The sequence below is a fragment of the Rossellomorea orangium genome (assembly GCF_019334305.1).
GTDB lineage: Bacteria > Bacillota > Bacilli > Bacillales > Bacillaceae_B > Rossellomorea.
The window spans coordinates 57672-173014 of sequence record NZ_JAHWGH010000001.1; the positions used below are offsets into that span (position 1 = coordinate 57672).

Sequence of the window (115343 nt, forward strand, 5' to 3'; positions counted from 1 at the left end):
GGGACAAGGGTTCATGGCCCCTATCAGGATGAAGGAGGCCGGGTAAGTAAGGGTAGAATGAGCTCTTGAGATGGTGATATCTCCTCTTTCGAGAGGTTGTCGCAACATATCCAGCGTCTTCTTTGTAAATTCGGCGATTTCATCTAAAAAGAGGACCCCTCGGTGCGCCAAAGACGCCGTGAGGCTGAATGGATAAAAATACGCGAAAATATATCCCACCTATAACAATAAAAAAATGCCCACCACGTATAGTGATGAGCAAGGTAAACGAGTTTCTTCTATATAATTACCTTTTTACTCTTTGCTTTTCTTTCCTTCATAGTGAGTTTTAAAATACTTTAAAACACGATTTTTAAACTCATCTTTTTCTACACTAATTTCAGATTTAAACAGCATATAAAATTTCTCTAATAATTCATCTTTTACCTTATCGCTAAAATCATTATATCTATAAGCAAAATCAGCAATCATCTTTCTAGGAGGATAACCCTTACTAAACTCAAATTTTATATTGTGGTCATTATACTCTTCATAAGCATACTCATAAGATCCAATAAACTTTAACTTTCTAGACAATTTAATTAACAGGTTATCCCTGTGTCTTTTTTCATTTTCGATATGTAGTTTTTTTTGGACTCTATTCATTTCTTCATCAGATAGGCCCAATACAGAAGCCCCTATCATATTTGCTCTCATTTCACTTAATAAAATGACAGCATTTTTCATTAGTTTAGATATTGACCTATCCTTAATAACGGCAATGTTATTATCTCCATATTTTGCGTGGACTAACTCATGTGCCAACATGAATTTTACAATGTTTTTGTCTTCATCCCACATTTTCAATAATACCTTACTAAGTCTGACACCTTTCCCATTAGCAAAAGCTGAACCGTTAAGTAAGTTTTCACCACTAGCTTTTAACTTGTAATCCTGTCCATTAACACCTAAATTTTTACAAATTTTATTTTTTTCTTCATTTACTTCATTTAATATTCTGTTGATCCCCACAACAAATCACCTCATAAAAAATATCACTCTATTATATACATGCAAATAAAGGAGTGCCTATAGACACCCCTTTTTTAGTTTTATTTTATTCTATGAAATTGTTAATAGCTACATTTACTTTTGTACGAATCAGACTTATGCAGCTTGCTGATACTGGTTTTTTTCTAGGATTAAGACAATCTCCTCTTAAAAACCCCTCACTGTCTCTCTTAATCACTTCATAGAAATCCCTTTGTTGCTCTGCATCATAGCCTTCAATAGTAATGAAGTATCCATTCTCACCATCTGGTGAAATTTCCTTTATTGATATAAGATGTCTTGACATAAACAACTTCCTTTCTAGTATGTTAATTTCATCTAAACCTTTTGATTTTACATTTGTCAACAAAAAATTTAAACTTATAAATTTTCTTACAACCGCCATGTATTACCAGGGCAAATATTGCTAGATATAGTATTCATTACACTTCACGTACACATTAAGCGGGATATACTTATAGAACAAACATCTATTGTTTTTTTAGAAAGTCTTTATTTACACTTCCTAACTCTTCCTTCAGGGATTTCCTCATAGCCTTTAGCATTTCTCTCATTCTTTTGTTGTAGTGTTTAAATTGAGTATCTTCTGATTTTGATTGAAAGGAAGAAATTAAAACAGGGATTAACCCATCTTGAAACTTGATAGATTCTTCAACCAACTTATAACATTCTTTTTCTGTTCTCTTGTTGAGAAAGTCCTCCCCTTCAACGGTTACAATATGTTCGAAAATCTTAGTGAATACAAAAAGTGTAAAGAAGCGAACAAGTATCGGATAATTTACCTTCTCAACTGTAAAACGAAAATGTTCGTCTAAATAATAATTTACCACTCCAAAGTTGCTATGAGCGAAAGGAGATAGGAATCCATAAAACGTGTAATAATACTGTTTGTCTTTCCCCGTTTTAAATCCACTTGGATTTATTAGCTCTCCAACTTTTTCACCTTCCCGATTATATATTTCTCCATCTTCTCGGATATTGTAATTGGCAAAGAACAAATTTAAAGGAAAGGTTATCAACTGGTCTATGAATTCTTCATTTTCGTTAAGGTACCTGCTGCTCAGATAACTTTCAAACATAGTTCTTATTAATATTAGTCCATCTTCATTATGTCCCATTTTCAATAACTCTTTAATACTAATTAAGGTTTTAGTGCTCTTTGTAAAATTAAAGTACTCATGATCATATGTAAACTTTGAGTTTGTTTCTCCTGTCATCAACATCTCATTGTATCCGTAAAGGTGTGCTGCATAATCCACGAAATCACGTGATCTAAAAATAAATTTGTTTATTAACTTATCAAGCTTTTTCTTATATAAGTCCTTACTCATCAAAGCTCACCCCTTAGCTACTGCCGGATGATTTTAACACCTAACTTTTTACGATCCCGGCATTGTTTCTTAAATTCTTTAGTCGCTTCTTTATTCCCCATAATAGTTAGAGTCGTAGCAAACTCATCTTTATTGATAGAACGATATAAAGCATTGATCTTTCGCTTAATATAATTTGCAAAGTAAAAGGTAAGAATGGCTCTATCACACTCAAATTCTTTATTCTTTATAAACCAGTCAACTAGCCTATCAACGTGAATTTCATCCGGCAAGAAACGCATCATCTAAATATTGAGCTGAACCAATGACTGTATCGACTGTGAGCGGGGGTCTGACCCCAATATCAAGAATTAAATTTACATGGTCTTGAATTAATTTTGAATAACCTTCCATTTTAGATACTTCGGGGATTTCTTTATTTTTTGCCCCTATTATTTTTATTAGCTGTTCTAAGGATATAAATACATCTCTTCCAGCTCCATGAACTCTTAACGTTCTTCTTAGTTCATTGTAAACTTTTCTGTTTATTCTATATGTATATTGAGTCATATTTTATTACTCTCCTCCATCTCAGTGGTCTAGTTGATTCGCCTTAAATTTTTTAAACCAAAATAAAAATGCCCATCAAGCTTAAATGATGGGCTGTAAAAACAAACCAAATTTTTCATTATAATAAATAATAAATTTTAAATTACTATTTTCATGTACCCTTCTCAATTACGAACCTACTAGAATACCCCACCATCGCCAATTCCATTATGATCTAAATCTACAAGTTGATCATGCTGATCTGGTATTTGATCATGATCCATGTCAAAGAAAGAATCTTGTGCATCTGGTATATGATTGTGGTCCATATCCAAGAAAGGGTCCTGAGCATCAGGGATTCGATTATGGTCATAATCAGCAAACGAATCCATATGATCAGGGATATTGTTTTTATCGTAATCAAAGAAATGGTCCTGGTTATCTGGGATCTGATTATGATCTAAGTCTAGAAACGGATCTGTCTGTTGAAATCCATTTGGTCTAAGTGGATCTTTAAACATTTACATCTTCCTTTACTTTGAATTTTCAAGTGTAGGGAGTTCATTTGATATTTTTAAAATTTGTTCAAAAGCATTGATGGAAAGTTGAGATTCCTCTATCGTTGTAAAAAGACCATTAAGTATCTCTTGCTTTGCTACTTCAGTTGTTGAATCAACCGGCAATTTTTTATAAGTGAAGATCTCAGCAATACGTTGAAGTAGCTTCTCTTTCAACAGCGGTTCTTCAAGTATTGGCTCGTATGCAAAAGCAAGTTTTTTATAGCAATCAACAATGGCATCGTTCACCTTAGAAACGTAATAAGGCATCATAGTTTGAATATAGTGATCAAATAAGTCTAAAGCCTTTCTAAAGTAAAAATCTGTCCTGTTTTGTTCATTTTCTTCTTTTATCTCTTCTTGAAGCTTCATCATATTAGCAGAATTATTAGTGTTCAGTGCCATAAAGGTTGGTGCCAAAAGTAGGGGTGCCGCAGCTCCTCCCGTTAAAACTGTGATACCAACACCCATCAAAGCTTGCAAACCAGCTGATTTATACCCACTCTTTCTTCTTTCATTTACCATCTCTTTTGTAGACCTCTTTGAAATTAACACTCCACATTGCATAAGATTATTTTCAATTTCTAAGAGAGATCCTTTCATCTGGTTGGTTATTCCGATTAAGTGCTTTTGAAGATCTTTAAAATATTTTTCTCCTAGATGCTTACCGTATGCCATGAACAACTCCTGTTCAACTTTATTCAGCACACCTGGCATATATACGGATATAGAATCCATCCGCTTTCTCTGAGCCTGGATGCCATAATATAAATAGCTGACTAAACGAGACGTTCGGTCCTTCTCGCTCATATTCACCTCATAAAATTCTTCAATCCCGTCGTCCAGTACCATTAGCTGACCAAAGTACTCATATAATAATAAGTCACTTACTTCGCGAACCATTGTTCCGTAAAGAGACTTAGGATTCGTATCTACTAATACAGGAACTTTGATAAAAGTAAACGCCTTATAAACAATCTCTTTAAATGAATTAACCGGAAGATACAGTCCCCATGAGTTCTCCACTTCATTAGAAGATAATAGACCAAAAGAGTTGCCTATCCTTTCAAGTTTCAGCTTAAGATTCATCATGTCCCTATTTCTTAAAGTATGGATAGGTTCCTCCCTATTATCTCTGTATAAAACTAAACCCTCATCATTTTGCTCATAGTAAAAAGGTTCCTTAAAGATATCAAAAAGAATTTTCTCATTCTCAAATTCTTTAACATTTATAAAGGAAATGACATGTAGTTTTGATGAATCCAATTCCAAACAGGCAAGGTTTTCATGATTCGTGACCAATAATAGATTACCGTCATTTATGAACGTAACGGTATCGACCATAATTGTTGTAATGGATAATTTTGTGATGTGATTGATAAGATGAATGGAATTTTCTGAAATAGCCGTATCCACTTGTTCTTTCATTTCAATCCCTTCCAACAATCCCTTTATGTACCCAGTATTTTCAAAGTAATAAAATTCATTATCTTCGTGTACCTTTAGCGTAAACTGCTCCTTTACATTCTGCTTGGGCTGAATATAAAAATAATTTTCTCCTATTTTCAAAACAGTTTCCTTAGAGTCCTTATTAAAGTATTCTTCAACATCCTTTTTTTCTTTTGTTAAAAGGACCTTCAAATGATTGCGAAGGACAATCCTGAATGAGGTATCGTCATCTAAAATATATACATCATAAGCAATATTTCTTGAGTCATTCAATTGACATTTTATAAAAGCTGCTGTGATACGTTCCTCATCATAAGCAATATTATAAATAGTCTCTCGATCGTTCATAATCGACAAGAATTCGAGCCTTTGCCGTTCATCCGGGACAAATAAATAGATACTATCTTGATAAACACCCATAAATTCAAGGTTGATATTAACCCGAATAATATGATTCTCTTCTTCAGAAATGTGCGCGATCTCCGCAATATCCAAAGTCATAAACTCCAAAGGCCTGTCGCTATTAATAATTTTAAAACATATTTCATGGTCCTTTATAAGAAACTCGGCAGAATATATGTTGCTTTCGTTTAAATCAGCAAAAAGAAAACAATGCTGATTTTGATTGGGATCTAATTCAAAATGACTTGTACCAAATTGTTCAACTACTTCAAAATAGGTTTGTAAGTCCAAAGAAAAATCAAATTTGAAGTTCATTGTTTTCCCAACTAGATGTACCTTCTCATCTTCCAATTTCACACATATTTTTTTTGTTCTAGGAAAATAGTAAACTTTTTCCTCACTAAAGAATCCACCTGTGTCATGCGCAATAATTCTACCCTGATTGGTCATGACAAGCGAATATACCCCAAAAGAAGATCCATTTTCAATCATAACCTCTGGAGCTTTCCCTTCAAATATCACGTATTCTCCATAATACAAATATTCTTCTATTCCCATCTGGCTATCACCCTTATGTGAAATTATTCATCGACAATATAATACCATATTATTCCACACTACGGTTCTTTTGATGTAGAAAAAATTCAATGTATACCAGGGATATTTTCAACCAAATCCCTTAATCTCATTTTATAAGTACATGGATAGAATAATTTTGATCAACGAGAACTGCGTAGCAAGCTATGTTATCAATCAGTTGCCGGTAACACATTTTTCCATCAATAATCTAAATTCTATTGTTCCAATCAATATAAGACAACTATCTCATGTTACACATTAAGTAACTCTATTTCTCTCAATTACCGTCTCAACTGTCCACAACAAATGGCTCTTAAGAGAGGTACTACTCATGCGGACTTTTCTTTGGTGTAGGTTGGCCATTTTAAATATTTAAGTTTGCCGAAATCATTTTTCTCTAGTTAGAGAGTACATTGAAAAAAGATAAATGCAAACCTTCCCTCGATTAACTAATTGAGATAGGTCAATCACCATTCTTTAATTAGAATTAAGCCATTTAATTATCGGCCCTGCAACCACCACGTAAATAAAACTTGGGCACGAAACGAATACGAAAATGCTCCAACTTATATCCAGATCAGGAATAAAACAAACGATTGACATACTATAGAAAAAAACTAAGATTATTAACTTACTGGCTGGGCTTCAGATAGCGGAATAGATCCGTCTCTATACTTGAACTTTTAAACATCATTTTTCTTTGAGTTTCCCAACTCTTCGAACCCTTGGCAAATCGTCTATATTAAACTTGGATTTGATTACACATGCTGGGAGATATCTAAGATTTATCTGTACGGCAAATTAGACACGACACCATTTAACGATTGAAACAGATATAATAATATTAAATTCCCAAATATGGTTGAATTGTAAAATTATTACTAGTAAAATGGTAAACTGGTACAATATTAGGAGGGGAATTATGAAAAAAAATATTTTTATTGTCACTTTTTTGTGTTTAGTGTTCTTTGTCATCAGTCCGACCATTAGTTTTGCAGCATCTGAATCTTCAGTAAAGATTAATTATAGTTTTAATACTTTTGATGAACCTAGTTTTAACTCTACAAAACTAAATAGTTACAACGCTACAACCGTAAATGTCTTAGAAAAACAGGGTGACTGGCTATTAATTGAGACCATAAACGGGAACGAATGGTTCTATAACGGGACTCTTTCCATAGATCACAATTTTGTTACATATGAACAACCAGAATTTACTTCTACCGAGGTGAATACCTTTTCGGGTGGGAAAACAGTTAATATCGTGAATAAAAATGGACCGAATTGGTATCAAATTTATACAAGTGACGGTAATAAGTGGGTGTACTATGATTCAAGCTTAGGAGATATCCAAATAGATCATTCATTTTATATATTTGATAGACCAACCTTTTCTTCATCAAAAGTAAGTGATAGTTCTGGGAAAATTGCCTATTACGGCGCAACCTCAGCTAAAGCTGTAGCTAAAAGTGGAGATTGGTATCAAATCATTACAGATAAAGGAAATAAGTGGGTGTACACAGGAGAACTTAATATTGATCATAGTTTCACTATTTATGAGAATGCATCATTTAGCTCACCGGAAATCGCCTCTTACACAAAGGCAAACGTGCATATAGTTGATAAAAAAGAGGATTACTGGTATTTAATACACACAGACAAAGGTAATAAATGGGTGTACCATGATCCAACACTTGGATCTATAACGATACCCCATGATTTTTATATTTTTAATAGCCCCTCATTCACTTCTGGTAAAGTGACGGATGCCGGTGGGAAAATTGCTTATTACGGTAAAGGTACTGGCGTTCGAGTTGTAGCAAAATACAGCAATTGGTATCAAATTCATACCGACAAGGGGAACAAATGGTATTATAACGGGACAATCAATATAGATCATAATTTCACCACCTATGAAGCAGCATCTTTTTCATCAAATTCAATCTCAACCTATTCTCCTACAAACAATGTTAAAGTTGTTGACATAAAAGGCGACTGGTATCAAATTTATACCAATAGCACCATAAATAACGGAAATAACTGGGTTTATTTAGGGTCTGAAGGTTTCTCACTCATATGGCCACTACAATACCCTAGAGTATCGTATGACTTTATGGATCCAAGCTATCCTGATCATAAGGGTGTAGATATGGTTGAAGAATATGGAAGTAACGTTTATGCAGCAGAATCCGGAACTGTTATTAAAGTATATAATTCATGCCCTAATTATAGAGTAGAAAAATGTGGAGGTGGGTTTGGAAATCATATTATCATTGATCATGGCAACAACCTTTATACAATTTATGCCCACTTAGATTCCAACACAAAAGGACTATATGGGATGAGTGTTCAAAAGGGACAAGTAATTGGTTATCAAGGAAACAGTGGGGATACAACTGCAACTCACCTACACTTTCAAGTGAAACAAGGGGAAAGTTATAGCACAGCCATTACAGTTGATCCTGATCTTTACCTTCCTGGTCAAAATATTTATAGAGGCTATATGCCAATAACAAGTAATTGGTGGAATTATTAATCTATCTTTAGAACAAAGGCAACCAGAATAGGTTGCCTTTGTTCTAAAAAAATATACGGAATTCATTTATACGCCGATTCTTTCACTAATAACCCACAAATTATCCGTCTAGAATCCTATACAGAAATTCGTTGGGTTATTTTAACAATATTTGCTTATATCGTAACAACTTTAGAGAAATATTCCATACCTTCTTCTAAGTAGTCGAAGTAGGAATCTCTTAAAGTATTATTTCTGCTAACTTGACTCATATGAACAAGAGGTATTACATGTACTTTTCTGTTTTCATTTTTTTCTTCTACTCCTATTTCTGTTCTGAATACATAACCATGAACTTGAGCTACCTTCTTACTCTCAACTTTAGACACTTGGATTTGTTTTAGATCGTACACAGAATTAAAGGCTTCCCAACTTCTAGTACTAAAAACAAAAAGAAGCTTTAAATTTTCCAGAGCAAGAATCTCCCTTTTCAAATATTTCCCCATACAATATTTAAAGTGTTTATGAGAAAAGTCTTTAGTTTCTCCTCGGCATTTTAATCCATCAGTGAAATACACATCTTTGAAAACTTGACCAGAATCAACATACATCTTTAAATCTTGAACATTTTGAATTTGACTACGTATAAGGTTATTTTTATATAAAAGGGAAAAGAATCTTAAGAAAAACTGTTGGTTACCATTACTCGTACTAACTATCCACTTTTTTAATTCGCCTGAGTGGTAAGCTGCTTTTTCAGCATTATTCATACCTCTTAAAGATTTATTTTCTGCCTCTTTAATATCCTCAGGTGGTGTCCCTGGATTTTGCAATACTACTGCTATCTGAGGAATTTGCTGTTGTTCATATATAATTCGATCACAACTTTTTTTATGATTACAATCCGTACAATCATAAACATCTTCTATTATTTCCCTCATAATTTCTCCTCTCCATTAAACTTATAACTCATCCATTCAAAGTATATTATTCAAGGAAAGCTCTCCATAACAAATGGGCCTGATTAAAAAGGAAGTTACTACTTAATCTAAAGAACATCATCAATAGGTTTATTACCTAAAACATGATCTAAAGCTGCAAGTTGAAACCGATATCTACCAAGATGATGATGACCATCATACCTCATATCTTCAGTTATCAATATATTTTTAATTAGTGCAAAGAAAGCCGCTACCGGAAGTTTATGATCCTCAAATCTACCTCTTACCATTCCAGCATATGCTTTTACATTTGGACCATATGACATATCGGTAAAATGACTATTTAGTAGTTCCTGTACACTAAAGTCAGTTCTTGTACTTAACATATTATTTATCTCTTTAAAAATAGTCATGTATTCTTTCCCTGCATGACTGCAAAGATATTTTAAATCCTGAATTATTTCTTTATTCGTAGGGGTCCAAACTCTCATATCATTATTCTCAACATAAATTAATGAAACTCTTGTCTGGGGTCTATCTTTAGGTTTAGTCGAGCTTGGATTATCCGTCCCAATTTGGCGAGTGACTAAAAAGCTAGGGTAGCTTTGATTTTCGATAACATTTTTAGATACAACTACCTCTTCAATAATTTCATGTAAATTATTATGAGTGAATTCCCTATTGCTATCTACTTCCTTTATGTATTGTCCTTGATAGTTTAAGCAAGGCACAACCTTACCATTATAAAAACCGGTTTGGATATTATCCGTAATTTTCCTATCTAACTTTATCGAATCTCCTATCAATATCATACAGATCACTCCTTTTTACCTCTAATCTACTTTTCATACTATGAATACTGATGCAAAAGTAGAACTAAAATCTATCAACAAAAAAATCATAAACCCAATAGGCAGCAAAAAATCCCCTCCTTATAGAAAATTTCACCATTACTTTCATGTGAATTTATTAAATTTATAAAAAATATATTCATATATGGGGGAAACTGTTAATCAAACCCAAATGCCCACACTTCCATGGAAAAAAATATTCCTCCAAAACTTTAACGCACTGACGCTGCACACTATAGATGGGTGGAGATCTCATTCCAGTGGTCAATTTATAGATGAAAATTTTATATGTTTGAATAAGTGTGGAATTAGCAATTCCGCTATATGGTATATTATTACATATAAGTATGTTGTTTTATTGGGAGGGATACAAATAAAAAAAATAATATCATTATCTGCATTATGCTGAAACGTGCTGAAACGGGGACGGTTCCCACTCTACTTTTTCATGCTCTAGAGTAGGGTGGGAACCGTCCCTGATTAACCTGAAATGACAAAAAAGGAAGCATGAGAACCGTCCCCTTGCTTCCCCTACCAGCAATCAAAACCCTCTTCTATTTGCAGTGAAAGGGGAACGGACAGCGTACCCAGTTTAATCCCGCCCCCTCTCTACCCCTTCACCCTATACAAAAAATAAACCGCCACTCCCAAAATCCTCGCAGCCTGCAACTGAGACACCCCTTCAATTTTCTTTACCTTCCTCAACACCCCATCCCTCTCCTTCTTCGGCAAACTTTTCAATTGAGGAATTTCCAATGAGCCAAGGCACTTCCTAATTTCCTCGCGAGCTTCGTCATCCGATAGCCTCCTACTCGAATCACCATAGTCCTCCAGGCAATCGTCTTGATTAGTCCGCTCATTAAATTCTTTAAACCTCTGTATGGCAAGTGATCGACCGGAAGAGAACATAGTTAAAATGAAAAGGGAATCAAGAAGAGATGAGGGATAAACAGGTTCATCGTAATACCCACGGCAGCTGCTCCACTGCCAGTGGTGGGGTTTAGACACAATGCCTGCTTTAATGGGGTTCTGGTGGATGTATCTGGTCACGGTGAGGAGGTAGTTCACGTTTTCAACATTCTCGCTTTTGAACCGGTCTTGGAATAGATGGCCGTTGGTCTTGTACTTCCAGTTATAATAATTCGCATATGTCACGCCGATCCTTTTCATGGCGACAGATATGCTTTCATGAGCTTCTTTAAGCAGAAGGTGGACATGATTCCCCATCAGGCACCAGGCATAAACCGTCAGCCCAGATTTTTGTTTCACCTTCTGCAGAGTTTCAAGAAATGTAAGGCGGTCGTCGTCATCGTGGAAGATTTCCTGCCGGTTCGCGCCTCTGACAATGACGTGATATACTCCGCTCTTGCTCTTTTCTCTGGCTTTCCGAGCCACTTTCTCCACCTCCATTTCTTTTCATAGGATTAGTCATACACCGCCCCTTGCTTCTCTCCTGTCATCAAAGCGGTGGAAAATGAAGGAAGCCTACGCAACAACAGAGCTTCGTTAATCGAAGCATCGGTAATGGACTCCTCTCCCTGTAAGTCAGAAATCGTCCTTGCCAGCCGGATGATCTTGATCTGCACCCGGTTGCTGAGGCCTTGGGTGATCGATAACTGCTGTAGTTCACTCTGTTGGCCGGGAGTTAGCGAACTATTCCTGATCAACTCTTCGAACGGAACACTTCCGTTGCAAATCTCCCTTCCGTAACGAACATATTGCCTTTCCCTGGCCGAGCTTACCCGCTTCATTATGTCTTCAGATGATTCGATCTTGGTGAAATCATGATCTTTCATATTCACTGCCTCCAGGGAAAGCAACAGATCCATCCGGTCCAGAATAGGGCCGGACACCCTTCCTTTATAGGCTTTTATCTGTTTATCCGAACAGGTACAGTATTGATTCTTGGAACCGTAATAGCCGCATGGACAAGGGTTCATGGCTGCAATGAAGATGAATTTGGCCGGGTAAGTCACGGTGGAGTGGGCCCTAGAGATGGTGACCGTTTCATTCTCGAGGGGCTGTCGTAACATATCGAGGGTTTTCTTTGAGAATTCTCCGAGTTCATCCAGAAACAGCACCCCTCGGTGAGCAAGGGACACTTCGCCTGGCTTGGGGTTTGACCCGCCTCCGATGATGGATACGGCTGATGCGGAATGATGAGGGTGACGGTAAGGGGGAAGGGTGATGGAGCTATAAGGGGCACCGGCTAATTGGTACAGGCTGATCTTCTCGAGCTGGGCTTCTTTCGACAACAGCGGCAGAATCGAAGGAAACGTTTCCGCCAACAGGCTCTTCCCACATCCCGGAGGACCATCCATTAACACGAAATGCTCCCCGCTAGCGGCAATCTCGAGTGCCCGCTTCGCAAATTCATGTCCGATGATCTGGTCAAAATTTCTTCCGATCACAGGTTGTTCTTCTGTATTCTCAGTGTGCTGCGTAAATGGAAGCAGCAGCTGCCCCGACAGGACATCCATTACATCACGGATCGTCTCGATGTAGACCAATTCCAAGCCGGGGATCTCGATGGACGGTATGGACGGATCAAACGGAAGATAAAGCGTCCGGAGATTCAGCTTCTTAGCCGCAAGAATCGCCGCAATCATCCCCTCCACGGGAAGCACCGTCCCATCCAGCGAAAGCGCCCCGATAAACCCTGCATCACCCGGTATCTCCTCCTTCAGGAACCCCCCGCTCTTTAATACACCGATTGCAATCGCCAAGTCAAACAACGGTCCGTTCTTCTTCTGCTCCGCAGGTGATAGATTGATGACCACTTTCATATCCACCAATGGAAATCCCAAACTCCGCAAAGCTGCCGATACCCGCTCCCTCGACTCCTTCACCGAAGCATCCGGAAGCCCTACCACCACAATCGACTCCATCCCCTCCATCACTTGGACCTGTACCTGCACACGGTAACCTTCCAAGCCTTTTAATCCAATGCTTGTTACACTGCAAGACATATAGACAGTCCTCCGTTTCAATATGTATTTATTTATAGGGATGCTCATGAGAAAGAAAACATTGGATGAAGAAAAGAAATCCGTACGTTGTTACAGGGGAAAGTATGGCTGTTCGTTTAGTATAAAGGTGGGTATTGTCAGGAGTTGAGTGCCGTACAGTTTAGAACATGGAAAGAAAATGAATAAGAACGGAGTAATTGAAAGAACAACAAAGGAGATGGTAGAACGAAAAGTAGTGGACACAGCTTAATTTACCATATAATTTTAAATATTACAATTATTTACTCACACCTACTCATAGACAGTTGATCCGCCTTTCACCCACAATAGGCGGATCAACTGTACGTAACCCTTTACTACTAAGAGATGCAATACTCAAGTGAAAAAAGGTCAATTTGGAATCGTCTCTTTTGACTCCTTTTGGCCTGGTGCCTGCCCCACCCCTCCTTTATAACAATTAATAGACATAAAAGAAAGAAGTTTTTGGTAATATGTAGTATATTAGAACAGTATAAATAAAGGTATGTTCCATGATTATATTGCATACCATTTCTGGGCGTTTTCTATTAGGCTTAAAAGTTTTTGAGAATTGTTTATCTTATAATTTGTGAGGTTAAGATATGAAAGAGAATCAGTCTATCATCTTTACTTTGTGGGAACGTATTTTCCACTATTTGAGGTATATTTCTTTGTTTGAGTGGTTGAGGTTAGCAGCAGGGAAATGGTCCTTTTTAAGCTTTGTTAAAACGTATACGTTTGTTGATCTTTGGGTATTGTTCCACTTCCTCTTTTCTTTTTCTGCCATTTTGATCTTTAAATACACTAGTTATCCCCCGCTTCATGTTGGGTTAGTGGTGTATGGGAGTCTGAGGATCCTAGAAATATTCGTCTATCAGATGAACGTTTTATTATTCGATGAATACCGTACAGAGGTTAAAGGCAGAACATATTTATTAAAGAGCGTCAGGAGAATGATTCTCTTATTACTTCATAATTTCATTGAAATCATTTTCTGGTTTGGGAGCACTTATATTTTCTTCACCCATAATTTTAGTGTGGATCTAAGGGAAGTCAGTACGATGGAAATCATTTATTTAAGCTTCATCCGTATGACCAATTTTGGATCAAGCAGTCTGAACTATACATCTGGGTTCGGCCTTCAACTAATGTGGTTTCAATCAATAATTGGTCTGTTTATGACGCTGATTGTGTTGGCTAGATTTCTCGGTACCCTGCCTAGCCCCAGGACTAAAGAGGAAAAATGATAATTATAGAAACAACAAGCTGGCTACAATGCAGAAACAGTAGTCACACTCCGCACTTGGTGGCTTTCCTGTCCGCATTATGTGGCTCAAAAGTATGCACTAATAGCTCATTCTGTCTGCAATAATCAAAAGTCAAATTGGAACCGTCCCCATTTGACCCCATTTGACACTCTTTAACACGCTAACGCTGTGCACTTTAGCTGAGCGGGGGTCTGACCCCAGAATTCTCTGAAAGTACATTTAAGTGGAGTGTGGAAAATACTGAAGAGAGATTTCGATTTCCCGATATGATACTTAACATTGACCACGAAGGGTACAATAGGTGGTATTTAGATTTCAAACCCAGTATCCCAGACCGTCGCCCTCCTGGTATTTACATATATCATCTTTACGGTCGAATTGCGATGTTTGATTTACTTGAAACAGATAAATTTACTATTGTAGTTAATGATGAGAAGGAATTCGATATGTTAATGAAAAGAGTACCTTTATCACTAAGAGCAAATTTGTATGTAATGCTAATAGATCTGGAATGGGGAAAAATTCTAAAGGAAGAGATTCTATGTAGATACAGGAAGGATTAATCAAGAGGATTATGCCAGTAATGCAGAGTCCTTTTTGTGTTTATGTTATTTTACCAAGTTAACGCACTAAAGCATAAAGTCGAAAAAACATACCCGCCGAGCTGCCAAATAAGACAGCCCAGCGGGTAAATTTCCTATTCCTTATAATTTTTCTCAAAGCGCCATGCATCTCGACACATGGCAATAATATCACGTTTCGCTGTCCAGCCTAGTTCCCGCTTTGCTTTTGAAGCATCGGCATAGCATGATGTTATTGTTTGTCTGAATAACCTTCTGGATTATTCTTATGCCAACTCCATGCATCAGTAATGATTTTCTCTAATGAATCAAACTGTGGTCTCCAACCTAGGACACGTTTTGCTTTCTCAGATGAAGCAATTAAGATTGCCGGATCTCCCGCTCTTCTCTCTTTTACTTCTGCTGGAATTGGGTGATTCGTCACTTTTCTTGCTACATCAATTACTTCTTTGACTGAGTAACCATTTCCGTTACCTAAATTGAAAATTTCACTTGGATTGCCTTTTCTTAAGTATTCTAATGATTGATAATGAGCAGAAGCCAAGTCCATTACATGAACATAATCCCTTATACATGTACCATCTTCTGTAGGATAATCATCACCGAACATATAAATCCTATCTCTCTGACCAAGTGGCACTTGTAAAATCAAAGGAATAAGATGTGTTTCAGGATCATGATCTTCCCCAATATTTCCACCTTCATGTGCTCCTGCAGCGTTAAAATATCTTAAAGATACGTATTTAATGCCATAAGCTTGATCAAACCATTTCATCATTTTTTCCATGGCTAGCTTTGTCTCGCCATAGGTATTGGTAGGAGTGGTTTCATTATCTTCAACAATAGGGATATTCTTAGGTTCTCCATAAGTTGCTGCCGTTGATGAAAATACAATCTTGCCTACATTATTTTCTTTCATAACATCTAAAAGACACATCATACCATACACATTGTTATGGTAATATTCATATGGCTTTTCCATACTTTCGCCGACTAAAGAGTTAGCCGCAAAGTGAATCACCGCTTCAATAATATGATTCTTAAAGACTCTATCTAAAGCATCTTTATCTCGAAGATCGATTTGATAGAAATGTTCTACATCAACTGATTTTCTATGACCACTCTGTAAATTATCGACAACAATTACATCTTCATTATTCTCCAAAAAATACTTAGTAGCATTAGAACCTATATATCCGGCTCCACCAGTAATTAATATTGACATTTTTGCCTCCTATGATTTATCCCATCTTAACTTTCATTTTAAGACGCATAATTAAAGCATAATCTATTTATCTTCTAATAAATTGCTTGACATATCCGTTTAATTCCTTAAGCTCTTTATTTCTTAGATTCATCACCAGAAACATGCTACTTACAACAAAAAAGCATAATATAATCTTTAATAAAATAAAACCTAACGAAATAGGCAGATCCTTAGTGATTAAAAGTACAATTCCAACTGCCAAAACAGAAGTTAAAATGTGCTTCGATTGCATTTTCCAGTAGTTCGTGATGGGTTTATTAAATTTAACTTTATATAATAGCTTGGGTTCATACCAAACTGTCGTAAATATTCTTGCTAATGCTGTTGAGATTATAATACCTTCGATTCCCCATCTCATGCCTAAAAAAACTGACAGTAATAAGTTTATAAGTGATGCATATAACATAAGGTATTTTATCTCATTAAATAAACCCATCGTCTCTCTATAAATCCAAACTGGATTTATAATGTTTTGTATATAAAAATTAAATGTTATTGCAAAAACTATAGTAAAACCTAACAAATATTCGTTACCAATCCATATAGTTATGAAGTCATTAAATACTAATAGAAAACAAGCCGAAATAAAAGCGCTTAACCAATGGAAAAATAATACTAAAACATTGAAAAAATGATAAGAATTTAACGTATTACTCGAAGCATTCAAATTACCAATACTTGAATAAATAGCTTGAATAAAAATAGTTATAAAAGTTGTAATGGCAGATATAATTAATCCATAATTTGAATAATAACCAACGAAAATAGTTCCTACTATTATTGAAATTAATATATTATCTGTATTGTTCATAATAACAACACCGATTTTATATAAAAAGGTTGATTTTATTTTTTCCTTTATTTCTATTTTTAATTTGCTTATCTCTTCATTTTTATCATTAGTTACAAATTTAAATTTATTGATAAATGGGTAATGTTTATCAGCAATTTTGCTTAAAATAATATTGTTTAAAATAGTACTAATTACAAGTAAGATTAAAAAAATATAATAACTTTTAATTGTAATTAATATTATTATTTGAGCAATGTCCCTAATCAAAAAAGTAAGTGTTTTAACAGATGTAATTATATAATTTTTTTGATCTGCATTTATTAATGCTATTTTGTATGCAAAAAGATAAGATACTACAGAGTTTAGTAAAAAAAGTAAATAATATATTACCAACTCTCTGTATAGAAAAAGTTCACTGTTTATTATTAAATTTAGGAAAGGAACAATCCCTAAACCAATAATGAGAATTGCAAAAGATATCTTTATATACAAACCTCTATAAAATTTTAATAAAGCCGAAATGGTGACTTCGTCATTTTTTGCAACTGGTTTATATAAACTAAAAATCATTACATTTGCAACGCCAAGTTCTGCTAGAGAAAGCACTAATATTATACTATTATATAATCCGTTAACTCCTAAATATTCAGCACCTAGAATAGCTATAAAAACTGTTCTACTTATAAAAGTAGAAAGTAGAATTAATATTTGGCTTCCCAGGCCTAAAATTACATTTCTTAGCGAGTTAGCAGTTCTTGATTGTTTATTCATAACTTCTTCTAACCCCTCAGGGATTTATAGATCCTCTTAACATAGTTGTAAACTCCCATTTTCTTTACGCTAATTATTATTAACTTTTTTATATTCATTTTTATATTTCTTACTGTCCTCTTAATAGAACTTTCCAGCTTTAATAAAGCTAAATTTAGTTTACTCTTTTTTTTCATTATATTTTCAATTAGTTTAACATCTACTTGATCCTTATACTCAAATCTATTTTTTTTAAACTCCAGTATGACATCTAACGTTGTAAATTTTAAATCACTGAAATAAAAATAGTTTTGTGGATTTAAAACAAGATTATCCAATGTCTGATTGTAATATTTTACGAAATCGTGATGATTATGAAAGTAATCGTCCTCTAATACTTTATACTCCTTTGATATAGTCAGAAAGTCAATATCTTCAACATCCCTCAAGCCGTATAATGCCATAGTACTACTCGAATCAATAGTAAACTCTTCTAACGGAAGGTTATATTCAATCAACTTAGCTTTAAGTTTATCTATAAAGTGATTAAACTGCACATAATGGTTAGGTTTCCCATTATTCAAAAATTGTACGGAGTTTTCATTTAATAAAAGATTTACCATTTGTACAACTTCTTCTTTAGTATCGGTAATATGAATCGAGTGATTGCCTATATTAAAAATATCCCTAATTTTCTTCTTTAGGTTTAAAACATCCTCAAAACTTATATTTTCTATAACATAAGCTGTTAGTATCTCATTTTTGTCATAACAAGCATCCCTTTTATTCTTAGCTCCTTCAAAATTATTCTTAATATTGCCAATCCAACCTTGTCCTGAATAGATTTGGAACATCAAATTATGAAGGCCATCATAACCTACTTTTATTTTCTTTTTATATATAACCTCACACGAATTATTTATAAGAGCATCTAGCTCTTTTCTTTTATCTTTGTCCTTTGCTTTAGGCCAAACACATGCAACAAATTGATTCCCCTTTAATTTACAATATTCATTTACTAAGTAGTCAATATATCTCTCATCAAGTAACCTTTCTTTGAAATATTTTACATCATATGTCGCACTCAAATTGTTAAAACGAATAATTGGAACTTTTAATTTATAATAGGCTGCGATCGCAACACGGTGAGCCCCATCTAAAATGGCGTTATTGTAACCTACAGGAATAACAGATTTATCTTTATTTATTCCATTATTTTTAATATTATCTATTAGATTATCAAAAGTTTTAATATATTTTTCTATAGTATTTTTTTCTGAATTACCAGGTTCTGAAAAGCTCCCTAAAGAAAATGCTTCTATATGTGCAGCATACAATTCCTTGATAAAGGACAAATCATATCCCTTATCTTTAAACTCTACATATTTTATTTTAGCGACAAGGTCAATTCTTTCTTTAACTAGTAAATCACAAGCATCAACAATTTCTATGCTATAACATTTATTTAAATCAATATTATTTATCCTGCAAAAATAGCTTGATAGTAACTTTTCTATATCCATAATATCCTCCATTTGCTTTTGATCAAAATGAGAATAATTAAAGCAAGAACTTTTATAATAAAATACTTTAATGTTTTTTCCCCTCATAATTTAACAATAATTTATACTTAAGAACATCTAGCATTATCATTAAACATTTGATGTTTGTAAAAGCAGATTTTATTAATAAGTAAATTCCACTTAAAAATTTCTTATTATAAATTTTCTCTAACCCATTTCCAAAAACGTGGTATGCCTTATTAAATTTATCCCTATATTGGACGCTATAATAATTATTTTCCTTTAAATATTTTTCAATACTAGTTATTATAGATTCATCATTTATCTCATTTTTCCTATAAGCAATTTTTAAATATTTACTTATTAACAGTTGTTTACATAAATCCTTCCTTGATATGCTATCCATCCTAATTCTGTAATAAATTAGGTATTCATTTAATATTCCTAGTTTATATCCATTTTGTATCATTCTTAGCCATAAATCATAATCCTCCGCTGACGGCACATCTCTATATCCATGTAAATTTTCAAGAACTTCTTTCTTAATTAATACACTGGGATGTGTTATAAAACAATTATACGGTAAAATTTTTTTTACATTTTCCGGATTCATTGCAAATAACGGTTTTTTACTAATAACTTTGCCATTTTCATCTATTTCGATTTTATTAGTAGCCACTAAATCATAATCTTTCTCCTCTATATAATTCAATTGCTTTTCCAAACGATCTGGAAAGGAAATATCATCAGCATCCATTCTAGCAACGTATCTCCCCTTAGCAATACTTATGCCTTTATTTAAACTAGGAGCTAAACCAATATTAATTTCATTAATTATGACCTTGACCCTACGATCAACTCTTTCATATTCCTTCAAAATATCTAAAATGGAAGAGTTATCAGGATTATCTAAAACTATTATAAACTCTAAATTCTTATACGTTTGGTTTAGAATTGAATCTATAGAAGCTCTTAAGTCAGATTCTTTTTCGTTATAAGTACTCATAATTACACTTATCACTTTATTCATATCATTTAACAATAGTTGACTATTTCAGACAAGTTCCTTTGACAACTATTGGATTCACTCCCCTTGGTTAAAACTGGTATTTTTCGTCTTTTTTGTAAAAATAATTATAAAAAATATTGTCACCGCAGCTGCTGGGAACAATAACCTATAAGTGAATGTGGAACGTAGTAAGACACTGATTACAAATATATATAAACCAAATAGCCTCATACTTCCGAATTTAATAAAGCTTTTTTCAATAAAACTTGTAAATCCGGAAAGGAAACATGCACCTATAACTACTCCAAAAAACCCTAAATCTTTAATAAATGGATATAGAATTGTTGTATTTGCATTAGTCATTAAAGTAGGAGATATATACCTAGGAATAGAAGTTATACTGGTTATAATATAATCTGATCCATTATATTCAATGCCGAATATTACTGAAAATACCATTAAAAATAGATTGACAATAAAACCAAACGTAGCGGTGCCCCATAAGAATTGTTCATCATTAACTTCATTCAAAATGACACTTAAATGATTAAATCCACTAGTAAAATATTGAACAATACTTTCTATAAAGCTAATATCTCCCCAAGACCTAGAAACTGTTAGTCCAAAAAGAGCAATGACTAAAGTTAAGACTAACTTCTTATTCATCTTTACTTTTTTAAATCCACCGTTTAATGATTTGTAAATAATGAATGCAGCAAAATAAAACAAAACTACATTGAAGGGAAGTTCTCTACCGCCAAACAATAATGTATACATACAAATATCAATAATTGCAATAATAGATAATTTATAATTATACTTTTTGGTAACTAAAGTAATTACAAAAAGTATTGCTGTTACAGTAAATATAGAGTTTACAAAAATTTGGAGTATCAGTAATTCAGAGGTAGTTCCCAATCCCATTTCAGAGTTAAAAGCGTATAATCTTAAAACTTTAAAGCCACCTCTATTTAAAATTATATCGAGGGATTCTAATAAAAATTTTAAAGAATATATCCATGCAATTAGATTAAAAACTACTATTAATTTTAAGTTTATACCACCAGAAATTAAGAATGGCTTCTTTGTAATTTTTAACCTATTCCATGAAAAGTAACTTATATTAAAAATTAAAATGAGTGTAATTGAATAGAATTGAACTAAATCTGAAGGTTTATAAATTCCAAATAATCCGATTGATGCAATACTTGCTGCAATACACCATATAGAACTAAAGAGTACGTTAGGCTTTAGAATCGAATTATAAAGGGTTTTTGTAACTATTAAGATATTAACTAAAATAACTAAGTAAAGAATGGAATACATATCCTAAAGCTCCTATTAATGGCTCAAACTCAACCAATTGAAATATAGTCTATTAGCTTTTAACTTAGAGACTAAGATATTGATTCATTATTATACAAATTAATATATTTATTAAAATTAATTTCTTTATTGTAATATTGATGAGATCTCTCAACACACATTTTGGAGAATTTCTTCTTTCCTGTATCTTTAATTTTTAAAATTGCATTCCAAAGACTACTCGTATCTCCTTTTGGAATAATAAAACCTGTATTGGTATCAACAATCTCACCACTTCCTCCTGTTTCAAAAGTTATAACAGGCGTTCCACAGGCCAATGATTCTATATTTGTAGTAGGGAAATTGTCTTCTAAGGTTGGGTTTACAAAAACATCAGCCGTTGAATAAATTTCTGCTAATTCTTTGGTACTATTTGTTCGTTTTATACCTATAATGTTATTAGGTAGATTGTTTATCTGACTCTCATCAAGACCTACTAAAACGATTTTTTCATCATTGCTAAGGGTATTTGACATCTCTAAAAAATATTTATAACCTTTTCTTGTCTCCCAATCGCTTGCAACACCTAATATAATGAACTTACCTTCCAAGTTATATTTAATTCTAAAATTACTTTTAGTTGGTTTAAAAATATCCAAATCTATCCCATTGTTTATTACTTTCACAGGATATTCTTTTAGGAATGATTTTTTAACTAATTCTGCAAGCCATTTTGATGGGGTAACAATAGTTAAATTTTTTACACCTGTAAACGCTATTCTCTTTCTTTTAAAATTACTCCTAGAACTATTGAACAGCATACTTGATGGATAGCTTCTCTTTTGAATACATCTATGATTTCCCTCTATTCTCCAACAGTCACAACCTGTAAATTCAAAATATGTGCAATGGCCTGTAAAAGGCCAACAGTCATGTAATGTCCATATTATTGGCTTTCCAATTTGCTTTAAATATTCGAATAAGATTTCAACGTTGATATAATAACCATGAATATTATGCAAATGAATTAAATCGGGATTTAATTCATTTACCTCAGCAATAAATTTCTTAGTTGCTCTTTTAGAGCCAAAACCGTGTTTGTCAAAAATTCTTGTTTTAGCAACATGAATATAATTATCATACTTATTTCCTATTCTTATAGCAGTATCACAATTAATCGCATTGCCTCTTCCATAGGCTATATAGCTTTCGTGACCTTGTTCATTTAAGATTGCATGTATATCAGTTGCTATTCTTCCTGTACTTCCTATTCCACATACTGAATTTATCTGTAATACTTTCACTGAGTTATCCCCCAGACAACTCTATTCACATAATCAGTATATGATAATATTATTCTAAGAACCTTATCGGATACATTAGGCATGCTATAATCGTTAACAAGATTTAACGTGTCATTTTCTTGTGTTTCTAATATTTTCAATCCTTGTAAGACCCTCTCTTTCCTTAAGCCAACCATCATAACTGCTGCTTCTTCCATTGCCTCTGGTCTTTCATGTGCTTGTCTAATATTAAGTGCTCTAAACCCAAGAATTGAAGATTCCTCACTAATTGTTCCGCTATCACTTAAAACTGCTTTCGCCTTAATTTGGAGTTTAACATAATCATTAAACCCTAAAGGCTTCATAATTTTCACTAAAGGATTGAACTCAACGCCTTTATTCTCAATCATTTTTCTAGTCCTTGGATGAGTACTCACAATTACAGGCATATTATATTTTTCCGCAATCGCATTTATACTATCAACCAAATCAAGGAAATTCACTTCTGCGTTAATATTTTCCTCTCTATGGGCTGATACTACAAAATAATTACCTTCTTTTAAGTCTAATCTTTCTAATACATCTGAATTCTCAATGTCAGCTTTTCTAGAGTTAAGAACTTCAAACATAGGGCTTCCAGTTTTAATAATTCGATCAGAAGGAAAACCTTCTCTAAGAAGATATTCTCTAGCTATATCACTGTAAGTTAGGTTAATATCAGCTGTATGATCAACTATTTTACGATTTGTCTCTTCTGGTACCCTTTGGTCAAAACATCTATTACCTGCTTCCATATGAAAAATTGGAATATGCCTTCTTTTAGCTGCAATTGCAGTTAAACAACTGTTTGTATCACCCAGGACCAAGAAGGCATCTGGTTTTACCTCTTCAAAAATCGGATCTATTTTAACCAAAATATTACCGATAGTTTCTACTGCTGTTCCTGTAGCGGCATTCAAAAAATAATCTGGCTTTCTTAAATTAAAATCTTTAAAGAACACTTCGTTCAATTCATAATCATAATTTTGCCCTGTATGGACAAGTGTATGTTCAATTGCATTTGATTCCTCTAGTTTATTTATTACAGCTGATAATCTTATAATCTCAGGTCTAGTTCCAACAACCGTCATGACTTTTAATTTCTTCATTATTTATACCTCCACGAAATAAGTGTCCGGCTTTTCTGGGTCAAAACATTCATTTGCCCACATTACTGTTACGAGATCACTCTCTCCTACGTTTACAATTGAGTGCGTATAGCCAATGGGAATATCCACAACTTGTAACTTTTTCCCACTAACTCTATATTCAATAATTTCTTTAGAATCTATCTTTCTAAAGCGAATTAAACCTTCTCCACTAACAACTAAAAATTTCTCGTTTTTAGTATGATGCCAATGGTTTCCTTTTGTAATTCCAGGTTTTGAAACATTTACAGATACCTGCCCTCTTTCAGGTGTTCTCATAAATTCTGTAAAAGAGCCTCTATGATCGCAATTCATTTTAAGATCATATGAGAATTGGCCTTCAGGTAAAAAGCTTAAATAAGTGCTATAAAGTTTCTTAGTTAATGCATCTTCCATATTAGGAATATCTAAATTTGTTCTACTTTCTTTGAAACTTTTTATAAGGCTAGCCAATTCTCCGAGTTTAATATTATGTGTCACTGGCACAACACAGAAATCATTTTGTGTTGTGGGGGTTCCCTCAATAGCCCTTATAAACTCATCTAATACATCATCTATATAACAAAGATTTAGTTCTACATCTGGATTGTTTATTTGAATATCTAAGCCTCTTGCTATATTATGACAAAATGTAGCTACTACAGTATTATAGTTAGGTTTGCTCCATTTACCAAATAGGTTTGATAGTCGATATATATAAACTTTCGTATCAGTTTCAAAATAATAATTGAATAATAAATCTTCCCCAGCCTTTTTACTTCTTCCATAAGGATTGTCCTTTTCTGCTTGAATAGAAGAAGTAAGAAGAACAGGAGCTTTATTATTATGTTTCTTTAAAAGTTCTAGCAATTGAGAGGTGAAATCAAAATTACCTTTCATAAATTCATTTTCATCTTGAGGCCTGTTTATCCCCGCTAAATGAAAGACAAAATCACATTCTTTTGTATATTTTTCAAGTAGTGAATATTCACTTTCTCTAGTAAACTCAAATATTTCGTTATATCCCCTATTTTTTAGCTCCGCGATAAGGTTTTTTCCTACAAAGCCTTTTGCACCAGTTACAAGAATTTTCATAATTAGCACCACCTTAGCTCATTACATGAACTTTTTTATTCCATTCTTTTAGCTCATTCTTCACATAATCTAATTCAAGTAGTTTTTCTTTGATCTGCTCAACTGTAAGAATTTCTGTATTGTCAGAATTATATTCCTCTACAGTAGTAAGTTTTTGATCACCTTCAGCAAAATATTTATCATAGTTAAGATCTCTTTGATCAGCAGGAACCCTATAAAAACCAGGTAAATCTTCTGCCTTTACATATTCTTCTTTTGTAAGAAGTGTTTCATAGCGTTTTTCGCCATGACGAGTTCCAATAATTTTTATTTCATTGTCTGCATTAAAGATCTCCTTTACTGCTTGAGCAAGGTCACCAATTGTACTAGCCGGAGATTTTTGAACCATAATATCTCCCGCCTCGGCATTTTCAAATGCAAAAACAACTAATTCGACTGCTTCTTCTAAACTCATTAAGAACCTTGTCATATTAGGATCTGTAACAGTTAAAGGATCTCCATTTTTAATCTGTTCAATAAATAATGGAATGACTGACCCACGGGATGCCATTACATTGCCATATCTCGTACCACATATAAGTGTTCTTTCCGGTGATACTGTTTTTGATTTTGCAACAAAAACCTTTTCCATCATTGCTTTTGAAATTCCCATTGCATTGATAGGGTATGCTGCTTTATCGGTTGATAGACAAATTACCTTTTTAACTTCATAATCAATAGCAGCTGTTAGTACATTGTCAGTCCCTATAATATTCGTTTTTACTGCTTCTAAAGGGAAGAATTCGCAAGATGGTACTTGCTTGAGTGCAGCAGCATGGAAAATATAATCAACCCCATGCATTGCGTTTTTCACACTTGCTATATCCCTTACATCTCCTATATAAAACTTTAATTTATCATCTTTATATAATTTACGCATATCATCTTGCTTTTTTTCATCACGAGAGAAAATTCTAATCTCTTTTATTTCACTATCTAAGAATCTTTCCATAACAGCATTACCGAATGAACCGGTTCCTCCAGTAATTAATAATGTTTTATCTTTAAACATGATCTCTACCTCACTCACTTTTTGAAATGACTCTCTAAAATCTGAACCGAACGATTTACATTAAAGTTATCTTCTAAATACTTACGACCATTGGTCCCCATCAAATTCAATCGTTTTGACATGGACATCTCCTTAGCCTTATTAATAAGGGCATTTACATCTCCTGACCAAACCCACTCACCACAGTCAGCCTCTTCAATTAGCTCTTTTAAATCAGTAACTTTATCTGTAGCTGCAAGTACTGGCTTGGCATACTCCAAATACGACAGGATGCGAGATGGATAATTTGGTATAGAGAATCGTGGATCTAATACAATCAGTCCAACATCACATTCCTTTGTTATCTGTTCATACTCAGTTCTTGGTAGGTTTTCAATCACAAGAGCATTGTTAATATCCTTTTCCTTTATTGTCTGCTCTAATTTATGTCTATCAGTTCCTCTACCAATAAAAAGAAAGAACATGTCTTGTTCATTCTTGCAACCATCAATAACCTTACATAAAAAATCAATATACTGTGGTCTACCCATATTTCCACCAAACAAAAAAACACACGACTCTTTAGGAATACCAAACTGCTCTCTCATCGGTAATTCACTAACCTTTATACTATTTGTCATTTTTTTAGTATTAGGGAATATTTCAACCTTTGAAGAATTAATCCACGAGTTATGTTTTATTACGTATTGCAAATTAGCATTAGACATACACCCGATGTAATCAGCGGTTTGTAACAATTTCTTTTCCTTTGATTTAAAAAATTGATGAAACAAACCATTTTGCTTTATAATTTCTAAATCTACAGCATTTTGAGGGAATATATCTTTAAGCATTAGATATGCCGGACAATTGAATTGTTTTTTCGCCCATGCTACCAAACCTGCATTGGTCACTGGTGGAGATTCAAATAAAATGAAGTCAAATTCTCTTTTTCCTAAAAACTTTTTTATACCATGTCTCATAAGTAATGGTATTTTTAAAGTTGTTATACCTTTTTCTATAAAACCTACATCGTAGTAGTTTCCAGTTACAATACGTAGGACATCAAAACCTCGTTCTTTCTTCATTTCAGTATGTTGTTTATTTCTAGCTTGTTCCGATACAGCTACTGTTATTTCATGACCAGCTTCATATAATGCCTCTGCTAAATCTGTATAAATAGTAGCCCCCTTATCTGGCTCTGGAAAAGAAGTCGCAATGTATAGTACTCTCAAAAATATCTCTCCTCATTTTCTGCCGGACACTTTATATAATTAGTAAATATAATCTATAAATTCCACAAATGATAAACTTGGTGGCAGCCTACCTGTTTACATCCAACTTTATGGTAAAAGTTAATTGCGCCCAAGTTTCGTACTTGGGTACCAACCTTAATCTCGTTAATACCTTGTTGATGTGCTTCATATTCTACTGCCTTAAATAGGCTAGTACCAATGCCACCTTTAGTTTCTTTCTGGGACACAGCAATTAGCTCAATTACACATGTACTATCTGCATATGAAAATAATAAAAAACCATTAATATTGCCCATTTCATCTTTAGATAGTGCATAAAACTTATCAGTCTTTCCAAAAGAATTAATAACCCATTGATGATAGACCTGATCTCCACCTCGTTTTGCTAATTCAGGGTCCTCTGTAAATTTCGAGAACTGGAAATCTGCTATTCCAATGACTTGATCATTCTTTTCTAGTGCTTGGTGTATTGTTACGTTCTTTGGTTTTCCATCTAAACCTAATAGTTTTTTCTCAAATTGTATATTTATATCTGCCAAAAAAGCTGAGGTATCTTTCCCAATTAACTGTGCATTTATGGGTTCAGAATTCATATTCATGATTGAAATAAACTGATAATCTTTAAACCTAGTTTTTAATTCAAGCCATTTATTTAATGTAAGAGGTTTATGCAGAGTAGATTTAGCACTAGCAACACCAAAAAAGTCTGTATCCCACTTCAATTCATTAAAGGTCGCTACATCTTCTATGTTTTTCATAAGAAATCCCCCTACATTCCTACACCTTTATTTTTATTTGACTTTTCAGTAACAAAAACATCTTCTCGTTTCAAAACTGATATAGCTGTTTTGAAAAATATCTTAATATCGAGACACCAAGACAGGTGATCAATATAGTAAATATCATTTTGAATTCTTTCTTTCCAAGGCACAGTGTTTCTAAAGTAGGCCTGATTATATCCCGTAACACCAGGCTTAATTTCAAGCTTTCTTTCCTCGTTACCTTCATATAGTTCACGATGTTCTGGTAAATCAGGTCTAGGACCAATAATACTCATATCACCCTTAATAATATTTAAGAGCTGTGGTGTTTCATCAAGACTTGTCTTACGAATAAACTTCCCGATCCTAGTTAATCTAGGGTCGTCTTCTGCATTAAAAGTTGATCCATCATCATTTCTTAGATCAGGAGCATTCATTTTCATGGAACGGAATTTATACATTTTATATACTTTTCCATTTTTACCTAGTCGTGGTGCATTATAAAAAATTGAGCCTTTGTCTTGAAAGTAAATAATTGACCCTACAATAACTAAAATAATGAACCAAAATGGTAGGGCTATTAAAGCTAGTATTAAATCAAATACTCTTTTAAAGAAATACTTATACATGCTGTTCCCCCCACCTTAGACTTCATTTAGTGCTCCTTTTAAATTTTCAATAACGTACTCCACATCCTCATCAGTCAATAAAGTATGAAGCGGAAGTGTAATTTCATTAACGTACTGACCAAATGCATTTGGGTAATCCTTAATATTAAATCCTAAATTCTTATAAGCAGTAAACATTGGCAATGGCTTATAATGGACGTTACAAGCAACACCCACTTCAGCCATCTTAACGATTATTTCATTTCTCTGTTCTTCACTGATCCCAGGAATCCTAACCAAATAAAGATGTCCAGACGAAGCAAAGTCCTCACCATAATGCTGTAACCCTTGGATACCTAATGGTAAAAGCGCTCTATCATACATTTGAATTATTTCTCTACGTCTTTCTAGTAAACCGTCATATCTATTAAGCTGTATTAATCCAAAACCAGCCATAATATCAGTCATATTACACTTATAGGCAGGATAAACAATATCATACTCCCACGCACCTTTTTGTGTTTTGGCAAGTGCATCTTTAGATTGGCCATGTAGACTATATAGCATAAATTGTTTATAGAGCCACTCATCATCCAAACCCCAGTTACCACGCCATACAACAGCTCCACCTTCAGCTGTTGTCAGATTTTTTACTGCATGGAAAGAGAAGCAAGTAAAATCTGCTACTTGACCACACTTCATTCCATTTCTATTAGCCCCAAATGCATGAGCAGCATCAGTCATTACAACTACTCTATTAAATAATTCTTGAAGTTCATTGTTGGCCTTAAATAAATTTTTCTTACTTTCTACTATTTCGTATATTGTATCGTAATCACACATTTTCCCAGCAATATCAACTGGAATAATCACTTTTGTCTTCTCTGTAATAGCATCAGCCAATTTAGAATAATCCATTTCAAATGAATCTGGAGCAGTGTCCACTAAAACAATTTTCGCTCCAACATGATCTATTATTGAGGCGGATGCTGTATAGGTATAAGCGGAAGTAATGACTTCATCACCAGGTCCTACCCCTAAAATACGAAGAGTAAGTTCCATTGCTGCTGTTGCGGAATTTAAGCAGACAGCTTTATTTACACCGACATATTCTGCAATTCTTTTTTCAAACTCTTTAGTTCTAGGTCCAGTAGTGATCCACCCAGATTTCATTGCCTTTATAACTTCTTCAATCTCCGCATCTGTTACATCAGGTGGAGAAAATGGGATATTTCTTAATTCAGTATCTATCATTTTATTTTCCTCGCTTTATTTAAGTTTTATATTTAAAGCTTATGAGTTGTATTTAGTTTGCTAAGACTTAATTGGAATCTGTGAATTTCTCTTTCCAACCAACTACTAACATACTAAATTATCTACCTCTGATAGCCACCTCGTAATATCTATTCAATCAACCAACCAAATACGAAATAGATATTCTTGCATTTTTCACCCTGTACCGAGTTTCTTCCTAATTATATATTCCATTCAATCAATCTATAAATCTCACTAAAATCCCCTCAAACCCTTATCCCACAAGTCTTTCAGTACGTTATCTAAGCACGATAGTCAGTTCCCATCCACTATTCAATCCAGTAAAGCATGCAAAAAGGTCCCTCACAAATAAGGAACCCCACCATCATCCCCAGAATCCTCTTCCTCATCAATATCCTCACCATGAACACTACACTCTACAACTCCGTCCAGATAAGTAATAACTCCACCAACCGGACACAACTCAGAACCATTCTCAGTTAAAAAGTCATTAAACACAGCATCACTATGATCCGCATCCACCAAAGTCAAATGAGCACCATACTGCTTTTCCAACTCCAACCGATTAGCAGCACAAACATCCGCCTCTGCTTTCTCTTTAGTACCACCCAAAGAAATCACAGCAATAGAAAATACAATCCCAAGTATCACAATAACAGCTAATAACTCCACAAGAGTAAAACCTCTCTCGCTATCCACCAGCCGCATATTCTTCAACATCTTCACTCCCAACATTGATCCTATCACCAATGCTGTCTCAACAAAGAAGTACATTACCCAAGTCATTGCCACGAAGGGGAAAACACTCTTTTCACCAAGTCTAAACTAGCAACCTGCCAAGTAAGAGGCAGAAGGTCCTACCCCTCAACCCTCTCCCCAGCAACCAACCTCTCCAAATACTCCATCACCTGAGGTCTTAAATCCTCTCTATCCAACGCAAACTCCAAAGTAGCCCGAATAAACCCAAACTTATCCCCCACATCATGCCTCACACCATCAAACTCATACCCAACAACCATCTGCAACTCATTCAACCTCTTAATAGCATCCGTCAACTGAATCTCATTCCCAGCCCCAGGCGTCTGTTTTTCCAAAATCTCGAAAACCTCCGGCCGCAACACATAACGCCCCATAATCGCATAATTAGACGGTGCATCTTCCACCTTTGGCTTCTCAACCAAATCATTAATGTGGAACACACCATTATCCATCTCATGATTATTAATCGAAATCACACCATACTTCGAAACTTCCTGCTGAGGCACTTCTTGAACACCAATCACAGAAGAATTATACCGCTCATACACATCAATCAACTGCTTCAAACAAGGCTTCTCCGGCGAATGAACAATATCATCTCCTAATAGAACTGCGAATGGCTCATCCCCAATAAACCGACTCGCACACGAAATCGCATGCCCCAATCCAAGAGGTTCCTTCTGACGAATATAATGAATATTAGCCAACTTCGAAATCCCCTGAACCTCTTCCAAAATGTCGTACTTTTCTTTCTTAGCCAGAGTCTCCTCCAACTCATACGACTTATCAAAATGATCCTCAATCGCTCTCTTCCCACGACCCGTCACAATAATAATATCCTCAATCCCAGAAGCAACAGCCTCTTCAATAATATATTGAATGGTAGGTTTATCAACGATTGGCAGCATTTCCTTCGGCTGTGCCTTTGTAGCCGGTAAGAATCTTGTCCCTAAACCGGCCGCCGGTATTATCGCTTTTCTCACTTTTTGCATTTCTTCCACCCCTCAATTCACATTCTGTACTAATACTTTCTCTCTCTTATTCGCCAACCCCAACACATAATCAGCCAAATACTGAGGATCAAACTCCGCATGATTCTCAATCAAATTCGAAACCCGCTCATACTCAAAATCAACCGTCTTCCCAATAAAAATCTTAGGAAAAATCGCTTCATTATGAACTTCATTCTCACCCAAAAGTTCCTCATACATCTTCTCACCAGGACGAATCCCCGCAAATTTAATCCCGATTTCTTCTATTGTATAACCCGATAGGTTAATCAAGTTCTTCGCAAGATCCACGATCTTCACCGGTTCACCCATATCAAGGACGAAAATCTCTCCACCTCGTGCCAGGGCACCAGCCTGCATTACAAGTCGTGATGCTTCTGGTATGGTCATGAAGTATCTCGTCATATCAGGATGAGTGACCGTTACCGGGCCACCTGCCTGGATCTGATTTTTGAATAGTGGGATGACACTTCCACGGCTGCCGAGTACGTTACCGAAACGGACGGCCACGAAGTTTGTCTGGCTGTGCTTATCCAGATTCTGAATCACCATTTCAGCAATCCTTTTCGTCGATCCCATGACGTTTGTCGGGTTCACGGCTTTATCCGTCGACACAAGGACAAACGTTCTGACGCCAAATGTATCGGCGGCTTCCGCTACGTTTTTGGTCCCGATGACGTTGTTCTTCACCGCTTCTTTCGGATTGTATTCCATCAGTGGCACATGCTTATGAGCCGCGGCATGATACACCACGTCCGGTTTGTGCGTCTCCATCACTTCGAAGATACGGGAACGGTCCTGTACGTCGGCAATGATCGGAATAATCTCAAACTCTGTTTTATACTTATTTCGAAGGTACATATCGATTCCATAAATGGAGTTTTCTCCGTGTCCCAATAATAGAAGCTTATTCGGTTTGAACTTACTCACCTGACGGCAGATCTCGGATCCGATTGATCCCCCTGCCCCCGTTACAAGAATCGTTTTTCCTGTGAGCTTTTCTGAAATGGTTTTCGTATCAAGCTCCACTGGGTCTCTTCCTAACAAGTCTTCAACTTGTACATCACGGAATTGATTAACGGAAACCTTACCAGAAACGATGTCTTCTAGCATCGGCATGATCTGCGTCTTAGCGTTCGTCTTGCTGCATTCCTGATACACTTTCTGGATTTCCAACTTACTCATGGACGGAATCGCAATAATAATCGTTTCCACGTTCAGTTTCTCCACGAGCTTCGGTATATCTTTCGTTCTTCCTACTACCGTGACGCCGTAGATTTGAAGCCTCTGTTTCTTCGGATCGTCATCGACGAAACCTACAGGAAGTATCTCCGCATCATGATTTTTCATGAACTGGCGGACCAGCATGGAACCTGCTGCACCTGCCCCGATGATGAGGGCACGTGCCTTTTCCTGCTTTGTTTTTATGTAATAGTCTCTGTACATCCTCCAGGAGAACCGAGATCCCCCGATCAGGATGACGTGAAGCATCCAGGTGATGCCGAGTACGCGGACATAGACGTTTCCATTCACTAAGAATTGGATGACTGCCGCAGTCGCGATCGACCAGGTAACGGCACGCACGATGGCGAGCATCTCTCCCACACTCGCATATTCCCATGCTTTATGGTACAGACGGTAAATGAAAGCAAATAGATGATGACTGACCAATAAAGCGATGGAGCTCACGATGAGGGTTGGTAGAGTATAAATGCTGAAGTACGGATTAAGAGTATAATATCCAATATAAATAGCAGTTAACACAATGACGGAATCCAATAACATCAGCAGTGATACTCGTTTCGAATAGCTCATTTGATTTCCTCCTTTTTATATTCACAATGGTTCTTTATGACGAAATTAAATACCTAAGGGAAGAGTATAACGTCTTACATCCTTCCCTTATGCATTTATACCTTCTAAGTAAAACAGTGTCTGAGCGAAAACGCAGGTATGGCTTCCTGCATTCGGAACAACCACATCTTTCAAATAAAGCTAGCTGGCATTCTATTCTTACATTGGATTCCTTATTTCAATCGAATGTTCTTAATAACGCATAAACTAGTTATTAATAAGGAGGTCTGCCCCTGTTTAAGGGACAGTCCCCCTCATCAAAATAAAAGCGTTTTCATTGTTTTTTCATTACTTATTACTACGAATCAAACTACGGGCATCTAACCCTCCCTCACATCCCACCACTGACGACGAGCGTCTAAGGTAAAGCTTTTCTCCACCCACGGCGTGACCGAGTGCCTCCATCGATAATGGTAAGGAGACATTCCCAACATTCTACTATTGTCTTGTGATATCGATTTACATCTTTCAACTAACGACAATAGTACCTCAGGGTTCTACCTGAACGATTAGAAGATTCCTAGGAACTTCTTCTTCTTGATCAATTCAGGTATTTCTTTATAAATATTTTTCCCGTCAATCAGTAATTCAGCATTCTCTGTAAAGTAATAGACCATGTCTATTCCGTACTTTTTCTCTATATGGTCCAATGCTTCTTCCATCTTGAAGGAGCGATTATGTATGTTGTGTGCGTCTGACGCGACCAAGTGTGCCAGGTTGGCCTGGATCATCTGATCTGAAAATTTTTGAATGTTTTTACCGAAGTATCCTGTCAGGCTGGAGGCGGTGATCTGGGTAATGGCCCCGTTTTTGACCAGTTTGTACAATTTCTCTGGTCGTTCAATTAACTCTGCGTTTCGCTCTGGGTGAACGATGACAGGTATCAGTCCTTTTAGTTGAATATCGTAAAGAAGTCTCTCGGCATATCTCGGAACGGAATTTGAAGGAAATTCAATGATCAGGTACTGCGTTGACTGATTAAGGGTCAGGATGTCTCCCTTTTGGACGTCTTCCAAAATCTCACCATAGATGCGGCATTCCTGCCCGGGTAACACTTGAAGATTGATACTTTCCTGTTTAAATGTTTCGTTCAGTTCATTTACGAGGGGAAGGATATCGGATGCGACATTCTCATACTTTCCATTCATATGATGAGGAGTCGCGATGATCGTATGGATGCCTTCAGAAACCGCCTGTTTCGCCATATCGATGCTTTCTTCGATATTTTTCGCACCGTCATCGACACCGGGCAGGATATGACTGTGTATATCGACCATGTTGACTCCTCCTTTTATAGGAAATTCGACTTATTTTTACCCACTCTTTCATTGTACGTTAGTGGGTATATTTGTAAAGGGGTGAAGATTGTCGAATGCCGACTATTTTTTTCCATAATAGTAATAATAGCTTGTATCTTTTAGTTCCCTATTATTTAATACGACGCCAAGCAGCTTTCCTTTTGTTGAAGAAAGCATCTCTTTCGCTTTTACCGCACTGTCAATTTCTGTTGTACCTGAGCTGACGACGAGGACCGTTCCGTCTACTTGGTTCGCGAGTACTTGTGCATCTGTTACGGCAAGGATCGGCGGGGTATCAAAGATGAGCATGTCATATGCCTGATACGCTTCTACAAGGAAATGCTCCATGGCCCTTGAGCTCATTAACTCAGCCGGGTTAGGCGGCACCGGACCACATGTTAAGATGCTTAGATTTTCTACATCTGATGGATTCGTTACTTCCGATAACGTATGCTGCTTTGTTAGGACTGTCGTTAATCCGAATGTGTTCGTCAAGTTAAAGGTGTAATGAGCGGTCGGCTTTCTCATATCCGAGTCGACGAGCAGGACCTTTTTACCCTGTTGGGCAAATACGACGGCTAGATTGGCGGCTGTTGTCGATTTTCCTTCTCCTGGTCCCGCTGAGGTTACAAGGATTGAACGTATTTCACGGTCGACAGAAGAGAAATTAATGTTCGTACGGATCGTTTTATACTGTTCGGAGATCGGAGACTTCGGATCCGTTTTCGTTACGAGCTTCCGCTTGGTGTTCATCAGTAGCTTCTTCTTATTTTTGGCCAACGGTTTCACCTCTTACACGTGATTTTCTTTCAGTGCGACTTGTCGTTTTCTCTTCTTGGTCGCTGATTTTGGTGATGGACCCCAACACCGGTACGCCAAGTAATTTCTCGACTTCCTGCTCGGTTTTGATGGTGTTATCAAGGAATTCTAATAAGAAGGCAAGTCCCACTCCAATCATTAAGCCGACTACGGTGGCGATGGCGATGTTTAAGATCGGCTGCGGTTTAATCGGCGCCTGATTCTCACCTACTTCAGCTTTTGCCAGCACGCTGACATTATCTACGTTCATGATTTTCACGATTTCTTTCTGGAACACTTCTGCCGTCTTGTTCGCAATCTTGGCAGCTTGATAAGGATCCGTATCCTGTACAGACAGATTGATGACTTGTGACTCATTCTCACTTGAAACAGTCAATTTCCCGTTTAACTGAGAGGCATTCATCTTTAAATCCAGATCCGAAATGACCTTTTCCAGAATGGCCGGACTTTTCATAATGACGTTGTATGTATTGATCAATTGAAGATTCGTCTGGATTTCCCCTGGATTATAAGCTGGCTGTTCCGACTTGGATTGATTGACCAGGAGCTGGGTGGATGATTGGTAAATAGGGGTCAAAAGAAAAAAACTTACCCCTGCACTGACGATGATGGCTGTAAGAGTAATCAATAAAATCAATTTCATTCGCTTTTTTAATGTATCCATCAATTCCCGTAAACTGATTGTTTCTTCCATAAGCTCCTCCTAATTTTCAGAAAATATGTAATATTATATCATACAGTATATTGTATACTTTATCTTTTCTTGTAATATTATTAATAAACTTGTCATTTCAAGCTACTATTATATTAAACTATACATACCCCCCTATGGAAAGGGAGTCACATAAGTTGGTAATAATTACTTACTTTTTCCCAAAAAGATGGAGGTTTACATATGAAGAATTTTTTACTAGTACTATTAACAATTGGCTGCGGAGTGATTCTTTTCTTTGGTAACATGTATTGGCAGGATCGCACGGCGGTTTCTTCATCCAATCAATTGTCCCTTGCAGAGTCAAAACCGGATTCTGTCCCTGCTGAACAACATGCGTTCCCTTATTCAAATTGGCCGGAGAAAGCAAAGGTTGCCTATAAAGCGGCAGTGGAGAGCGGGGAAGCGTTTAAGCTGGCCATTGTGGGTTCCACCGCTTTAGGTAAAGAGGAAAATGGTTGGAGTGTGCAGCTGAAGGATGCGTTGGAAGAAGAATTCGGGAGTACATTAGACGTCTCGATCTTCCAATGGGATACGGACTCCCTCCAATTTGTTAACGGGGAAGACGTGGACGAAGTCATTTCCCTTGCTCCGGATATGGTCTTATATGAGCCATTCGCTTTGAATAATAATAGTGTCGGTGTAAATGCAGAGGATAACCTCGATAGCATCGACATCTTCAGACGAAAATTGATGGAAACAAACGAAGATACCGTCCTAATTCTTCAACCGACTCACCCAATCTACGGGGCAACCTATTATCCAAGGGATGTCGGGAAATTGAAGGAATATGCAGAAGAAAAGGAAATACCCTACCTTGATCATTGGAAGGCCTGGCCGAGTGACGAATCACTCAAGGACTACCTGGTGGATACACAGGATACGCCGAATGAAGAAGGCCACTCGTTATGGGCTGGATACTTGGAAGATTACTTTATCTCGCATCAGGAATAAGTGTGAGAAATCACTATCCATTCTCCTATTAATTTGATATGTTAATAAGTAGTCTAAACATTATAAATAAATGAGGGTCATAACCATATGAGAAGCGAAAAACATAAGAAACGAAAGAAACGGACCTGGGTCAAGGTCCTTGGGATCCTGGTGGTCCTGCTGGTGCTTGGCGGCGGCGCCTATGCATATACTGTCTATCATTCTCTTAATAAGGCTGTGGACACCATGCACTCCCCTATTGAACGGGATGTTTCGGATAAGCGTACGAAGGAAGTCGAATTTAACGACAAAGAGCCTTTCTCTGTACTCCTCCTCGGGGTCGATGAGCGGGAAAATGATAAGGGGCGCTCTGACTCTATGATTGTTCTAACCGTTAATCCTGAAGTGAAGTCCGTAAAGATGCTCAGTATCCCACGTGACACCCTGACGGATATCATCGGACACGGAACAGAGGATAAGATCAACCACGCCTATGCCTTCGGCGGTGTGGAGATGTCCATGGATACGGTGGAGAATCTATTGGATATTCCGATTGACTACTATGTGAAGATCAATATGGAAGGTTTCGAGGACATCGTGAATGCCGTTGGTGGTGTGACGGTTCAAAATGATATTGATTTCTCCGTTGATGGACATAATTTCAATAAGGGCGAACTTACGCTGAATGGGAAAGAGGCCCTTGCGTTTACACGCATGCGCCACGAAGATCCTCGCGGTGACTTCGGACGTCAGCTTCGTCAGCGTGAGATCATCCAGGCTGTCATTAATGAAGGCGCGAGCGTGTCCAGTCTTTGGAAGTTTGATGATATCTTCGACGCGCTGGGGAATAATGTGAAAACGAATATGACATTTGAAGAGATGGTGGATATTCAGAAGCATTATAAAGCTGCTGCGAAGGAAATCGAGCAGATCCGGATCAAGGATGGTACCGGTACGAAAATCGATGGGATTTATTATTATTTGATTCCAGACGAGGAACTTGATGAAATACAGGAAATATTAAAGAAGCACTTGGAGATATCGTAAAAAAAGGGGCGTCGAAAAGTCAGGAGCCACTGACTCTTCGACGCCCCTTCTTAAATCAGAGCACTTAATTCCTTAATTCTGTTTTTAATGAATTGTATATGCCTCGTATCCTGTTGAAGGTCAAAAACGATGATGGCTTTCTTCATAAAATTAACGGCGTCTTCCGGTTTATTCATCAGCTCCATGTTATATCCCATTTGATAATGTAATTCACCTAATAGGAATACACTATCTTTCTGCAGACACCATTTTATCCCCTCTTCACAATATTCATTTGATTCTTCCAGTCTATTAAGACGGGTTAACACCCTCGTAATATGATAATAATGCCGTGTTTTTATTGTATAATCATTCAAATGGGGAAGAAGCTGAAGATGATCCTTGACTTCCTCAAAGACCTCCAGCGCCTTATGAATGTCTTCTTTAAAGTAAATGGCCCCCAATGCCACGTAAATTTCCAATTCTCGTTCAAGCAGTATCTTCCCTTTTTTATGGGTGAGATGGATGGCTTCTTTTAGAGTCTCAACTGATTTACTTAAATCTTTCTTTACTTCATATAAGTAGATTCCTTTATGCCACAACAACAACTGTAAGTTTTTGTTGTTTTGTGAAAATAACGGATTATCCAGTTCGGCTCTTACAATATCCATCATTTCTTCATATCTCCCACTTCTACGGAGTATCTGGAGCTGTTGGAAGACTTCCTGAAAGTAATCAAGCCGTGGAGTTGTCCCGATATCAAAAAAGTAGTTCACATCTACTCCCAACTTCTGAGAAATTTGATACAATGTAGAAGCATAAGGATAGACATCTCCTTTTTCAATTTTACTGATCTGCGCTTGTGTACATATCCCCTCTGCAAGATCTTCTTGAGAAAGACCACTCGTTTTTCTTAACTCTTTTATTTTGTTTCCCACTGCTTTAAAATCCATAACATCCACCCCTAAATATGCCTAGAGTTATATTTTTGAAGAAATCAAATGAAAAGCCTATTAATTGGCTTTTAAATTAGGTAATTTGGTACCATATTCAGAATGTACAAAATGTGAATATGTGTTTTAATTATTATAACAAATATTTCTTTTATTTTACCGAACATTGTTTCGAACAAGAAAGGGAGGAAAGTCCTATGAAAAAACGTTTTCTTACAATTTTAACAGCATCGGTTCTTCTTTTTGGTATTGCAGGACTTGCAAACAACGATACTGAAACTGCAGCTGCAAATGTACAGATTCAACAAGTAGAACTTCCAACAACTCAACATTAATTAATATGTTAAAGCTTCCTGCACTCCAGGAAGCTTTTTTCTTTCAGCATAATATTCTTATAGGAATATGCTTAGAGTTATGAAAATAAAGAAAAGAAAACGTTTTACCCATTATATATAAGTTTTTCAGCTCCTACGCATTTATGAGTCAAAATACACATTTCCCTCGGGCGTGATAGGATAAAAGTACATTAAAAGAAAGGGGGCTTCATGATGAAAAGCATAAACATGAAAGTAAATCCTCTATACTCGGACATCGACCTGTCGATCCAGTTCCATTTCGAATTCTCAAAAGGTGATTGTAAAGTCGGGGAAGCCATGGTATCTACGTACTCCCTTAACAACAACGTGACGTATCGCAAGTCCCAAGGTATAACACAAGCCAAGCAGGAAAAATGTGCGGTCATCGACCATTTCGAAGTCGTCCCTGACCTGTCGAAACCCTGCATGAACAAACTGAACCATTTCCTCAAAGTAATCGATATGAAAGAAATCCACTCAGGATACGACTTAACACTCGAGCAGTGATGGTGAGGGACGGACCTTGTAAAGGTCCGTCCCTCTTTTTGTGAAGTTTGTGTCTTTATGACTATTTTTTGTTAAGTTTTAATTTTTTATGTATTACAACAATTCCCCGTGTGGTATCATTATCCTGTTTGACACTACACAATTAAGGGGAGATTTTTTTTGAAAAAGAAGACACTCGCAGGTGCTGCTCTCGCTTTAGGTTTAATTGTTCCTCAAGTTTCACCCTCTATTACATATGCAGAAGTTATGGACAAAGACATTGTCAATCTTCGCATTCTTGAAACAACAGACATCCACGTGAACCTCGTCAATTATGATTACTACCAGGATAAGGCGACTGATAAGTATGGTCTCGCCAAAACGGCAACCCTGATCAAACAGGCCCGTTCTGAATCCAAGAACAGCTTATTGTTCGATAACGGCGACCTCATTCAGGGGAATCCCCTTGGTGATTATGTAGCAAAGGAAAATCCTCTCCAAGATGGCGAAACTCACCCGGTCTATAAAGCCATGAATCTACTAAACTATGATGCCGGAAACATCGGTAATCACGAATTCAACTATGGGCTTGATTTCCTGGGTACATCGTTAAAAGGATCGAACTTCCCATATGTGAACGCCAATGTGTACGTAGATGATCAAGACGATAACCCTGACAATGACAAGAACTACTTCAAACCATATGAAATCCTTGACCGTACAGTGACAGATGAAGATGGTGACGAACATGCCATCAAGGTTGGCGTGATCGGATTCGTTCCGCCACAGATCATGCAGTGGGATAAAGCAAACCTTGAAGGAAAAGTCGTGGCAAAAGACATCATCGAAACAGCCAACAAATTCATTCCACAAATGAAAGCTGAAGGAGCCGACGTCATCGTTGCCATCCCTCACTCCGGTATCGGAAATGTCACACAAGAAGGCATGGAAGAAAACGCAACATATGATCTTTCGAAAGTAGAAGGCATCAATGCGATCCTATTCGGTCATTCTCATGGGGTATTTCCTTCTGAAACATACGCCGGGATCGAAGGCGTCGATGTGAAAAAAGGGACGATCAACGGTGTTGGATCAGTTATGCCTGGTTCATGGGGAGACCATCTCGGTTTGGTTGACCTTGAATTGGAATTGGTAGATGGAAAATGGAATGTGACGAATACAGAAGCTTCCACTCGTTCGATTCTGAAAGAAGACGGTACCCCTGCTGTTGAGGCAGATCAAGATATCCTTGACGCCGTGAAGGAAGATCATGACGCGACGATTGAATGGGTGCGCAGTGCAGTCGGGGAAACAACCTCTCCTATTAACAGCTACTTTGCTTTGGTGAGCGATGATCCTTCCGTTCAAATCGTAACCAATGCCCAGAAGTGGTATGTAGAGAAGTATATAAAGGGAACTGAATATGACGGTATTCCTGTCTTATCTGCAGGGGCACCATTCAAAGCCGGTACCCGCGCAAATCCTGACTACTACACAGATATCCCTGCAGGGGAAATCGCGATTAAGAACGTATCTGACTTATATCTGTATCCAAACACGCTTCAAGCTGTTCTGTTGACAGGTGCTGACGTGAAAGAATGGCTTGAGATGTCTGCCGGACAATTTAATCAAATCGATCCTGATAAATCAGACGAACAGAATCTTGTGAATGGGGATTACCGCTCGTACAACTTTGATGTAATCGATGGAGTGACTTACGAGATCGACGTAACAGAGCCCACGAAGTATGATGCAGAGGGTGTGCTGGTGAACAAAGACTCCAGCCGGATTAAGAACCTGATGTTTGACGGAAAACCGATCGATATGGACCAAAAATTCATCGTGGCAACGAATAACTACCGTGCCAGTGGAAAATTTCCTGGAGTGAAGAACTCAGAAATTATCGTCCAATCTCCTGATGAGAACCGTAATGTCATTATCGACTACATCATGGAGAAAAAGACGATCGACCCTCAAGCAGACGGAAACTGGTCATTTGCACCGGTGAAAGGAAATGCAAATGTTGTTTTTGAAACGTCTTTAAAAGCACAAGATTACATTAAGGATTCAAGTACGTATAAATTCCTTGGCAAACAGGACAGCGGATTCGGAAAATATTCGATTAAGCTGAAACAAAGTGACTCTGTGAAGAAGTTCAGCGATGTGGCTGCCGGACATTGGGCTGAAGATTATATTTATGCCCTGGTTGAAAAAGGAATCGTGCACGGGAAAACAGACACTACGTTTGAGCCAAAAGGTTCTATCACCCGAGGTGAATTCGTTTCTTTACTTGCACGTGCCCTGGATTTAAAAGCTGAAGGTAATCACTTCAAGGATGTTGGTGGAGTACTGGCTGATGATATCAATGCTGCATATGAAGCAGGCATTACAAAAGGGATTACGAAGGACTCGTTTGCACCGAAACGATTGATTACACGAGAAGAAATGGCTGCCATGATCGTCCGTGCTTACGAGGTGAAAGATGGAAAAACTTATACACCAACTATTAAGAATAGCTATAAGGACGGAAAATCAATTTCTTCACGATTTGTAGAAGACGTCCTTTCTGCGCAAGAGTTGGAGTTCATGACGGGATATGGAAGCGGACGCTTTGCTCCTAAAGAGAATGCTACTCGTGCTCAGGCAGCGAAGACGGTTTATATGATGTGGAATAAATAATATTTGGATGACCGGACTCCTTTGGGGGTTCGGTTTTTTTATGTGGAAATATAAGAGATTGTCGATTTTTCTATCGGTTTGAAACTGGTAAAATATGCTACTATTTTGAAAAAGGGGTTGTTAGCATGAATCGATCTACATATATGATCTTTGCAATGGTCCTTCTTCTGTACGGATGTAATCCAATCAACACTTCAAAAGAGGACGTTGATGAGGAACAAATAGACTATATTTCCTCATTTGATTGGATGGTTGATTCGAAAATCGGTGAAGAATCCGTCACATTACACCACGGTCCTGAACATATCGAGAAATTGAAAGCTGCCGGAATTGATTTTAGTCCGTATCAAGGAAAAGATGCGACCATTACCACTTATCAATTGAAAGAAAAGCAAACGACGGGCGATGACTTGGAACTGGTGATATATGAAGTGGACGATAAGATTATCGGAGGATATGGGGTATTAGAGGGGTGGGATCCCGGGTTATTTTCTTTAAATGATAAAGAACGGTTGGTGAAGGATGATATTATTCGCTGATTGAATAGGTAAAAAGCTTTGGCGGGGTATTTCTGATCCCATCGCCAAAGCTTTTTTTTAGATGAGTAGGGACACAATCCGACTGGTCATGTCCCTGTGATGGCTTTTACTTCGTCGGCGAGGTCCGTCCCTCTATGGATATTGTAGAATCTTGAGGGACGGACCTTAGTGATTAGAATTCGTGCCATGCGATTTCAGGCGGGTAGGTGCCGGTTGTTTGGTGTGGCTTTTCGCCAGGTGGAACGTCTGCCAGTTTTCTTCCGTACATATTGAGTCCGTAGCCTTCGACGATAAGCTTAGGAGTAGAGGTCACTAGGATGCGGTATGCGAAATAGTCCCAAACGCGCTCCTCCCCAGTATCATTCTCAGAAATACGTGTTATTTCCTGGATCAGCTCATTTGTCAGCTCTTTTCCTCTTTCTGACGTCGTTCCTTCTTTTACTTTCAATTGGAAGATAAGTGAGGCTTCAGCATCAATTTTTTTCATTGTTACGTCTTCTACTTCATCGTAGTTCATCACTTTTTCTTTAGCTTGGGAGAACCATGTATTGTTGAACTGCATGGGTAGCTTGAGATCTGCTTCTGTGATGAAGCGGACTTCTTTCGTGAGAAATTCTATTGGCATTTTTTTCGAATCCAACTCAACTCGGACTACCTTTGCCTCTAAATCAATTCCTTCGACTTTATAATCACTGCCTGTTTTATCTAGCTTATACAGCCCTTCCACTATCAGTGATATTTCGTAATCTCCAATGATATATTCGAGAGAGACATGATCATTCATCTCGTTATAAAAGTAGTACGGATCCCCTAAAGCGTTGATCACTTGCTTTACAGTGACTGAAGAATCACCTTGAAATTTCACCCCTGACTTATGGAGAGTCCCTCCCTGCTTTTCTGTGAAACTTAACAAGTAATTATCCCCTAAGCTGTAGACTGGCCCCCCCTCATACATTACAGCTAAATTTATATTCCCATATTTATCGGTAACACTCTCGTATGTGTCTCCAATTTCGACACCTGATCCATGTAGGATTCCTTTTGATGCCTGGTCTTTAAATTCACCCGGATTCTCGATAATGGAAGAGAAGTCGAATGCGGGTGGAGTCAAGGTTACTTCTTCTCCCGTCTCCTTTTCTTCTTTTTTTTCGTTAGCCGGCTTATTTATATCATCCGTGTCAGGTCCTTCTTCCCTCACCGGCGATTGGCGTTTTTTATTTTGGGTGTCTTGTTTTTCTTCATCGATTTTCTTTTGGAGGTCGTCCTCCGGTATGAAGGCCGAGTGGTCATTATCATCCTGGGGCTCTTGATTTTCTTCCATTTGATCCTTATCGGCCAGTTCATCTTTCGGTAAGTAGCTGCTGCCGAGAATGGATACGATGAAAATGATGGCGGCCGCTATTCCTACGTTGAGAACCATATTCCAGTTGAAGCCCTTCTTCTTCTTTTGTTTCTGGATTTTCGTCAAGATCGTTCGCTTCTGGCTTGGGATATCTATGTTTTGAAACAGTTCTTTATCTAATTCGTCTTTGAGATTGTGTAAAGGATCTTTATTCATCGGTACCCCTCCCTTGCAGCAAGGTTTTTAATTTCTGTCTGCCCCTGTCCAGACGGGTCCTTACGGTGGAAGCTTTAAGATTTAGTAGTTCGCCAATTTCGTCGGTTGTTAGTTCTTCATAATAATATAATAAGATGATTTCCCTATACTTCATGGGAAGTGCGAAGATTTGTGCTGACACGCTGTTGTTTTCCTCTGTTTGAATGAGCTCCTGCTCGGGTGTAGCGGCGATTTCTTTGTTGAACATGCGGTGGAATTTATCCACCACGGTGTTTCTTCTGAAGTATGCAGACTTCTTATAGTCCTTGCATTGGTTCACGGCAATTCGGTATATCCACGTTTTGTAGGATGAATTCTGGTTGAAGCTGCCCAGTGAATGGTACGCCTTAATGAAAACCTCCTGGCATATATCCTGTGCTGTCGACCAATCCTGCACGTATATATAAGCAAGCTTCGTAATCTGAGTTTCATACTGATCAATCAGTGTCTCAATCAAATGATCACTATGTGTCTTCGTATCGTCCAAGCGCCCAAGCCCCCCTCTCACCTGATGTAATATCTCTGTCATAAAAACCCTCTCCCTAATGTTTACTATAAATGCACCGAGTTGTAAATAAATGGATAGTGCTTGTTGAGGGACGGACCTCCCTTTTCAGCGCTTATTTCGCAGGTAGTCATTTGGAACGTTGGAGTGGTGCGGTTGCGTGGTTCTCGTTCCGAGATGGCGGGAGGTCCGTCCCTCCATATATTAAAGAAATTCCATATCCTTATTGTTTTTCCATTTCATGTTAGACGAAATGGATAAGAGCAATGTCTCACTTTTTCTGAATAAATTTGAAAGAGGTCCGTCCCTTAAATGTGTGGGGCGGACCTCTTTGGTTAATATTAACGATAACTTATTAGACTAGGGAGAATGGTTGGTTATCTCAACTTTTTTCGAAGAAAAGTCAAAATGTGCATTCCGATGTTTGGAATGCACATTTTGAGTACTATTGGATTAACGTATTTAAGATAAGTAAGCTTGCCACCCTGCTCGTCATATCTCTGATGTCTAGGGTTGGATCGATTTCGACGATGTCCATGGTATTGACCTTCGGGTGTTGCAGTGCGGTCTGGATGGCATCTGTGAGCGTATCCGGATGCATGCCACCAGGACCGATTGCGGGGCATCCTGGGGCGTATGCCTGGTCGAGGACGTCCATGTCGACGGATAGATAGATGGTGTCGACTTTGTCTTGCAGCTGGATTAGGGATTCTTGGATGAGTTTGGTTATGTTTTGTTGTCTGACGTCCTTCATCGTATAGACCGTTACACCATGCTCGATGGCGTAGTCATGATAGGCTTTCGCATTGGCGTAGTTGCGGATGCCGATCTGGATGAGATGTTCTCCTTTGATATGTCCCTCTTCTATTAATCTTCTGAAAGGTGTGCCGTTGGTCGGTCCTCCGTCCTCGGTGTTTCTAAGGTCATGATGGGCGTCGAATTGGATGATCCCCACTGTCCCCTTCGTTTCCTTGATGGCTTTGACCGTTGATGTGGTGATGGAATGGTCGCCTCCGAGGATGATGTTGAACGTAGATGCATTTGTTTCGGCTACTGCTTTGGTTGATTCATAGATTCGCTGATGAGACTCTTCTATGGACGTCGGGTGCATGGTGATGTCGCCGAAGTCTATGATGGTTTTCTGGTTGTCGTGGAGGTCCGTCCCTCTCTCGATGTTGTAGGTTGTGAATGAATTCAGGCACCGTCTGATGGCGTCGGGTGCGAAGCTTGCTCCTGAGTGAGAGATGGAGGGTTTGGAGAGGGGGGCGCCGATGATGGCGATGTCCCCTTTCTTCCCTTCTTCCCACGGTGTCAGGAGTTCGGCCGCTTTCGTTGTATAGCGGTCTTTGAACTGTGCCTTTCCTGCCCGCTTAATGTGTTGAAATGTGCTCATGAAGCTTCTCCTTGCGGTATATGATACATCCGTCTTTCATGACGGTGTTGGTATGGTTGACTCCGTAATGGTATGGGACGTAGTGATAATTTGGTACATCCCAGAGGACGATGTCGGCTTTTCGGCCTGTTGCGAGTTTCCCTGCAGAGTCTCCACGATTGATGGCGTAAGCAGAGTTGACGGTGACTGCGTTCCAGATTTCTTCCGGCGTCATTTTTAGTTGTAACGATGCCAGGTTCATGATGAACTGCAGGTTCTCTGTCGGTGAGCTTCCCGGGTTAAAGTCCGTGGAAAGGGCCACTGCCGCTCCTGCTTCCAGCATGCCTCTTGCGTTGGCGAATTTGCCTTTGTTCAGGTAGAAGGACGTTCCTGGCAGAAGGACGGCGATGGTGTCGGTTTCGCCGAGTGCCTGGATGCCTTTTTCAGATGCTCCTACTAAGTGGTCTCCGCTAGTGGCTCCGATTTCCGTTGCCATTTCCGTTCCGCCGAGTGGATCGATTTCGTCGGCGTGGATTTTGACGGAGAAGCCTTTTTCTTTGGCCGTTTTTAGAAACTCTCGAGACTGTTCGACGGTAAATACACCTGTTTCGCAGAAGATGTCTACGAATTCGGCTAGTTGTTCTTTTTCGATGTCGGATAGCAGATCGAGCATTTCCTGTAGGAATTCATCGGAACGGCCTTTGAACTCCGGCGGGATGGCGTGTGCTCCAAGGAATGTGGAGACGATTTCTGCCGGGTGGGACTCATTTAGTTTTTGGGCTACTCTCAGCTGTTTGAGTTCTGTTTGGCGATCTAGACCGTAGCCGCTTTTTGCTTCTACTGTTGTGACTCCGTACGAGATCATTCTGTTCAGGTGGAAGCGTGCTTTTGTTAGTAATTCCTCTTCTGATGCTTCGCGGGTGGCACCCACTGTCGATAGGATGCCGCCACCACGCTTCAGGATTTCTAAGTATGGAACCCCTTGCTGCTTGAGGGCCATTTCGTGTTCACGTGAGCCGCCGAATACCAAGTGCGTGTGCGGGTCGACGAGACCTGGTGTGACGAGCTTCCCTTCTGCGTCGATTCGTTCCGTTGCTTTAAGGGATTGTGCTTCTTCGTGTGTGCCGATCCAGGCAACAAGGCCGTCCTTGATGGCAATGGCCGAATTTTCTAAGACAGGTAGACTGCTCATTGCCTCTCCTTTTAGAGGTCCGTCCCCATGATACATTGTCAGGAGCTGGCCGATGTTGTCGATGATAGTGTCGAATTGTTGTATTGTGGTCATCTTATTCTCCTCCTTTGTTCATTGGGATGTGGATGTTGTGCTTTTCGGCTGTTTTCTCAGCGATATCATAGCCTGCGTCGACGTGGCGGATGACGCCCATTCCAGGGTCTGTTGTCAGTACTCGTTCAAGGCGTTCCTGTGCAAGGTCCGTCCCGTCTGCGACAACGACCATTCCGGCGTGTAGTGAATAACCCATGCCTACTCCGCCGCCGTGGTGGAAGGAAATCCAGGAGCCGCCTGCCGCTGTGTTGATGAGGGCGTTCAGGATCGCCCAGTCACCCACTGCGTCACTACCGTCCTTCATGCTTTCCGTTTCACGGTTTGGTGAGGCAACGGAACCGCAGTCGAGGTGGTCACGGCCGATGACGATCGGTGCTTTTAGTTCGCCGTTTTTGACCAGTTCATTGATGGCGAGACCCATTTTCACACGCTCACCGTAGCCTAACCAGCAGATGCGGGAAGGAAGACCTTGGAATGCCACTTGTTCCTGGGCCATGTCGATCCAGCGATTGAGTGCTTCGTTTTCTGGGAAAAGCTCTTTGATCAGGCGATCCGTTCTATAGATGTCTTCCGGATCTCCTGACAGTGCCGCCCAGCGGAATGGTCCTTTTCCTTCACAAAATAGTGGTCGGATGTATGCCGGTACGAAACCAGGGAAATCGAATGCATTGTCGACTCCTTCATCCTTCGCGACCTGGCGGATATTGTTACCGTAGTCGAATACGATGGAACCGCGGTGTTGAAACTCGAGCATCGCTTCCACGTGTTTCGCCATGCTTTTTTGTGATAGTACTGTGTATGCTTTCGGGTCTTGTTTGCGGAGCTCTGCCGCTGCTTCAAGTGTATACCCTTCTGGTACATAGCCATTCAATGGATCGTGTGCTGATGTTTGATCGGTTACGATGTCGATTTTGACGTCACGCTTGAGGAGTTCATGATGAACCTCTGCTGCGTTTCCAAGTAGAGCGATGGAAAGTGGCTTGCCTTGGTCACGAGCTTCATATGCCATCATCAGCGCTTCTTCGATGGAATCGGTTTTCACATCACAGTATTTTGTGTCGAGACGCTTTTGGATACGCTCTGCATCGACGTCGACTGCAATCACGACTCCTCCGTTCATCGTAACTGCGAGTGGCTGTGCTCCACCCATTCCACCTAGGCCGGCTGTAAGGGTGATCGTTCCTTTAAGGGAGTTGTTGAAATGCTTCTTCGCCAGTGCCGCGAACGTTTCATATGTCCCTTGCAGGATTCCTTGTGTTCCGATATAAATCCAGCTTCCCGCCGTCATTTGGCCGTACATCATGAGGCCTTTTTGATCGAGCTCATGGAAGTGTTCCCAATTCGCCCATTTTGGTACGAGGACCGAGTTGGAAAGCAGGACCCGCGGAGCTGCTTTATGAGTTTTGAAGACACCAACCGGTTTTCCGGATTGAACGAGCATGGTTTCATCGTTTTCAAGGTTTCTCAGTGTGTGGACGATAGCGTCGAAGGATTCCCAGTTACGTGCCGCTTTCCCGATTCCGCCGTAGACGACTAATTCTTCAGGAATTTCCGCTACCTCAGGGTCGAGGTTATTGTAGAGCATGCGGAGAACCGCTTCCTGCTCCCATCCTTTACATTCGAGGTCCGTCCCTCTTTTTACGTGTACGATTCGTTTGTCTGCCTTAACCATTTGTCGTTTCCTCCTTTGTTTTGGTTGGTTTGATGAGTGTGCTTAGGGTTGTTTGCTGCAGCCATTCGTTTGCTTTTTCTATGTCTTTCGAGAAGATCCGGTCCTTTGTAATGGACGGAATGACCTTTCTCGCTGCTTCGTAAAATTGTTTTGTCTTGCTTGCCATGAGGTCCGTCCCTCGATGTTCTGCTGCCTGTAAGTTGCAGATGAGTTCTACGGCGAGGACTCTTCTTGTGTTCTGCAAGATTTGATAGGCGTGGCGTGATCCGATCGTTCCCATGCTGACGTGGTCTTCCTGGTTGGCTGATGACGGAATCGAGTCAACGCTCGCCGGGTGGGCCAGGGTTTTGTTTTCGGATACGAGTGATGCCGCACAGTACTGCATGATCATGGCTCCTGACTGCAGACCCGGCTGCGGGCTTAAGAAAGGCGGCAGGTCGTTGAGCTGCGGGTTCACGAGACGTTCGATCCGTCGTTCTGAGATGTTGGCGAGTTCTGCGACGGCGATTTTCATGAAGTCCATGGCGAATGCGATCGGCTGGCCGTGGAAGTTCCCACCTGATATGATTTTTTCACCATCGTCGAAGATCAGTGGGTTATCCGTTGCTGCGTTCATTTCGATTTCGAGCTTTTCTTTTACGTAGTCAAGGGCCTGCCAGGATGCTCCGTGAACCTGAGGGATGCACCTTAGAGAGTAGGCGTCCTGGACCCGGAGCTCCCCTTGCTTCGTTGTAAGCTTGCTATCTTGTAAGTAGTCTCTGATTCTTTGAGCAGTAGCGACCTGCTGAGGATATCCCCTCACTAAATGAATATCTTCGTCGAAGGCATCCATGATTCCTCTTAATCCTTCCAAGGTCAGACTGGCGATCATTTCACTTTGGTAGGCGAGTTCCTCCGCTTCCAGGTATCCGATGACGCCCATAGCCGTCATCGCCTGTGTTCCGTTGATGAGTGCCAATCCTTCTTTCGCCTGTAGCTGGATTGGGAAAATGTTTTCTTTTGATAGGACTGGCAGGGTTTGATGTACTTCACCCTGATAGTGGACCTCACCTTCACCCATCAAAGCCAGTGCTAAATGGGAAAGAGGCGCTAAGTCTCCACTTGCTCCAAGTGAACCCTGTTGTGGGATCACTGGATGGATTCCCTTGTTGAGGAACTCCGCTAATCGTTCAACGATGACCGGTCTAACACCGGAATACCCTTTTAACAGAGCATTACACCTTAGCAGAAGCATCGCACGTGAAACGTTCTCAGGGAATGGATCACCCACTCCACACGCATGAGAATGAATCAGGTTCAACTGAAGCTCCTCTACATCATCCGCATCGATCAGCACATCACTGAACTTCCCAAAGCCCGTGTTGATCCCATACACCACACGCTTCTCCTTCACAATCCTCTCAACCGCCGCACGACTCTTCCTCACCCGCTCCATACTCAGCGGCGAAAGCTCCACGTGCTCCTTCCCATAAATAACCCTCTTCGCCTCATCCAAACTCAAACTACAACCCGTCAACTCCACCATTTCGGTTCACTCCTTCTATATTAGGGACGGACCTAAAAAAACAAGCTATCTTCGGTTCATTCCCATTGATATTTGCTGTCATTACTCGTTTTTTCTCTTTAACGCTTTAACCTGCCGAGGGACGGACCTCCCGGCTCACATTCCCACACAAAAAGGAGGCTCGACCAAAGACAGACTTCTGCCTTTGGTCGAGCCTCCTTTCAACTAATATCTCTAGGCTCTCATTATTTAAATATGATTGATTCCAAGTCCGATCGTTTCGTGCTCCAATCCCTTGATGGGCGCACCGATCGTCCCGTATAACGCTACAGCGATCCATTCGCCTTCCTCTTCACTTTCATATGGAGTGCCCCTTACAACAGAGAATCGCAATCCCACGGTTCGAAGGATCTCCCCAAGTTGCGTATGTCCCCGGGTGACTCCGGTTAAGGCTTCCATAATCGCGTGGTACAAGGCGTGCATCTCCCGGTAAAGATCTTCCCGGACAAGGTCACTCCGCTTCGCCGCCGTTTCAATCGCGGCCACGATCTTCTGACTGTCCATCGATCCGATCTTCCCGGTGCAATAGCTCCAATTCAGTTCATTGAAATGACGATTCCACTCTTCTTCCTCCCTGTCTAACAGGAGAAGAAGCATGGCATTCTTTCCGATACGAGTATGATCTGTCTTATCCAAGTGGCATTCGCACCTTACATGAAAATTCTAAAAATACTAATAACTACTTTCATTGTATGGTCTGATTCTTAAGAGGTCAACGAAAAAAGTGGTGATTTTAGAAACTTAGAGAGGTAGTTTGGTAGCGTGGTAAAGGGTTTTTGTAGCGGAGCCAAAGAACGGGATGTGGAGGTCCGTCCCTCAAAAAAAGACGTACCTATTCAGATTAGGTTCGCCTGATCCTCCTTTACTCTTCTTGTTTTTTGCCTTTTCCTTTGAATATTTTAGGGTTGTTCATGAGGTAGGTGACGGTGCTGTCATCGGACTTCAGGCACAGGTAGGAGAGGATGTCCTGTGTGTCTTCTTGTGAAAGTGGCCCATCCACAGGATAGAGAGGCAGGATTTTCAATTGGTCGACACCTTCTCGCCTTTCCAGTACAACTTTGCAGTCCTTTGGTGTGTTATCCCCGATTCGGACAAACTTAAACGGGATCGAATGCTGTCGGTCGATGGGGACGGCAAACAATGTGGTGAACCCGACTGTTTCAAGAATCTTGTCCGAATACATGATGCTCTCGAGTGCATGGGAGAACCCCGGAGGCTGATTCACAACAACCAGCTTATTGTAATAATGCTGCCCCTGAAAGACGACTAGAGGCTTCTTTGATTTTTTGACACTTCTTTTGGTAACATAAAAATCCTCGAATACCAGAATATATTCCTTTTTCATTGTTTCCTCCCCTTGGAAATAGTTATTTTGTCCTACACAATATGAATTTCGACATAATTATAGATAATCCTCTAAACTTTTCCAAAAATATATACTTTTTTTCACTTTTTAATTGTATTTTTGTCGAGAGCTTCGTCGTGGACTTCTTTTTCTACGTAATTCTTATAATGTTCGACCTGAGGTATCGGAAAGTAATTGAGAGTACGTTCCTTCGAAAGAAGTGGGTTATCGATGGAGTGAATGTAGGAAGGATAACTGCTCCAAGGGTAAGACTCGGGGCGGATGGTGAGCTTGCCTTCTACGGGATTTTGATGAATATATCTGCTCGCTTTGATGAAATAGGATGGTGTATCGATTTTAGTGGACCCATACCGTCCTTGGAAAACATGTCCGACATAGTCATATTTTTTGTTGAAATACACGGCGTAGCGGGTGTGGAGGATGCGAATGATCTTCTCCAGCGGGACATCGTGGGTTTCGATCAGCAGATGAATGTGGTTGGGCATCAAACAGTATGCGTGGATGGTAAATGGATATTTGTCCTTCGTCTCTTGCAAATACAATAAGTATTTCTTGCGGTCCTCATCATCATGGAACAGATCCTGCTTCCTGTTCCCTCTTGCGGTCACATGGTAAGTCGTTCCCGGACTCCAATCCCGAGGGGTTCGAACCATAACATCACTCCTTCTCTAATTTTCATCATCGTACCCTAATATCTATTCGACACAACTTCCCAAAATCCTCTTTTTTGTTTGAGGGACGGACCTTTAATGAACCGGGTAGAGGTCCGTCCCTCAAGATTTTAGTAGTTGTCCCTTTTGTAATAGATTAATAGATGATTCCCACTATATTTTGTGCTGAGTACTAAGGATGAGTTTGATTTAAAACGGACCCATGTGACCTGTTTCTTTTCTCCCCTTATGGTCAGAAGTCCGATTCTCCCCTTTTTTCTTTCCCCCATTCCATCTCCACCTTTACCCCCAAATCGACAAAATTACAATTATATTTACATTTTAATACGATTTACTGTAGTTTTGTATACTTTTTCCAATTTATTTATATTCGTAATCAAAATAAGCATTTCAAAACGTGTAATTTTCTAATACCTGCACACAAAACCTTTATCTTGAAGAAAAAAGGGATAGTCGGTGAAAACAATGGATTTACATGTAGAGCTACAACATTACCGCAATGACGTACTAGAACTTACCCAGAGAGAAGCCGCCCTTCGTTTAAATATCAACCAAAGTACGCTATCAAATTATGAAAATGGCACAAGAGACATCCCCTACAAGATGCTCCTTACCTTTAAAGAAGTCTATAAAATCCCGACCCACGAAATGAACCGGATCATGTACGGGGAGAAGAGCGACGGCCTCGGACAAAGTCACGACCCCATGATCCTGCGTGAACACTTCGAAGACGATGAGACAAGAGAAATCATGAAAATCCTTCAAGATTACCCAAAACTCAAGCGAACCCTGTCATCCCTCTCCTACTTCACAGAAAAACGCAAAGAGAAATTCACTTCTCAGGTCTACCACCTCTACCAAACGATGAAGGACTGGTAGAGGGACGGACTTCCATTTCAGGAACCGAAGCCTTGTTAAATCAAGGATTTGGTTCCTTTTTAGCTTTGAGATAGAGGTCCGTCCCTCAAAAAAAGCGCTTAGATCCCTGATTTCGGGGTCTAGAGCGCTTTTTGGTTTGAATCTATTGTATATCCTGATTGTAGTTCTTTTTTTAGCCAGTGGATCATTGTGTTAGTATCCATGTTTCCTTGTTGACCTTTGTCGAACGCTTTTTGTATCACGTTCAGTATATGCTGATCATTGTTCGCATTTCCTTTCAAAATGACAACCTCCTACACGTAAAAACATTTTATATCACTTTATTACACTATTAGACGAGGTTTCAAACATCAATTTTATGCTATATTACCAAAAAAAACCACTTTTTAAAAGATAAAATTTAATAAGAATTATCTGAGAAAACTACTATTTACCTATTCATCTTGGGTACTATTGTGTCGATATAATAGGGTATGGACGGAAACAAGGCAAAATCATCGAAAGGTGATGACGCAAAGCTATAGGGGCTACTCATGCCAGCCAGCTGCCAAACCAAGGAGGGATTGTTTTGTCGTTTTTAACACCCGAAGAAATAGTAGAGAGAAAAAAAGCTCGAAAAATGTGGATGTACATAGGGCTATTTATTTTTACAATTGTATTAATCGCTGGAACCACATATTTAACGTACCACATATGAAAGCGTCAATAGACGCTTTTTTATTTTCTTTGATTTTCATTCTACAATTTATGGAAAGTTCCGAGGTTTTTCGATAGAATAAGAGAAGTAATCTAAACTAGTTGGAGGCAACCATTTATGCATAAAGAAGTTAAACTCATCCGGGGATTGAGACAACCATCCTACTTCTTTTATCAATTGAAAGAAATGGAAGTATTAAGAGGATATAGACAAAAAATCCTCCTTGTTTTCATATTGTCTGCCCTTGTCTTTGGACTCATATCTTCACTTGGAATTGGAATGGATCCTCTATCAAAAGAACTAACCACCCTCTCACCCTTTACATTCGAGATGGAGAAGTTCTTATTTCTATTAGGAAGAATCATCTCAGGTCTATTATATGCGGCGATCATCCTTTTTGTACCAGCCCTGATTTTCTGGACCATTTCAGACGAAGGAGAATATCGCAAGCTTGTCATCACCCAAAGCTTGGTCCTGCTCATTTTATTGATTGAAAGACTAACCTATATTCCATTGTCACTTTTTCTTTCACTTGATTGGTTCTCGTCCCCTCTATCACTCGGAGTCATTGCTCAGTACATAACAAGTAAACCACTTTTTATTTACTTACTTGGCTGCTTCTCCTTGTTTAAGATATGGGTTTTCTATATCCAATACAAAGGAGTCAAAAGACTGACTCAGCAAAAAAACTGGCTCATCTGGCTCGTTATTCTGTTAACAAACCTATTATTCTGGAGTGTTACCGCATTTATGGCATTCCTTGATTTTTCAAAATTAATCTAACTATCTAAAGGCTGTGAACAAACATGCATAAACGAACCCTATTCTATACCACCCTCACCGTGTCGCTCCTTTTTATAGGTGCCAATACATATCTCATCGAAAAGGCGGACAGCAAGGTCGACCGGGAAGTCCGCGTCGCCGAATGGGAACCCGTCAACAAAGGGGACCTGGCAAAAGAACTGCCAAAAGCAGGTGTGGTTGCATCAGAAGAAGAAAGCTACCTCTATTTCAATGACGAATTCGGTTCATTCAAAAAGTTCCTCGTCAAAGAAGGAGATCAAATTAAATCCGGGACCCCTCTTTATGAATATGAAGTAACCGATCAAACCCAGCAAAAAAGCTTACTGGAATCAGAGGCCGATCAGCTGGAAGATGAAATTGACAGCATCGAAGACAATATTTCAGATTTGAAACGACTGGAATCTTCTCTTCCATCTGACTCTAGCGACGACAAAGAAATTCCCATCAACGCAAGCGCCCTTCAATCGGAATATGATCTAAAGAAAGAGATTGCCGACAAGGAACTTGAAATCGACCGCCTGGAGAGTCAGATCGATAATCTGGAACGTCAAATCAAGGATATCGAATCGTACGAAACGACCCTGACCGTGCAAAGCAGCGTGGACGGAACCATCAAAGACCTTTCACATGCCGTCGAGAATCCTTTAATCACGATTGCATCTCAGTCCACCATCGTCACAACGGACCTTACGGAAAAAGAAATTACGACAGTCGATGAAAACATGAACGCAACCGTCCAATCGGATGTTGAGAAAAAGACCCAAAAAGGTACGGTCACCAAAGTGGCCTCCCTGCCTAAAAACGATCCGCACATCCAAACAGACAGCATGTATCCTGTCGAAATCAAACTTCAGGACACAAAGAACGAGTTGCTCCCAGGACATCACGTCTTCTTATCTATCATCACGGAAGAAGTGAAGGGTGCGTTTGTCGTTCCAGTAACGGCAGTTGAGAAAGATGGAAAATCAAAATATATGTGGATCCTGAATTCAAAAGGCACCGTCGAAAAGCGCAAAGTGGAAACGGGACTTGCAGTCGACGGACAGCAGCAGATCACATCCGGAGTGAAGGCTGGGGAATACTATATCGTATATCCTGACGACATTCCCGCGTTACAAAAAGGCGCAGCGTTCATCACGGCCCTTGATTGGGATAAAGTTAAGCTGAGAGATTTGAAGAAATTTAATCGACCGACGATTCTTGAGAATTTATTGTTGGGGATTTTGGAACGTAAATAATATAAAAAAACCAAGAATGAGCTGTCACTACATTCTTGGTTTTTTTGTATTTTCAATGATTTCTTCTAATTCTTTCATCCATTATAAAGAATAGGATCGAACAGCACACTGCAGCTGCAGAAAAGCCGGGATTATAAAAATACGTCACTGCCCCAAATCCAATATGTATAAGACCAGACACCCAAAGTCGATTTCCCATAAACCTCATTGCTATCGCTTCAGCTACGATTGAAGCAGGTATACCATACAAAAAATTCCCCAGCAGACTAAATAGAAGGATCATCAGCATCGAAAGGAAATCGATACTATACACATCTCCATCAAAAAGGGATACGAAAAAGTAAAAGACGAATAATCCAATAGTAAAGCCGATCGATGTATAAAGCGCTGCCCTCACTTTACGGGGACCGTATATTAATAATATATTCCTCATACCTGGGAGCACCAGGACTCCGAGCGCCAATGCCACCAAGCCTAAGACCTCTAAAGGAGTTTGCGAGACCATTAAAATCGTCACGACAACCACCATCGAAAAAATAATCATGAAATTCTTTTTAAACACGTTCTTTCACAAACCTTTTTATTTTCATTGTACAACAGCATAGAACACGCAGAAAACCCCTTTTACATACATACTCCTCCCTAACCAACAAATACTAACTTTTAACACTCAACAAAAAGGAGCGCTCCACAAACATGAAAACACTCAAACGCCTCACCACCCTAACCATCCTCCTCTCCCTACTCTCCTTCACCCTGCCCTCCACCTGCCTCTTCGCCGCCCAATCCAACAAAAACGTCATCCTCCTCATCATGGACGGCACCAACTCCGACATCCTCACCCTCTCCCGCTGGTATCGAGGGACGGACCTCCAACTGGATAAGGTTCTGACAGGCGGCGTCCGTACATACTCCGCACAATCAGCCATCACCGATTCGGCTGCAGCGGGATCGGCTATGGCAACGGGTGTGAAAACCAAAGCGGATTACATCGGAATGAACCCTGATGGACGCCCCGCTCTCACCGTCCTTGAAGGGGCAAAGCTGTCAGGCTACCGGACCGGCATCGTGTCGACCTCCCCTGTCCAGCACGCCACCCCTGCAGCCTTCACCTCCCACACCTTGAACCGGGATGAATTCGGTGATATCGGTGAACAGCAGGTGTACCAGGGTCTGGACGTGGTGTTAGGAGGCGGTGCTGCGTGGCTAAAACCACAATCCAAAGACCACGCAAAAGACGACGACGGCATGCTGAAAACGAAGGAAGTCAGCCGTGAAGACGGGGAAAACCTGGTTAAGGAGATTTCGGCCTCCGGCTACGATATGGCCCTGAATAGGGACGGACTTCTGAGAAAAGCCGTATCTTCCAAGCTGTGGGGAGTGTTTGCGGACGAAGACATTTCATATGAATTCGACCGAAAGACGTTAAAGCCTGATGAACCTTCCCTGGCGGAGATGACACGCGCCGCCATGAACCGGCTCTCTCAAGGGGAAAAGGGTTTCTTTCTCATGGTCGAAGGAAGCAAGGTGGATTGGGCAGCTCATAAAAACGATCCTGTCGGGATGATCAGTGAGGTGTTGAGCTTTGACGATGCAGTGGGAGAAGCACTCGACTTTGCCCGTAAAGACCGGAATACCTTGGTTGTTGCCGTGACGGATCACGGAAACAGCGGTTTGACCCTCGGGAATCAGGGAACGAATGGGGATTATAAAAATCTGCCTGCCGAGAAGTTCATTGAGCCATTGAAGAAAGCCAAACTGACTGTTAAGGGCGCGACCTCCCAGCTTAAAAAGAATCGGACTAATTTAAAAGAGGTTCTTTCAAGCTATGGGTTGGGGAACCTGAGCAGTAAAGAGTATTGTGCGATGGAAGATGCGAAAAGTGTCGAGGATCTCGAGAGTGAAATGGTGAGGCTGATGGCAAAGCGGGCAAACCTCGGATTCACTACCCATGGTCATACCGGTGAAGACGTTTTCCTTTATGCTTATGGGCCGGGGAAACCGATGGGGTTAATTGAGAATATAGACATTCCGAAGGTGATCTCTTCGTATATGGGATTTTCATTAACGACTGGGAAATTCGCTTCCTGGTATGTGGACGGAAAAGAATTTTATCGTGGTAAGGGATTTAAGGTGAAAATTGAGGGACGGACCTCCAAAAATCCAGTAATGGTGGCGACGCGTGATGACCAAGTGCTACGTTTTCCGGAAAATAAAGATTTTTATTGGAGAAACGGTGACAAAGTGGGGTTGAAGAGCGTGAATGTGTATGATGGTGAGACGTTTTATGTGCATGTGGAGGAGTAAGGTGGGGATAGGGTAGGGTAGGGTTTAATTGGGATTGTTTATTTTCGGGGAGTTTATTTTCAATTCTCTTCACAGAGTATAAAGATACAACACTTTTGCGTAATCAATACGATATTGATTAGCGACTAGCCGGATGTATTCTCGACTCGCCCTCCCCTCCCCACGGTACCTGGCACCAACACGACCAACCGTGCCAGGCACCACCTCCTCACACCATTCGACAAACTCCCCACCCTCCTTTCCACCACTTCCCCCACCACATGTTCCTTTTCCCCCTCCTTTTGCGTTATAATAAAAGAATGCGATTTTATAGATTGGAGAGGTTGGTTGATGTCGATTCGTATTCAGGAGTTGAAGGATAAGTTGCTTCCCATGAGTCAGTCGATACAGGGTGAGCTGGACCCGAATCTGGATGAGAGCAAGAACGTCGTCTCGAAGGGCCTTCTTTTGTTCCGTCAGAATCTGGTTTCGAACGTGAAGGTCCGGGATGATGAGGTGACGGCGGAGGTGCAGGATGTGACGCCTGTGACCCTTGAGCTGAACTTGTTGTTCCCCCTGTTAAGCAAGTGCTCGTGCCCGCAGAATCAATGGTGCCGGCATCAAATGGCGACTTTTTTTATGCTCTATAACAAGGTCGGCCGGGTCAGTGAGTGGATACAGAATTGGCGGAGTCAGTCACAGCCTGCCACTCAACAGGAGCAATCACTGGATGATCTCATGAAGAAGCACGGCAACCTGAAGAAAGCCAGTGATCTATTAAATGAACGGAAAACACGGGGCAACACGCCTGATGAATGGTGGCAGTTCTTTGACTCCCTTCTTAAAAATGAAGATTTGGAGTTACTTGAAAGACAGCCCTATTTAATGGATGTCCTCGTGCAGAATATTACGAAGCGATTTATGAAGGAAGCTCCCTTCGAACGGGAATGGAAGCCCCTTTATCAGCTTTTCGCGACCCTATATCTATCGATTCACATCGACCTTTATTTAAAAAAACGGAACGTCGAGCTGAGCCGGGAGCAATACAGTATGTATGATTTCCTGTTAGGCGAAATGGAAGACGCTGTGGAAAAACTGTCCATCCACGCCATGCCGTTCAGCTTCGATCCGTATATTGCTTTTTTGAAAAAGAAGACGATCGAGATGAGCGATTCCACCGAGAACAGTACGATGATGAAGGCGGAAGTATACCGCTTCCTCTGGTACTACCTGTTCAAGCAGAAATCGTGGCGCCGTGAAGAAGTGGCGCGGTTGGAAGAGACGGACAATGAGGATACGACCTTTTACAACGTTGCCCTCCTACATCAATATCTCCTCCTGGAGGATCTGAATAAAGCAAGTGAAGTGGTAGATGAGCTCGGGACAGAACTCGTCGCTTTCAGTGAATTCTGGCTCCGTAAATTTTTTGTCGGCAAGCGGTACGAAGTCGGCTTCTTCCTGGTCCGGAATATCCTCTCAAGGATGCCGGATCACCTCGGGACCCTGGATTATTATGAGGCAACCCGGTTCGTCCGCTGGTTCGTACGGATATTGCCGATGGATTGGCTCATGGAAAAGGACAGCGCCCTCGTGAATGAGCTCCTGCTCTCCATGTTGCCGTACAGCTTCTTTTCGTACAATGAGTACTTAATCAGCGCGAAGGCCTATCGTGAGTGGGTCGAGCTGCAAAGATATATGAACTACAGCATCGGTGAGATGGAAGGCATGGGGCTCCGAGATGTGACGAAGGAAGCGCCTGAATTAGCCCTTCCCATCTATTACACCGGCGTCATCACAGCGATCGACCAGAAGAACCGTGACAGCTACAAGCTGGCTGTCCGTTATATGAAGAAAATCCGGACGATTTATAAAAAAACGAAGAAAACGGATAAGTGGGACGTCTATCTCACCTATATCCTCGACAAATACAAGCGATTACGTGCGTTCCAAGAGGAGTGCAGAAAGGGTAAGTTAATCGATGCTTAAACTGTCTTCCGTCAAGATCAATGTCCATACAACTGAATACGAAGACCGTTTCTTCATCACTGCGGAAAACGACAAAGGAGAGCTTCTCCCTCCAAAGGATTGGAAGGGCCAGCTGTTTCTTTGGCATGAAGAAAGCTATTATGGGACCCTCCTTGAGGAAACCGATGGCGGAATTCCCGTCACCCAGTGGCAGTTCCTGACGTTACTTGCAGGCGAGCACTTCAGCGGCATGATCCAGTGGGACTGGGATGAAACCGGGCAGGCGTGTATCGCCATCGCCCCGGTCATTTACGAATCGGTGGAAGCCGGACGCTGGCTCCCGCGGTTCGAGGAATGGCAGGAAAAAGGACTGCAGTTCCACATCCCCAATGAAGTCTGGTCGAACTTCAACGACGAATTCTGGGAGGAAGAGCTCCCCGGTGGAGGTCCGTCCCTCAAATCGTTGACCGAATCCTGGTTTCAGGGTGCGTTGAATGAGGCGATGGCTTCAGGCGGGTCTAGTGCGATGAAGCGGATCCAGAAGCTGAAGGAGAGTACGCTGACTTCAGAGGAGTTGGATGCTTACTTTGATGAGAGACGGTGGAGTGAGTGGATTTCAGGCGGCGATGAAGAGCTGCCATTCTCCATTGGGCTCCGCATAACAGAACCCCTCGATGAGGATCAGTCTTGGGAGCTTGAAACGGTATTGCGGGACAGAAAGAAAGCGAGTCGAATCATATCCCTGACTGAGGACACGGTCCCTCCTTCCTGGAAAAAGCATCTCTCCGACGTTTCGGAAGAACAGGAACGCTGGATAAAGATGATGCCGATTCTCCGTGACACGGACGGTTCCCTGCGGACGGCTCTCGGTGAGCACGATGCATGGGATTTTCTATCCGTTCTGAGCGAGAAGCTCATCGACCTTGATATCGAAATCCTCCTGCCATCGTGGTGGGAAGCGATGAAGGACGCACAGGTACTGGTGAAAGCCAAGCTTAAGAATACCGACACCAGCTACCGTCCTTCTTTCGTTGGATTGAACGCCATGCTCGATTTCGACTGGCGCTTGTCCATGAACGGCGTCAATTTATCGGAAGATGACTTTAATCAACTTGTGGACGATCAACGTCGCTTGGTGAAAATCCGCGGTCAGTGGATGAAGCTCGACCCTGCCATGATCCGCCGTATACAGCAGATGATGACGAAAGCGAAGGCTGAAGGAATCTCAATTCAGGATATGCTGGAGCAGGAACTGGTCCCACGTGATGGTGATGAGTCAGAGTTGGATCCTGATGATGACGAGCATGATCCATATAAATACGCCCGCATTCAGCTGGAACTCAACCGATCGATGAAAAAAATGATCCATCAACTGACAAATGTGTCATCAATTCCGCTGACGGAAACGCCTGATGATTTTATCGGCGAGCTCCGTTCTTATCAGCAGCTTGGGATGAGCTGGATGCTCTTTTTACGGAAATTTGAATTCGGTGCATGTCTGGCCGATGACATGGGTCTCGGAAAAACGGTTCAGCTGATTACGTATCTGCAGCATGTGAAGAAAACCGAGAAACCGGAGACACCTTCTCTGATCATCGCTCCAACCTCAGTACTCGGAAACTGGCAGCGCGAGTTGGAGAAGTTCGCACCGGATTTGAAGGTTCACCTTCATTATGGACCGACCCGTGCGAAAGGCGAAGACTTTGCCGCTACGATCAAGGATGTCGATGTGGTACTCACTTCATACGGCTTGTCTCATATTGATTTCGATGAGCTGTCGCTTGTCGAATGGACCTCGATTTCCCTTGATGAGGCGCAGAATATCAAGAATGCCAATACGAAGCAATCCCGGGCGATCCGCAAGCTGAAGGGTAAGCATCATATTGCGTTAACGGGGACCCCGATGGAAAACCGTCTATCGGAACTCTGGTCCATCTTTGACTTCCTGAACCACGGCTATCTCGGTGGTTTCACACAGTATCAGAAAAATTACATCGCTCCCATCGAAAAAGACGAGGACGAAGCAAAGGTCAAAGAGCTTCAGGCCAAGATTAAGCCTTTCTTATTGCGTCGAACGAAGAAAGACCCTGAAGTCGAGTTGAATCTTCCTGAAAAGCTCGAGCAGAAAGAGTATTGTCATTTGACGGCTGAGCAGGCGGCACTTTATGAGCAGCTCGTGAAAGACACTCTTGCGAAAATCGAGACTTTGAGCGGATTTGAGCGCAAAGGTCTGATCCTGCAGATGCTGAATCAGTTGAAGCAATTATGCAATCACCCTGCTCTCTATCTGAAGGAACCGGATCCAAAATCGATCCTGTCCCGGTCTGAAAAAATGCAGAAGCTGAAGGATATCGTGGAAACCGCTCTTGAATCCGGAGAAGCCTGCCTAATTTTCACACAGTATATTTCCATGGGTGAGATGATCCAGGAAGTGATGAAGGAAGAGTTCAATGTGAAGGTGCCGTTCCTGAACGGTAGCATGGCAAAAGGTAAACGGGATGAGCTTGTGGAGAAATTCCAGAACGGCGAGTTCCCTGTCTTCCTGCTATCACTGAAAGCCGGCGGTACCGGATTGAATTTGACTGCCGCCAATCACGTCGTCCACTACGACCGCTGGTGGAATCCCGCCGTTGAAAACCAGGCGACGGACCGTGCCTACAGGATCGGACAGAAACGATTCGTACACGTGCATAAGCTCGTATCATCAGGTACGCTTGAAGAAAAAATCGATGCCATGCTGATGAAAAAGCAGGCTCTGAACGATGAGATCATCCGCAGCGATCAGTGGGTGACAGAATTGTCGGATCAGGATTTGGAATCTTTGTTGGTGTTGGAGTAGTAGGATTTGCCTCTTTCCTTTTTGGGGAAGAGGTTTTTTTGCTGGTTTGGGTCGCTTGGATAATGGATATATTTGGATAAATACGCTATTAATGAAAAAATGACGCAATTACCCGCGGAAATGACGCAATAAATTTGAAAATGACGCAATCACCCATTAAAATGACGCAATTAATCTTCAGAGCGACTTCATCCTCACTAATACAGCCCCAATTAATCATAAAATCAAAGCCAGAACCCGGTTCAAACGGGGTATTCACTTTCCCAGCCGCCAAGTTTCTCTCAATTCTGTCTCATTTTACACCAAAACTGTACACACCCATCGTAATCTCACGCCACTTTTACAAGTATAATTGTAAAACCCACCCAACCTAAAAAAACACCAGCCTCCCCAAAAGGAAACCGGCTCAACATGAAGATAATAAGGGGAATAAATCACTTGCTCACTTGCTACACATGTTTATGTCTAATGAGGCACTACAGAGGCATCTTGCGGTGACCGTTGGAATTTGAGACATAGCTTATAGGTTGGATCATGCGTATGGAATGAATTCTGGGTTGAGGCTTAAGATGAGGTTTTCATCGTAGGGTATTCGTACCCTTGTTCAAGGGCTGTCACACGTTGTGATAGGTAGAAATGTTCGACATTGAGTCTTGCTACTTTTTTAATGAGATCCTCCGTCATTTTTTCCAATCGATCGATTCTTTGTTCAAGATCTTGCAGTGTGGTCACGACTCCCTCTCCTTTTTTATCATGTTAAAATGGTAATTCAATTGGCTCTTTCTTACTCGATTCTGAAGAAATTGTTGTGGATGGCTTACTGTCCAGGAAGCGCACATTTTCAGCGATGACTTCCGTAATATACGTTCGTTTTCCCTGATCATTATCAAAATAGCGGGTCTGGATCCTCCCCGTCACTCCAACGACTGATCCTTTCCTGCAGTATTTTTCCGTGTTTTCGGCGGCACGATCCCATATCGTACAGAGCACGAAATCCGCGTCAACTTGCCCTTGCTGATTTTTAAATGGCCTTTTCATGGCGATCGTGACACTAAGTACAGATTTTCCTTCCATTGTTTTTCTTGCTTCGGGATCTTTGGTCAGCCTTCCCACCAGGGTCACTTGGTTGATCAATCTCACTCCTCCTTTCTCCTAAGCTGTTTTCATCTTACAACCACTATGCAAATCTTGTAAAATCGTGAATTTCCGAAATTCGAGGCAAAAAGGGCTTGAATTTTGGAAATTCCCCTAGGGAGATTTGGTGACATTTGATCAAAAACGAACAAAAATACACAAAATTACAACTTTCGTCCTTTTTTTCATCAGCGATTGTATTAGGGAAACATTTCGCCCTGTGATATAATTTGATAAAACCTTTTAATGGGAGATGTTCGTTCATGAAAACCTTTAAAGTGATTTCACTGCAAGTTGTGGAGAATGATGAACTGCGTGACTTTGAGCTTGTGGACGGTCTGATTATCAATAAAGAAGACGGACAAAAAACGTGGCTTGTCGAAACGTATTTGTCAAATGAATACATCGAATTTTTCCAAAAAGCCCAGCAACAAAAGGAAGACTTGGAAATCCAGGTTGTTATTTCTCACGAAGCCAATGATCCCGCTGCCTTTATGACATCCATCCGCTGCATCAAGGAGATGGATGAGCATATCAGCATCATGTTTGAAGGGAAATTGAAGAAACAGCGGAACGAATATGCGGAAATTCTGCTTGATGACTTAGTGCAAAAAGGATATTCCGGGGATGAATTAGTTCGCGAGTTCCGTGAGAAGATGGTCTCGAAGCCAAGGATTCCTGCTACGGCAAAGCCGAGCGTGTAATAATACGAGATTAAGTAATTTAATAGGAGATTTTATGATATAATTGGAATTAATATTGTGACTTCTTACAAGAAGTTCAAGGTGGTGTCCCTAGTGATTGGTGAAAGAGTTAAAAAATACAGATTAGAAAAAAGAATGTCTATGACAGAGCTCGCCGAAAAAGCGGGAGTGGCCAAGTCATATTTGAGTTCTATCGAACGTAATCTTCAGCAAAACCCTTCCATCCAGTTCCTGGAGAAAGTGTCAGCTGCTTTAAGAATTCCAATAGATGCACTTCTGCATGATCAACCGGAAGATCAAAATATTGATCATGAGTGGCTTAAAATTACAGAAGAAGCGATGGATTCTGGAATTTCCAAGGAGCAATTCAGGGAATTCATTGAATTCAACAAGTGGAAATTAGAGAATAAATAAAGTCTTGCGAGAAGGTTCGCAAGACTTTATTTATATTAAATCACTTTGTACTCGGCATTCGTATTCGGGGATTGGCTGTGAAGAAATTCCCTGATTTCATTTTTAGAAATTCCCGCGTCAAGTGCTTGTTTAATTAGTTCCATCCATTCCAGATCCAGTTCACGATTTGTCATCATTTTTCCCTCCCAAAATACGATTAAGTATTTCAGGCAGTCCAGCCATCATAGTCTTCAAATAAACATATTCCCCTCATCATTCTTTGTCGTTTCATCATGAAGCCATGCTTATTTTCCAACCTTAGATCTGTGACTTTGCGTCCCCATTTTTCAATGAGTTTGCCTTTGTCTGACTCTTCCATTCGAACTACTTCCATTATACTAATAAACACTTTGACATCGTGTTGTTTTTTGTCTATTCTGTTAATTTACTTTACACCATTTTCTTACATTTTAAACCGTTTTCCGACAATCGTTACCTATTATCTACAAATCCACTTAAACAGATCATGTCGAAACATTATTCTTGTACCTTTCTAGCTTTTTCTTAAGAGGCAGAACTTGATCATTGATATTTTGATAATGACTACTGGGATTATAAAACGCATGATCGGATAAATCCATCCTACACGCCGGACATAGCCATTCACCCGTTTCTGCACTGCTATAGGAAGGTCTGGTACAGCGACTACAGATTTTTTTGTACACATCATCACCTCTTACTTTATTTATATGTTTTTTTAAACTCAATAGACATATTTTATATAACACTCAATTTGTTCTCATTAAAGAACATCGGTTTATTATATATTCTCTTTCACTAGATAGAATCCCTTTATCAATTACAATATTTTCTAATATATTTTTCCATAACGAAAAAACCTCTTCCAAATGGAAAAGAGGTTTTTCAAAATAATAGCTTATTTATTTTCATCTAAACGTTCAATCAAATATTTAGCTTCAAGCTTACAAGAATAATCATAGTCCGTACCTGATTGCTTCTGTAAGTTTTCCAGCATGTCAATTTGTTCTGATGTCGGTTCTTCCGATAGAATTTTTTCCATCGTTTCATTGATCTTTAGTGCTAATTCTTGATGGAATTCATCATCATTTTTAGTCTCATCACTGAGATTCTTGTACCAGGAAGCATGTTCATTTATGTATGTACGCCAACTAGAGATGAAGTCCTGGATATCGAATTTATCTTCCTGCCACTGAATCGAAGCCATGTATTGTTCGAATGAGGTTTTTATTGAACGGGTAATACTTATTTTTGTACCCGATGATAAGTTTTTTAACATGTATGTAAAGTACCCCCTAATCAGTATCCTATACGCGATATTATTTTTACTATAACATAACCGTTTGATGATATGTAGGTAATGAAGTGCTGAAAAATATGGTAATGCTCCCAAAATATATTATACTATTATATTTTACAGTAATGCGTAAACTACTGCAAATATCAGGAAAAAAGCAGAGGCGACCTTCCGTCACCTCTGCTTCCTATTCTTACTCGTCCTTATTATCCTTATCCTTCATATCAATATCATCTTCTATAACGTCTTCTTCAGGCGTGTTTTTATCCTTCGCCGCATCTTTGTCGCCGTCGACATTCTTGTCTTCAGACTCAGGGTATTTCTCTTCATTCATGTCCCCGTTGTCGTTCATGTCGTCATTTTCATCCATGTTGTCGTTCTCTTCCATTGGCGCTTCGTCTTCCGGAGGAGGCTCCTGGTTAGCGTTACATCCAACTAGAAGGAAAGCAGCAAGTGCTGACCCACCAAGGATCGATAATAACTTTTTGCTCATGATGTATGACTCCTTTCTGTATGTTCAATTAGTGTAAGACCGTTACGTTGGTCTTTTGTTAGCTTTCCCGGAAATTGAATTTACTTGCATGGGGGAGAAATTATTTGGGATGTTAAAAATAGGGACCGTTGGAGTGGGATGGTTTTGAACATAAAAAACCGGACCTTATCAGATCCGGTTTCGTACAAGCATGATTCTATTCCTGCTTATCTCCAAGAGCAAACATCATCTCTAATTCACAAGCAACTTCACCGTCAACCGTTGCAACACCTTTCCCTTTGCCGATCGGCCCTTTAAAGCGGATCATTTCCACTTCCAAGCGGAGCTGGTCCCCTGGCTTTACCTGGCGCTTGAAACGGCATTTGTCGATGCCAGTGAAGAACGCCAGACGTCCGCGGTTATCCTCCACCTTCAGCATCGCTACAGCTCCTACCTGAGCCAGTGCCTCGACGATCAACACGCCGGGCATCACAGGATAATCCGGGAAGTGACCATTGAAAAATTCCTCATTCGCCGTCACATTCTTAATCCCGATCGCCTTCTTGCCTTCCTCAACCTCTAAAATCCGGTCAACCAACAAAAACGGATAACGATGGGGAATAATCTCTTTAATCTCATTAATATCAAGCATCTATAACTCCTCCTACCAATATGTATGTACACCTTATTGTACAGAAACAAGGGTAAGAATAGCAAGGAGGGACGGACCTCGAAAACAGGCAGAATTCTCCAAGAGAATCCCTGTATATCAGTGATCTACATCCAAAAAGGACTCAATCTCGAGGTCCGTCCCTCCCCACTGCTCTTCGCAGCTATATCCACGTTCAAAAAAAGGGACGGACCTCGAATTTCAAGCTCCATCAACAGCAGAATCCCTTCATAGCAGGATTTCTTGCGAATAAAGCTAATTAATTCGAGGTCCGTCCCTCAAAGAATTTATTTTTTCACTACGATATCAATGATATGCTGCCAGGTTTCGGCTTTAAAGACGTCGGCTGCGTTGCCGTTGCCGATGCCTGCGAAGCCGATGACGGCACCCAGTGCGAGACTTCCTGCAAGTAGGAGGATGAACAGAAGGATCCTGAGCCAGATTGGGAGCATGCGAACTCGCACCCAGCGTGACGGCTTGGATTCGTCCTTTTGCTTTGCCTTCTTTTCTGCTTTTACTGATTCTCTTGTCGCTTTTTCTTGCAGTAGCTCTTTTTCACTCATAGCATTTAACTCCTTTTAGCGTATCCCATTTACAAGGCCCATCATCTGATCTGCAAGGGAGATCGAGCGCGCCTGAAATTGATATGATCGTTGGACATTCAGCATGTCCGTCATTTCCTTACTGATATCCACATTCGATCCTTCTAATGAATTCTGGACCATGGATATAGCAGTCCGTTCTCCTCCAGTGACGTTCGTCAGTACTTCATCTTCCGTCACGCCCAGTTCATCCAGGTTCTCGGCCAACCCTAACAGATTGCCTCCAAACTGTTGGAGGAACTGAGACTTCTCAACCGTCACTACGCCCAGATTGAACTGTTCTTCCACTCCGCGGGAATCCCTGACTGTGAGAACCCCATTATCGCCCAATTCAAAGGCAGAAGCATCTTCTGAGAACGTCATAACGTTATCATTTTCATCCAGGATCGGCAAGCCGCTTCCGTTCACGAGCATCGCTCCCCCATTCCCGGTCGGACTGACGAAGAATGCTCCGTCCCTCGTATAGCGGACGGCACTCGAGCCGTCTTCCTGAGATAGGACTTTAAAAAACTGGCGATCACTGGTCAATGCAAAATCCAACGCACGGCCTGTCGCTTTCAACGATCCCTGATTCAAAATGAGTTGGGACTGCGATAGCTTGGCCCCGTTCCCTTCCCGGACTCCAAGAGGGGTGAGCCTGCCTGCTTCAAACTTGTCTACACCCTGGTTTTTCACCTGTTGGACGAGCATCTCGGAAAACGAGGCATCCCGGCGCTTATATCCGTTTGTATCTGCGTTCGAAAGATTATGACCAATCATATCCATTTGTTTCTGCAACTGGCCTAATGTATTGGTTGCTGTAATCATCGTTCGATTCATGACACGTTCTCCCCTATTATAAGGTATTCAGTGGCGAAATTCATTTACAATACTTGCTATCCATTGACACGACCGATTTCATTGGCCGCCTTTTCCATGCTGCGGTCATAGGCTTGAAGAACCTTCTGGTTGGCTTCAAATGCCCTGTAAGCCGACATCATGTCTGTCATCGTCCGTGAAGCGTCAACATTTGACCGCTCCAGGAAGCCTTGTTTAGTGGTAAACGAAACATTGTCCTCTTCATAAGCATCAGGAAGAGCCCCATTGTCTTCTCTTGCAAACAGACCGTCTCCCTGCTTAACCAGCAGATTCGGATTATTCGAGTATCCCACTCCCAATGTAGCGACAGCGTTCCCGTCCACTACAATCTGACCGTTCTCCCCAACCGTGAACTGATCACTATCTAGTTGGATCCTGTCACCATTGTCATCCAAAATATAAAAACCGCTGTTCGTCGTGAGGAAGCCGTTTCCGTTCACCGTCAGATTTCCGTTACGCGTATAGCGAGTACTTCCAGCCGGTCCTTCCACCGTCAGGAACACCGATCCCCGGATTCCTGTCTCTCTGTCCACCGGCATAGGACCATCCAACAGGGCCACATCCAAGCCGCGCCCGGTTTCCTGAAGGTCACCTTGAATAAAGGAAGGAATCGTTTCCTGCATGTAAACACCCGTATTCAGTTTCCCCACTCTTTGGTTAAACGGAAGGGTTAACGTTTTCTCAGTGGGAATCGATGTTGAATCCATCCGGTCCATCAGCATTTCAGGAAAGGCCCGCATCGAAGCCTGATCCGCTTTATAACCCGGTGTGTTGCTATTGGACATATTGTTCGTCAGCATCTCTGTTTTCCTCTGTTGAGAAAGCATGCCGGATGCTACTGTATAAAATCCTCTAAACATCTACTTTCACCTCTTAACGGTTATATCGGATCATTACCGCAATCGTTTTACCCAATTCTTCTTCTTGAAATTTTATCGATATTCTCAAGCATCAACCCAGTTCCCACGGCTACACAATCCATCGGGTTCTCCGCAATCAGTACAGGGACTTTCAATTCTTCTGCAAGAAGGGTATCCATTCCATGAAGGAGTGCCCCACCGCCTGTTAAAATGACTCCGCGGTCAATGATATCCGCTGATAATTCAGGTGGAGTCTTCTCAAGGACATTCTTCGCAGCCTGTACGATGACAGCTACAGATTCACGAAGCGCGCCTTCGATTTCTTTAGACGTCACAGTGATGGTACGAGGCAGACCCGAAACCATGTCACGGCCGCGGATGCTCATTTCCCTGCGGTCTTCATCAAGCGTCTCAGAGAATACCGTTCCGATGTTCACCTTGATATCTTCAGCCGTACGCTCCCCGATCAGAAGCTTGTACTCTTTTTTAATATAATTCAGAATTTCGTGATCAAATTTATCCCCGGCCATTTTGATGGACTGACTCGTTACGATGTCACCCATGGAAAGAACCGCTACATCCGTCGTTCCTCCACCGATGTCCACGACCATATTACCCGTTGGATTGAAGATATCCATGCCGGCACCGATTGCCGCTACTTTAGGCTCTTCTTCCAGGTAAATCTTCTTCCCGCCGCTCTTTTCAGCCGCTTCCCTGATCGCCTTTTGCTCAACGCTCGTGATGTTTGTAGGACAGCAGATCAAGATGCGTGGCTTCGAAAGGAAACCCTTTACATTTAACTTATTAATGAAATGCTTCAACATTGCTTCTGTTACATCAAAGTCGGCGATGACTCCGTCTTTTAACGGGCGGGTCGCCACGATATTCCCTGGAGTACGTCCGACCATGCGGCGCGCTTCTTCTCCAACAGCCAATACCTTACCAGTATTCTTATCCAGCGCCACAACCGATGGCTCATTCAAGACGATTCCCTTTCCTTTTACATGAATTAATACATTAGCCGTACCAAGGTCAATCCCAATATCTTTCGCAAACATCTTGTGTTTCTCCCTTCTTCTCCTACAAATTCATGAACTTCATTCATCTATGATTTCACTAGTATGTCATTACGTTTTAACGTTAAGGCAGAACTTTCACCTAATTAATTATTTTACCATAAATATGTCGAAGTGAGATGGTATTTGTCAAAAAAATGTATTGAGATTGTTATTTAATTGGAAATAGATAGGAGGTTTAGGTGGGGATGTTACAGGAGTGTTAATTTTTGATGGGGGATGTTTGATGTTTTTGTTCAGCTGCTGAATGTTTCGGGGAATTCAGCTGTTGAATATTAGCTGTTTTTTGACAGGTGAAATGCTTCGTGAGTTCAGCTGCTGAATTTCAAGGGATATTCACCTGCTGAATCTCCTTCATTATTCTCCTGCTAAAATAACGGGAATAATCAGCAGTCTAATTCCGTACAGATGATAACAGCTGAACTTCACCCTAAATTCAGCAGGTAAACCAAACATATACCCACAAACATAAAAACACACCAAGCATGACCCATCATTATGGGGCTTGGCGTATTTTGGTTAGCTGTGGAGCTCTTCTTTTTTGTACTTTTGCTTGGTTGCCTCTCCACCTCGTAGATGCCGGATTGATTTATGGTAATCAAGTATGGTTTTGACTTCATTTGCGAGATCCGGATTAATTTCTGGCAGTCGTTCTGTTAAATCTTTATGGACAGTACTTTTGGACACGCCAAACTCCTTCGCAATTACACGAACAGTTTTCTTCGTCTCCACGATATACTTACCAATCTTGATTGTTCTCTCTTTGATGTAATCGTGCACACCACTCGACCTCCCTAAATTGGATGTGAGAAGTGTGAAATGAGACTCGCTTTCGCATCAATGAAATAGTACAGACCCTTTGCACATGGGCAAACGGCAGAAAGCCTTATTTAGGACGGCAGCTTCCTGATGTTACAACGTATAAACAAATATTTAGCTAATGATCAATGGTATAACGACGATTCCTCACCTCAAACACTCTCTATTTTGATAGGTTTGTTTCATTTTATTAGCTTGTGCCCACATATATGCACAAAAAACACAATAAGGACAAGGTTTCGCTTGAATTTTCTGAAAAATAATGGAGGGACGGACCTTCCAAGGGAAATTTCATACAGTCATAAATTATTCGACATCATGTGTTTATATTCTCTTTCTCTCCACTATTTCCTGAGAAATGAGTCGATGATTTCGGTAAATTGTCTGATAATTAATGATTTTCTTTATATAAAAGCCTTACCTGGTTTTAACCTAAAGGGTTCCATTTTTCCCCTATGCATTGAAGTATCAAGGTTTTTGCAAAACTTTTCATAGTTCAATAATAATTGTACATTATCTCTCATATGCAATGCCGTTTCGATAACCATTTTATATGGATGCTATTGATATTTTATCTAAATCCAAGGGGGCGGCACTGATCGGTTGGTTGGAGTCCAGGTTAAGCTCCAGAGCTGATAAATAGGCGGAAGAATTCCGGTTAATTTATAGTTAATATTACAAAAAACTGAAATAGACGGAGAAATTCCGCCTATTGACTAAAAAATACCAAATCGGAGTTCATTCTCTATGGATAAGCGGAAAAACTCCGCTTATTTCCCCCTAAACAAGTTTTATTTTGAATATAACCGGAGAATCTCCGCTTATTTTACTTATGCTGGCTCTGTAATTACGATGAACCCCATAACAAGTATTCACCTAATAAAGAAACTCGCCGAGTCGACTTCGACGAGTTCTGCTTTTTATATACCAAATATGATGCTACTATAACTGCCACCTCAAAACAGAATTGTTTAGTTTCACCCTCAGCACAACTATAACCATCACCCTTTAAACTCCACCTCATCATCCACCCAAACTTCCCCATCCTTAAACGTCATTTGTTCCGGATAACGTAGGTCCATGACTTCCTCCTGGATCTTCTGAGAAGGAGCTTTCGTCATAAGGGACACGACGATATTGGCAATCGCTGCCGACGTGGCCCCGAACACTCCCGCTCCTGTATCAATGATTCCAAACAGGGTCACACCTGAACGTGCCAGGAAGATATACGTGAGGGTCACGGCGAGCCCAACAAGCATCCCTGCGATCACTCCCTGGGCGTTGGAACGCTTCCACCAGACGCCGAGTAACAGGGCCGGGAAGAACGTTCCTGACGCCAGGGCGAATGCCCATGCGACTATCTGGGTGATGACCCCCGGAGGATTCAGCGCAACCACTCCTGCCAGGACGGTTGCCACCACGATCGACCACCGTGCAACCGCAAGACGATTTCGCTCTGTCGCATTCGGTTTGAATACGCGGTAGTAAATATCATGTGCAAATGAAGACGAAATCGCGATCATCAATCCACCGGCCGTCGATAATGCCGCTGCCATGGCACCGGCCGCGACAAGCCCGATGACGAACACGCCGAGGTTCGCAATCTCAGGTGTCGCCATGACGACGATATCATTCGAGATGATGATCTCCTTCCATTGAAGAATTCCATCTCCATTCGCATCGGCTACCTGTAGTTTCCCCGTGTCCACCCATGAAGTGGTCCAGGCTGGCAGGTCACTGATTTTACTTCCCGCTACTTTGGTCATGAGAATAAAACGGGAGAATGCCGCATAAGCAGGCGCCGAAAGATAGAGAAGTCCGATGAAGAGAAGAGCCCATGCCCCTGACCAGCGGGCCGCCTTCATCGTTGATACCGTATAGAACCGGACGATGACGTGGGGAAGTCCCGCTGTACCGGCCATCAAGGTAAACATAAGGGCCAGGAACTGCCACTTCGTTCCGTTCGTAAAAGGAGCGAAGTATTCCGACACACCAAGCTCACGGTCAAGCTCCCCTATTTTCCCGACCAGTTCCCCATAGGAAATCCACGGTGCAGGATTCCCCGTGATTTGGAGGGACATGAAAATGACGGGGATCAAGTACGCAATGATCAACACGATATACTGAGCCACTTGTGTCCACGTGATCCCCTTCATCCCGCCGAACGCCGCGTAGAAGGCGATGAGGACGACCCCGATCATCGTACCGACCTTGGCATCAATTTCGAAGAGACGGCCGATGACCACACCCGAGCCCGACAGCTGACCGATCGAATACGTGAAACTGATGATGATCGTACAAATGGCGGCAATGACCCGGGCGGTATGACTGTTATACCGGTCCCCGATGAACTCCGGTACCGTGTACCTCCCGTACTTCCTGAGCTGCGGTGCCAAGAGGAAGGTCAATAATAAATATCCTCCTGTCCACCCCATGATATAGGCAAGTCCATCATAACCAAGGATCATGACGGTACCTGCCAGTCCAATGAATGAAGCCGCACTCATCCAGTCGGCCCCGATCGCCATCCCATTAAAGACCGGTGGAACCCCGCGACCAGCTACATAGAAATCCGATGTCGCCTTCGCCTTGTTATAAACCGCGATGCCGATATATAACGCAAACGTCAACAGAATAATAGACGTCGATACGATAAACTGAGTATCCATTCATTCTTTCCCCCTGTTTCTTTTCTTTTTGATTTAATGGTCCAGCGTTTTCCCGTAGCTGATCTGTTCGTTCTTCCTTTCATCGAGTCCATATTTTTTATCGATTCCGTCACTCACCTTGGCATTGACGTAAAGGAGAATGATGAAAATGACGATTGACCCTTGTGCCCCCATGAAATAGTGAAACGGAAATCCGTTGATGGTGAACGAGGACAAACTTTCGGCGAACAGCACCACACCAAAGGAGGAAAGAAGCCAGATGACTAAGTACAGCGCCATATATCGATTTTTTTCTTTAAAATACTGATCGGCTTTCGCTCTATCAATCTTCTTCATGTATGTAACCCCTCTTCAAACTCATTATTTTAAACTGAAAATGAATTTCACGGTTTCAAAAAACGGTACCGGGACGATGGCGATCTGAACAATAAAATAGATGAATAAAGACAGAAATGGAATGGTCAGAAAAAATGCCCGTTTTTTCCTGAGGGCGAGGATGATGCATCCACCTGTGATAAGTAAAAATGCCATGAAGTAAATCAACGTTTCACCTCCTGTTAATTCTTAATTTTCTGAATTTTATTTATGGAATTATTATCTTCACTGGGAAATGCCTGGTCAATAAAGAAATAACGACATGTCCACGACACATTTTTATTTTTCATTTTACTAAAATAAGGATATTGGTGACTGAGACGCCAGATGTAAATGCAACCGCATTGAAAACGTTTTCTTAGTAAACTTTCCACCTTGTCGAATTTCCAAGGAAATTTTTTGGCATAAAAAAAAGACTGACCTGTATAACGGCCAGTCTTCATTTATTGGTTTATTCTTCGTCTTTAGCGTTGTCTTGGCTTTCTTGTTTCGGTTTAGCCTGGTCCTGCTTTGACTCGTTTTCTTCAGCTTCGCCTTTTTCTTCTGTAGCTTTGTCCTCAGTAGCTTTGTTTTCGCTAGCTTGGTCTTCTACAGCATTTTCTTCAGCAGCTTCAGCATCCGGCTGTTCACCTGAAACTTTCTTGTCTTCAAGTTGTGCTTCTTGAAGAGTGGCAAGAGACTTATTGAAGTATTCCAGTGGATTCACGGCTACATCCGCTTTGCGGATTTCAAAGTGTACGTGAACGCCCGCTTCTTCATTGAATAAGCTCTTTCCTGCTTTGGCAATGGCTTGTCCTTGATCAACTACATCTCCAACCGCGACTTCAAAGTCTTTCACTGATTGATAACGAGTCACGATGCCTTTGCTGTGCTCGATCTCAATTGTGTTACCAAGTAGGGAATCTTCTTGAACCTTTGTGACTGTTCCGCTCATAGCAGCCAGCACATCGAATTCTTTTCCATCTTTAGAGATGTCGACTCCTTGGTTCGGGTAGTACATGTTTCCATACACGACTAGGGCAGCTTCCTGTTCTTCAGCTGATGCTTCAGTGTCGTAGAATTGTTTTTCGATCACTGTATCTTCAGGACTTGAAACAGGCATTACAAAGTTTTCCAATGAACGATTGACTTCTTCTGCAGGCTGGTTGAACTCATTATCAGTAGGAACTCCATCATAGCTGTAATCCTTGGCTTTCTCGTTAACATCATTTCCTGCCTGGTACCACAGAATCCCCGTGATAATGATTGCTGCACTTGCTAAATAGATTGCTGGGTATGCCCAACGTCTTTTCAAAAAGTTTTGAGAAGGGTGTTTCTTTTCTTCCTCTCTCATTTTCATCACCTCTGCAATCATTCTGAACAGAATTCTGAAAATATATACACATCGGCAAAAAAATTTTAATTTCTTATGTTTCGACAAAGTGGGAAGGATTATGTATGTTTTGATAAAAAAGATCGAAAACATGTGACAAACCTCGGAAATATGGGGTTTTGACATTCAAGTGATGCCCCTGCATGGTACAATGATAGAAACAGAAAGGACGACTAGTATATGAAAACGTTACTGAAAGTTGTGCTCTCAACTGCACCTTTTCTATATATGATTCTGATCTGGATCATGTCGGGCAATCCCGATGATGCTGTGCTGCGTATCCCGGATGAAGGCGTGGACCGGTTTGTGAAGGAGTCCCTTCACTTAGTCGAGTTCGGCATTTTGTATGGACTATTCGTGATCGCCCTGCTGGCACACGGAAAGCTTCGGTTCACATTGAATTTCTCGGTGGCACTGATTGCCATCTTCTATGGGTTTGTGGATGAAATCCATCAGTCCTTCGTTCCGTATCGTTCGTCCACGATGATCGATGCGGCCAAGGATCTGATCGGGGTGACGGTCCTGTTCTGGATCGTGAACCGTACCTACTTCAGAAATCCTGATCACGCCCTGACGAAGACGATGAAGAGATTGGAAGACTATTTAAAAAAGGATTGAGTCTCGGTCACTAGACCTGACTCAATCCTTTTTCTTATCTTTGTGCCGTTACCTTCTGAAGGAGTTTAGTGGATTCTGTGATTTTGACATCTTTATAGTAATGGGTCACGATGTCTTGATAATCCTTGCCTTCCTTCGCCATTCCATTTGCTCCGTATTGACTCATGCCGACCCCGTGGCCGAACCCTTTTGTGGCGATGACGATGTGGTCGTCTTTTTTATACCAGGTGAAGTCGGATGATCGGAGTTCCAACTTTTCTCTTATATCACGGCCGGTGAATTTCTTGCCGTTTATTTCGACGCTCGCCACTCTCTTGCCTTCGGTTCTTGACGTAATCGTGCCAACAGATCCATCCTTGGGCAAGGTGACGCCAAGTTTTTGTTCGAATTGCTTGATCGGAATGATTTTTTGATCCTCGAATTTCGGTGAAGCTTTATCCCAAGGACTCTCCACACTGCGCAAATACGGAATATCATCTGCCCAATAGGCTTCTGAGTTTTCGGTATAGCCGTTGCTTGTCGAAAAGAAGGCGGCCGTTATCGGCTTATTGTCGTATGTCAGCACTTTGCCCTTCGTCTCAAGAACCGCTGCTGAGATCTTCTTGATCTTCCAATCGTAATCAGAGCCCCACAGGGTGGCCAATTCTTTTTGATTTTTATACACCTGATGGGAGACGGTATCCGTCACATCGGCTCCCTTTGGCACGGATGGATCTTCTGCGAGAAGCTGGTTCACGATATACGTCCTCGCGGCCAAAGCCTGTGCCTTTAAAGCTTCCTCTTCAAAATCCGCCGGCATTTCACCGGCCACCACACCTACAACATACTGTTCAAGGGGCAGCTTTTCGATGAGATCCTGACTGGAACGGTAGACCGCCACCTCGACCGAGTCTGCCAATTCTTCAACGGGCGGGTTTTTCAGCTTTTCGTCCAAATTGGCCGTTTCCTTATCAGATGAAAAGGGGAGTACCAGCAGAGTGGGTACAATAAAGATGATACTGATAAAGATTGAGAAGATGATCACTACGGGTTTCAACTGCTTCATGTTCGCGGCCTCCAATGAAAGATTAAATAGGAGAATGTCCTAGCACACTTCTCCACTCTCTTTCATATGTATGGTAGTGGACAAGCAATTATGATTGGGAGTTCGGAGAGTTTTTGGATAGGTTGGAAGTTGGGATTGGTTTGGTGCAGGTTTATCGGGGCAATTGTCGAAATTTCTTTTTTGGGGTGATTTCGGTTTTGAAAATATAATGGTGGAATTGAAAATAAAATCGGATTTTTGAAAATAAGTTGGTCGGTTTTGAATATATCTTCTGTCTCTAAGGCCGCAGACCGGTACTCTCCACGGCAATCCAGCCGGTTTCTTCAAAAATAGAGCCGAATCCAGACATAATCCAGTTAATTTCCTTAATAATCCGGCCGATCCACATCAAAATTCAGCCGAAATGAACAATAATCCAGCCGAATTACTTTTTTTACCAAATGCAATCAACCAAACCACCGCACCGCTAAACAAAAAAAGGCAAGCTCCCCTAAAAGAGCTCACCTTTCATCTACCTATTTACGCATCCTTAATCATATCTTGCTCAGAAACAGGTGTTTCCTCAACTTCCTTCACACGCTCGATATCGGCACCAAGGCCTGCAAGCTTCTGATGGAAGTTCACATATCCACGATCTAAATGCTTTAGTTCTGTCACTCGAGTGTAACCGTCTGCTACTAGACCAGCGATGGAAAGTGCTGCTGCTGCACGTAGATCCGTTGCAGCCACTTCCGCCCCTTGAAGAGGTGTTGGTCCGTTCATGATCACAGAGCGTCCTTCGATCTTGATGTCTGCTCCCATACGACGGAATTCTTCTGCATGCATGAAACGATTTTCGAAAACCGTTTCCGTGATGACGCTGGTACCGTCAGCTGCAAGAAGCAAGGCCATCATTTGGGATTGCATATCTGTAGGGAAACCTGGATGAGGCATCGTTTTGATATCGACGGATTTCAGCTTCTCCGGTCCAATGACACGAAGTCCTTCTTCTTCGTCGATGATCGTAACGCCCATCTCTTCCATCTTCGCTACTAATGAAGATAAGTGTTCAGGGATCGCTCCCTTTACAAGGACATCACCTTGCGTAATCGCAGCTGCAACCATGAATGTTCCCGCTTCGATACGGTCAGGGATGATGCTGTGCTCAACGCCGTATAGACGGTCTACACCTTCGATACGGATCGTGCCTGTTCCTGCACCTACAACATTTCCTCCCATTTTGTTCAGGAAGTTCGCTAAGTCGACGATTTCAGGCTCTTTTGCTACGTTTTCAAGGATGGTTGTTCCTTCTGCAAGAACCGCTGCCATCATGATGTTTTCTGTAGCCCCTACGCTTGGGAAGTCCAGATACACTTTGGCACCTTTCAGTCTTCCATCTACTTCAGCTTCGATGAAACCATTTCCTACCTTCACTTTGGCTCCCATTGCTTCGAAGCCTTTCAAGTGTTGGTCGATCGGTCTTGATCCAATTGCACAGCCACCAGGAAGAGCGACACGCGCTTTACCTGTACGACCTAAGAGTGAACCCATTACAAGAACGGATGCACGCATTTTACGCACATATTCGAACGGTGCTTCAATAAACAACTCTCTTGATGCATTCACGATGACTTCACCATTATTGAACTCTACATCTGTATTTAAATGACGTAATACTTCATTGATCGTATATACATCGGAGAGTGGTGGTACATTGGTAATTTTACTTTTTCCTTCACTTGCTAATAATGTAGCAGCGATGACTGGTAAAACGGCATTCTTTGCTCCTTCAACTTGCACTGTACCGCTTAAACGCTGACCGCCGCGGACGATAATTTTTTCCAAGAGTATTCCCCTCCGCGTCCAATTTCTCTATATTAATATTCAATAATTAGGATGGGTGTGCCAATCACAAAGGTTGTCTTAGCGCCCATTCCGCTTTTCCGTAGACCTAGTTGTATATTCATATCATCATTTTTAGTTGGTATAGTCCGTGACATTTGTTCCGAGTAAGCTGAAATGGAATAAAAGTCTTCTTCTTTAAGTGATTCCAGTTCTTTTGCGTCTAATTTCGACATTAATTCGACAGCCTGATTCGACAAAACTTTCTCAAGCTTATCATTGAATTCGCCTTTTATACAAGAGAAAATCAACGGTTTAGTAGTAAAAATGATTTCCATATTTGGGATGAATTCAGACTTGATATACTGCTTCGTATCTGCTCCCAACGCTTTCTGATTTCCGCGCATTTCATACATAATATACGAAACGGAGTGCTCGTTTGTGAGGGTCCTCTGGAATTTAATGGTTTCTTCCCCGTGAGACGTCTGACGATGTCCCACAACCACTACTTCTTCAGCTGACTCTTTCGTCACCCAGTCAAAATCAGAAAATGTTTCTTGCATAGTAGTACTATATTTGGCAAACCCTTTATTCGTGAAGCTTTTTTTGTTTTCCCTTGCATATAGAGACCATTCAGTTATCTGACCTTGAGAATGAACAATGGCTTGATCAAGCTTTTCAATGTCTAATAAATGTTTGGCTTCGATAGTGTTGTTCCCATTATAGACAGTAAGAAAACCTAATCCAACGAAAAAGATTAAAATAATGTAAAGATACCGACCCATTTTTCATTCCTCCCCTTACCTTAAGTCTGTCCGAATAGGAGAAGAACATACTTGAAAATGGTCGTCATCTTTTTACAATTATTGAGGCTTTCTGGTCGTCTTATGAAAAGGGTTTCACTTTGAAACTTTTTCACAAAGGGACGAACACAAAATTAATCTTACTCAAATCAGCCTCCCTTGAAAACATGCAGGAAGACCTATTTTTTGTCAGAAACTCTATTTATTCAAAGAAAACAGGCAAACTTTGAGACCACAGATAATAATCCAGTAAAAAACGGCTGACGGCTGACCCGATCGCGACCGTTAGTAGGATATACAATAGTCTCCCTTGAGCGACTCGATTCTTCTTCAGGAGCTTGTCTAGCTGAATGGCTTGCAGAGCCCAAAAGGTGATCCCGAATACAAATAGATGCACAAGCATGCTGATAAGGGCCTGTTGTCCAAAGCTTTCCACCACTCTTCTCACTCCCTCTAAATTATTTTGGCGCACATAGACCATTTTACCACATAATTCTGTAACAACACATCCATATTAAAAAAATTTAAGTTGAGTTTGATATGGAATTTCGTGGGATTTTATGGGTTTTTGAATTGGTATGAAAGCCCTTGGAAATTTGGCGTGGCATTTCTTGTCTGAGATAGTCGTTTGTCGAAGTCCGTCCCTCAAAATGACGTTATTTTGATCCATCTCTGGACGGTCATTGTGATGGATACTGTGTTTCTATAGGATTCATTCCTATTATGATGAGGTCCGTCCCTCAAAAAAAGCCACCCCTTACAGAGAACTGTAAGGGGTGGCTTTTTTGGGGTGGTGTTTGAAGTGGATGGTGGTTATTTGCCTTTGCTTTTGTTTTTATCTTTGTTTTTGCTTCTTTGGCCTTTCTGCATGCATTCGTAGTAGTAGCCTTGGCATCCACATTTTCTTTGTTTGCCTTTGCCTTTGCCTTTACCCTGATCCTTTTGTTTGTCCTTGCCACCTTTTGCGTCTTGCGGGCCCATTTCTCCCATCATCCATTGGTATTCCCCGTATTGTCTGCATTGCTTCTGACCTTTTCCTTGTCCTTTTTTCGTGCTCATCATTTCATCTCCTTTTGTTCTTTCTTTAGTTTACGTTTCTGGGTGGTGGGGCGTATGGGTTGTCCTCCCAGTTTCTGAGCCTTTTTATCGTGATTAAGTGACGATCCGTGTAGCAAAGACCCTCGCAGCCCGACGACTAGTCCTATAAAAAGGGCTTCTGTAATAGTACGTCGTCACGGCCTGTCACATATACATAAAGTGAAAACGTTTAGATAACTGGAGGGAACGAGTATGAATAAAGAATTATTGGGTTCATTGGTCGGAAAGGTTGTTAAAGTGAACCGTGGAGGTCCTGAGTCGAGTACTGGAAAGGTTTTGTACGGGGGGGATGATCACTTTGCCCTGCTGTCTGAAAAAGATGGGGTGGTTTACTACCATTCGGCACATGTGAAGAGTATTTCTCAAAACATCAAGTCTGGGTTGCCGGTTAAGGAAGAGCTGTCAGAAGAAGGATTGGAGTTTATGAAAGAGGACACATTGGGAGCTTTACTCACAAGCTTGAAATATCAATGGGTCAAGATCAACCGCGGCGGCCCTGAAAAGATTGAGGGGATCCTTGATCATTCAAATGAGGATTACGTCACGCTTGTATTGAACGAAGAAGTTGTACGCCTGGCTACGTACCATGTCAAGAGCATCAGCTACGGCGTGAAACCGGAAAAAGAAGAGAAAACAGAAGAAGAAAAGTAATTCTAAATTGGCAAGGAGGAGTATAGATGAGTAATTTCAATGATTCATTAAAAGCATTAACAGGTCATCAAATCAACATCATGTTGAATGACGGCACGAAGCTGTCAGGTCAGCTGGCAGAGGTCAGTGCTGAAATTATGACCGTCTATTCAAGTGAAAACGAAACATTATATTATCCGATTTCACAAATACAGTCCGTAACGAAAAGCTCTAAGTACGTAAAAGCATTGCCGGTCTCCGGTGAACATCTAAAAGGGGAAAAGATTTCAGATGTATTGTCTCAGACCTTGCTGAACTGGGTGACAATCAACGGTACAGGCAGTGCTTCCTATTCCGGCATTCTTTCGGCAGTGGAAGATGATCATCTCGTCTTGACCCAGGGGAAGGACAGAGTTTACCTGAAGCATTCTTCCGTACTGAACGTATATGATGCGTCTAAGAAGACGACTTCCACCGATACAGACAGCGGCTCGTCTGATTCGTCCGAAAATGCGTCCAACAACGAATCCGATCAAGCAACGTCTCAGAAGCAATCCTCAAAAAAATCTTCAAGAAAAAATGCGAAGAAACGGAAGCCTGCCTTTTACCTCGATGAGATTGAAGGGGCCAATTCTTCCAAGTAAACATGCTCTATTTAACATGATGAAACCCGGGATTGGGAATACACAATGAGCAGCATGTTTAATAAAAGAATAATCTCAGTATCCACTATGGGGTTTTCCAAGAGGGTGCTGGGATTGTTCTTATCATCTTGTCAAAAACTTCATCTTATCAAGCCGATTAGGTCCAAAAATGTGGACAAAGTATCTTGGCAAAGAATCAATGAAATGAATAGCTACCTTGTTCAGAAAGGAGTAACATGCACATGAAAAATGTTTATTCGAAATTCACCGGAGAAGCGGTCATCATTGAAATGACTGGTAAAAAGACCATCAATGGGTATTTAATCGAAGTCGGCAATGAAGTTCTGATTGTCTATAACGGATACGATTATATTTATATTTCTACATCTCATATTAAAAACCTATCGGTCGTATCAAAAGAAGCCATCGGGATCGATGAACCGAAGGATAGTCCCCAGCTTGAGCAGGAGGACCAGTTGTCACTGCGAAAGATCCTCACAACGGCCAAAGGAGTCTTCCTTGAAATCTACACAATGGGCAATCAGCCGATTCACGGCTATATTACGGGCATCATGAATAACTACTTCTCCTTCTATTCCCCTGTTTACAAAACGATGTACATCTCCCTGCAGCATTTGAAATGGCTGATTCCTTACTCTACGAATCTGTCACCTTTCCGCCTCGCAAAAGAAAACCTCCCCGTCAATCCATCGACCGCCGTCACCCTTGCGAGAAGCTTTGAGGTCCAGATTGAAAAATTGACGGGCCACCTTGTTGTATTGAATCTCGGCGTTAACGAAGAGTTGATCGGTAAGATTGAGAAAGTGGACGGCAATATCATGGAAATAATCACGGCTAGGGGAGAATCTCTCTACTTAAATATGCAGCATATCCAGACCGTTCATTTGCCATGAAAAAAACCACCTTTCGATGAGAAAGGTGGTTTCTTCTTTATTAGAAGTTACGTTCGGAAACGTTAATTCTGTTCATGGCACGCTTCAGAGCGAGCTCGGCACGACGGAAGTCTACGTCATCCTGTTGTGCCTGCATGCGGTCTTCTGCACGGCCTTTTGCTTCTTTCGCGCGTTGTACATCGATAGCTTCTGCTGTTTCAGCAGACTGTGCTAGAATTGTCACTTGTTCAGGACGTACTTCTAAGAATCCGCCACTGACAGCTACAAGCTCAGTGTTGCCACCTTTTTTCAGGCGAACCGCACCGATTTGTAGTGGAGCAACCATCGGAATGTGTCCAGGTAAGATTCCAAGCTCACCGCTTTGAGCTTTCGTGCTCACCATTTCCACTTCTGAATCGTACACTGGGCCATCGGGAGTGACAATATTGACTTTTAATGTCTTCATTTTCTTCCCTCCTGGTCCCTAATTATACCTCTACGCCCATTTCTTTCGCTGCAGCCAATACGTCCTCGATCGGACCTACCAGACGGAATGCATCTTCAGGAATGTGGTCGTATTTACCTGCAAGAATATCTACGAAACCTTTTACCGTGTCTTTTACTTGTACGTATGAACCCGGTTGGCCTGTGAACTGTTCTGCAACATGGAAGTTTTGAGATAAGAAGAATTGTACACGACGTGCGCGGTGTACTGTCAGCTTATCATCGTCAGAAAGCTCATCCATACCAAGGATCGCGATGATATCTTGAAGTTCTTTATAGCGCTGTAACGTTTGTTGAACGTTACGTGCAACATTGTAGTGTTCTTCTCCAACGATCTCTGGAGAAAGAGCACGGGAAGTCGATGCCAATGGATCTACCGCAGGATAGATACCCATTTCAGAAAGCTTACGCTCAAGGTTCGTTGTTGCGTCAAGGTGAGCGAAAGTTGTTGCAGGAGCCGGATCCGTGTAGTCATCGGCAGGTACATAGATCGCTTGGATCGATGTTACAGAACCTACGTTTGTTGACGTGATACGCTCTTGCAGTTGACCCATTTCAGTCGCAAGTGTCGGCTGGTAACCAACGGCAGATGGCATACGGCCTAGTAGGGCAGATACCTCAGAACCTGCTTGCGTGAAACGGAAGATGTTATCGATGAACAGAAGTACGTCTTGACCTTGCTCATCACGGAAGTATTCAGCCATTGTAAGACCTGTCAGGGCAACACGCATACGTGCTCCTGGCGGCTCGTTCATTTGTCCGAATACCATCGCTGTTTTCTTGATAACGCCAGAATCGCTCATCTCGTGGAAAAGGTCATTTCCTTCACGAGTACGCTCTCCAACACCGGCGAATACAGAGATACCACCGTGCTCTTGAGCGATGTTGTTGATAAGCTCCTGGATTAATACGGTTTTACCAACACCGGCACCACCGAATAGACCGATCTTACCACCCTTGATGTATGGAGCAAGTAAGTCTACTACTTTGATACCTGTTTCAAGAATCTCAACTTCTGTAGAAAGCTGATCGAATGTAGGTGCTTGTCTGTGAATTGGATCGCGACGAGCTCCTGCATCAACAGGCTCATCTAAATCGATTGATTCACCTAGAACGTTGAATACACGACCTAATGTAACATCCCCTACTGGTACAGAGATTGGCGCGCCTGTATCAAGTACATCGGCTCCACGTTGTAAACCATCTGTAGAAGCCATTGCGATCGTACGTACAGAATCATCACCTAGGTGAAGGGCAACCTCTAATGTAAGTTCAGCTCTATCTGCAATTTGGACCTTTAAAGAGTTGTAGATATCAGGAAGTTGGCCGCTGGCGAACTTGACATCAACAACTGGACCCATTACTTGAAGAACGTGTCCTTTGTTCATCTCTTTCCCTCCTAACTAGCTTTTGACAAAAACTTTATGAAGTCTAAACGGTCTAAATACCGTTAATGTTCTATTCGAGTGCAGCTGCCCCGCCGACGATCTCAGTGATTTCCTGAGTGATCGCTGCCTGACGCGCACGGTTAAATTTCAGTGTAAGGTCACTGATGATTTCTTTCGCATTATCAGTTGCATTTCTCATCGCTGTCATACGAGCGGCGTGCTCACTTGCTTTACCGTCAAGTAACGCACCGTAAATCAAGCTTTCAGCGTATTGAGGAAGCAACACTTCAAGGATCTCCTCTGCAGAAGGCTCGAATTCATATGAAGCAAGCTTTCCAGAAGGAGTCAGATCCGTTAACGGTAATACTTTTTTCTCCGTAACATCCTGTTGGATGGCACTCACATAGTGGTTGTAGAACATGTACAGTTCATCGTATGCCTCGGCCGAGAACATACTAACCGCTTTGTTTGCGATGTCTTTAATATCAGCGAAATTCGGTTGATCCGGAAGACCAACGACGGATTCCATGACATTGTAGCCTTTTTTACGGAAGAAATCAGCACCGACACGGCCCAGAGCAATAATGGCGAATTCATCATTCGAGCTGTGACGCTCTTTAATTCGATTGCTAACAGCGCGGATCACGCTACTGTTATATGCCCCCGCCAAACCGCGGTCTGATGTAATGACCAGGTACCCGGTTCTTTTAACGGGGCGGGAGACTAGCATCGGATTCCTCACACCTTGACTGCCCGCTGCAACGGATGTCACCACTTCCTGGATCTTGTTCATGTAAGGAACGAATGACTTAGCATTCGTCTCAGCACGATTCAATTTAGAAGCCGATACCATTTCCATTGCTTTGGTGATTTGACTTGTCTTTTTGGTAGAAGTAATACGAGTTTGTATATCGCGTAACGATGCCACTGGTTCTCACCACCCTTTACATATTGTCAGATATAGGGAGGGGCTTTAAGAAGCCCTTCCCCCTATAATCCCTTATTCAGACTTGATGAACGTCTTCTTGAATTCGTTGATCGCAGCTTTCATTGCATCGTCTTCAGGAAGACCTTTAGTCGTGCGAATATGGTCTAACAGTTCCGTATGGTTGTGATCTAACCAGCTTAGAAGTTCAGACTCGAAACGACGGATATCTACTACTGGAATATCATCTAGAAGACCTTTTGTCAGTGCGTAAAAGATCATTACTTGTTTTTCAACTTTAAGTGGTTTGTTAAGATCCTGCTTCAGTACTTCTACTGTACGCGCTCCACGATTCAGTTTCGCTTGAGTCGCTTTATCAAGATCTGATCCGAACTGAGCGAATGCTTCAAGCTCACGGTAAGCCGCTAAGTCAAGACGTAGCGTACCGGATACTTTCTTCATCGCTTTGATTTGTGCAGATCCACCAACACGTGATACGGAAAGACCCGCATTGATCGCCGGACGTACACCGGAGAAGAATAGGTCAGATTGTAAGAAAATCTGTCCGTCCGTGATGGAGATAACGTTTGTTGGGATATAAGCGGAGATATCTCCTGCTTGTGTTTCAACGAATGGTAATGCTGTGATGGAACCGCCACCTTTAGCATCACTCAATTTCGCCGCACGCTCCAGTAAACGAGAGTGCAAGTAGAATACGTCACCAGGGAATGCTTCACGGCCTGGAGGACGACGTAGTAATAGGGAAAGCTCACGGTAAGCAGAAGCCTGCTTAGAAAGATCATCATAGACAACAAGAACGTGCTTGCCGTTATGCATGAACTCTTCACCCATTGTGATACCAGCGTAAGGTGCTAAGAATAGCATTGGAGCCGGTGATGCAGCTGATGCCGTTACAACGATTGTGTAATCTAGGGCACCGTGCTTACGTAGGGTTTCAACCGCGTTACGTACTGTTGACTCTTTTTGACCAATGGCAACGTAGATACATACCATGTCCTGGTCTTTTTGGTTAAGGATCGCATCGATGGCAACAGATGTTTTACCTGTTTGACGGTCACCGATGATCAATTCACGTTGTCCACGACCGATTGGAACTAACGCATCGATCGCTTTGATACCCGTTTGAAGTGGCTCGTGTACGGATTTACGATCCATAACACCAGGTGCTCCACTTTCAATCGGACGTGTTTTCGTTGTTGCAATTGGACCTAATCCATCAACTGGTTGTCCAAGTGAGTTTACTACACGACCAACTAGTTCTTGTCCTACTGGTACTTCCATGATACGTCCAGTACGACGAACCTCATCGCCTTCACGAATGTCAGTATATGGTCCGAGAATGATGATACCAACGTTGTTTTCTTCTAAGTTCTGTGCCATACCCATGACACCGTTAGAAAATTCAACAAGCTCTCCAGCCATGACATTGTCGAGGCCATGAGCACGAGCGATACCGTCACCGATTTGGATAACTGTACCTACATCGCTTACTTTCATCTCAGACTGATAGTTTTCAATTTGCTTTTTTATCAGCGCGCTGATTTCTTCCGCCTTGATGCTCATGAATTTCACCCCTCATTTATACGAAAGTTAACGAATTAGTTCACGCTCAAGACGAGTCAATTTACCTTGCAGGCTTCCATCATAGATGCGTGTCCCGATCTGGACCTTGATGCCACCCAGTAAATTTTCGTCTGTCACATTGGTAATTCTTAATGATTGTTTTCCGACTTTTTTTGCAAAAGAAGACGACAATGCTGTTTGCTCATCTTCCGTTAACGGACGTACAGAGTACACTGTCGCATCTGCAATTCCGCGTGCTTCGTTTGTCAATTCAATGAATGCCTCAACCATTCCTGTGATTTCGCCCGTACGGTGACGGTCCGTCATCAGCATCAATGTATTCAAGACATACGGGGAAGCTGTAGAAAATGCTTCCTGAATCAATGACTTCTTCTTATCTAACGTAAGCTTAGGATTTTCAAAGAGAACCGTTAATTCGGCATTCTCAAGGAAAACCGCTCTCACTGTACGAAGCTCTTCTTCGATTCCTTCAAGCTGATTATGTTCTTGGGCAATCTCGAAAAGAGCTAACGCATAGCGCTTTGCAACTGTAGAGTAGCTCATCGCTCTTCCCCTACCTCTTGAATATAATCGTTAATTAACTTCTGTTGATCATCAGCTGAAAGTTCTTTCTCAATGACCTTAGAAGCAATAAGTACTGATAAAGATGCAACCTGTTTCTGGAGTGCAGCCACAGCTTGTTCTTTTTGTGTTTCGATCTCGCGCTTTGCAGATTCTTTCAATCTCTCTGCCTCTTGACGAGCAGTTGCGATGATCTCTTCACGTTGTTCAGAACCTTGTTTCTTAGAGTTTTCAATCATAGATTGTGCTTCAAGGCGAGCTTCTTTCAGAAGTTTCTTTTGCTCTTCTAAAATATTGTTAGCCTCAGTGCGGCTCTTTTCAGCTGCCGTGATTTCACCGGCGATGTGGTCTTCACGCTGTTGCATGATCCCCATTAATGGACCCCAGGCAAATTTCTTAAGAAGCGCCATTAGGATAAGGAACATGATCAGTTGGAAAACGATATCCCCAGTGTTCAGGCCAGCATGAGCTGCCTCACCGATAACGAATGCGTTAGTTAACATACTCGATTCACTCCCTTCAAGAATCGATTGGATCGTATTTTTTATAAATGAACCATTCTTGCAAAGAATCTATTCTCTAGTACATAGGAATGGCGAAGATAATCGTCAAGACGAACTTCGCCATTTAACATGTGTCAGTTTCTATTAGCTTCCTAGTGCGATGAAAGCGATAACTACACCGATGATTGGAAGTGCCTCAACTAGTGCGATACCGATGAACATTGTTGTTTGTAAAGTACCACGTAATTCCGGTTGACGTGCAATTCCTTCTACTGTACGACCTACGATAAGACCGTTACCAATACCTGCTCCTAGTGCTGCTAAACCAACTGCAATTGCTGCTGCGATAAGACTCATTCTAAAGTTCCTCCTTTAATGTATAAGAAAAATATTTTTTACATATATGTTTGTCCACCGTAATGAACAGGTATATATTAATGGTCGTGGCTTACTTTGTGAGCCATATAGACCATTGTTAACATACAGAAAATGAAAGCCTGGATCGATCCGACAAACACCGAGAATCCTTGCCAAGCAAGCATTGGTGCGATAGCTCCGATCGTTCCGCCGATACCACCGTTAACGGCAAGACCCGCAAGTAGTGCAAGCAGGATTTCACCGGCATAGATGTTACCGTAAAGACGAAGACCCAATGTAAGAGTGTTTGCAAACTCTTCAATGATTTTTAGCGGGAATAACCACCACATCGGCTTGAAGAAATCCTTCCCGTATTCGCCAAATCCCTTTAATCTGATTCCATAGAAATGGGACAGTACCACGACCATAACCGCAAGGGTCATCGTGATGGCAGGATCGGCTGTAGGTGATTTCCACCATAATTCACCGTCATATACGACAGAGAATGGCAGACCCAGCATATTGGAAACAAAAATATACATGATAATCGTGAGACCTAAGATATGGAAACGGCCACCCGTCTTCCAGTCCATGTTGCTCTTAATGATCCCTTTAACAAAGTCCATGACCCACTCGAAAAAGTTCTGCATACCGGTAGGCTTCAGGGCTAAGCGACGTGTAGATAAGAGGGCAATAATAAACACTATGGCCGTTGCGACCGTGATCATCAAAACGTTCGCAAGGTTAAAAGTCAAACCCAGAAAATCGGTTGTAGGTGCTCCATGATTCAAAATACTTCACCTCTCTTCCCCGCTATTTATTAGTTTTGAAACTGCTGAAAAAATAATCTATCATAATGACAATATAGGTCGTCATTAATCCAATAATAAGACTTAGGAGATGAAATGTTTCTGGAAATCGTGTGGCAATGATGACTCCAAGGGCGGCTGCGGCCATACGGGAAGTGGTTCCTAACGATCTCACTTTTTGCCCGGCTACCACTGCGTCCCCGAACTTCGAGACCCGCTTGGTCATGCCCCAGTGCATATAAAGACTTAATAATGTCCCTAAAATTAACCCTAAGAATACTGATTTGTGGGTGGTGAATCCCCAACCCAGGACGTAAATAGATAGCACATAAAGTATGTATTTCCGCTGTCTATTAAACATTTGATGGAGTTCCGGCATATCTTATTATTCTCCTAAGAAGAAATGTCGTACAGTTCGAAGCATCGCATAAATTCCTGCGGCGAGACCGAGGAGTAATCCGATGATTAAAAAGAGTGGTGCTGAATCAACCTGCTGATCGATCCATCTGCCAAGGAAAATCCCGACCAGGATAGACCCGACAAGCTGTGCCAAAATGGCCGAATAAATCGCCATCGCTTTATATGGGCTTTCGTTTTTTTGACCCATTTCAACCTCTCCCATTCAAACGAAATTTGAACATGAGGCAAGCATTTCAGACATGATGCAAAACCGATTGCATAAGGGTTTTCGCATTGTGAAAACCTTATCATTTTACATCCTTTGTAAGCATACAATAGGGCTTAATCTATGTCAATGCGTTCAAGTTAAAAAGTTCACAACCTATCCACGTGTTTCTATATTGTTCACATTTTCAACACATTTACTAGAAAAGCGTAGCCGACTGCTCAGGCCCGACAAGCATAAGATGAATATGCCGGAAAGGCGCTCTTTGCCTTTTTGGCATATTTAGCTTATGACCTCGAGGGACTAGGAGGCGCAGCTGGACACCACGAAAGGCGTAGGCGGGTTGGTCTGGAGCGACAAGCATAAGATCAATTGGCTTGACTATGAAAATTGCGCCTCAATCCAGAGACATAAAACTTCTATAGTACCGCTTCCCTACATACTCGCTAAAGTATCAATCTCATAGACACCCTACTTCACATGCCCCTCCATTATATAGAAGATTCCCTTATTGAGTAACCCTTGAATTTAATGTAAATACTTCCAACTGACTTCAAAATACTTTCGTTTTAAAGAATAAAGGTCCGTCCCTCAAAAAGTTGTTTGAGGGACGGACCTTTATTAATGGTTATTCGTTTGGATCGAAGGATTTCGGACGTTCGTCCAGGTGACCGAACTGGTAGCGGATCGCTTGGGTGATCCGGTAGGAAGCCTGTCCATCTCCGTATGGGTTTGTTGCTTTGGACATTTTAGCATGTGCTTCCGGATCTGTCAGAAGTTCTTTTGCAAGCTTGTAGATGTTTTCTTCTTCGTTTCCTGCAAGCTTCAATGTCCCGGCTTCAATTCCTTCAGGACGTTCCGTTGTATCTCGAAGGACAAGAACCGGAACTCCCAATGAAGGTGCTTCTTCCTGAACACCGCCTGAGTCAGTTAGAATCAAGTGAGCTCGGGATGCGAAGTTATGGAAGTCGATTACATCCAGTGGTTCAATCAGATGGATACGCTTATCGTCTCCAAGTACTTCATCCGCCACTTCACGAACGGCAGGATTCAAGTGCACCGGATAGACAACCTGGATATCATCATGCTCTTCCACTAATCGTTTAATCGCGCGGAACATGTTACGCATCGGTTGACCGAGGTTTTCACGACGATGTGCCGTCAACAATACCAAACGGTCATCTCCAACTTTTTCCAATACGTCATGATGATACTCGTCTTTTACCGTCGTTTTCAACGCATCGATCGCTGTATTTCCAGTGATGAAAATACCCTCTTCTTTCTTATTTTCGTTCAGAAGATTCTGGGATGATTTTTCAGTAGGAGCAAAATGAAGATCTGCCATGACGCCTGTCAGCTGACGATTCATCTCCTCTGGGAACGGTGAATATTTATTCCAAGTTCTTAGTCCGGCTTCGACATGACCGACAGAGATCTGATTATAGAAAGCGGCAAGGCTTGCAACGAATGTTGTCGTTGTATCACCATGGACAAGAACAATATCCGGCTTTGCTTCTTTCATAATTTTATCGAGACCTTCCAGTCCGCGTGTCGTTACATCGATGAGTGTTTGACGATCTTTCATGATGTTCAAGTCATAATCAGGCGTGATATCAAAGATATTCAAAACCTGGTCCAACATTTCACGGTGTTGAGCAGTTACTGTCACAATCGTTTCAAAGTCATCTGGATACTTTTTCAATTCCAGTACAAGTGGAGCCATTTTGATGGCTTCCGGCCTTGTTCCAAAAATCGTCATTACCTTGATTGGATTCGTCATTTTTTCGCCCTGCCTTTCTTATTTCGTTCCGTACAAACGATCTCCTGCGTCCCCTAAACCAGGAACGATGTAGCCTTTTTCATTCAGCTTCTCATCAAGAGCGGCGATGAAGATATCAACATCAGGGTGTGTTTCCTTGATGGCATCTACACCTTCTGGGCATGCGACTAAGCACATGAACTTGATGCTGACAGCACCGCGTTTCTTCAATGAATTGATGGCTTCAACGGCAGATCCGCCTGTCGCAAGCATCGGATCCACCAGGATGAAGTCACGCTCTTCCACATCACTTGGAAGCTTTACGTAATATTCAATCGGTTTAAGAGTCTCAGGGTCACGATATAACCCGACATGTCCCACTTTCGCAGCCGGGATCAACTTAAGGATTCCATCGACCATACCAAGACCGGCACGTAAGATAGGAACAATCCCTAATTTTTTACCTGCAAGGGTCTTCGCTTTCGCCTTGCTCACCGGCGTCTCTACATCAATATCCTCGAGTGGCAGATCACGTGTGATTTCAAAGGCCATCAGTGTTGCAACTTCGTCTACCAGTTCACGAAATTCCTTTGTTCCTGTTTCTTTATCACGGATAAACGTTAACTTATGTTGGATCAACGGATGATCAAATACATATACTTTGCCCATTCGACTCTCTCCTTTAAATTCAGTTTTATGTAAAAATGGTTCTTCCACTTCATTTACACCTCAGACTATTGTACATAAAAGACTATTTAAGAGCAACATGAGATGGGAAGTGTAATGGAATCGTTAGAATTGAGAAGATTGGAGGTGGGATTAATCCCCATGATGGGGGCTTAGTTCATTTTTGACTCAGTCTATGGAGATACAAGTACAGGGTGTGGCAGTGATTGCGTCATTTTCAAGTTTTTTGCGTCATTTCAGGTGGGAATTGCGTCATTATTCTTTTATTTGCGTCGTTTTTTCATTTATTGCGTCATTTTACTATCTAATTGCGTCTTTTACCACATTACGGTAAATTAACTACAAAAAAACCTCTGCACCAGGAACATCCATCCCTAATGAAGAGGTCATCATCTATTATCTTTCAGGATATAATTCAAATTTGCTTGTTAAATCCAACACACGCTTGCGTGCTTCTTCCAATTTTGCTTCATCTTCGTGGTTTTTAAGAGTCAACGCCATGATCGAAGCAATTTCGTCCATATCCTCAAGTCCGAAGCCTCTTGACGTAACAGCCGCTGTCCCGATACGGACACCACTTGTAACAAATGGGCTTTCCGGATCGAATGGAATCGTATTTTTATTAACGGTAATCCCGATTTCATCAAGGACTTTCTCCGCCACTTTACCAGTCAAGCCAAGTGAACGAGTGTCGATCAGTAAGAGATGGTTATCAGAACCGCCTGATACTAAATCGATTCCTTCCTTCACAAGACCTTCCCCTAAACGCTTCGCATTGTCGATGATGTTCTGCGCATACTCTTTAAACGAGTCCTGCAGAGCTTCACCGAAAGCAACAGCTTTAGCCGAGATGACGTGCATAAGCGGTCCGCCTTGGATGCCAGGGAAAATAGACTTGTCTATCTTCTTCGCAAACTCTTCTTTACAAAGAATCATACCGCCGCGAGGTCCGCGCAATGTTTTGTGAGTGGTTGTCGTTACGAAGTCTGCATACGGAACCGGATTCTGGTGAAGTCCAGCCGCTACAAGCCCAGCGATGTGAGCCATGTCCACCATTAGGTATGCTCCCACTTCGTCTGCGATTTCACGGAATTTCGCAAAATCGATCGCTCTTGGATAGGCACTTGCTCCCGCTACGATCAGCTTTGGCTTGTGCTCTAACGCTTTTTGTCTAACATCTTCGTAATTGATCAGGTGCTTCTCTTCATCTACACCGTACTCTACGAAGTTATATTGAATTCCACTGAAGTTGACCGCACTTCCGTGAGTCAGATGTCCCCCATGAGATAAGTTCATTCCAAGGACCGTATCGCCTTGTTCAAGGATCGTGAAGTAGACTGCCATATTCGCCTGTGCTCCTGAGTGAGGCTGAACGTTGACATGTTCCGCTCCAAACAGTTCTTTCGCACGGTCGCGGGCCAGATTCTCGGCTACGTCCACATGCTCACAGCCACCATAATAGCGGCGACCTGGGTACCCCTCTGCATACTTGTTCGTCAGCACGGAACCTTGTGCTTCCATAACCGCTTCACTGACAAAGTTTTCAGACGCAATTAACTCGATCTTCGTTCGTTGACGCTCTAATTCATCTTGAATCGCTGCATAAATTTCCGGATCTTGCTTGGCAATCTTACTCATACATATCCCCCTTTAATTCATAGGCCCAACTGCTCTCAAAGCCTCTTTGATTCATTCAATCCCATTCTAACACGATTCACTAAAAGGCGAAATAAAAACCTCTAGTCAAAACGTAACGTTCGTGTTTAGAGACCCTTTTGAGGGACGGACCTCATGTGAGTGAGTTCACAATTATTCACCCGCGCCAACCACTCCCTTGCAAACAGCTTCACAACTACCTTTTTATGAGAACGACTCACCCCCAGAAACTACTAACGCTCTTTCAAGTCCACCCCGGATTCTCCTTATTAAACATCAATCACCCCTTATCCCACTTAATCGTTCGGCTTTGACACCCCGTTTTCCGCCAAAACCAAAATAAAGGTCCGTCCCTCAGGAACGAACCTACAATGATTTATTCGTAGACGGCACGTGTGCCGCCGATGAGTTTTGGCCTTGTTTTAGCCAGGGTGATGTGTGCTTCGCCGAGGCTTTTTTGGCTGACTCTGATCGGGACGGCTACGTGTTTCAGGTGCATGCCGATGAAGGTGTCGCCGATGTCGATACCGGCGTCGGCTTTGATGTGCTCGACCATGACGGGATCACGGAAGGAATGATAAGCCTGTGTCGCCATCGCCCCTCCTGCTTTTCGGACAGGGACGACGGTGACTTCATCGAGACCCCGCTTTTCAGCGACTTCCCTTTCAAGGACGAGTGCCCGATTTAGGTGCTCACAGCATTGAAATGCCAACGAAACGCCCAACGCATCCGCCCATCCCTTCAACTCGTCATAGATCATTTCCGCGACTTCGATCGTTCCAGAAGTACCGATGCGCTCCCCCATCACTTCTGAGGTGGAGCAGCCAACAACGAATACTTGTCCTTTTTTCATCGGAACCTGATCGCTGAAATCTCTCAGGATCGTCTGCAGTTCTTCTTTCAATTGAGCGATTTCCATGAAACCCACTCCTTATTGTTTGTCTTCGTAAGCCGTGATCTTCCCTACTCGATTTGCGTGGCGGCCGCCTTCGAATTCCGTACCGAGCCACGTTTTGGCGATTTCACGTGCCAATCCTGCTCCAATTACGCGCTCACCCATGGCCAGCATATTGCTGTCATTATGTTCTCGTGTCGCTTTTGCGCTGAATACGTCATGTACAAGGGCACAGCGAATCCCCTTTACTTTATTGGCAGAGATGCTCATGCCAATCCCCGTTCCGCAGATCAGGATGCCCCGGTCGAATTCCCCGCTTGCCACTTTTTCCGCAACAGGCACGGCATAGTCCGGATAGTCGACGGATGTTCCGCATTCACAACCGAAATCCTCGTATTCCAAACCTAATTCTTCTAATAATGATTTGATTTCTTCCCTGATATTCATGCCACCGTGATCGGATGCAATTGCGATTTTCATATTCTCCCACTCCCCATAGCCTTTGATACGTTTTATTTTGCCACATCCTCTTCATTATATAAAGCTTTTCAGCATGAAAAAACGGGTATGAGGTCCGTCCCTCATACCCGCTTTTCTTTATAAATGAAAACGTGTTATCGTGCTTTTGAGTGATTCCGCCTGCTCCTTCAGATTCAGAGCCAGCTTCTCCACGTCATTCATGACGACGGCCTGCTCTTTGGTGGAAGCCGATACTTCCACTGCTCCCGCGGATGTTTCTTCTGCGATGGCGGCAACTTCCTGTGACTGCTGGGAAGTGAGCTGGATGCTGTCCATCTGCTGGTCGACCAGGACGGAAATATTTTGTACGGCATCCGCCACTTCATGGATGGTTTTGGTCATCGTTTCGATCATTTCATTGGTTTGTGTTCCTTTTTGCGCTTCAGAGTTTGCAGAGTCAACCTGGGTCGTGATCTGTCCTACGACATGCCCTACCTCGGTTTGAATGTTTTTGATGAGCTCCGAAATGCCTTGAACCGCTTTTCCACTTTCGTCTGCGAGTTTCCGGACTTCCTCCGCCACGACGGCAAAGCCTTTCCCATGTTCCCCGGCACGTGCCGCTTCAATGGAAGCATTCAATGCGAGTAGATTAGTCTGGTTCGCAATATCCCCTACCAGCTGGATGATCTGCTCCACCTTTTTCGCATTGTCCTCAAGTCGGCGCACGGCGTCTAAGGAAGCTTCATTTCCTTTTGCCAATCGGCTGATGCCTTCCACGAGGGAATGGATCACTTCTTTACTGCCCTGCAGCTCTGTCACCATATTCTTCGACATATGCTCGGATGATTTGGAATGATTCTGAACTTCCTGTGCAATCCGGATGACATCCTCCACCGATTCAGCCGTGGATTGAATCGCCACAGCCGAGCTTTCGGCCCCCGCTGAAATTTCGCTGATCGTCCTTGAAATCGAATCCGCCTGAGTGGACGCAATTTCCGATGCTTTCGACAGCTCAATCACATTCGTGTTCGTTTTGTTAAAATTGTCATCGATACTGGATACCATGTCCCGCAAATTATGCAGCATACGGTTGAACGCCAGTGCCAGTGAACGGATTTCATCATCGGACTTCGGTACATCGACCTCGATGGCAATGTCCCCTTCAGCCGCTTTTAACGCCACCTGCTCCAGACGCTGTAGCGGTTTAACGATGAATCCTGCGGCAAAAAACGCAAGCACCGCGGACCAGAACACACCCATGCCGAGGGTCATGATCGTGAACCACAGTTCGTTCATATCCGGTGCAAAAGCAGGTTTGATTACATAAATAAAAAGTGCACTTGTCGTATACGTTACCACGGCAAGAAGCGTGATAAAGAAGACCAATTTCTTTCTAAGCCCCGATTTGTAGCTTTTCCCCATCTTTCTCTCTCCCTGTCTCTAGCCAAGCTTTTTCATTAACTCGTCAATCAATGAATCCAATTCTCTGTATGTATGTCTATAGATGTCCACGCTTCCCCCATAAGGATCCGACACATCCAAATCAGCGGGATCTTCAAGGACGAACTCCTTCAACGTGAAAATTTTATCCGCCACATGTGGATATTGATTCACGATCGCCCGCTTATGATTCGATGTCATCGTAAAAATATAGGAAGCCCAGTCCAAGTTCTCCTTTGACAGTGAACTCGATTGGTGTCTATGTATTATATCGTTCTCTTTCAGCACTTCTTTAGCCTGAAATGAAGCATCATTTCCGTCCATGGCAAAAACACCGGCAGATTTCACCTCGAATCTGTCTTTTCCCTTATGCTTCAGAACCGCCTCTGCCATGGGACTTCGGCACGTATTTCCCGTACAAACAAACAAAATATTCATCACGTCACCCTCCTTAAAGCCTATTATAAAATATTTTCCATCCCGTCCATAGACCATTCACGATTTATACAAAAAAAGACAAGCGGAGGCGGAGCTAAACAAAAAAAGCCCACCCCCGAGGGACGGACCTCAAATTTTATTTATATCGGCAGCAGCAGCTTCACCCCGAACGCAAACAGAATACTTCCTCCAAGCGCCTCGCTGTACGTTCCAAGCACGCCCTGAAATTTTCGGCCGATCAATAATCCTGACCACGTCAAAATGGTAGCGGCTATCCCGAAACAGAATAGGGCGACGGCTGTCCTTGCCCCGAAGATGCCGAGGGTCAATCCGACTGAAAAGCTGTCCAGGCTTACACTCAACGCAAACAGAACCAAACCGAAGCCCACCGGCGAAATAAGGGTCGTGTCCTCTTCCTTGAAGCTCGACATGAACATCTGGATTCCAAGGACGATGAGCAGTACACCGCCTGCGTATGCGGCAAAGGATCCGAACGTTTCCGAAAGAAATTTCCCCGTCATCATGCCAAGGAGCGGCATCCACACATGAAAGATCCCGACAACCAATCCTATATAAAAGACCTGCTTCAATCTCAGCTGAAACATTCCCATCCCGATTCCAATCGAAAAGGCATCCATCCCAAGAGCAAATGCCATTAACATCAAGGTCATCAATTCGCCGATAATCGTTGTCATTTATTTTTTTCCTCCTCCGGACATGCCTACAGAACATGCTTATGCACGTCCAAAAGGAAATAGAATATAAAATAAAAGCCCCTATGAGAGACCATAGGGGAACAACATTTATCTTTTTAAGACCCGGTGACCCGCCGCCTTCTGAAGCCGGTTCATGATCGCAAGCCCGACTCCTTCTTCCGGGAACATCTCAGCAAAAATAATATCCACATCACTTCTATTAAAAGCACGCAGCGTATCGTAGAGATGCTGTGCCACTGTGTTCAGATTATCCCTCCGACCAGCGGAAAGGATGAGATCCGCTTGATAGGCACCAACAAATTCCTCTGTGGTCAGGACGCCGACTTTCTTGCCTTCTTTCCTTTTTTCATCAACGAACCGTTGCACATCTTCCCTTGTTCCGTCCACTAAATAGACAGGGGCGTCAGGGGCATAGTGGGTGTATTTCATCCCCGGGGATTTCGGTGCCCCCTTGCCTTCTTTCAAGGAAGGATCCACTTCCACTTTCCCTACCACTTCTTCCAGCTGTTCTTTCGTGACACCGCCTGGTCGCAAAATCACAGGCACGTTTCCTGTGCAGTCCACTACTGTCGACTCCACTCCGACACCCGTTTCGCCTCCATCGACGACACCTGCAATCCGACCTTCAAGGTCATCGATCACATGCTGAGCCGTTGTCGGACTTGGTTTACCGGAACGATTCGCACTCGGGGCAGCAATCGGGAGACCCGCTGCCTCAATGATCGAAAGGGCAACGGGATGGTCCGGCATCCGGATCCCTACAGAGTCGAGTCCTGCCGTCACCTTCCCGGAAAAGACGCCTTCCTTATTTTTAAAAATGATCGTTAAAGGACCTGGCCAGTACGCATCGATAAGCTTCGCCGCATCCGCAGGAATGTCCGCCACCAGTCCTTCCAGCTGCTCCTTATTCGATATGTGGACAATCAGTGGATTATCAGACGGACGGCCCTTCGCTTTAAAGATTTTCTCCACTGCCTCGTCCGATGTGGCATTGGCACCCAGCCCATAAACGGTCTCTGTCGGAAAGGCCACCACCTCATTTTGTTGAAGAATCCCCGCTGCATCCACAATTTGTGGATAACTTTTGTTTTTATCCACATCACTTTCCACAATCCAATGTTTCATCATATATGTCATCCACCTTTATCTATCCAAACTGCATCTGTGTATAAATCCTGACTTTACAAGTTTCTTTACTTTTGAAAGTATAAAAGAAACCCCGACAATTCTCAAGTATTATCCACAAACTGCGAATAAACCGTCGAGGATTGTGGATAAACCTGTGGATGGTGTGAATAATTCTGAAAAAAGAGACAGTTATCCTCATCTCGCATTTTGTCGAAAGTTCAACGCAAAAAACCGGACCATTTTATGAAGCATGGTCCAGTCCTGAATTCCCTTACAAAATTATTGTCGAAACTTCTATAAATCCAGCTTCATCGTTATACAATTATCCACAGTGGATAACTTTTTCGCATGAACAAAATTTTTCAGCTCATCCACAACGGGATCCGTTTCCTGTTGAAAACCGAGAAGATCGAAGAAAGCTAAAGACGCTTTTCGATTGGAAATCAGATAAAGACGCTCCAGATCCTTTTCTTTGGCAAGCTTTAGGATTTCCTGAAATAGGGCAAATAACTCTTCGCTTTCGAACGAGGATGTCACAACGAGGGAACGCAGGAGCCCGATTTTCTCCTGAACCTCGATCCCGAGGGTTCCAATCAACCGATTATCCCCATCTTCCACTACTAAAAAACAGTCAATGCTATGTTTAATGCCTTCCGTACTTAACCCTGCTTTCATCAAGAAGGCCACAACTTCATGAATGTCCTCACTCGTTGCCTGACGAATTACTTTTAACATCCTTTCATCCTCCCTTTTCTATCATCCTCTAGTATCAATGTATGAAGGTTTGAGGAGATTAGAACAAGAAATGATAGAGAGATAGATTTTCCGCCAAAAAAAAAGCTCCATCCACATGGGATGAAGCTTCCTTAATTGAATAATCCTTTGAATAAATCTACTACGAAGAAGCGAACTTCTACTTCTTCCTCTTCCGTATCTTCGACGAAGACCGGATCTTCTTTTTGAACCGAAGTTTCTACTTCTTTTTCAACCGGGGCGTTTCCTTCTTCTTTATCCTGCTCCGGCATCACACCGGCTTCTACCGCTTCCACTTCGACTTGCTTATAGGCAATCACGTCTTCACTTACCTGAGTTGCGTCTTCAGAATCTACTTCTGTCACTTCATTTCCGCTCGCTTCCACTTTTGTTTCGAAGCCTGTGCTTCTAACAGCATTTCCAGTAGAGAAATCCAGGAAACATAGCGGTGGATAAAGTACGCACCACCAGTTTGCCCCTTCACCTTTTCCAAGAGTGATCAATACCGCTTCGTATTCACCCGCCGGATAAAGATACTGACCGTATAGCTTTGTCGGGAATTCCACTTTGCCGAACTCGACTTTCACCGATTGATCCATGCCTTCTGCCGCCACGACGTCTTCCGCAATTCCCTGAAGCTGCGGCAATCCTTCCTTGATGACTGCCTTCGCCTCATCCTGGGATGTCAGTGTCGATACCCATTTCGTAATCTCTTTGTTCACTTCATCACGGACAAGTCTCTTAACATTCTGGTCCTCATCCAGATCACTGTTGGCCAGGATCCGCAGTCGAATCGCTTCATCAGGGATCACCATCGTCTCCTGAGCCGCCATTTCCTGTTTTGGTATATATAAACTTAGAATCGTTCCTAATGATAGAATCAAGATATACAATAACACCGTATGTTTTGTTTTCATTTTTTATCTCCCCCTCAGTAAAACAGTCTGGTCAAAAGGGGGAAATCTTAAACTAGTAAAATAACATTTTTGTTTGGGGATTTGGTTTTGAAAATAAACTGAATCAGGAGGTTGGAGACCATTTCCCTTCAAAAAAACACCCCCGATCACGAAAGTCGGGGGCGAACATCCTTATTTTCTCACACAAAACACCATACGATCTTTCCCGTTGATGTCATGAACGACTTCTGTCTCAGCATCTGGGAAGGTCTGACGTAATAGATCCGCCACTGTCTCTCCCTGACCGACCCCGACTTCAAACCCGATCAGGCATTTCTCCTTCATGACAAGCGGCAGCTCATCCATAAACCGTTTATACAAATCATAACCGTCTTCCCCACCAAATAGAGCGAGTTCCGGTTCATGACCGATCACGACATCCGATAGAGTTTCGCGATCCGCCAAAGGAATATACGGAGGATTGGATAAAAGAATATCCAGCTTCACACCCTCTTTGATCAGTGGCTGCAACAGATCCCCTTCAAAGAAGCGGACATCCGCGCCGAGTCTAGAGCTATTTTCCGCTGCAGTCTCCAGTGCTTTACCCGAAATATCGACGGCCATCATCTCAAGGGGAAGCCGTTTCGACTCAAGCTTTAACGTAACTGCAATCGCACCGCTTCCCGTCCCGACATCGGCAGCCTTCAACAGAATGCCAGGCTCGAATAACCGCTGCATCTTCTCAAGACCATAATAAATAAGCTCTTCCGTCTCCGGTCTCGGAATCAGCACATGCTCATTCACCAAAAACTCGCGGCCATAAAACTCCTCAGAACCGATGATATGCTGAATTGGCATCCCGTCAGCATGCTCTCGGATTCCCTTCTGAAACTCTTCCCATTTCTCATGAGGGACGGACCTCCGCTGTTCTGCTAAGAGCTGTGACCGTGACATTCCCAATAAGTGCCGCAGATAGATTTCTCCCACATTCTCATCGCGGCCATTTTCAACTAAAAAAGAAGAAGCCCATTTCAGGGCTTCAAATACCGTCACCATGACTATTCTTCCAGTCTTTCAAGAAGTTTGGACTGATCTTCGATGATCAGGGCATCGATGACTTCATCCATCTTTCCTTCAAGGATTTGATCAAGCTTCTGGATCGTCAGGCCGATGCGGTGATCCGTGACACGGTTTTGTGGGAAATTGTACGTACGGATACGCTCCGAACGGTCACCTGTACCTACGGCAGATTTACGATTGGCATCGTATTCCGCTTGAACCTCGCGCTGGAACTTATCGTACACGCGGGCACGCAATACCTTCATCGCTTTTTCTTTGTTTTTGATTTGGGACTTTTCATCCTGACACGACACAACGACACCTGTCGGGATATGCGTTAGACGCACGGCAGACATGGTCGTGTTGACACTTTGTCCTCCCGGGCCGCTTGATGCGAAGGTATCGACACGGATATCTTTATCGTGGATATCGACTTCGACTTCTTCCGCTTCCGGCAAACAGGCAACCGTTGCCGTCGACGTATGGATACGCCCGCCGGATTCTGTTTCAGGTACACGTTGCACGCGGTGTGCTCCGTTTTCGTACTTCATTTTAGAGAATGCGCCATTCCCGTTGATCATGAAGATGATCTCTTTGTATCCACCAACACCAGTGGAGTTCGCTTCCATGACTTCGATCTTCCAGCCTTGGGACTCAGCGAAGCGGCTGTACATGCGGTATAAGTCACCGGCAAACAAGGCGGCTTCATCTCCACCTGCAGCACCACGAACCTCCATAATAACGTTTTTGTCATCGTTCGGGTCTTTCGGGATCAATAATATTTTCAGACGGGCTTCCAACGCTTCGATTTGCTCTTCAAGCTCGGACACTTCTTCTTTTACCATTTCACGCATATCAGCATCCAGCTTATCATCCAGCATCGCCTTTGCGTCTTTATACTGCCCGGTCAGTTCTTTATATTCTCGATATGCTTCTACCGTTGCTTGGATGTCTGATTGTTCTTTTGAATAATCTCTTAGCTTCTTTGGGTCATTCACAATTTCTGGATCACTCAACAGCTCATTTAACTTATCATAGCGATCTTCCACTGCTTGTAAACGATCGAACACAGCTATTCACCTCAATTTTAATCCATAACAGTACAATTATATTATATGGTGTATGTAAACACAAGGAAGAACAGGAATGGGTACAAGGGGAATTCAGGTGAAAAAGGGGCAGCCGATGAGCTCCCCCTTCCATTATCTTTCGGTGATTTTCACATTGATATCGTATCGGGGAATCGCTCTTTGCAGTTTGTCTTTGAGCATGGCTTCCTCTTTATCGGTCTCGGCCATGTTCATTTCTTCCTTCGTATGAGCGGTCACCCACATTTGATTTCCATTGATCCAAACCTCATCTGGTTGGAACTTCGTATTCTCTCTTACGACTTCCCGGGCTTTGTCTTCATATACACCCATTGTGGTAGAAGTCGTACCCTGTGAATTCGTCAAATTGGGGAAATTGGGATTTTGATCCGTGACATCCCGCACGCTTTCATCCTGGCGTTTATCCATTTCCGCCTTGCGGTTATCAATGAAACGGGTACCGCCCTTGTCATTATGCATGCCGTATTCCGACTCCTGATTCACGCCGCACGCTGTAATCAAAAGAAAGAAAACGGTGAAAGATAAAGCTAACAGTAATTTTTTCATGCTTACACACCTCCTGCTATTAGGTTTTCCTGCAGGATGGTGGTTATGCACCGGTCTGGTTTGGGATGCCGATGAGTACAGAGGGAATTTTTGTAAAAATACACAAATAACGAAAAAATGACGCAATCACGTGTGAAAATGGCGCAATAAATCGTAAAACGACGCAATCGCGGCCGAAAATGACGCAATTCCTGCCTGCAGGCGTCTTTGCTGATACCGCCATCTACCCTTGCTGAGTCTAAATCACGCTTCATATAAGAAAAGAATGCGAAAACTCGATCAAACCGGCGATATTCCAATCCATTTTACGTAATCAAGCAGCCACATCTGCCCACAAAAAAACAAAGCCCCAAATCTGAGACTTTGTTTCAAAGAAAATTATACTTCCTTCACCATATCCGGAGTCACGCTCATCCCCGTCGGCACTTCATGGTGATGGCGGCATCTTGGCTCGTACGCTTCGGATGCCCCGACAAGGATGACGGGATCATCGTAACATGCCGGTTCACCGTTGATCAGACGCTGAGTCCGGCTTGCCGGAGAGCCGCAGACGGCACAAACGGCTTGAAGCTTCGTCACTTGTTCGGCAATGGACATCAAATCCGGCATCGGACCGAATGGTTCTCCGCGGAAATCCTGGTCAAGACCTGCGAGGATGACACGGTATCCACTGTTTGCTAATTTCTGGACGACGTCGACGATGCCTTCGTCAAAAAATTGAACCTCATCAATGGCAACGACATCGACCTCTGGATTCAGATCATCAAGGATCACACTGGATTCCTCGACTGCTTTTGCAATGACAGAGGTACCATTATGAGATACAACCGATTCATCGCTATAGCGATTATCTAGTTTTGGCTTATACACAGCAATTTCTTGTTTAGCAAATTGAGTGCGTCGTACCCGGCGGATCAGTTCTTCGGATTTCCCTGAGAACATGCTGCCGCAAATGACTTCTACCCAACCCGTTTGTTTCATGACATACACGAAAGCGCCTCTCCTTCCTTACACGTTGATCTATTGTAAACAGCCTGGCTGTTAGTAAAAACGGACTATTCTTTTACTATAAAGCATTCCTTTATGTACGGGAATCATGCTCTCTATTCAGTAATTTGGCAGAAAAAAAGAGGCACAGCTCAATTGGAACTGCCTCTATTTTTCTAACCATTTTGCTTTAAACGTAATAAAAAACAGGCAAGCATGAAGATCCTTGCCTGTTTTTCTAATAGAAGAGAAGGATGAGCAGCTACGCACAAAGGCGTAGAATGCCTCCTTCTGGCTCTTCATTATTGTTGTTGATTTTTAAGACCGTATTTTTTGTTGAAACGGTCAACACGTCCACCTGCATCAGCGAATTTCTGACGGCCTGTGTAGAATGGATGGCATTCAGAACATACCTCAACGCGCATTTCTTCCGCTACAGAACCAGTTTCAAATTCGTTACCGCAAGCACAGCTAACTTTGATCGTGTTGTACTTTGGATGAATTGCTGATTTCATTTCTTTCATCTCCTTCCGCCCTGAATCATCTGAAACAGAGTAATTTATTACGAAGATATATGTGATATGAGCATAAGCATGAGAGTAATAGCCAGCCCCTTACCACATCCAGTTTTTAAAAACACATTGACACTATTATAACAAGGACAAGAGTTTTTTGCAAGGTGCAAAACTGGAAATTCCAGTCACTCTTCTTCCTTGAAAAATAGTTCGAATACTAGATTAACGCTTCTTGGACTCTTCTGTCAACACATTGAAAAATTCTTCATTCGTCTTCGACTGCTTCAGCTTGCGCATGAGCTTCTCTGCGAAATCAGGCTGATCGGACATGGCTTTTCGGATCGCCCACAGCTTTTCAAGATGATCAGGCTTGATAAGAAGTTCTTCACGACGCGTTCCGGAACGACGGATGTCGATAGCCGGGAAGATACGGCGTTCTGCAAGGGAACGGTCAAGATGAAGCTCAAGGTTACCAGTACCTTTGAACTCTTCATAGATGACATCATCCATACGAGATCCCGTGTCGACGAGTGCTGTCGCAAGGACCGTCAAGCTTCCGCCCTCTTCAATATTACGGGCAGCCCCGAAGAATCGTTTCGGACGGTGGAATGCCGCAGGGTCGATACCACCTGACAGAGTCCGTCCACTTGGTGGGATGACCAGGTTATACGCACGTGCCAGACGAGTGATACTATCCATCAGGATGATGACGTCACGCTTGTGTTCCACTAATCGCATAGCACGTTCAAGGACGAGCTCGGCCACTTTGATGTGGTTTTCCGGCACTTCATCGAATGTTGAGCTGACAACTTCCGCTTCAACCGAACGCTCGATGTCCGTTACTTCTTCTGGACGTTCATCGATCAGAAGAATGATCAATTCAGCTTCCGGATGATTCGTCGTGATCGAATTCGCGATTTCTTTGATCAGCATCGTCTTACCAGCCTTAGGCGGCGCAACGACTAATCCACGCTGACCAAAACCGACCGGTGCAATCAGATCCATCACACGTGTGGAAATCTTATTCGGCGTTGTCTCTAGCTTCATTTGACGGTCAGGATATAAAGGCGTCAAGCCTGGGAAATGCACACGCTCTTTTGCAGAATCAGGTTCTTCCCCGTTCACCATTTCAACGTGAAGCAGTCCGAAGTAACGTTCGTTTTCTTTCGGTGGACGAACTTTACCAGACACTTTATCACCGTTTCGAAGATCAAATCGACGGATTTGTGACGCCGAAATGTAAATATCCTCAGAGCTCGGAGAATAGTTGATCGGGCGCAGGAAACCAAATCCTTCTGATTGAATGATCTCAAGGACACCTTCCATGAAGAAGAAGCCTTCTTGTTCTGCACGGACTTTAAGGATAGCGAAAATCAATTCTTTTTTTGTTAATTTACTATAATAAGAAACTTTGTATTGTTTGGCCAGCTCATAAAGCTCTTTCAGCTTCATATTTTCTAAGCTGGAAATTGTTAATTCTTCCATTATGACACCACGCTTTATTAATTTGTCCTACTTTAAAAAATGAATGTTTTATCATTTTCACAAGAGAGTAGCTGTTGATTTCCGCTCCAGGTGCTCGCTTTCCGCGGGGTGGGCGGTGAGCCTCCTCGGCGCATGCGCCTGTGGGGTCTCACCTGTCCCACTTTTCCCGCAGGAGTCGAGCACCTTCCGCTCCAATCAACTTTGTAATAAACTCTTGCACTAAAATTTGTCTCCCTTTTTTTTAAAAAAGCCGAAATTGGGTAACTTAAATTGAAGAAATAGTTGAAGCATAATTAAAGAAAAAATACTGAAGATAAAAACCTTATCTATTGTAACCATACTTTTCAACAAGAATCAATAACCGGGTAGAAAAAGGAAGGTAGATTTGGTAGATAGGCAGCATTTTTTCAGCTATGAAGAATGAAAGTGAGTGATAAGAGTAGGGATGGGCTGTTTTATGCCCATCCTTTTCTCTTAAATAATGAAGAGTTGGTTTCTCTCTCTGTTTGGTTTCTCTATTATTTCATGACCAGGTTTGGCTTCTTCTGGAGACTGTGGCGTCCGTCGATGAAGCGGACGGTACCGGATTTCGCGCGCATGACGACTGAATGAGTCAGACCGTATGCTCCTTTAAGCTGGACACCTCTTAGAAGTTCTCCATCTGTTACACCCGTCGCAGCGAAGATGGCATCGTCTCCACAGACAAGGTCTTCCATGCGAAGGATCTTGTCCACATCAAGCCCCATGCTGATACAGCGCTGAAGCTCCGCATCGTTTTGCGGCAGTAACTTTCCTTGGATTTCTCCGCCAAGACATTTCAACGCAACGGCAGCAAGAACTCCCTCAGGAGCACCTCCGGATCCGAACAGGATATCTACACCCGTGTGATCGAATGCTGTGTTCATGGCTCCTGCCACGTCACCGTCATTGATCAGCTTGATGCGTGCCCCGGCTTCTCTCAGCTGTTGGATGATATGCTCATGACGGGGACGATTCAAGACAGTCGCTACAACATCTTCAATGTCCTTGTTCTTCGCTTTTGCTACGGCTTTCAGATTATCGATGACAGAAGCGTTGATGTCGATTTCCCCGACCGCTTCTGGTCCAACTGCGATTTTATCCATATACATATCCGGTGCATTCAACAGGTTTCCGTGGTCTGCCACGGCGAGTACCGCCAGTGCATTCCAGCCCCCTGAAGCAACGATGTTCGTTCCTTCAAGCGGATCGACAGCTACATCGACACGTGGGCCGTAGCCTGTCCCCAGTTTTTCACCAATATATAACATTGGAGCTTCGTCCATTTCCCCTTCACCGATAACGACCGTTCCTTTCATCGGTACGGTATCGAATACATCGCGCATGGCAGAAGTTGCAGCGTCATCCGCTTCATCCTTCTTCCCGCGACCCATCCATCGTGCCGATGCCAGGGCAGCCCCTTCTGTTACTCGTACAAGCTCCATTGATAAACTTCTTTCCATTTATATAGCCTCCCGTGTTCCCTTTTGTTTTACAATAATCATAAATTGTATAACATATTGACAGATTTATTGTAACACATTGAGAGGGTTAGAGAGACTTTTTTTCTGAAAAAGTAGGACATAATGGTGCGAACTTGTATAAAATTAATGGTAATAGAGGGTATAGTTGTCGTAAACTGTTCACCATTAGTGAGCAACTGTTGATTTCCGCTCCAGGATGCTCGCTTTCCGCGGGGCGTGAGTTGAGCCTCCTCGGGCTGCGCCCTGTGGGGTCTCAACTTTCACGCGTTTCCCGCAGGAGTCGAGCATCCTTCCGCTCCAATCAACCTGGAGTATTTAATGGCTCCTCTTAATAGAAAGAGTGTTAATAAAACTCTCTCAATAATTCAAACACGTTTCACTAATTCCTACGACTTCATCTGCTCCATTTCCTCAACAGACATCTTCTCACGCCAGATGGTGGCGCCGAGGCCTTCGAGTTTGGCGACGAGGTCGCTGTAGCCGCGGTCGATGTGTTCGAGGCCGGTTACTTCTGTGATGCCTTCTGCCATTAGGCCGGCGATGACGAGGGCGGCTCCGGCACGGAGGTCGCTTGCCTTCACTTTGGCGCCTTGTAATTGGACAGGGCCGTTGACGATGGCTGAGCGGCCTTCGACTTTGATGGTGGCGTTCATTCTTCTCAGCTCGTCGATATGCTTGAAGCGGGCTGAGTAGATGGTATCCGTTACGACGGCAGAGCCTTCTGCGCGGTTCAATAACGTTGTGAACGGCTGCTGGAGATCCGTTGGGAAACCTGGATACACAAGTGTCTTCACGTCGACGGATTTAAGCTTGTCCGCCCGGCCGATAAAGATCTGGTCGTCGTTCGTTTCGACCGGCACTCCCATTTCACGGAGTTTGGCAATGACCGATTCCATATGTAATGGGATGACATTGTCGACGAGAACCCCTTTTCCGACTGCTGCGGCAAGGATCATGAATGTCCCTGCTTCGATACGGTCAGGAATGATGGTATGGCGGCAGCCGTGAAGCTCGTCCACCCCGTCGATCCGGATGACATCTGTACCGGCTCCTTTGATCTTTGCACCCATATTACTTAGTAATGTGGCGACATCGATGATTTCAGGTTCTTTCGCCGCATTTTCGATGATCGTTCTGCCTTTTGCACGTACAGCTGCGAGCATGATGTTGATTGTTGCCCCGACGCTGACGACGTCCAGATAGATGCGGGCACCTTTTAATTCGTCGGCACGCAGATAGATGGCGCCCTGTTCATTGGTGACTTCTGCTCCAAGGGCTTCGAAGCCTTTGATATGCTGATCGATCGGACGTGGACCGAGGTGACATCCACCCGGCAGTCCGATGACCGCTTTTTTGAAACGTCCGAGCATCGCACCCATTAAATAATAGGAAGCACGAAGCTTTTTCACCTTCCCGCTAGGTAAAGGCATGGACACCATTTGACTTGGATCTACACTCATATCCCCATCTTCCAATGTGACTGAACCACCGATCTCTTCCAGAAGATCTTTCAGCGTTCTTACATCTGAGATGTCTGGTAACCCTTCGATTGTGACTGGAGAATCAGCAAGAATGGTTGCCGGGATCAAGGCTACCGCACTATTTTTGGCCCCACTGACTTTAATGGTTCCTTCTAGGGGATAACCTCCTGCAATTTTTAGCTTTTCCATATTAAACTCCCTTCCACTGTCCATGGCAATGCCAAGAACAAAAAGGATTATTTTTCCAATTGAAGACGTTCTAAGAAGTATTGTCTACTAGTGTATACATAATTCGTCAAAACATGTATAGGATAATCGAATTTTTTTCTTTTAGACCGATTGACCTAATATCAGCGGTTGTTCCAATCATTCAGGAAGGCATCAATTCCTTTATCCGTCAGTGGATGCTGGAATAATTGCTTCAATACTTTTAGAGGAACGGTTGCAATGTGAGCCCCTCTTAGTGCCGCTTCTGTAATATGCTGCGGGTGACGGGTCGAAGCCGCGATGATTTCTGTTTCAAGGCCGTGAATTGCGAAGATTTCAGCAATCTTGGATACAAGTTCTAGACCATCATGACCAATATCATCTAATCTTCCTAAAAAAGGCGAAACATACGTCGCTCCGGCACGAGCGGCTAAAAGCGCCTGATTCGCACTGAAAATCAGCGTGACATTTGTCTTGATCCCTTCTTTAGCAAAAGTAGATGTCGCTTTAAGGCCGTCTGGTGTCATTGGAAGCTTCACCGTGATGTTTGGAGCGATTTTCGCGAGTTCCCTGCCTTCTTTGATCATGCCTTCAGCATCTGTCGCGATGACTTCAGCGCTGACAGAACCAGGGACTAAGTCTGTAATTTCTTTTAATCGATCTTCAAATGTTACGTCCTTCTCTTTCGCGACAAGGGACGGATTCGTTGTCACTCCTGATAGAATACCCCATTCAAATGCTTCTTTGATTTCACTCATGTTTGCTGTATCGATGAAAAACTTCATAATCCTACTACCCCTTTTCGACAAAATTTTCAATCATCTTTAATGAACGGAAGGGACTGACCCAAAAAGGTATCAACCCTCTCCTGGTGCCAGTCCCATCCTACTGCATCATTCTATTTCTACCACGATTGGAACGGGTCTAATCTAAATCAGACGCCTTTTCCAAACATTACCTTCATTACGCCTGGTTAGAAGAACCGAATTCGCGCATTTTACCAGCAACTGTCGCTTTGATCGCTTCACGAGCCGGCCCCATGTATTTACGTGGATCATATACTTCTGTATCAGCTGCAAGTACTTCGCGTACCGCTTTAGCAGAAGCAATTTGGTTTTCTGTGTTTACGTTGATTTTAGCTGTTCCGTAAGAAATCGCTTTTTGGATATCTTTTGTAGGGATTCCAGTTCCGCCGTGAAGTACTAGAGGTACTCCAGTCGCAGCTCCGATTTCTTCCATTTCTTTGAATCCAAGGTTTGGTTCACCTTTGTAAGGACCGTGAACAGAACCAAGTGCAGGTGCAAGTGTGTCGATGCCAGTGCGCTCAACCAATTCCTGACACTCTTTAGGATCTGCATAAATAACGCCGTCTGCCACTACGTCATCTTCCTGTCCACCGACTGTTCCAAGCTCAGCTTCAACAGAAACGCCTTTAGAGTGAGCATACTCAACCACTTTAGAAGTGATTTCGATGTTCTCTTCGAAAGGACCGTGAGAAGCGTCGATCATTACAGATGTGAAACCTGCATCGATTGCTTCTTTACATTTGTCATAGCTTGAACCGTGGTCAAGGTGGATCGCAACAGGTACAGTGATGTTCAGGTCTTCCATAAGACCTTCAACCATTTTCACAACTGTTTTGAAGCCGCTCATGTAACGCGCCGCACCTTCAGATACACCAAGGATGACAGGTGATTTTTCTTCTTCTGCCGCTTGCAGGATCGCTTGAGTGAACTCAAGGTTATTCAGGTTGAATTGACCTACTGCATAGCTTTTTTCTTTTGCTTGAATAAGCATGTCTTTCATTGAAACTAAAGGCATGGTTATTTCCTCCTTTTATTCAGTCAGTAAACCATTTTGGTAGAAATGGCGGTGTTATTTATAGCACCTTGTGACATTGTTTACAATTTCACTTGTATCATACCAAAACAGAATTGATTTTACCAACTGAAGAGGCGAAATGTTAAAAATACTACTATTTTCACTATTCACACAAAGGGATCAAGCTGGAATATATTGCTTGACGGCTTTTCTGATATCATCAATATCAAAAGGCTTCGCAAAATGAGTAAGCGCTCCCAAGTCTTTCGCTTCTTGAATCATGTCGAGTTCCCCGTATGCAGTCATGATAATGACACGAATATCCGCATCTTTCTGCTTCATCCGTTTCAGGATTTCAATTCCATCCATTCCAGGAATTTTCATATCGAGTAAAACCAAATCAGGGGAGTGATTATCTACGATTTCAAGAGCCTGGATGCCGTTCGCTGCCTGAAATGTTTGGTACCCTTCCTTTTGTAACACTTCATTCAATAGTATCCTTATACCAAATTGATCGTCTACAATTAGAATCTTCTCATTCATACGTCCCAGTCCCCTTCACATTATGATCGTTATGTAATCCGACAGTAAATGATTGTATATTTATTACTTATTCTCTTTTTATTGTAAAAACCCTTCTTAATCTCAAGATTTTGCTTGAGACCTTTTTCCCTTTATAATAAGCGTTATGATGAAAAATGTCGAAGAAGAATAGTGAAGGAGACCGAATTCTATGATTAAAATGTTCACCACACAGTTAACGGGACTGTTTAAACGGATTTATGATAAGCAGGAATTTGAAATTGAAGACGGAGCGCGACTGCTCGCTCAAGCTGCCATCGGACAGGGGCACATCTATATGAAAGGATATGGGGAAATGGAAGCCGTCACGGCAGAAGCTTTGTATGGCGCAGAGCCTCTCCCTTCCGCGAAACGATATGATGCTTCTGTTGAACTGACTGAAGCTGATCGCGTGCTGATCGTTTCCCGCTATTCAACAGATGAGGAAGCCTTGGCACTCGGTAAGAAGCTTTCTGCTGAAGGTGTTCCCTTCGTTGCTGTGTCCGGTGTCGTCGAAGGAGAAGAGAGCTTATTGGATTTTGCGGACATTCACCTGGATACCAAACTGATTAAAGGGATGCTTCCAGGGGATGAAATCGGCGAGCGCGTGAGCTTCCCTTCGAGCATGGCCGCCCTTTATCTTTATTTTGCACTGGGATTTGTGATTCGTGAGATGTTGGAGGAGTATGAGGAGTAGATGGTTTGAGCCCTTTCTCGGTGGAGGAGGGCTCCTTTTTATACGTCTTTTTT

General features: G+C 41.9%; 117 protein-coding genes, 1 pseudogene and 2 riboswitches (1 of these 120 only partly in view). Of the genes and pseudogenes, 21 read left to right on the forward strand and 97 right to left on the reverse strand.

Annotated features, from left to right (window positions below; genetic code table 11):
- From KYJ26_RS00275 to KYJ26_RS00310, 8 genes are all read right to left on the reverse strand, one after another.
- Positions 1 to 219, reverse strand: the start of a protein-coding gene (locus tag KYJ26_RS00275) for an ATP-binding protein (RefSeq protein ID WP_308807533.1). Its footprint begins 495 nt before the window's first position; 219 of the gene's 714 nt are visible here — the first part of the coding sequence; the start codon lies at positions 217 to 219; the stop codon falls past the left edge of the window.
- Between the two features lie 75 nt (positions 220 to 294).
- Positions 295 to 1011, reverse strand: coding sequence for a M48 family metalloprotease (locus KYJ26_RS00280; RefSeq protein WP_219165390.1), 717 nt, complete (start codon positions 1009 to 1011; stop codon positions 295 to 297).
- A gap of 85 nt (positions 1012 to 1096) precedes the next feature.
- Entirely contained in the window at positions 1097 to 1336 is a 240-nt protein-coding gene (locus KYJ26_RS00285; protein WP_219165391.1) for a hypothetical protein, read from the reverse strand.
- Between the two features lie 184 nt (positions 1337 to 1520).
- On the reverse strand, positions 1521 to 2381 hold the full coding sequence (locus tag KYJ26_RS00290; RefSeq protein WP_219165392.1) for a DUF5677 domain-containing protein: 861 nt from the start codon (positions 2379 to 2381) through the stop codon (positions 1521 to 1523).
- Between the two features lie 17 nt (positions 2382 to 2398).
- Positions 2399 to 2653 carry a hypothetical protein gene (locus KYJ26_RS00295; RefSeq protein WP_219165393.1) on the reverse strand — a complete coding sequence of 85 codons (255 nt, stop codon included), beginning with the start codon at positions 2651 to 2653 and terminating at the stop codon, positions 2399 to 2401.
- Positions 2643 to 2930, reverse strand: a complete 288-nt coding sequence (locus tag KYJ26_RS00300; RefSeq protein ID WP_219165394.1) for a hypothetical protein — start codon at positions 2928 to 2930, stop codon at positions 2643 to 2645. Before KYJ26_RS00300 ends, KYJ26_RS00295 begins: the two co-directional genes overlap by 11 nt.
- A 179-nt stretch (positions 2931 to 3109) precedes the next feature.
- Positions 3110 to 3430 (reverse strand): hypothetical protein, encoded by a 321-nt coding sequence (locus tag KYJ26_RS00305; RefSeq protein ID WP_219165395.1) that lies wholly within the window; start codon positions 3428 to 3430, stop codon positions 3110 to 3112.
- Positions 3431 to 3442: 12 nt separating this feature from the next.
- Positions 3443 to 5875: a hypothetical protein gene (locus KYJ26_RS00310; RefSeq protein WP_219165396.1), complete on the reverse strand. Its 2433-nt coding sequence runs from the start codon at positions 5873 to 5875 to the stop codon at positions 3443 to 3445.
- Between the two features lie 943 nt (positions 5876 to 6818).
- Here KYJ26_RS00310 and KYJ26_RS00315 point away from each other — a divergent pair.
- On the forward strand, positions 6819 to 8432 hold the full coding sequence (locus tag KYJ26_RS00315) for a peptidoglycan DD-metalloendopeptidase family protein (RefSeq protein ID WP_219165397.1): 1614 nt from the start codon (positions 6819 to 6821) through the stop codon (positions 8430 to 8432).
- Between the two features lie 155 nt (positions 8433 to 8587).
- On the opposite strand, the gene KYJ26_RS00320 is transcribed toward KYJ26_RS00315, so the two are convergent.
- The 4 genes from KYJ26_RS00320 to KYJ26_RS00335 form a co-directional block, all read right to left on the reverse strand.
- Positions 8588 to 9352, reverse strand: a complete 765-nt coding sequence (locus KYJ26_RS00320; RefSeq protein ID WP_219165398.1) for a uracil-DNA glycosylase family protein — start codon at positions 9350 to 9352, stop codon at positions 8588 to 8590.
- 107 nt (positions 9353 to 9459) lie between these two features.
- On the reverse strand, positions 9460 to 10164 hold the full coding sequence (locus tag KYJ26_RS00325; protein WP_219165399.1) for a hypothetical protein: 705 nt from the start codon (positions 10162 to 10164) through the stop codon (positions 9460 to 9462).
- Positions 10165 to 10812: 648 nt separating this feature from the next.
- A complete protein-coding gene (locus tag KYJ26_RS00330) occupies positions 10813 to 11598 on the reverse strand; it encodes an REP-associated tyrosine transposase (RefSeq protein ID WP_219165400.1) in 786 nt (261 codons plus the stop codon).
- 29 nt (positions 11599 to 11627) lie between these two features.
- Positions 11628 to 13172 (reverse strand): YifB family Mg chelatase-like AAA ATPase, encoded by a 1545-nt coding sequence (locus tag KYJ26_RS00335; protein WP_219165401.1) that lies wholly within the window; start codon positions 13170 to 13172, stop codon positions 11628 to 11630.
- A gap of 620 nt (positions 13173 to 13792) precedes the next feature.
- Between KYJ26_RS00335 and KYJ26_RS00340 the strand changes: the two genes are divergently transcribed.
- Positions 13793 to 14437: a hypothetical protein gene (locus KYJ26_RS00340; RefSeq protein ID WP_219165402.1), complete on the forward strand. Its 645-nt coding sequence runs from the start codon at positions 13793 to 13795 to the stop codon at positions 14435 to 14437.
- 718 nt (positions 14438 to 15155) lie between these two features.
- Here the strand turns inward: KYJ26_RS00340 and KYJ26_RS23830 are convergent.
- The 20 genes and pseudogenes from KYJ26_RS23830 to KYJ26_RS00435 all read right to left on the reverse strand — a co-directional run.
- Positions 15156 to 15275, reverse strand: a pseudogene (locus KYJ26_RS23830) (UDP-glucose 4-epimerase GalE); the annotation flags it as partial.
- Positions 15272 to 16264 carry a UDP-glucose 4-epimerase GalE gene (gene galE, locus KYJ26_RS00345; protein ID WP_219165403.1) on the reverse strand — a complete coding sequence of 331 codons (993 nt, stop codon included), beginning with the start codon at positions 16262 to 16264 and terminating at the stop codon, positions 15272 to 15274. The pseudogene KYJ26_RS23830 and the gene galE, both read right to left, overlap by 4 nt.
- A gap of 67 nt (positions 16265 to 16331) precedes the next feature.
- Entirely contained in the window at positions 16332 to 17870 is a 1539-nt protein-coding gene (locus KYJ26_RS00350) for a lipopolysaccharide biosynthesis protein (RefSeq protein ID WP_219165404.1), read from the reverse strand.
- 8 nt (positions 17871 to 17878) lie between these two features.
- A complete protein-coding gene (locus KYJ26_RS00355) occupies positions 17879 to 19372 on the reverse strand; it encodes a hypothetical protein (protein WP_219165405.1) in 1494 nt (497 codons plus the stop codon).
- A gap of 67 nt (positions 19373 to 19439) precedes the next feature.
- Positions 19440 to 20378 (reverse strand): glycosyltransferase, encoded by a 939-nt coding sequence (locus tag KYJ26_RS00360; protein ID WP_219165406.1) that lies wholly within the window; start codon positions 20376 to 20378, stop codon positions 19440 to 19442.
- 78 nt (positions 20379 to 20456) lie between these two features.
- Positions 20457 to 21707: an O-antigen polymerase gene (locus KYJ26_RS00365; protein WP_219165407.1), complete on the reverse strand. Its 1251-nt coding sequence runs from the start codon at positions 21705 to 21707 to the stop codon at positions 20457 to 20459.
- A 71-nt stretch (positions 21708 to 21778) separates the two neighbouring features.
- Positions 21779 to 22990 carry a glycosyltransferase gene (locus KYJ26_RS00370; RefSeq protein ID WP_219165408.1) on the reverse strand — a complete coding sequence of 404 codons (1212 nt, stop codon included), beginning with the start codon at positions 22988 to 22990 and terminating at the stop codon, positions 21779 to 21781.
- On the reverse strand, positions 22987 to 24117 hold the full coding sequence (wecB, locus tag KYJ26_RS00375; protein ID WP_219165409.1) for a non-hydrolyzing UDP-N-acetylglucosamine 2-epimerase: 1131 nt from the start codon (positions 24115 to 24117) through the stop codon (positions 22987 to 22989). The genes KYJ26_RS00370 and wecB (KYJ26_RS00375) overlap by 4 nt, the downstream gene beginning before the upstream one ends.
- Before the next feature lie 3 nt (positions 24118 to 24120).
- On the reverse strand, positions 24121 to 25230 hold the full coding sequence (locus KYJ26_RS00380; protein ID WP_219165410.1) for a capsular polysaccharide biosynthesis protein CapF: 1110 nt from the start codon (positions 25228 to 25230) through the stop codon (positions 24121 to 24123).
- A 13-nt stretch (positions 25231 to 25243) separates the two neighbouring features.
- Entirely contained in the window at positions 25244 to 26281 is a 1038-nt protein-coding gene (locus tag KYJ26_RS00385) for a polysaccharide biosynthesis protein (protein ID WP_219165411.1), read from the reverse strand.
- Positions 26282 to 26295: 14 nt separating this feature from the next.
- Complete coding sequence (locus KYJ26_RS00390; protein ID WP_219165412.1) at positions 26296 to 27495, reverse strand: glycosyltransferase family 4 protein; 1200 nt, start codon at positions 27493 to 27495, stop codon at positions 26296 to 26298.
- Between the two features lie 53 nt (positions 27496 to 27548).
- A complete protein-coding gene (locus KYJ26_RS00395) occupies positions 27549 to 28274 on the reverse strand; it encodes a GNAT family N-acetyltransferase (RefSeq protein ID WP_219165413.1) in 726 nt (241 codons plus the stop codon).
- An 11-nt stretch (positions 28275 to 28285) separates the two neighbouring features.
- A complete protein-coding gene (locus KYJ26_RS00400; RefSeq protein ID WP_219165414.1) occupies positions 28286 to 28906 on the reverse strand; it encodes a sugar transferase in 621 nt (206 codons plus the stop codon).
- A 15-nt stretch (positions 28907 to 28921) separates the two neighbouring features.
- Positions 28922 to 30139, reverse strand: a complete 1218-nt coding sequence (locus tag KYJ26_RS00405) for a DegT/DnrJ/EryC1/StrS family aminotransferase (RefSeq protein ID WP_219165415.1) — start codon at positions 30137 to 30139, stop codon at positions 28922 to 28924.
- Positions 30140 to 30502: 363 nt separating this feature from the next.
- A complete protein-coding gene (locus KYJ26_RS00410; protein WP_219165416.1) occupies positions 30503 to 30880 on the reverse strand; it encodes a prepilin-type N-terminal cleavage/methylation domain-containing protein in 378 nt (125 codons plus the stop codon).
- 137 nt (positions 30881 to 31017) lie between these two features.
- Positions 31018 to 31911, reverse strand: a complete 894-nt coding sequence (gene galU / locus KYJ26_RS00415; protein WP_219165417.1) for a UTP--glucose-1-phosphate uridylyltransferase GalU — start codon at positions 31909 to 31911, stop codon at positions 31018 to 31020.
- 12 nt (positions 31912 to 31923) lie between these two features.
- Entirely contained in the window at positions 31924 to 33744 is a 1821-nt protein-coding gene (locus KYJ26_RS00420; protein ID WP_219165418.1) for a polysaccharide biosynthesis protein, read from the reverse strand.
- Between the two features lie 548 nt (positions 33745 to 34292).
- Complete coding sequence (locus KYJ26_RS00425) at positions 34293 to 35060, reverse strand: tyrosine-protein phosphatase (protein ID WP_219165419.1); 768 nt, start codon at positions 35058 to 35060, stop codon at positions 34293 to 34295.
- Between the two features lie 102 nt (positions 35061 to 35162).
- Positions 35163 to 35834 (reverse strand): CpsD/CapB family tyrosine-protein kinase, encoded by a 672-nt coding sequence (locus tag KYJ26_RS00430; RefSeq protein ID WP_219165499.1) that lies wholly within the window; start codon positions 35832 to 35834, stop codon positions 35163 to 35165.
- Positions 35835 to 35847: 13 nt separating this feature from the next.
- Entirely contained in the window at positions 35848 to 36594 is a 747-nt protein-coding gene (locus KYJ26_RS00435; RefSeq protein WP_219165420.1) for a YveK family protein, read from the reverse strand.
- A 201-nt stretch (positions 36595 to 36795) separates the two neighbouring features.
- Between KYJ26_RS00435 and KYJ26_RS00440 the strand changes: the two genes are divergently transcribed.
- Together KYJ26_RS00440 and tagU are read left to right on the forward strand one after the other, a co-directional pair.
- The gene (locus tag KYJ26_RS00440; RefSeq protein WP_219165421.1) at positions 36796 to 37566 is read left to right on the forward strand and encodes an SGNH/GDSL hydrolase family protein; all 771 of its coding nucleotides are present in this window, start codon (positions 36796 to 36798) and stop codon (positions 37564 to 37566) included.
- An 87-nt stretch (positions 37567 to 37653) separates the two neighbouring features.
- A complete protein-coding gene (gene tagU / locus KYJ26_RS00445) occupies positions 37654 to 38592 on the forward strand; it encodes a polyisoprenyl-teichoic acid--peptidoglycan teichoic acid transferase TagU (protein WP_219165422.1) in 939 nt (312 codons plus the stop codon).
- Positions 38593 to 38642: 50 nt separating this feature from the next.
- Here the strand turns inward: tagU and KYJ26_RS00450 are convergent, their stop codons facing one another.
- Positions 38643 to 39524, reverse strand: a complete 882-nt coding sequence (locus KYJ26_RS00450) for a helix-turn-helix domain-containing protein (RefSeq protein ID WP_219165423.1) — start codon at positions 39522 to 39524, stop codon at positions 38643 to 38645.
- Positions 39525 to 39721: 197 nt separating this feature from the next.
- Between KYJ26_RS00450 and KYJ26_RS00455 the strand changes: the two genes are divergently transcribed.
- From KYJ26_RS00455 to KYJ26_RS00470, 4 genes are all read left to right on the forward strand, one after another.
- A complete protein-coding gene (locus KYJ26_RS00455) occupies positions 39722 to 39859 on the forward strand; it encodes a hypothetical protein (protein ID WP_219165424.1) in 138 nt (45 codons plus the stop codon).
- A 213-nt stretch (positions 39860 to 40072) separates the two neighbouring features.
- On the forward strand, positions 40073 to 40387 hold the full coding sequence (locus tag KYJ26_RS00460) for a hypothetical protein (protein WP_219165425.1): 315 nt from the start codon (positions 40073 to 40075) through the stop codon (positions 40385 to 40387).
- Between the two features lie 159 nt (positions 40388 to 40546).
- Positions 40547 to 43045, forward strand: a complete 2499-nt coding sequence (locus KYJ26_RS00465) for a bifunctional 2',3'-cyclic-nucleotide 2'-phosphodiesterase/3'-nucleotidase (RefSeq protein ID WP_257474806.1) — start codon at positions 40547 to 40549, stop codon at positions 43043 to 43045.
- A 125-nt stretch (positions 43046 to 43170) separates the two neighbouring features.
- Complete coding sequence (locus KYJ26_RS00470; RefSeq protein ID WP_219165426.1) at positions 43171 to 43584, forward strand: DUF4830 domain-containing protein; 414 nt, start codon at positions 43171 to 43173, stop codon at positions 43582 to 43584.
- A 172-nt stretch (positions 43585 to 43756) separates the two neighbouring features.
- Here the strand turns inward: KYJ26_RS00470 and KYJ26_RS00475 are convergent, their stop codons facing one another.
- The 10 genes from KYJ26_RS00475 to KYJ26_RS00520 all read right to left on the reverse strand — a co-directional run bounded on the left by KYJ26_RS00475 (position 43757) and on the right by KYJ26_RS00520 (position 53885).
- Complete coding sequence (locus KYJ26_RS00475; RefSeq protein ID WP_219165427.1) at positions 43757 to 45142, reverse strand: hypothetical protein; 1386 nt, start codon at positions 45140 to 45142, stop codon at positions 43757 to 43759.
- Complete coding sequence (locus KYJ26_RS00480) at positions 45135 to 45710, reverse strand: sigma-70 family RNA polymerase sigma factor (protein ID WP_219165428.1); 576 nt, start codon at positions 45708 to 45710, stop codon at positions 45135 to 45137. Before KYJ26_RS00480 ends, KYJ26_RS00475 begins: the two co-directional genes overlap by 8 nt.
- Before the next feature lie 421 nt (positions 45711 to 46131).
- Positions 46132 to 47079: a formimidoylglutamase gene (gene hutG, locus KYJ26_RS00485; RefSeq protein WP_219165429.1), complete on the reverse strand. Its 948-nt coding sequence runs from the start codon at positions 47077 to 47079 to the stop codon at positions 46132 to 46134.
- Complete coding sequence (hutI, locus tag KYJ26_RS00490; RefSeq protein ID WP_257474807.1) at positions 47057 to 48343, reverse strand: imidazolonepropionase; 1287 nt, start codon at positions 48341 to 48343, stop codon at positions 47057 to 47059. Before hutI ends, hutG begins: the two co-directional genes overlap by 23 nt.
- Before the next feature lies 1 nt (position 48344).
- The gene (gene hutU, locus KYJ26_RS00495) at positions 48345 to 50015 is read right to left on the reverse strand and encodes a urocanate hydratase (protein WP_219165430.1); all 1671 of its coding nucleotides are present in this window, start codon (positions 50013 to 50015) and stop codon (positions 48345 to 48347) included.
- On the reverse strand, positions 50008 to 51540 hold the full coding sequence (gene hutH, locus KYJ26_RS00500) for a histidine ammonia-lyase (protein ID WP_219165431.1): 1533 nt from the start codon (positions 51538 to 51540) through the stop codon (positions 50008 to 50010). The genes hutU and hutH overlap by 8 nt, the downstream gene beginning before the upstream one ends.
- A 228-nt stretch (positions 51541 to 51768) precedes the next feature.
- Complete coding sequence (gene hutP, locus KYJ26_RS00505) at positions 51769 to 52215, reverse strand: hut operon transcriptional regulator HutP (RefSeq protein ID WP_224943861.1); 447 nt, start codon at positions 52213 to 52215, stop codon at positions 51769 to 51771.
- A 226-nt stretch (positions 52216 to 52441) separates the two neighbouring features.
- The gene (locus KYJ26_RS00510) at positions 52442 to 52924 is read right to left on the reverse strand and encodes a hypothetical protein (RefSeq protein ID WP_219165432.1); all 483 of its coding nucleotides are present in this window, start codon (positions 52922 to 52924) and stop codon (positions 52442 to 52444) included.
- A 101-nt stretch (positions 52925 to 53025) separates the two neighbouring features.
- Positions 53026 to 53598, reverse strand: a complete 573-nt coding sequence (locus KYJ26_RS00515; protein WP_219165433.1) for an REP-associated tyrosine transposase — start codon at positions 53596 to 53598, stop codon at positions 53026 to 53028.
- Positions 53599 to 53726: 128 nt separating this feature from the next.
- A complete protein-coding gene (locus tag KYJ26_RS00520) occupies positions 53727 to 53885 on the reverse strand; it encodes a hypothetical protein (protein ID WP_219165434.1) in 159 nt (52 codons plus the stop codon).
- A 196-nt stretch (positions 53886 to 54081) separates the two neighbouring features.
- Here KYJ26_RS00520 and KYJ26_RS00525 point away from each other — a divergent pair, with 196 nt between their 5' ends.
- Complete coding sequence (locus KYJ26_RS00525; protein ID WP_257474822.1) at positions 54082 to 54495, forward strand: helix-turn-helix domain-containing protein; 414 nt, start codon at positions 54082 to 54084, stop codon at positions 54493 to 54495.
- Positions 54496 to 54614: 119 nt separating this feature from the next.
- Here the strand turns inward: KYJ26_RS00525 and KYJ26_RS00530 are convergent, their stop codons facing one another.
- Positions 54615 to 54776, reverse strand: a complete 162-nt coding sequence (locus KYJ26_RS00530; RefSeq protein ID WP_219165436.1) for a hypothetical protein — start codon at positions 54774 to 54776, stop codon at positions 54615 to 54617.
- 196 nt (positions 54777 to 54972) lie between these two features.
- A riboswitch (cyclic di-GMP riboswitch) is annotated at positions 54973 to 55047 on the forward strand.
- A 262-nt stretch (positions 55048 to 55309) separates the two neighbouring features.
- Between KYJ26_RS00530 and KYJ26_RS00535 the strand changes: the two genes are divergently transcribed.
- Both KYJ26_RS00535 and KYJ26_RS00540 read left to right on the forward strand, forming a co-directional pair.
- Positions 55310 to 55975 carry a hypothetical protein gene (locus tag KYJ26_RS00535; protein ID WP_219165437.1) on the forward strand — a complete coding sequence of 222 codons (666 nt, stop codon included), beginning with the start codon at positions 55310 to 55312 and terminating at the stop codon, positions 55973 to 55975.
- A 23-nt stretch (positions 55976 to 55998) separates the two neighbouring features.
- Positions 55999 to 57234 (forward strand): efflux RND transporter periplasmic adaptor subunit, encoded by a 1236-nt coding sequence (locus KYJ26_RS00540; protein WP_219165438.1) that lies wholly within the window; start codon positions 55999 to 56001, stop codon positions 57232 to 57234.
- Between the two features lie 52 nt (positions 57235 to 57286).
- Here KYJ26_RS00540 and KYJ26_RS00545 read toward each other — a convergent pair whose 3' ends face one another.
- On the reverse strand, positions 57287 to 57796 hold the full coding sequence (locus tag KYJ26_RS00545; RefSeq protein WP_219165439.1) for a hypothetical protein: 510 nt from the start codon (positions 57794 to 57796) through the stop codon (positions 57287 to 57289).
- 134 nt (positions 57797 to 57930) lie between these two features.
- On the opposite strand from KYJ26_RS00545, the gene KYJ26_RS00550 reads away from it, so the two are divergent.
- The 3 genes from KYJ26_RS00550 (at position 57931) to KYJ26_RS00560 (ending at position 64324) form a co-directional block, all read left to right on the forward strand.
- The gene (locus tag KYJ26_RS00550) at positions 57931 to 59541 is read left to right on the forward strand and encodes an alkaline phosphatase (RefSeq protein WP_219165440.1); all 1611 of its coding nucleotides are present in this window, start codon (positions 57931 to 57933) and stop codon (positions 59539 to 59541) included.
- A gap of 330 nt (positions 59542 to 59871) precedes the next feature.
- Entirely contained in the window at positions 59872 to 61506 is a 1635-nt protein-coding gene (locus tag KYJ26_RS00555) for a hypothetical protein (RefSeq protein ID WP_219165441.1), read from the forward strand.
- Positions 61499 to 64324: a DEAD/DEAH box helicase gene (locus KYJ26_RS00560; protein WP_219165442.1), complete on the forward strand. Its 2826-nt coding sequence runs from the start codon at positions 61499 to 61501 to the stop codon at positions 64322 to 64324. Before KYJ26_RS00555 ends, KYJ26_RS00560 begins: the two co-directional genes overlap by 8 nt.
- Positions 64325 to 64888: 564 nt before the next feature.
- Here the strand turns inward: KYJ26_RS00560 and KYJ26_RS00565 are convergent.
- Positions 64889 to 65056, reverse strand: coding sequence for a hypothetical protein (locus tag KYJ26_RS00565; protein WP_219165443.1), 168 nt, complete (start codon positions 65054 to 65056; stop codon positions 64889 to 64891).
- Between the two features lie 24 nt (positions 65057 to 65080).
- The gene (locus KYJ26_RS00570) at positions 65081 to 65458 is read right to left on the reverse strand and encodes a single-stranded DNA-binding protein (protein WP_219165444.1); all 378 of its coding nucleotides are present in this window, start codon (positions 65456 to 65458) and stop codon (positions 65081 to 65083) included.
- 263 nt (positions 65459 to 65721) lie between these two features.
- On the opposite strand from KYJ26_RS00570, the gene KYJ26_RS00575 reads away from it, so the two are divergent.
- Both KYJ26_RS00575 and KYJ26_RS00580 read left to right on the forward strand, forming a co-directional pair.
- Entirely contained in the window at positions 65722 to 66162 is a 441-nt protein-coding gene (locus KYJ26_RS00575) for a YwpF-like family protein (protein ID WP_219165445.1), read from the forward strand.
- Positions 66163 to 66255: 93 nt separating this feature from the next.
- Positions 66256 to 66576: a helix-turn-helix domain-containing protein gene (locus tag KYJ26_RS00580; RefSeq protein WP_219165446.1), complete on the forward strand. Its 321-nt coding sequence runs from the start codon at positions 66256 to 66258 to the stop codon at positions 66574 to 66576.
- A gap of 35 nt (positions 66577 to 66611) precedes the next feature.
- Here the strand turns inward: KYJ26_RS00580 and KYJ26_RS00585 are convergent, their stop codons facing one another.
- The 13 genes from KYJ26_RS00585 to KYJ26_RS00645 form a co-directional block, all read right to left on the reverse strand.
- The gene (locus KYJ26_RS00585; RefSeq protein ID WP_257474808.1) at positions 66612 to 66752 is read right to left on the reverse strand and encodes an anti-repressor SinI family protein; all 141 of its coding nucleotides are present in this window, start codon (positions 66750 to 66752) and stop codon (positions 66612 to 66614) included.
- Between the two features lie 29 nt (positions 66753 to 66781).
- A riboswitch (cyclic di-GMP riboswitch) is annotated at positions 66782 to 66926 on the reverse strand.
- Positions 66927 to 67492: 566 nt separating this feature from the next.
- Positions 67493 to 67873 carry a hypothetical protein gene (locus tag KYJ26_RS00590; protein WP_219165447.1) on the reverse strand — a complete coding sequence of 127 codons (381 nt, stop codon included), beginning with the start codon at positions 67871 to 67873 and terminating at the stop codon, positions 67493 to 67495.
- A gap of 211 nt (positions 67874 to 68084) precedes the next feature.
- Positions 68085 to 68384, reverse strand: coding sequence for a hypothetical protein (locus tag KYJ26_RS00595; RefSeq protein ID WP_219165448.1), 300 nt, complete (start codon positions 68382 to 68384; stop codon positions 68085 to 68087).
- A 196-nt stretch (positions 68385 to 68580) separates the two neighbouring features.
- Positions 68581 to 69015 (reverse strand): 3-hydroxyacyl-ACP dehydratase FabZ, encoded by a 435-nt coding sequence (gene fabZ, locus KYJ26_RS00600; RefSeq protein WP_060672841.1) that lies wholly within the window; start codon positions 69013 to 69015, stop codon positions 68581 to 68583.
- A gap of 305 nt (positions 69016 to 69320) precedes the next feature.
- Complete coding sequence (locus KYJ26_RS00605) at positions 69321 to 69596, reverse strand: DNA-directed RNA polymerase subunit beta (protein WP_219165449.1); 276 nt, start codon at positions 69594 to 69596, stop codon at positions 69321 to 69323.
- Between the two features lie 15 nt (positions 69597 to 69611).
- Positions 69612 to 70454: a flagellar hook-basal body protein gene (locus tag KYJ26_RS00610; protein WP_219165450.1), complete on the reverse strand. Its 843-nt coding sequence runs from the start codon at positions 70452 to 70454 to the stop codon at positions 69612 to 69614.
- 56 nt (positions 70455 to 70510) lie between these two features.
- Positions 70511 to 71353, reverse strand: a complete 843-nt coding sequence (locus KYJ26_RS00615) for a flagellar hook-basal body protein (protein WP_219165451.1) — start codon at positions 71351 to 71353, stop codon at positions 70511 to 70513.
- Positions 71354 to 71400: 47 nt separating this feature from the next.
- Positions 71401 to 72411, reverse strand: coding sequence for a rod shape-determining protein (mreB, locus tag KYJ26_RS00620; RefSeq protein WP_034765201.1), 1011 nt, complete (start codon positions 72409 to 72411; stop codon positions 71401 to 71403).
- 537 nt (positions 72412 to 72948) lie between these two features.
- Complete coding sequence (gene spoIIID / locus KYJ26_RS00625) at positions 72949 to 73209, reverse strand: sporulation transcriptional regulator SpoIIID (protein WP_034765200.1); 261 nt, start codon at positions 73207 to 73209, stop codon at positions 72949 to 72951.
- A 1040-nt stretch (positions 73210 to 74249) separates the two neighbouring features.
- Positions 74250 to 75917 (reverse strand): sodium:solute symporter family protein, encoded by a 1668-nt coding sequence (locus KYJ26_RS00630; protein WP_219165452.1) that lies wholly within the window; start codon positions 75915 to 75917, stop codon positions 74250 to 74252.
- Between the two features lie 33 nt (positions 75918 to 75950).
- Positions 75951 to 76253, reverse strand: coding sequence for a DUF4212 domain-containing protein (locus KYJ26_RS00635; RefSeq protein WP_219165453.1), 303 nt, complete (start codon positions 76251 to 76253; stop codon positions 75951 to 75953).
- 24 nt (positions 76254 to 76277) lie between these two features.
- Entirely contained in the window at positions 76278 to 76460 is a 183-nt protein-coding gene (locus KYJ26_RS00640) for a hypothetical protein (RefSeq protein ID WP_219165505.1), read from the reverse strand.
- 283 nt (positions 76461 to 76743) lie between these two features.
- Complete coding sequence (locus tag KYJ26_RS00645) at positions 76744 to 77625, reverse strand: peptidoglycan DD-metalloendopeptidase family protein (RefSeq protein ID WP_219165454.1); 882 nt, start codon at positions 77623 to 77625, stop codon at positions 76744 to 76746.
- Between the two features lie 219 nt (positions 77626 to 77844).
- Here KYJ26_RS00645 and KYJ26_RS00650 point away from each other — a divergent pair, with 219 nt between their 5' ends.
- Complete coding sequence (locus tag KYJ26_RS00650; RefSeq protein ID WP_219165455.1) at positions 77845 to 78282, forward strand: VanZ family protein; 438 nt, start codon at positions 77845 to 77847, stop codon at positions 78280 to 78282.
- Between the two features lie 34 nt (positions 78283 to 78316).
- Here the strand turns inward: KYJ26_RS00650 and spoIID are convergent, their stop codons facing one another.
- The 5 genes from spoIID to KYJ26_RS00675 all read right to left on the reverse strand — a co-directional run bounded on the left by spoIID (position 78317) and on the right by KYJ26_RS00675 (position 83010).
- A complete protein-coding gene (gene spoIID / locus KYJ26_RS00655) occupies positions 78317 to 79327 on the reverse strand; it encodes a stage II sporulation protein D (RefSeq protein ID WP_219165456.1) in 1011 nt (336 codons plus the stop codon).
- A gap of 519 nt (positions 79328 to 79846) precedes the next feature.
- Positions 79847 to 81151: a UDP-N-acetylglucosamine 1-carboxyvinyltransferase gene (gene murA / locus KYJ26_RS00660; protein WP_219165457.1), complete on the reverse strand. Its 1305-nt coding sequence runs from the start codon at positions 81149 to 81151 to the stop codon at positions 79847 to 79849.
- Between the two features lie 32 nt (positions 81152 to 81183).
- Positions 81184 to 81933, reverse strand: a complete 750-nt coding sequence (locus KYJ26_RS00665; protein ID WP_219165458.1) for a YwmB family TATA-box binding protein — start codon at positions 81931 to 81933, stop codon at positions 81184 to 81186.
- Between the two features lie 220 nt (positions 81934 to 82153).
- Entirely contained in the window at positions 82154 to 82390 is a 237-nt protein-coding gene (locus KYJ26_RS00670) for a DUF1146 family protein (protein WP_219165459.1), read from the reverse strand.
- A 374-nt stretch (positions 82391 to 82764) separates the two neighbouring features.
- The gene (locus KYJ26_RS00675) at positions 82765 to 83010 is read right to left on the reverse strand and encodes a hypothetical protein (RefSeq protein WP_219165460.1); all 246 of its coding nucleotides are present in this window, start codon (positions 83008 to 83010) and stop codon (positions 82765 to 82767) included.
- A 231-nt stretch (positions 83011 to 83241) separates the two neighbouring features.
- On the opposite strand from KYJ26_RS00675, the gene KYJ26_RS00680 reads away from it, so the two are divergent.
- From KYJ26_RS00680 to KYJ26_RS00690, 3 genes are all read left to right on the forward strand, one after another.
- Positions 83242 to 83700, forward strand: coding sequence for a hypothetical protein (locus KYJ26_RS00680; protein WP_219165461.1), 459 nt, complete (start codon positions 83242 to 83244; stop codon positions 83698 to 83700).
- A gap of 26 nt (positions 83701 to 83726) precedes the next feature.
- Positions 83727 to 84323: a hypothetical protein gene (locus KYJ26_RS00685; protein WP_219165462.1), complete on the forward strand. Its 597-nt coding sequence runs from the start codon at positions 83727 to 83729 to the stop codon at positions 84321 to 84323.
- A 242-nt stretch (positions 84324 to 84565) separates the two neighbouring features.
- Positions 84566 to 85237, forward strand: a complete 672-nt coding sequence (locus tag KYJ26_RS00690; RefSeq protein WP_219165463.1) for a DUF2642 domain-containing protein — start codon at positions 84566 to 84568, stop codon at positions 85235 to 85237.
- 40 nt (positions 85238 to 85277) lie between these two features.
- On the opposite strand, the gene KYJ26_RS00695 is transcribed toward KYJ26_RS00690, so the two are convergent.
- The 32 genes from KYJ26_RS00695 to KYJ26_RS00850 all read right to left on the reverse strand — a co-directional run bounded on the left by KYJ26_RS00695 (position 85278) and on the right by KYJ26_RS00850 (position 114575).
- Positions 85278 to 85682 (reverse strand): F0F1 ATP synthase subunit epsilon, encoded by a 405-nt coding sequence (locus KYJ26_RS00695; protein WP_034765168.1) that lies wholly within the window; start codon positions 85680 to 85682, stop codon positions 85278 to 85280.
- A 22-nt stretch (positions 85683 to 85704) separates the two neighbouring features.
- Complete coding sequence (gene atpD / locus KYJ26_RS00700; protein ID WP_098351510.1) at positions 85705 to 87108, reverse strand: F0F1 ATP synthase subunit beta; 1404 nt, start codon at positions 87106 to 87108, stop codon at positions 85705 to 85707.
- A gap of 70 nt (positions 87109 to 87178) precedes the next feature.
- Complete coding sequence (locus KYJ26_RS00705; protein WP_219165464.1) at positions 87179 to 88036, reverse strand: F0F1 ATP synthase subunit gamma; 858 nt, start codon at positions 88034 to 88036, stop codon at positions 87179 to 87181.
- A 72-nt stretch (positions 88037 to 88108) separates the two neighbouring features.
- The gene (gene atpA / locus KYJ26_RS00710; protein ID WP_098351508.1) at positions 88109 to 89617 is read right to left on the reverse strand and encodes a F0F1 ATP synthase subunit alpha; all 1509 of its coding nucleotides are present in this window, start codon (positions 89615 to 89617) and stop codon (positions 88109 to 88111) included.
- Positions 89618 to 89644: 27 nt separating this feature from the next.
- Positions 89645 to 90181 (reverse strand): F0F1 ATP synthase subunit delta, encoded by a 537-nt coding sequence (locus KYJ26_RS00715; protein WP_219165465.1) that lies wholly within the window; start codon positions 90179 to 90181, stop codon positions 89645 to 89647.
- Entirely contained in the window at positions 90178 to 90702 is a 525-nt protein-coding gene (gene atpF, locus KYJ26_RS00720) for a F0F1 ATP synthase subunit B (protein ID WP_219165466.1), read from the reverse strand. The genes KYJ26_RS00715 and atpF overlap by 4 nt, the downstream gene beginning before the upstream one ends.
- 144 nt (positions 90703 to 90846) lie before the next feature.
- On the reverse strand, positions 90847 to 91059 hold the full coding sequence (atpE, locus tag KYJ26_RS00725) for a F0F1 ATP synthase subunit C (protein WP_032086923.1): 213 nt from the start codon (positions 91057 to 91059) through the stop codon (positions 90847 to 90849).
- Between the two features lie 77 nt (positions 91060 to 91136).
- Positions 91137 to 91850 carry a F0F1 ATP synthase subunit A gene (atpB, locus tag KYJ26_RS00730; RefSeq protein ID WP_219165467.1) on the reverse strand — a complete coding sequence of 238 codons (714 nt, stop codon included), beginning with the start codon at positions 91848 to 91850 and terminating at the stop codon, positions 91137 to 91139.
- Positions 91851 to 91872: 22 nt separating this feature from the next.
- Positions 91873 to 92247: an ATP synthase subunit I gene (locus KYJ26_RS00735; RefSeq protein WP_219165468.1), complete on the reverse strand. Its 375-nt coding sequence runs from the start codon at positions 92245 to 92247 to the stop codon at positions 91873 to 91875.
- Between the two features lie 6 nt (positions 92248 to 92253).
- Complete coding sequence (locus KYJ26_RS00740) at positions 92254 to 92475, reverse strand: AtpZ/AtpI family protein (protein ID WP_098438721.1); 222 nt, start codon at positions 92473 to 92475, stop codon at positions 92254 to 92256.
- Between the two features lie 646 nt (positions 92476 to 93121).
- Positions 93122 to 94273 carry a non-hydrolyzing UDP-N-acetylglucosamine 2-epimerase gene (gene wecB, locus KYJ26_RS00745; protein WP_219165469.1) on the reverse strand — a complete coding sequence of 384 codons (1152 nt, stop codon included), beginning with the start codon at positions 94271 to 94273 and terminating at the stop codon, positions 93122 to 93124.
- Positions 94274 to 94291: 18 nt separating this feature from the next.
- Positions 94292 to 94921, reverse strand: a complete 630-nt coding sequence (gene upp, locus KYJ26_RS00750) for a uracil phosphoribosyltransferase (RefSeq protein ID WP_219165470.1) — start codon at positions 94919 to 94921, stop codon at positions 94292 to 94294.
- Between the two features lie 414 nt (positions 94922 to 95335).
- Entirely contained in the window at positions 95336 to 96577 is a 1242-nt protein-coding gene (locus KYJ26_RS00755; protein ID WP_079533936.1) for a serine hydroxymethyltransferase, read from the reverse strand.
- A 394-nt stretch (positions 96578 to 96971) separates the two neighbouring features.
- On the reverse strand, positions 96972 to 97514 hold the full coding sequence (locus tag KYJ26_RS00760; RefSeq protein WP_219165471.1) for a TIGR01440 family protein: 543 nt from the start codon (positions 97512 to 97514) through the stop codon (positions 96972 to 96974).
- A gap of 12 nt (positions 97515 to 97526) precedes the next feature.
- Positions 97527 to 97970 carry a ribose 5-phosphate isomerase B gene (gene rpiB, locus KYJ26_RS00765; protein ID WP_219165472.1) on the reverse strand — a complete coding sequence of 148 codons (444 nt, stop codon included), beginning with the start codon at positions 97968 to 97970 and terminating at the stop codon, positions 97527 to 97529.
- A gap of 117 nt (positions 97971 to 98087) precedes the next feature.
- The gene (locus KYJ26_RS00770; RefSeq protein ID WP_219165473.1) at positions 98088 to 99371 is read right to left on the reverse strand and encodes a methyl-accepting chemotaxis protein; all 1284 of its coding nucleotides are present in this window, start codon (positions 99369 to 99371) and stop codon (positions 98088 to 98090) included.
- Positions 99372 to 99389: 18 nt separating this feature from the next.
- Positions 99390 to 99827 (reverse strand): low molecular weight protein arginine phosphatase, encoded by a 438-nt coding sequence (locus tag KYJ26_RS00775; RefSeq protein ID WP_219165474.1) that lies wholly within the window; start codon positions 99825 to 99827, stop codon positions 99390 to 99392.
- Between the two features lie 140 nt (positions 99828 to 99967).
- Positions 99968 to 100522 (reverse strand): manganese efflux pump MntP, encoded by a 555-nt coding sequence (locus KYJ26_RS00780; RefSeq protein WP_219165475.1) that lies wholly within the window; start codon positions 100520 to 100522, stop codon positions 99968 to 99970.
- 108 nt (positions 100523 to 100630) lie between these two features.
- Entirely contained in the window at positions 100631 to 101671 is a 1041-nt protein-coding gene (locus tag KYJ26_RS00785) for an L-threonylcarbamoyladenylate synthase (RefSeq protein ID WP_374939744.1), read from the reverse strand.
- A 294-nt stretch (positions 101672 to 101965) separates the two neighbouring features.
- On the reverse strand, positions 101966 to 102406 hold the full coding sequence (locus KYJ26_RS00790; protein WP_219165476.1) for a GNAT family N-acetyltransferase: 441 nt from the start codon (positions 102404 to 102406) through the stop codon (positions 101966 to 101968).
- 131 nt (positions 102407 to 102537) lie between these two features.
- Positions 102538 to 103341: a stage II sporulation protein R gene (gene spoIIR / locus KYJ26_RS00795; protein ID WP_219165477.1), complete on the reverse strand. Its 804-nt coding sequence runs from the start codon at positions 103339 to 103341 to the stop codon at positions 102538 to 102540.
- 171 nt (positions 103342 to 103512) lie between these two features.
- The gene (prmC, locus tag KYJ26_RS00800) at positions 103513 to 104376 is read right to left on the reverse strand and encodes a peptide chain release factor N(5)-glutamine methyltransferase (RefSeq protein WP_257474812.1); all 864 of its coding nucleotides are present in this window, start codon (positions 104374 to 104376) and stop codon (positions 103513 to 103515) included.
- A 2-nt stretch (positions 104377 to 104378) separates the two neighbouring features.
- Positions 104379 to 105449: a peptide chain release factor 1 gene (gene prfA / locus KYJ26_RS00805; RefSeq protein WP_034765126.1), complete on the reverse strand. Its 1071-nt coding sequence runs from the start codon at positions 105447 to 105449 to the stop codon at positions 104379 to 104381.
- Positions 105450 to 105581: 132 nt separating this feature from the next.
- Positions 105582 to 106034, reverse strand: a complete 453-nt coding sequence (locus KYJ26_RS00810; RefSeq protein ID WP_219165478.1) for a hypothetical protein — start codon at positions 106032 to 106034, stop codon at positions 105582 to 105584.
- Positions 106035 to 106412: 378 nt separating this feature from the next.
- On the reverse strand, positions 106413 to 107024 hold the full coding sequence (locus tag KYJ26_RS00815; RefSeq protein ID WP_060674359.1) for a thymidine kinase: 612 nt from the start codon (positions 107022 to 107024) through the stop codon (positions 106413 to 106415).
- A 299-nt stretch (positions 107025 to 107323) separates the two neighbouring features.
- Positions 107324 to 107536 carry a 50S ribosomal protein L31 gene (rpmE, locus tag KYJ26_RS00820; protein WP_219165479.1) on the reverse strand — a complete coding sequence of 71 codons (213 nt, stop codon included), beginning with the start codon at positions 107534 to 107536 and terminating at the stop codon, positions 107324 to 107326.
- 222 nt (positions 107537 to 107758) lie between these two features.
- Positions 107759 to 109021, reverse strand: coding sequence for a transcription termination factor Rho (rho, locus tag KYJ26_RS00825; RefSeq protein WP_201714481.1), 1263 nt, complete (start codon positions 109019 to 109021; stop codon positions 107759 to 107761).
- Positions 109022 to 109539: 518 nt separating this feature from the next.
- Positions 109540 to 110502: a class II fructose-bisphosphatase gene (gene glpX, locus KYJ26_RS00830; RefSeq protein WP_219165480.1), complete on the reverse strand. Its 963-nt coding sequence runs from the start codon at positions 110500 to 110502 to the stop codon at positions 109540 to 109542.
- A gap of 407 nt (positions 110503 to 110909) precedes the next feature.
- Positions 110910 to 112193, reverse strand: coding sequence for a UDP-N-acetylglucosamine 1-carboxyvinyltransferase (locus KYJ26_RS00835; RefSeq protein WP_206858198.1), 1284 nt, complete (start codon positions 112191 to 112193; stop codon positions 110910 to 110912).
- Positions 112194 to 112354: 161 nt separating this feature from the next.
- Positions 112355 to 112996 carry a fructose-6-phosphate aldolase gene (fsa, locus tag KYJ26_RS00840; protein WP_219165481.1) on the reverse strand — a complete coding sequence of 214 codons (642 nt, stop codon included), beginning with the start codon at positions 112994 to 112996 and terminating at the stop codon, positions 112355 to 112357.
- A gap of 178 nt (positions 112997 to 113174) precedes the next feature.
- Positions 113175 to 114032 carry a class IIb fructose-bisphosphate aldolase FdaB gene (fdaB, locus tag KYJ26_RS00845; RefSeq protein ID WP_098351487.1) on the reverse strand — a complete coding sequence of 286 codons (858 nt, stop codon included), beginning with the start codon at positions 114030 to 114032 and terminating at the stop codon, positions 113175 to 113177.
- Between the two features lie 180 nt (positions 114033 to 114212).
- Positions 114213 to 114575 carry a response regulator gene (locus tag KYJ26_RS00850; RefSeq protein WP_206858194.1) on the reverse strand — a complete coding sequence of 121 codons (363 nt, stop codon included), beginning with the start codon at positions 114573 to 114575 and terminating at the stop codon, positions 114213 to 114215.
- 190 nt (positions 114576 to 114765) lie between these two features.
- On the opposite strand from KYJ26_RS00850, the gene KYJ26_RS00855 reads away from it, so the two are divergent.
- Positions 114766 to 115290, forward strand: coding sequence for a DUF2529 domain-containing protein (locus tag KYJ26_RS00855; RefSeq protein WP_219165482.1), 525 nt, complete (start codon positions 114766 to 114768; stop codon positions 115288 to 115290).
- The last annotated feature ends 53 nt before the right edge of the window (positions 115291 to 115343 follow it).

Coding starts and splice junctions, on each gene's coding strand:
- KYJ26_RS00285 (WP_219165391.1), bottom strand. CDS start 1,336: ATGTCAAGACATCTTATATCAATAAAGGAAATTTCACCAGATGGTGAG.
- KYJ26_RS00290 (WP_219165392.1), bottom strand. CDS start 2,381: ATGAGTAAGGACTTATATAAGAAAAAGCTTGATAAGTTAATAAACAAA.
- KYJ26_RS00300 (WP_219165394.1), bottom strand. CDS start 2,930: ATGACTCAATATACATATAGAATAAACAGAAAAGTTTACAATGAACTA.
- KYJ26_RS00305 (WP_219165395.1), bottom strand. CDS start 3,430: ATGTTTAAAGATCCACTTAGACCAAATGGATTTCAACAGACAGATCCG.
- KYJ26_RS00310 (WP_219165396.1), bottom strand. CDS start 5,875: ATGGGAATAGAAGAATATTTGTATTATGGAGAATACGTGATATTTGAA.
- KYJ26_RS00315 (WP_219165397.1), top strand. CDS start 6,819: ATGAAAAAAAATATTTTTATTGTCACTTTTTTGTGTTTAGTGTTCTTT.
- KYJ26_RS00320 (WP_219165398.1), bottom strand. CDS start 9,352: ATGAGGGAAATAATAGAAGATGTTTATGATTGTACGGATTGTAATCAT.
- KYJ26_RS00325 (WP_219165399.1), bottom strand. CDS start 10,164: ATGATATTGATAGGAGATTCGATAAAGTTAGATAGGAAAATTACGGAT.
- KYJ26_RS00335 (WP_219165401.1), bottom strand. CDS start 13,172: ATGTCTTGCAGTGTAACAAGCATTGGATTAAAAGGCTTGGAAGGTTAC.
- KYJ26_RS00340 (WP_219165402.1), top strand. CDS start 13,793: ATGAAAGAGAATCAGTCTATCATCTTTACTTTGTGGGAACGTATTTTC.
- galE (WP_219165403.1), bottom strand. CDS start 16,264: ATGTCAATATTAATTACTGGTGGAGCCGGATATATAGGTTCTAATGCT.
- KYJ26_RS00350 (WP_219165404.1), bottom strand. CDS start 17,870: ATGAATAAACAATCAAGAACTGCTAACTCGCTAAGAAATGTAATTTTA.
- KYJ26_RS00355 (WP_219165405.1), bottom strand. CDS start 19,372: ATGGATATAGAAAAGTTACTATCAAGCTATTTTTGCAGGATAAATAAT.
- KYJ26_RS00360 (WP_219165406.1), bottom strand. CDS start 20,378: ATGAGTACTTATAACGAAAAAGAATCTGACTTAAGAGCTTCTATAGAT.
- KYJ26_RS00365 (WP_219165407.1), bottom strand. CDS start 21,707: ATGTATTCCATTCTTTACTTAGTTATTTTAGTTAATATCTTAATAGTT.
- wecB (WP_219165409.1), bottom strand. CDS start 24,117: ATGAAGAAATTAAAAGTCATGACGGTTGTTGGAACTAGACCTGAGATT.
- KYJ26_RS00380 (WP_219165410.1), bottom strand. CDS start 25,230: ATGAAAATTCTTGTAACTGGTGCAAAAGGCTTTGTAGGAAAAAACCTT.
- KYJ26_RS00385 (WP_219165411.1), bottom strand. CDS start 26,281: ATGTTTAAAGATAAAACATTATTAATTACTGGAGGAACCGGTTCATTC.
- KYJ26_RS00395 (WP_219165413.1), bottom strand. CDS start 28,274: ATGAAAAACATAGAAGATGTAGCGACCTTTAATGAATTGAAGTGGGAT.
- KYJ26_RS00400 (WP_219165414.1), bottom strand. CDS start 28,906: ATGTATAAGTATTTCTTTAAAAGAGTATTTGATTTAATACTAGCTTTA.
- KYJ26_RS00405 (WP_219165415.1), bottom strand. CDS start 30,139: ATGATAGATACTGAATTAAGAAATATCCCATTTTCTCCACCTGATGTA.
- KYJ26_RS00410 (WP_219165416.1), bottom strand. CDS start 30,880: ATGTTGAAGAATATGCGGCTGGTGGATAGCGAGAGAGGTTTTACTCTT.
- galU (WP_219165417.1), bottom strand. CDS start 31,911: ATGCAAAAAGTGAGAAAAGCGATAATACCGGCGGCCGGTTTAGGGACA.
- KYJ26_RS00420 (WP_219165418.1), bottom strand. CDS start 33,744: ATGAGCTATTCGAAACGAGTATCACTGCTGATGTTATTGGATTCCGTC.
- KYJ26_RS00425 (WP_219165419.1), bottom strand. CDS start 35,060: ATGGTCGATATACACAGTCATATCCTGCCCGGTGTCGATGACGGTGCG.
- KYJ26_RS00430 (WP_219165499.1), bottom strand. CDS start 35,834: ATGAACACCAAGCGGAAGCTCGTAACGAAAACGGATCCGAAGTCTCCG.
- KYJ26_RS00435 (WP_219165420.1), bottom strand. CDS start 36,594: ATGGAAGAAACAATCAGTTTACGGGAATTGATGGATACATTAAAAAAG.
- KYJ26_RS00440 (WP_219165421.1), top strand. CDS start 36,796: ATGAAGAATTTTTTACTAGTACTATTAACAATTGGCTGCGGAGTGATT.
- tagU (WP_219165422.1), top strand. CDS start 37,654: ATGAGAAGCGAAAAACATAAGAAACGAAAGAAACGGACCTGGGTCAAG.
- KYJ26_RS00450 (WP_219165423.1), bottom strand. CDS start 39,524: ATGGATTTTAAAGCAGTGGGAAACAAAATAAAAGAGTTAAGAAAAACG.
- KYJ26_RS00455 (WP_219165424.1), top strand. CDS start 39,722: ATGAAAAAACGTTTTCTTACAATTTTAACAGCATCGGTTCTTCTTTTT.
- KYJ26_RS00460 (WP_219165425.1), top strand. CDS start 40,073: ATGAAAAGCATAAACATGAAAGTAAATCCTCTATACTCGGACATCGAC.
- KYJ26_RS00470 (WP_219165426.1), top strand. CDS start 43,171: ATGAATCGATCTACATATATGATCTTTGCAATGGTCCTTCTTCTGTAC.
- KYJ26_RS00475 (WP_219165427.1), bottom strand. CDS start 45,142: ATGAATAAAGATCCTTTACACAATCTCAAAGACGAATTAGATAAAGAA.
- KYJ26_RS00480 (WP_219165428.1), bottom strand. CDS start 45,710: ATGACAGAGATATTACATCAGGTGAGAGGGGGGCTTGGGCGCTTGGAC.
- hutG (WP_219165429.1), bottom strand. CDS start 47,079: ATGAGCACATTTCAACACATTAAGCGGGCAGGAAAGGCACAGTTCAAA.
- hutI (WP_257474807.1), bottom strand. CDS start 48,343: ATGACCACAATACAACAATTCGACACTATCATCGACAACATCGGCCAG.
- hutU (WP_219165430.1), bottom strand. CDS start 50,015: ATGGTTAAGGCAGACAAACGAATCGTACACGTAAAAAGAGGGACGGAC.
- hutH (WP_219165431.1), bottom strand. CDS start 51,540: ATGGTGGAGTTGACGGGTTGTAGTTTGAGTTTGGATGAGGCGAAGAGG.
- KYJ26_RS00510 (WP_219165432.1), bottom strand. CDS start 52,924: ATGAAAAAGGAATATATTCTGGTATTCGAGGATTTTTATGTTACCAAA.
- KYJ26_RS00515 (WP_219165433.1), bottom strand. CDS start 53,598: ATGGTTCGAACCCCTCGGGATTGGAGTCCGGGAACGACTTACCATGTG.
- KYJ26_RS00520 (WP_219165434.1), bottom strand. CDS start 53,885: ATGGGGGAAAGAAAAAAGGGGAGAATCGGACTTCTGACCATAAGGGGA.
- KYJ26_RS00525 (WP_257474822.1), top strand. CDS start 54,082: ATGGATTTACATGTAGAGCTACAACATTACCGCAATGACGTACTAGAA.
- KYJ26_RS00535 (WP_219165437.1), top strand. CDS start 55,310: ATGCATAAAGAAGTTAAACTCATCCGGGGATTGAGACAACCATCCTAC.
- KYJ26_RS00540 (WP_219165438.1), top strand. CDS start 55,999: ATGCATAAACGAACCCTATTCTATACCACCCTCACCGTGTCGCTCCTT.
- KYJ26_RS00550 (WP_219165440.1), top strand. CDS start 57,931: ATGAAAACACTCAAACGCCTCACCACCCTAACCATCCTCCTCTCCCTA.
- KYJ26_RS00555 (WP_219165441.1), top strand. CDS start 59,872: ATGTCGATTCGTATTCAGGAGTTGAAGGATAAGTTGCTTCCCATGAGT.
- KYJ26_RS00560 (WP_219165442.1), top strand. CDS start 61,499: ATGCTTAAACTGTCTTCCGTCAAGATCAATGTCCATACAACTGAATAC.
- KYJ26_RS00575 (WP_219165445.1), top strand. CDS start 65,722: ATGAAAACCTTTAAAGTGATTTCACTGCAAGTTGTGGAGAATGATGAA.
- KYJ26_RS00585 (WP_257474808.1), bottom strand. CDS start 66,752: ATGATGACAAATCGTGAACTGGATCTGGAATGGATGGAACTAATTAAA.
- KYJ26_RS00590 (WP_219165447.1), bottom strand. CDS start 67,873: ATGTTAAAAAACTTATCATCGGGTACAAAAATAAGTATTACCCGTTCA.
- KYJ26_RS00595 (WP_219165448.1), bottom strand. CDS start 68,384: ATGAGCAAAAAGTTATTATCGATCCTTGGTGGGTCAGCACTTGCTGCT.
- fabZ (WP_060672841.1), bottom strand. CDS start 69,015: ATGCTTGATATTAATGAGATTAAAGAGATTATTCCCCATCGTTATCCG.
- KYJ26_RS00605 (WP_219165449.1), bottom strand. CDS start 69,596: ATGAGTGAAAAAGAGCTACTGCAAGAAAAAGCGACAAGAGAATCAGTA.
- KYJ26_RS00610 (WP_219165450.1), bottom strand. CDS start 70,454: ATGAATCGAACGATGATTACAGCAACCAATACATTAGGCCAGTTGCAG.
- KYJ26_RS00615 (WP_219165451.1), bottom strand. CDS start 71,353: ATGTTTAGAGGATTTTATACAGTAGCATCCGGCATGCTTTCTCAACAG.
- mreB (WP_034765201.1), bottom strand. CDS start 72,411: ATGTTTGCGAAAGATATTGGGATTGACCTTGGTACGGCTAATGTATTA.
- KYJ26_RS00630 (WP_219165452.1), bottom strand. CDS start 75,917: ATGGATACTCAGTTTATCGTATCGACGTCTATTATTCTGTTGACGTTT.
- KYJ26_RS00635 (WP_219165453.1), bottom strand. CDS start 76,253: ATGAAGAAGATTGATAGAGCGAAAGCCGATCAGTATTTTAAAGAAAAA.
- KYJ26_RS00645 (WP_219165454.1), bottom strand. CDS start 77,625: ATGAGAGAGGAAGAAAAGAAACACCCTTCTCAAAACTTTTTGAAAAGA.
- KYJ26_RS00650 (WP_219165455.1), top strand. CDS start 77,845: ATGAAAACGTTACTGAAAGTTGTGCTCTCAACTGCACCTTTTCTATAT.
- spoIID (WP_219165456.1), bottom strand. CDS start 79,327: ATGAAGCAGTTGAAACCCGTAGTGATCATCTTCTCAATCTTTATCAGT.
- KYJ26_RS00665 (WP_219165458.1), bottom strand. CDS start 81,933: ATGGGTCGGTATCTTTACATTATTTTAATCTTTTTCGTTGGATTAGGT.
- KYJ26_RS00675 (WP_219165460.1), bottom strand. CDS start 83,010: ATGAGCACGAAAAAAGGACAAGGAAAAGGTCAGAAGCAATGCAGACAA.
- KYJ26_RS00680 (WP_219165461.1), top strand. CDS start 83,242: ATGAATAAAGAATTATTGGGTTCATTGGTCGGAAAGGTTGTTAAAGTG.
- KYJ26_RS00685 (WP_219165462.1), top strand. CDS start 83,727: ATGAGTAATTTCAATGATTCATTAAAAGCATTAACAGGTCATCAAATC.
- KYJ26_RS00690 (WP_219165463.1), top strand. CDS start 84,566: ATGAAAAATGTTTATTCGAAATTCACCGGAGAAGCGGTCATCATTGAA.
- KYJ26_RS00695 (WP_034765168.1), bottom strand. CDS start 85,682: ATGAAGACATTAAAAGTCAATATTGTCACTCCCGATGGCCCAGTGTAC.
- atpD (WP_098351510.1), bottom strand. CDS start 87,108: ATGAACAAAGGACACGTTCTTCAAGTAATGGGTCCAGTTGTTGATGTC.
- atpA (WP_098351508.1), bottom strand. CDS start 89,617: ATGAGCATCAAGGCGGAAGAAATCAGCGCGCTGATAAAAAAGCAAATT.
- KYJ26_RS00715 (WP_219165465.1), bottom strand. CDS start 90,181: ATGAGCTACTCTACAGTTGCAAAGCGCTATGCGTTAGCTCTTTTCGAG.
- atpF (WP_219165466.1), bottom strand. CDS start 90,702: ATGTTAACTAACGCATTCGTTATCGGTGAGGCAGCTCATGCTGGCCTG.
- atpE (WP_032086923.1), bottom strand. CDS start 91,059: ATGAGTCTTATCGCAGCAGCAATTGCAGTTGGTTTAGCAGCACTAGGA.
- KYJ26_RS00735 (WP_219165468.1), bottom strand. CDS start 92,247: ATGCCGGAACTCCATCAAATGTTTAATAGACAGCGGAAATACATACTT.
- KYJ26_RS00740 (WP_098438721.1), bottom strand. CDS start 92,475: ATGGGTCAAAAAAACGAAAGCCCATATAAAGCGATGGCGATTTATTCG.
- wecB (WP_219165469.1), bottom strand. CDS start 94,273: ATGACGAATCCAATCAAGGTAATGACGATTTTTGGAACAAGGCCGGAA.
- upp (WP_219165470.1), bottom strand. CDS start 94,921: ATGGGCAAAGTATATGTATTTGATCATCCGTTGATCCAACATAAGTTA.
- KYJ26_RS00755 (WP_079533936.1), bottom strand. CDS start 96,577: ATGAGTAAGATTGCCAAGCAAGATCCGGAAATTTATGCAGCGATTCAA.
- KYJ26_RS00760 (WP_219165471.1), bottom strand. CDS start 97,514: ATGGAAATCGCTCAATTGAAAGAAGAACTGCAGACGATCCTGAGAGAT.
- rpiB (WP_219165472.1), bottom strand. CDS start 97,970: ATGAAAATCGCAATTGCATCCGATCACGGTGGCATGAATATCAGGGAA.
- KYJ26_RS00770 (WP_219165473.1), bottom strand. CDS start 99,371: ATGGGGAAAAGCTACAAATCGGGGCTTAGAAAGAAATTGGTCTTCTTT.
- KYJ26_RS00775 (WP_219165474.1), bottom strand. CDS start 99,827: ATGAATATTTTGTTTGTTTGTACGGGAAATACGTGCCGAAGTCCCATG.
- KYJ26_RS00780 (WP_219165475.1), bottom strand. CDS start 100,522: ATGACAACGATTATCGGCGAATTGATGACCTTGATGTTAATGGCATTT.
- KYJ26_RS00785 (WP_374939744.1), bottom strand. CDS start 101,671: ATGATGAAACATTGGATTGTGGAAAGTGATGTGGATAAAAACAAAAGT.
- KYJ26_RS00790 (WP_219165476.1), bottom strand. CDS start 102,406: ATGTTAAAAGTAATTCGTCAGGCAACGAGTGAGGACATTCATGAAGTT.
- spoIIR (WP_219165477.1), bottom strand. CDS start 103,341: ATGAAAACAAAACATACGGTGTTATTGTATATCTTGATTCTATCATTA.
- prmC (WP_257474812.1), bottom strand. CDS start 104,376: ATGGTGACGGTATTTGAAGCCCTGAAATGGGCTTCTTCTTTTTTAGTT.
- KYJ26_RS00810 (WP_219165478.1), bottom strand. CDS start 106,034: ATGAAAAAATTACTGTTAGCTTTATCTTTCACCGTTTTCTTTCTTTTG.
- rpmE (WP_219165479.1), bottom strand. CDS start 107,536: ATGAAATCAGCAATTCATCCAAAGTACAACACGATCAAAGTTAGCTGT.
- rho (WP_201714481.1), bottom strand. CDS start 109,021: ATGGAAGAATTAACAATTTCCAGCTTAGAAAATATGAAGCTGAAAGAG.
- glpX (WP_219165480.1), bottom strand. CDS start 110,502: ATGGAAAGAAGTTTATCAATGGAGCTTGTACGAGTAACAGAAGGGGCT.
- KYJ26_RS00835 (WP_206858198.1), bottom strand. CDS start 112,193: ATGGAAAAGCTAAAAATTGCAGGAGGTTATCCCCTAGAAGGAACCATT.
- fsa (WP_219165481.1), bottom strand. CDS start 112,996: ATGAAGTTTTTCATCGATACAGCAAACATGAGTGAAATCAAAGAAGCA.
- fdaB (WP_098351487.1), bottom strand. CDS start 114,032: ATGCCTTTAGTTTCAATGAAAGACATGCTTATTCAAGCAAAAGAAAAA.
- KYJ26_RS00850 (WP_206858194.1), bottom strand. CDS start 114,575: ATGAATGAGAAGATTCTAATTGTAGACGATCAATTTGGTATAAGGATA.
- KYJ26_RS00855 (WP_219165482.1), top strand. CDS start 114,766: ATGATTAAAATGTTCACCACACAGTTAACGGGACTGTTTAAACGGATT.